The sequence below is a fragment of the Legionella cardiaca genome (assembly GCF_029026145.1).
Taxonomy (GTDB): domain Bacteria; phylum Pseudomonadota; class Gammaproteobacteria; order Legionellales; family Legionellaceae; genus Tatlockia; species Tatlockia cardiaca.
In genome coordinates this window covers 383,186-498,528 of the sequence record NZ_CP119078.1, presented here as the reverse complement: position 1 = coordinate 498,528, position 115,343 = coordinate 383,186, and the positions used below count along the sequence as shown (strand labels likewise).

Sequence of the window (115,343 nt, the reverse complement as noted above, 5' to 3'; positions counted from 1 at the left end):
CATAGGCATGCATCCCATCAGCACTGGTCATGCTTCCTATCCATCCAGGAGACAAAATTGTAAGATTTGTTCTCACATACATTTTTTCATCTAAAAGCCACGCTCTAGCATCACCACCACTTACAGTTAAACGCTGACTTCCAGGAGGAGGAACGCCATCTAATACATGTAACAAAAGATCATTAGCGCTAGGAGGAATACCCTCTTCCATAGGCATAGCTTTCGCATTTGGACCAATCCCCTGTACGCGCAGGTCAACTCGATAGTCCACTGCCTTTTGACCTGGAATTAAAGTCAACATGACTGGTGTATTAAGACCACGTAATCGTACTGCCAAGTTTCCATAGTTATAAAGCTTAATTGATTGGATCATTAGCGTGTTACTTGTTTTATCCCACTGAATATTAAATGAAGCAGGATCTCCCAAATCATAAGCACTTATAGGCCAAGGTGCGCCAGTTGAATCAAGAAAAACCAATGAGGATACAAAGCCTTGAGACAAACGAATGACTGGCGGTGTTGAGCCAGGAGATAAATTTACAAACTGCGATGTTGCCGTTGGCTTTGGGGGGGTACCTGCCGTAGCTGCCTGAGCATATTCAGAAGCATGATATATTTGTTTCAACCGGACAATTTGCTCAGGGGTTAGAGGAAACAATTGTCGAGTTACTCCTTCATAAGCTTGACTATCAATAAGCTCATTATCTATTTCCGGTGTCGTTGCGGGAGTAGCCGGTTGTTGAGCTTGCTGATTTGGCGCTGCAGGTTGATTTTGCGGTTGCGGGGGTACAGGAGCTGTCTGTTGTGGGGCTGGTTGCGCAGCCGGACCTTGTTGTCCTCCTTGTCCTTGCGCGGGTTGTCCACCCTGCCCCTGCGCGGGCTGTACAGCTTGACCTTGCACTACCTGCCCACCTGCCCCTTGTGACAGGGTGCTGTTCGCCTGAGAAAGTTTCTGTTGTAACAAACGAAGTTGTTGCAATGCTTGTTGCGCAGAATCTGACTGATCAGCTGCATAGCTTAAGTGCATCGCGTCAAGGATTAGAACAGTCGCTATGCCAATGCACTGAAAAACTGATTTCTTCTTCATTGACTTATTCCACCACTCGCTGGGCCCACGACAAATTGCGATATACCAATACCACGTGGAGAGTTCAAGGTTGACACTCTGGTTATTAGCATGGTCACGACATTATTTTGCTGGGAAAATTCACTGGCACTCTGATAGGTTACTAAAATTGGCATTTGTACACGCCAAGAATATCTGCCATTTAATATACCCTTTTGTAAAATAATGGGAGCGCGAGTCGCTACCGCAGAAACAATAAGTTTTTTTGCTTTTACTGCATCTAAATTGTTTGATTCCTGCAACGCATTTAAAAACTGTGACCAACCGTCTGCTGTAAAAAAGCCAGATGAAGCCTGCAGTTCCTCACGATAATTCACGAAATTATAAGTAAACGCAGCAATGGCAGCCTGATTTGCCCATTGTAATACAGCCGAATCAGACTGGTTAGGTTCATTTAGAGGGTATAACGGTGTTATTCGTCCATTGATACTTGTAGCAAAATACTTCGGCGCTGGAGGATGCGTCAATAAATAAAAGAGTAATGAGCCCAACACAAAATTTATTAGGATAGAAAGCAGAAGGGCAACTATTATTTTACGTTGACCATCGCGGTAAAAACTATTTCTCATCGCAACCATTGTTAAAGCATCTTCAGCCATAATATCCTCGGTTATTGCGGTATGACCCTCGTTTCATTTTCATTAGCTGGATCAGGTTCAAGTAAGGGTGTGCTTGAATAATTCGGTGCATTTAGTGGAGTTAGCTGAATGGGGGGCGTAATTCCACTTGTTGCATAAAAATCAGGGTCTGGCTGATTAAAATGAACATAATAAATTGCAAGACTAAAAAGTAAGTTTATCATTAGCGATACAATAACAAATGTTCCACACTTACGGTAGGTACGAATATAAAATGCTTTAGATTGCTTTATCGTATCCCAAGTCTCTCGACCCATTCTATCCTCATTAAATAATTGCATCTCTGAAAGTAATCTCAACGCGTGAGTTAGGGGATTTGTCCCCCCCCTGGGCATAAGCCATTATAGGTTTATCACTACCTGCTCCAACTGTAAAGATAAAACGACTATCTATACCTTGGGACCATAAATAATCTGCCACCGCCCTGGAGCGAGCCAATGTTAATGCATGCTCTCGTTTTGCAGAAACATATTTGTTGCTATAAGTCGTCACGGTAATAGCCACTTTACGAAATTGTTTCAAAAAGGCCACAACATTATTCAATAAACCATAAGACGGCCAAGTCAATCTCGGAGATTGATCGGCAAACAATGCTGCAGAGGGAATACTGACTAAATAATCTGAACCGATAGTAATAACCGAAACCCCACAACGAGCAAGTTTTTTTTGCAATTTCGGAACGGCATTGTCAGAAGTACCTTCAACTTTTTGGGGTAATCCAGGCCCTTCATAAGGAGGCATCCATCTTACCTTACTGCAACCAAGTAATAATAAGGATGCTAGCAAAGTGGCATGCCATGTTGAAAAACCCAATAACCCAACACGCAATTGTCTCACTTCATATCCTCAATTATTAGATTTCTCATTTCATCAAATAAAAACATACAAATCATTGCGTTACAAGCAGTTCGTAAAAAGAAAGTAGGATTGATCTATGAATGAACAATAAAAAGGATAATTTGCTTGACGACGTCGTGAAAAAAGCTCTCTGCAAAGAGAGAGCTTTAGAGTTCTTCTGAAGCTTTAGCGTTAGCTTTTTCGCGCTCTTCAACAATTTTGTCGGAAAGCATATTGACTAATTGAGATAAGTCAGAAGAACTAATCTCATCACGCTCTTGTGGAGGATAATTAGTAGCCATTTGGAAATCTTTAATAATTTCGTTGGCAACAGTGCCTGCATATTTATCTTTTGCACCACTGATACGTTCAATCACTGATAAATAATTTCGCGTTTCATTAATTGGTAATAAAGACATGGAAAACTGCTCTACATCCTTAACAAGAATAGGCAGAGCGTTAACAGGACGACGAAGTTTGCTAAAGATGGTTAATACACCCTCTTCCTCTTCTTCAATCAACTCTTCAATAGGAGCGGGTTCATTATGGCCATGAAAAGCTAGTAATGCAGCAACACCACGCTCGATAGGTTCGCTAATTTTAGACTCATGCAAGGCTTTTGTAATTAAGGTAATTTCCTCGGTTTCAACCGCCTTATCGATACTTAAATCGCCACTTTCCAATATTTTTTGAAATCCTGAGAGTTGCTTTTGTAATTTCATTAAGTATTCATCTGGAGGCGGCTCAACTTTTAAAAATTGATTAAGTTTTAATTGCTTCACAGGTTTAGGATTAGCATAAAACATACGTGCGCGCACAATTTTAGATTTAAAGAAGATGTGGGCTTCACCTTCCGTTTGTTCTTTTAAATCCAATAAATCAATACGGGCTCTTTTCTCAAAAGATGAACTCTTGGTATCCATATAGCTGTTTGCCATACTGGTGTCTTTTGTTTGGAAAGAATCTACTTTGGTAACGTAAGCCTCACCTGCTGTTTTTGTAAAGAAATCCCAGGTTTCAGTGGGGTCTTCAAGTTTCATACAAATTTTAATGTTTGTGTTCGCACCAATAGACGCTGCTTCCTCCTTAGAAGCCTTTTGGAATGCTGGTAAATCTTGTCCAGCAAAAATAGCAGAAAATCCTAATGAACGTGCTTGCGCTGGCACAACAGCAAACCCTTGCACAGCATAATAACCATACTCATCCAAAATACACATATAAGGTGTCGGTGAATTGGTTGGTTTTCTCTCAATCACATCACGGTAATCCCCTTCCACCTGGTCCCCCAAACCAGCAGCCATCATAGCTTTCAATGAGGAAACAATAACCTTACCCAGGTTTGATAATTCATCAGGAGATTTTTCCAAAGCAGGCAATAACACTACTAAAATTCGGCGATTAAGTACCACGTCTTTAAAGTCTACTTCTGCAAGATTCGTGCGGATAATATGACCATAGGTATCAGCGAGTGAAGAAAACACACGGACTAATTGCATGGTAATAAAACCATGTTGTTCCAATACCTGAGAAACCTGCTTACCTTTTTTCTCTTTGTTATAGCCAGGAAGGTTAAATACATAGTTACGTAAAGGGTCAGTAATTAATTTAGGTACCGATTCGATATTAACACTCTCTTGCTCATCCCGCGGAAATACTTTATCAATCACAATGGATTCAAGGCGCCCTAAATCAAAATAATTTCGAATTGTATTGGCATCAAGCAAGATGGCTCCTTCATCGCGCATATAGACTAATAGTTTCATTAATGCCTCAACGAAACTGATAGCACGACCTTTCCACATATCGCCATCAGATGATTGACCTGAAGATCCCATCAAACTGACAACAAGCTGTGTTAACATACTTGAGGAACCTTGACAAAACGGGTTAAGAGTATTGGATAAACGCCTTTCTTGTGGACCTACAATATCGCGAGCACCTGTCATGAAATTGATTAGTAATAAATCATCTTCACGTCCCATACTACGCACCATAGAAAAAACTTTAGCGTATAATGAGTTATCCCCTTTTCCATCAACGTAAATAAAACCGCTAGCTTGTACTAATGCATTGTAAGCAAGTGAAACCAAGGTCTCTGTTTTACCACTACCGGTAGAGCCAAAAATAAGAGCGTGTGTTCTCAAATCATCATTTGCAAACCATAGCTCCTCTTTAGTCTTACGATCATTACCAAAAAAAGCGATTCCTCTTGCAATGTTTGGAGTACCAATACCGGGTTTTAAATCATTGTAATCTTTAACTCTGGCAATCTTGGGTAATCTAAAAGGCAGTTTTTGTTTTCGGGAAAAGGTATAAAAGAAAAAACATATCCCCAGAACGAGCATAAGCGTAGACACTTCAGATAAATAGTAAGCCACAGCTGCCAAGGAGACTAGAACGATCGAAATATTTGTAGGGTCAGAAAAAAAGTCAGCAAAGCGCTGGCCGAGAGTACGGGTATCCCGCAATAGCATTGTGGGATCTATTTCATGCCGTGAATCAATACCCCGCATCATGGCTCTAACTCCTGCAATTCTTTCGGTGTTAATTTGACTTCTTTCACTGCAATTTCTAACGCTTTGATTGCTTCATCAATCATCGGTACTAACGATCTTCGTCCCATTGTCTTTTCTGCACGCCAATGAGCAAACGGCCCCGCAACTTCAGCAAAGGGGGTTTGGCGTCCTACACAATTAAGCATATACCATAATCGGCGATCTATGGGCTTTAGCCACAAAAATTCTGAGCTTGGGACTACACCATCCTCGCGAGCAGCCTCCAGTAGCGAAGCCATTACTGTCAACAGATAAGCATGCCTTGCTAAAATTTCTTGTACATTCTCGGCATTTTGAAATTTTTTTAGCACAGGTTTGGCTGCTGAGAAATCAATTTTCCCCGTCGAATAAGATTTATCAATAGCTTCCAAAATTGCACTAGCTGAACCTCGATCTCGATTCATACGAGCCATGAATACAGCAGCTAATGCATAGGCTGCAGGTGGGCAACGATCAAAACCATCCCAATAAGGCCCTAATTGTAATGTAAATACTCGTTTCGCATCCCCTTTTCGAACGCCAGCAGTCATTTCCTGCCCAGGCACTGGATTATCCAGAAGAGCATCATCTTTTTTTAGTAATTTATATTTACGGGCAAATTCCATGGGAGTAAGCGCCATAGCCCACGGACCTTTATTGATATCAATACTTACCAAATCCTCTTTGACCACCGGCATAATTGCCAGCCAATTATGTTGCTCCTGTGCTCGCAATGTTTTCATGTTATGCGCGCGGCGGAATTTAAGTGTGATATTCGATTTATAGAGGAAAAAAGCTAAGAAAATGAGAATAATAACGATCGGGTAGCGAATATAATCACCAACACTTTTTGTTAAATTAACGAATTGATCCCACTGCACTGCAGCAGGATCAATGGTTTGCATCAAATAAATATCATTCTCAAGTTGGGCGTCACTAACAAAAAAACTAATTGCTTTTGCTTGCAAAACGTTAAGGTAAAAAACAAAAGAAACTATATATTGGTGTCCTAGCTTCCAAATGAAGAAAAGCGTAAAAAACAATAGCACCATGATCCATACGGGTGCCATCGAGTTATCGCCGCCGCCACCTTGTTGCTGTGATTGTTGAGCCATCCGTTTTATCAAAAAAATATCGGTTAAAAGAAGTATATACCCACTTTAAGTATGGTGCGACTACCTCAGCTATTCTGCAGCGAGATTTTTTACCAAACGCCCTTTGACGTAGTGATAAGTACCTGATAAATGCACGAAACGAATAACATTATCCAAATTTAAAGTTTTATCTTTAAGTGCCAATAACGGCCTGCCAAATCGATCAGTGAGTGCTTTATCGGGTGGCATTTGCAGGATATCGCCTTGATTAATATAAATAGCAAGATAAGCCTCGTTAATTTTCTTTTCTTTTGACTTAATTAAATTTCTAACATCCTGTTCGTTAATATAAATAGGTCTAGAAATCATTTGCCGTGGCAAATTCGCTAATATACGTTCCCATGCTTGTATACTGTTACCTTCTGTTGAGTAAAGACCAATAAATACTTCTTGTTCTCCCTCACGCTGAACTTTACGATTAACTCCTTTAGCTTCGGTTTTAATTTTATCCGCGCTTGAATCATTGCCTAAGTAATTCGCAAAATTTTGGCGTATTTCACGCAAATTTTTACCAATTACTCGCAAGAAATTTGATTCTTCCCATGGCCCTTGTTCGATTGCTTCATCTAACGCCTTGAGGATTGCTTGAGCTTGTTCTTCGGTTGATTTATCTTTCATGTGGAAGCTAATTTAGGCGCTAGTTGCGCCTCTTAATTAAAAGAAATGAATATGTACATTATAACAGCATTCAGCGAAAACGCTGAATATTCCATTAACTTCCGAGTTTGAAACTTGAAGAGTATTCTGATTCTTGTTGTCCAGCTTCTACCTCTGTAACTTTGGCTTTCTGCATATTATTCAAAATTGTTTTTACTTTTTGCGTACAGGTATCCACAGCTACCTTAGCAGCAGTATTCGTGGAGTTTGGATTAATACTACATATTTTATCAACTGGTCCACTTACCTTTTGTGAGAGAGGAGAAGAAACGACTGTTTGTACTACAGTAAGAAAATCATCGGCTGGAGAAACTGAAGAAGTAGTTTCTTTTTGTACAGAAGTATTAGTAGCAAGAACACCATGGCTACGTAATAAACCAGCCATTGTCGCTTTGTTACTATCATCGTTACTTCTTGTCATTATACGATACTCCTACTACTTGATTCAGTTTAGATTAGCATCTACTTCCTTAAGGCAAACTTAAGAAACTCTAAACTTTCACTTTCTTTACAATTAAATTTATAATTTATAAACAATTCTTACACACACATCCTAGTCATACATTAGCTCATCCAGTGGCGTATAATCCCGGCTTGGACCGCCCTGTATTAATTCATTCAACACATCAGTCATGCAAAGTAAACGCAAAGCGTTAGGTGTCACTTCATCAAAAACAACACGTATTCCTAATAAAGCATTCTCCGCCTCATCAAAGGTAACGCCTAAACCATATCCCAGGCAAAGCGAGCATAATTGATCAGCCCTACGAGCAATTGCTGGCAGCAAACCTGTCTCTGAAAAGACTTCGTCAAAGCTTACAAATCGATCATTTAGATAAAATTTAGCATTCATGCTTGCGGCAATCAATGCCATACTTTTACGTATATCCGTTTCCATTTATCGCCACCACGGTTGTGAACTTTTAATAGAGCCAGCTAGCGATTGTCTTAGCCACCGCAAAAAAACAGGAACAGTAAACCCGTAATGTTCGAGAATACCAAAAAATATCGCAGAGACGATAACTAAAATACCGGTCCAAACTCTAATATGCATTAAAAAAAGAAAGATGGGGAATGCTGCTCTTGCATCGACCATGAAGAAACGAGCACTTCTTGCTGAGTCCCGCCAGTGAGCTGTTTCAGCAAAACCGCCAGCCGCCATACAAACCTCAAACTACTTGACTGATATATTAACAGTATATCGTTCATCAATGAGAATTCAAGCAGTAAATCAACGGCTGAAAAAGGAGTTATAAAAGATAGTTAAGGTCTATGATCGAATGAATCTTTTCGAGTTAAACACTTAGCTAATAAATTTGGTAATGAAAGTTCCTTATCAGGAGTATTAACTTCTTCCGAGGCTTTAAGCACAGGGTTAGTTTCTGTATTTTTAGCAGATACTTTTTCCCCATTCATTTTTTCCAACATATAGTTTGTGCTATTTGTCATCGACAGCCTCCTACGACAGTTCTTACTACAAAGCATAACAAACAAAAATTAAGGCTTTATTAAGTCATTTAATATTTTTTACAATGTGTCCTATGATTAGCAAATTGCTAGAAATTATTACCTTTCTTATAACTTGCCTGAATTAAAAAAGAATAACAAGAAATAATTATCTCAAATCCAGAAATTTTAAAAATCTCTCATGCGTCCTAACCCATTTTAAAAATTTTGATGCAAAACCTTACAATAACTTAACATTTGCTCCATTCAATTTGAGTTATTATTAATGAATAAAATTTAACCTATTTATATTCTGATGCTTAAATACAGTGCAGAAGAAGCCTTATTATTCGCTTGGCAAGAAAAATTAAAGGCAATTACAACAGCAAGAACCCAATTAAAAGCCGAATTACTTAATAAGCTTAATCCACAATCAGGCTCTGTTAATTCCCGCTTGGAAAATTTCAATAAACTACGTGCTCAATTATTAAGTGATGAGCATAACCAAGGCTGGACCTGGAATGCCAATTTAAATTGGTTATGGGCTATTTTACGAGTTCTTACTTTTTTTCAACTTTTTCAAACCAATCCTCAACCTGGTTCAACATTGCGTCAGGGATTAATAGATGTTCCTGAAATAAATGATGAGATTATTACAGTAATGTCGGTAACAACGGAGTCAAAGAGTAATTTGGACGATGCTGAGTATGAAACTGCACTCTTTATCGAACCTGAAAAGGCATTTATAGATTTGCAAGCTCGTATACAAAATTTATCAGAGGCCTCCCAAGAAGAAGTTAAAAATACTATTGAACGCCTGGAAGCTTTTAAACTAAGACTTTCGCCAAAAGATTATCGTCATTATCTTGCTACAGTTTTTGAAATAACACCCAAAGCATGCTTTGACTATTATTATCAATTGTACCAAGAAGATAATCATGAACTACCGAGTAGCCATGAGTATATCGAACATCATTTAATGGCTCAGACATTGCTAAATCTTTTTGTTTCTCCCAGCACGGAAAGTATTGATTCAAAGGCCTTAAACTCTTACCTATTTGATATTCAGGAATTAATTATCGTATTATGCGCTGAAGGATTAAAAGACAAAGACAGCAGGTTACAAACTTCTATTGCTAAATCTTTCTCAGAGTCCACCGATTTGCAGGCAATTTATGGTGAAGTTAAAAGCACTATCTTAAACAAACTCGAAACGCGCATTGAACCTGATATCTTTAAATTGCGCACCTACAATACGCAATTACAGCTTGCTGAAGATTTTTTTGCACACATCAACTTTAAAACCCATCCGCTTTTAGTTCAGGTTGCAAGATTAGCCTGTGAAATGCTTCTTCGCAGCTATCATTCCTCTGCAGAAGAAATAAAAAAGGAATGGTTACCAACAACGCTAGGGTATCACACTCTATTTTTGATTGCTGACAAAGTATTACATAGTTTACCGTCTGATTTTGATATTAAATCAGTTTCTCAAAGCCATACTCTATTAAGTCCTTATCAATTTCATTCAGGTGTTCCTTCTGAATTTCAGCCAGCAGAATCATACGCTGTGGCAATTCTTATGGATGCCAGTTTATTCGAAGAAAACGGCTTGACTACTGTGCGAAAAATCTGTTGTGGATGTAGCAAAAATTTATCGGCTAATGAAATTGATTGGATAATGACACGAGTCAGTACAATATATCCGGATCTTAAACCTAAATTAGAATATATCTTAAATAAGACCGTTTTTTTTGATACCCAAGATTTATCTTCATGGGCCGAGGTTGACCTATCCTCTATACAAGCAGATAAAATATTAGAGGCCATTGCAGAGCATCTTAAGGAATCTCAAACAGCAAGAAATAACATGAATGCAGAGGCTGAAACTATAGCCAATACAAAAGCATTAAATACTTTTTACTCTTTACTTAATCAGCGCAACCTGGATTCTGCCCAATTAAATAATGCCTTTAAGCTTCTTCTAAAATTTGAAAATAATTGTATTAAACACAGTCTTTTTCAAATGTGGAGTGAACAAATTAAAAATCTGCACAATAATCTTTTACATTGGACTGCAGAACAAGCTAATTTAAGTGAGCAGGAATTAGAACTGTTAAAACAAGATAAAGAAATTGTTTTACAGCTTGACCTTACCGACCCTCTTAAAACCGCCTACTCAATGTGCCTAAAAACCCAATTAGCCAGTACAGGACATTATGTAGACTTTGTTGCGGCTAAAACCTACTCTCAAATTGCCGTACATTGTTTTTCTTTATTTATGGCAGAGTGTGCCCGTACGAAACCTACAAGAAGGCAAATGGCAGAAGCTCGTGCTTTCCTTAAAGAAGACCTGCAACAATATTTATCGGAAAAACAATACACTTCCTGGTACACAAAACTTTTGGAAGAATCTTTCTCCTCTACCGCTGAAGTTAGTTTCTTTACCGCACCTTCCGGGGAGCAACTTTCCAAAATTTCACCGACATCTTCTTTTACCCATTAAGCACTAATAAGAAATATGAACTTGCCCAAATTACTACTCTATAATAAAGTGATTGGTATGTTGCATAGATATTATTATTAATGAAAGTATTCTGCACTGCCTTAGCAATTTTGGCGTTTATTGCTAGCGCTTATTTTTTTCAGCAGAATGCGCCGGTTATTGTTCAAAGCATCAAAAATTTAGGGTGGCTAGCACCTGTATTATTTTTGTTGCTTTATTGCTTTGCTACAGTCTTGCTTTTACCAACCATGGTACTGACACTTGCCGGCGGCGCTTTATTTGGCCCTTTATTTGGCACCCTTCTCAATTTATTAGCAGCCACCCTTGGGGCTGCCTGTGCCTTTTATATTAGTAGATACTGGGCTATTGATTGGCTTGCCAAAAAAAGAGGACCAAGAATTAACAGGCTGATTGCTGGCGTGGAAAAAAGTGGATGGCAATTTGTTGCTTTACTTCGTTTGGTTCCTATAATCCCTTTTAATCTAGTTAATTATGGCTTAGGGCTCACACAAATTAAATTTAGTCATTATGTGATAACAACATTCATTTTTTTGACACCAGCGGAAATTGTTTATACTTATTGCGGTTATGCCGGCATGGGGGTCTTAACTCATCAAACTCCTTTTTATAAAAGTTCCAGCATTATTATTCTGCTTATATTACTCATATTCTTTTTTGCAACAAAAGCATTCAAATATTACCAACGTCGCCGAACAATCAATTCACAATAAATTACAATCTTCATCACTGTCTTTGGCTAATAAATCCTGGAGTAAAGTAATTAACGAATGATTTGTAGTAAAAGAAACATCATCCAGTTTTACTACTGGGCATATTCCCTGTAAGGAATTACATACGAAGATTGCATCAGCCTGATATAAAATCTCTTTATCAAGTGCGCTTTCAAAATAAGCGATCCCATTGGCTTTGCTAAGCAACAATAATCGTTGCCGTATAATACCTGCTAAAATTCCACTTTCTATATTAGGTGTGTACAGTTGATTATTTTTTATAATAAATAGATTGGCTATAGATGTTTCGGTGGCATGATTTTTTAGGTTATAAAATAAGACATCATCTACACCAGCGCTTTTAGCTTGCCGCCTGGCGATAATCGCTTCCAGGTAATTAAGAGATTTAATTTTATAAATTGGATTATTACTGTCTCGAAGCCAGGATGAACTTACTAACTTAAGTGCATGCGAATTTTTAACATAGTGGAAGGCATTAAAAACTAAGCAAGACTCCTGACTTTTTGCTACCAAGCCCCTAGGGGCACGTCCACCACTTAAGATGACTTTTATGCCGCCATTTTCCAATGACTCAAGCTGGATACAATCGAGAAGTTTTTTTAACCAGAGATCGAATGAAATTTGAAAGGGGATATCCAATAAAAAAGCAGCCTGTTTAAGACGGTGCCAATGAAATTTCGCATAGCACGGTTTTCCATGCATTACTCGCAAAGTCTCCAAAAGCCCCTCACCTAAAAAAATGCGATCATCCAATGGAAAAGGGGCATTTTGCCCATCTTTATTGGTAAAAATGAGCGTAGACATTAATTTTAATAATCAACGAAATCATCAAGTTCATCGCGCAAACGCTTTTCTTCTAACATATTTTCAAGACGTCTACGAGCGTCTAAAATTGAAGTTTCGGGTGTATCGGTATTAATTAGTTCTTCTTCAGAGTTTACGAAAGAATCAACTTCATCTAAATCATCATCATCAAACATATCACTCATGCCAATCTCTCTAGGTTTTTACTCGTTTAGCCGCTTTATAGTTCTCTATAAAGCACCAGTAAATTCGAGAGCTATATACCTTATTTTTTTTATCATGGCTATATTTTTTTAAAAATATTTTATGTATGCAACAAAAACTTGCTATGGGTAGCGAAAAATATTTTTCATAAGACAGCGACTTGCGCTTGTGTAAGCATTTACGCCATAATTTGTGGCAGTTAAAAAGAGACAAGAACATGGCCGATCGCTTTAAACTAGCCTTAAGACGTAGTTGCCGACAAATACGTGAAAATTTATCTCATGACTATCAACAAGAAGCTTCCAATCAAGTTTGTGCTCGAATTCGTAGTCTTGAGCAATATCGCTATGCCAAACGTATTGCCTTATATCAAGCCGTAGGCGGGGAAATTAATTTAAATTCCCTTTGGAATTCTGCACCCTTACAGCGAAAATATTGCTACTATCCCGCCCTTAATGACGATAAAACGCTTTCATTCTTACCAGCAACACCTGCTACTGCGTTTATTGAAAATCGCTTTGGTATTCCAGAACCTGATGTCGCAAGAAGTACGGCCATTTCGCCAGGACAACTTGATATTATTTTTATGCCCTTGGTTGCCTTTGATAAACAAGGTACTCGCTTAGGGATGGGGGCAGGTTATTATGACCGCACTCTGGCAAAGGAAAGACATCCCTTACTTATTGGAGTGGCCTACGAATTTCAAAGGCAATCTTATATTCGGGCCTATGCCTGGGATATCCCGCTTGCTGCAGTGATTACACAACATGCAATTTATTGGAGTAAACCATGACCCGTTATTGGCTAATGAAATCGGAGCCTGATTGTTTCAGTATTGATGATCTTCGCAATGCCTCCAATCAAACTACTCATTGGGATGGTGTACGTAACTATCAGGCACGTAATTTTATGCGTAATGATATGGCAGTTGGCGATCAAGTATTTTTTTATCATTCAAATTGCAACCCACCGGGAATTATTGGTATTGCGGAAGTCACCAGTAAGGCTTATCCAGACCATACCGCCTTTGATCCCGAGAGCGAGCACCCAGATCCTAAAAGTACACCAAGCAATCCCCGATGGTACATGGTTGATATTCGCTTTAAAGAAAAATTTAAAAAGCTGATTTCCCTGGATATGCTAAGACAATATCCACAGCTCGAAAATATGGTTCTTTTACGTCGTGGAAACCGCTTATCAGTGCTTCCTGTGGCTAAAGAAGAATGGGATTTTATTAGGAGTCATTTAATAGCTTAATGGCTTTATGATTATGACCAGGTATGTCTTCAATTTGCAGCCAGAAAAATAATTGAGGACATAGCCTAAAGAGCATCATCCCCTACTTCACCCGTTCTAATACGGACAACTTGTTGCAGTTCATAAACAAAAATTTTACCGTCGCCAATCTTGCCTGTATAAGCTGCTTTGCAAATGGCGTCTATTGCGGCTTCTATCATATTATCTGGTAAAGCCAGTTCAATTTTAATCTTTGGCAAAAAATCAACCACATATTCAGCACCTCTATATAATTCTGTGTGCCCTTTTTGCCGTCCAAAGCCACGCGTTTCAGAAATAGTTATTCCTGGAACACCAATTTCCATTAGTGCTTCATGCACATCATCAAGTTTAAAAGGCTTGATAATTGCTGTAAGCATTTTCATAAATTATTCCTCATATCAAACATCGATAAATACATGACTGACAGCCTTAAGATTTGTTAGACTGTGGCCATGCCTAATAACACGCAGGAGATGTGCATGTTTGATTCAAAACATCTTGACGATTTAGCAAAAAAACTTTTTGCCACTTTACCTACAAGTCTACAAAATTTCGAAAAAGATATTCAACAAAAATTCAAGGAAGTACTCCAGGCTGCTTTTGCACGACTAGATTTAGTAACCCGAGAGGAATTTGATGTGCAAGCCAAAGTTTTAATTAGAACACGAGAAAAACTAGATGATTTACAAATAAAAATTGAAAATTTGCTAGCTAAAAATAAAGACCATTGACAATTGCTTATACAACGCTAATATCACTCGTTTCGTAAATAGTCCAACTTAATCAGGAAGATACAGAAATGAATCTCGCTTTCAGTAAAACGCGGAGTGCCGTGGGTATTCATGCGCAACCCGTCTCTGTGGAAGTCCATTTATCCAATGGCTTGCCTAGTTTCACTATTGTTGGTTTGGCAGAAACCGCCGTGAAAGAAAGTAAAGACAGGGTTCGCAGCGCCATTATTAATAGTCAGTTTGAATTTCCCTGTCGCAAAATCACTGTGAACCTCGCCCCCGCAAACTTACCTAAATCTGGAAGTGGTTTTGATTTACCCATCGCTATCGGCATCCTTGCCGCCTCAGGACAGCTACCCGCATCGTCTTTAATTTCTCATGAATTCATTGGGGAGCTTGCCTTAAGTGGTGGCCTACGTGGTGTATCCGCTATTATCCCTGTCGTCTTGGCTGCTCATCGAGATAAACAACGACTTATCATTGCTGCTGCCAACGCGCAAGAAGCCTCCCTGACAGGCTATAGTGAGGTGTATACTGCAACAAATCTACGCGAAGTTTGCAGCTATTTATGTCAAAATACCCCTCTGGAAACACTGCCTGCTCGCCCAGAAACAAATCATGTGAACTCCAACCTGGATTGGTCTGATATTAAAGGCCAACATCATGCAAAACGAGCCATGGAAATTGCGGCTTGCGGTGGTCATAGCATTTTATTAAGTGGTCCTCCAGGAAGTGGCAAAACAATGCTAGCCAAACGCTTTAGCACATTACTTCCTGAACTCACTGAAACACAAGCTTTGGAATGCGCGGCTATTAATTCCCTTCGCGGACGTCTTCCTGATTTTAATGCATGGCGCTCTCCTCCTTTTCGTTCCCCACATCATACCGCGTCTCCCGTTGCCTTGGTTGGTGGAGGTAACCCACCTAAACCCGGTGAAATCTCCCTGGCCCACCATGGCATTCTTTTTCTTGACGAACTACCAGAATTTAACAGACAAGTGCTGGAGACTTTGCGGGAACCCTTAGAATCAGGAAATATTTGGATTTCACGAGCAGCCACTCAAATCGAATTCCCCGCCCAATTTCAACTTCTGGCAGCAATGAATCCCTGTCCTTGCGGACAATGGGGAAATCCAAACGCAAATTGCTTATGTAGTCCTGAACGTATAACACGTTATCTTGCAAAATTATCAGCGCCGTTATTGGACAGAATTGACATGCACATTACTGTTCAAGCCTTAACGCAAGAGGAATTAATTAAGCCAAATACCGTTGAAGGAGGACAAAGCGAGCATATCCGAGAACAGGTTATTCAAATAAGAACCAAACAAGTATCAAGACAAAATTGTCTTAATACACATTTAAGTGCTAAAGATTGCGAAGCAGTTTGTGAATTAGAAAATGAAGAATTGACCTTTTTAGCTGAAGCAATGAATCGCCTTAAATTATCAGCTCGAGCCTATCACCGTCTACTCAAGGTTGCAAGAACAGTTGCTGACATAAAAAACTCTGAAAAAGTAGATCTCAGCGCACTGCAACAAGCTTTATCTTTCAAGCAAATATTGCAAATACCAAAGTAAATGAAGACAATAACAAGCTTCCAATCTAAAGCACTTAATATATTCTTAAGAATTTCTCATTATAATTCCCGTACTAATTCTTGAGATTACTTAATTAATCCGCTAGAAACTGAGAGACTTCAACCAATGAATGGAGAAACCCTTAAAGAACTCTTCACTGTTTGGCGCAAGAAGAATGCTCCTGACGAGGAAAATCTCCTTTCTACTGCGATTGAAATCAATCAATATGTTGAAAAAATTGATAGTATTGATCTTATTAAGCATGATTTTAAAGATGCTACTTCACCATACTACAGAAGTTTCTGCACCCAAAATAAAAAACCCTTTTTAGGCGCTATCCTTTATGCCAGGATTGCTCTGCAAGATTATCTTAATGAGGTTGGGCAAACAACTGCTGAAAGCCAGACACTAATACAAGCATTAGATACACTGTATTGTTCCTCTGTAAGTAAACTCAACGAAAACCTCTGTGATTTAGTCAACAAACTGGAGCAATGGCTCACCCATAAAACTGATAATGCTGAGAAAACACAAAAACTGTACCTGGCTTTATATACGGCTCTGCAAATTGCCAACATCAAGCTGAATAAGAATAAAGATAGATTCCGTGAATTGTTTAATACCTGGCGTAAAGATGAAGCTCCCAGTGAGGAAAATCTCTTGGCAACAGCCGAAGCGATTGGCAAATATATTAATAGCGTTGAGGATATTGAAGCTATTGAAGCTGACCTGGCTGATAAAAATTCGCCAAAATACAAAGAGTTCAACACCTACGGAAAGAAACGTTCGATGGGTACCGTTCTACATTTTAAATTAGCTACCGAAGACTATTTAAGTGAATTAACCGACCCTACCTCTCCTGAAGCAACAATAGTTAGCAATTTAACCCAAACGTTAGCTGATATTTATAAGTCCCCACTGCAGAATTCCAGTGCCAATCTTAAAAGCCTGGTTGAAAACGTCAAGGCTTGGTTAAATATTCAACCATATACTAATCCAGATAAAGCCCACAATTTATGCCGCTCATTATATGCCGCATTAAAAATGGCCGATATTAAACTTAAAGGTCTCCATGGCATGCATAAAGGCTTTGCCAGTTTAAAAAATATTGATCTTGGCCAAACAAAATTAATCATTGATGAGTTACTTGAACAAACAGCAGAAAAAGCGACAGAATTACAAGGACAACTTACAGGGCCCAAAGAGCCGCCAGTATCTTCACCCACTCTTGATTTTAAAAAAATAACAGGCTTACTTGCAAAATTAGAAGCCGAAACACAAAAATTAAATTCTCGCCCTGTTAAAGCTTTACCTAAAACCGCAGCAGAGTATTTTAACAAAGAATTTATAACCCTTTTAGAATCTGACGGTTCGGAAGTACAAAAGCTAAGGGAATTAGAAAAGTTATTGACTACAGTCAATTCTCATATCTTAAAGTTAATAGATGAAAAAGAAAAACAAGCCAAGGTGGAGGAAGAGATTAAAGCTGTTCAGGATCTCTTCATAGCAGCAAAAACAAATGAACAAAAAGTGATAGGAAGATTGTATTTTGTAGAGATAATTAAAGAATACCAAAAAGGCTATGACTTTCTGTTAGCAACTGAACAAGGAAAAGCCTTCGCCGAACAAGCAAAAGTATTAACCGAGCCTGGTTTAGGGCAACAACTAACTTCTGCAGTACAATATACTGCGAGTTGGTTAACTTCAATTACCACAACTATTTATCGCGCAGTTACTCCTCAATCTATTCAAGATACCATCAAAAATTATACTCCCGATACGTTAGACAGCGAATACAAAGAAAAGCTTAGAGTTTTAGCCTTTAAACATCTTGAGGGTTTACCTGAAAAATTGAATGCCGCTAAACTGAATGTAGATAAAGAGATAGATAGCTTTGCTAATGAACAACCACAATTAAAGCTTCTTCTTGCAAAATCAACAATCCCGGAACTGCAGAATTTATACCAAACAAATATTGCAGTCCGAAGCACCATCGCTGAATATTACGCTTTAACTACCTTTATAAAAGACAAACAACAAAAATTAAATGCCATTAAAGGCCTTGATCTCCAAATTGATGAATTTATCAAACAGCATAATGGCTTTCTCGTAAAATTATCCAATTTATTCGCGCGAATACTTTCCATTTTTAAATCTAAAACAGCAAAAATGATTGATAGAGCTCGTGAGGTTAAAAAAGAGCTACAGGAATTTAAAGAAAATTATAACACTGCCTTAGAGTTAGCTTGTGTGGATTTTAAAGAATCTAAAATCGCTAAGCCAATAAGAGAAATTCTCAGTCGAAATGTAGATGCTTGTCTATCTGAGGAAATTCCCGATGCCCCTAAAGTCCAGAGCACCGAGAAACTAAAAGCACCTACAGCATTTCAGCAAATTCAAACTACTTTTTCAAAGATCAAAAAAGTTCCTGCTTCTATAGAACCCGTTATGGAAAACAATTTAACTCTATAGTCAACCTTACTTACAGCACACCTAATTGAGTTGTTAGAACGCGCAATCAGTCGGCATAACCACTAAATCTCTAATACAGATTCTTTGAGGTAATTTCCAACAAAACATAATTATTTCTGCCAACTCTTCCGGCATAATAAAGGTGGGATTACCAAGCATTTCACAATAAGCCTCAAAGCTAATCCCCATGCTTGCATGAATATCAGTCTTAATTAAACCGGGAGCAATATTCATAATTCTTACATTGTTCTTTGCTTCTGCCATTTGCAAGCTTTCACTGATAGACCGAACTGCATGCTTACTGGCATGATAACTTACTCCTAACGCACCTGGTTTGCGATCACCAATGGAACTCATATTAATAATGGTTCCAGATTTTCTGGCGGCCATATCAGATAATACAATTTTAATGCCGTTAACCACACCATTTACCAATACATCTATTTCGTAATGAGTTTTATCAATAGGAAGATCTCTGAATTCCCCTATATTGATAAATCCAGCATTATTAATCATGCATTCTGTTTTACCATATTTTTGCTCTGCCTCACGCACCACCGCCTCAAATTGCTCATAATTTGTTACGTCTACTTGCCCATAAATAATTTCATACCCTTTTAATTCAGGCAGTTTTTCTATGTGGCGGCTAATTAAGAGACAAGGATGCCCTGCTTTGGCAAATTGATTAGCAAGTGCGCGGCCAATGCCCGCACTTGCTCCTGTAATAACTATAAGTCCGTTCTTAGAATTCATTTCTTTCTCTTAGTTTAAAATCCACTTTAAGCGTAAGTGTTAAAAAACTTCATTGGTAGCCAATGCTTCCAGTATAGCCATACGCATAAAAACACCGTTAGTAACTTGCTGAAGAATAAACGATTGAGGACCATCAGCAACATCACTATCGATTTCAACCCCTCGGTTCATAGGCCCTGGGTGCATAACGAGGGCATCAGTCTTAGCAAATTTTAGCGTTTCTTTGGTTAATGCAAATTTTTGGCGATATGTTTCTAAATCCAAGTGTTCATGTTCTTGTAAACGTTCCTGTTGCACTCGTAGACAAATTACAACATCAGCTTCTTGTAAACCAGCGACTAATGAATCTGTAACATGACCAAAATGTATAGTTCTAGGCTGCCAAATATCAGGAGCGATTAAAGACAACTCCTTCACACCAAGCGTAGCGCAAAGACATTGTAATGAGTTGGCTACACGAGAATGACGAATATTACCAATTATTGCGATTTTAAGTTGGCTTAGGTCAGGCTTTTGCTCATAAATAGTCATGAAATCCAGGAGTGCCTGGCTAGGGTGAGCATGCTGCCCATCACCGGCATTAGCAATTCGAATTTTATCACCAACTTGGTTGGCTAATCTTTGCTGTAAACCATCCTGACTATGACGAATCACGAATAAATCAATTCCCATAGCAGCAAGGTTATTTACGGTATCTTCAACTACCTCTCCTTTCAGTTCTGAAGAACTTTGCAAGTTTAAATTAATAACTGTCATCGCCAGTCTTTTGGCAGCCAACTCAAAGCTTACACGTGTACGTGTACTGTTTTCGTAAAAAAGATTAGCAACGGTATATTGTGAATAATCTGGATAGGCGTGACTGTTTTTAAAATAGAGCGCCCGTTTTAGCAGAGAGTCAATCTCAGCACGTGCAAGTTGACTAATTTCTAAAAAATGTTTCATATTTATTTAGGGAGTTGCAGCCACTGCTCTAAAATAATACAAGCAGCGAAGCTGTCGACTTGGGATTGCTTGATTTTACGATATCCACCTTCAGCAAACAACTGTGCTCGAGCTTCTACAGTTGAGAGTCTTTCATCGACCAGATGAACAGGCAAAGAAAATCGCTTGCGCAACTGACGAGCAAATCCTCGAGCAGCGGCAGTAGTATATTGCTCACTATCATCAATGCTGGTCGGCAAGCCAACAATTAAGGCCTCCGGACGCCAATCAGCAATTATTTTCTGTAATGCGTCCCAATTAGGAACACCTAATTTTGCATCCAGCATTGTTAATGGTCGAGCACTTAAAGTAATTTGTTGGCCTACAGCCACACCAATTCGTTTATAACCAAAATCAAAGCCTAAATAAACACCCTCTGCCATTAGAAGCACTCCAATAGAAAACTATTGCAAAAAACGTTATATTCTACTACGGAGAACACTGACTCTAAAGAAACCGATTCACATCAGGCAAGATGATACCCATTTCGAAGGTTAAGCATGACCTGCAATAGAGGTAAGCTGACTCATTTTGACTCCAATAACAGCCCCGGCATATTCCCAACGTTCAGAAAAAGGAACTTCATACAGAAGTTCTGGTGTATAAGGGCAAACCAACCACGTATTATTCATAACTTCGGCTTCAAGTTGATTTTCTCCCCAACCAGAATAGCCTAACGTTACTAATGCATCCTTTGGTCCCTTATCCGCTGCAATTGCACGAATAATATCATTAGAGGTTGTTACCGTTACATCATCACGCAAAGCCAAACTTGAACGCCAACCACCGAGAGGACGATGAATGACAAATCCTCTTTCTGGTTGTACAGGCCCGCCAAAAAGTAATGGCTTTTGATTGTGCTCAAGTTTGGTTGGTTCAATTTGCATCTGTTCAAAAACCAGACCAAGAGGATATTGCATAGGGCGATTTATAATTAATCCCACCGTACCCTGAACATGGTGTTCGCAAATATAAATCACAGCTCTTTCGAAATTGGGATCTGTCAATGAGGGCATTGCTATCAGCAGGTGATTAGCCAATGAGGAATTAATTGCCATGGCACACCCTCCAAAATCCCGATTGATTTAATATAAGTATACACTAAATAAAATAATTCCAAGGTTTTCTTAAACTTTAGGAACATAAAGAATTAAAGTTTCGTTAGAAATACCAAGCATTCAGTAAGCACTGCAATCATTCATAATCAAGAAACAACTTATGAGGTTAAACTATTTTCTAAAGCACAAAAATATTTATTTACAATAATGATTTTAAATTGACAAATAGTGCTCTAAGAAGAAATTTTCTATAAACTAATTAATGACACACCCTAATAACGAGCTAAGTGAAGGATTCTCGCTCATTTATTCAATAGAGCTTGTCATTCGTTTGCAACTCTAGCTATTAGTAAGGAAGGATTTAATCGTGGAAACATTTGAGCTTAAAAAGAAAGATATCTTTTTTTTACGCGCTTTGGAAATTGATGAGTTAGTTTTGCTTTTGCTCATGGTAGGATTAATTACCTTACTAGTTACGGTCTATCTCTGGGATAGACGACAAAAACATCATGCAATATTACGCAATTATCCAATCCTGGGACATTTTCGTTATTTTTTTGAGTATTTGGGTGAGTTCTTTCGCCAATATTTTTTTACGAATGATCGTGAAGAAATGCCATTTAATCGTGCTGAACGCTCTTGGGTATATCGGGCAGCGAAAGATGTGGATACCACCATTGGTTTTGGTTCGACGAGACCTCTGCACGAGACTGGAACTGTTTATTTCGTTAGCGCTCCTTTTCCACCCCTTGCTACAAATGAAGCGACCATTCGCCCGGTAACGATAGGTCCTTTTTGTCGGCAACCTTATACCTCAAATCATATTTTTAATATTTCGGCTATGAGTTATGGCGCAATTTCCAAACCAGCAATTGAAGCATTAGCACGCGGAGCAAAAAAAGCGGGATGTTGGCTCAATACAGGAGAAGGGGGTGTTGCTCCTTACCACTTGGAAGCAGGATGTGATGTGGTTGCGCAAATTGGTACTGCGAAATATGGAGTGCGGGATGCCGCGGGTCATTTATCAGATACGCGTTTGCGTGAACTTGCAGCAATAGAATGTATTAAAATGTTCGAAATTAAACTTAGTCAGGGCGCCAAACCAGGCAAAGGGGGCATTCTCCCTGCAGTTAAAGTAACAGAAGAAGTGGCACAAATTCGCGGCATTTTACCGCACGTTGACTCTATAAGTCCTAACCGACATATCGATATTAGTAATGTTGAAGAGTTATTAGACAATATTGAGCATATTCGAGAGATTACCGGCAAACCGGTTGGTTGCAAATTTGTATTAGGTAGTTATGAATGGGTACATGATTTATGCAAAGCAATTCACAAACGCGGTATTAAATTTGCTCCCGACTTTATTACTCTGGATAGTGCAGACGGTGGTACTGGAGCATCTCCTCAAGGTTTGATGGATTACATGGGCATTCCAATTCAAGAATCCTTACCCAGACTAGTAGATATCCTTGTCCTTTATAACTTGCGTGAGCGTATTAAAGTCATTGCCAGTGGTAAGTTGATTACTCCCTCTGGTGTGGCTTGGGCACTGTGCGCTGGAGCGGATTTTGTTAACTCAGCACGTGGCTTTATGTTTGCTTTAGGTTGTATCCAGTCAATGCAATGCCATAAAAATACTTGTCCAACCGGAATTGCCACTCATAATACTCGCCTACAACGCGGTCTTGTGATAACCGATAAAGCAGAGCGTGTGTTTCATTATGCTAATAATATGGCTCATGAAGTTGCCATTATTTGCCATTCATGTGGTGTTGAAGAGCCAAGACAATTACAGCGTAAACACGCACGTATAGTTAGAGAGGATGGGTTTTCGGTTTCACTAGAAGAAATATTTCCTAATAAAAAACCATTGCCTGAATACGAATGATAATAGCCAGAATATTTGCTCAACGATACTCGAGCACTTTTTTTAAGTCAGATACAAGTTTTGCAGCGTATTCAGAACTATAAGCCAGGGTAGATATATCAGGTTGCCAAATACTATGAGGCCATAGTTTATCATCTTGAAAACGAGCAACCACGTGGACATGAAGCTGTGGAACAATATTACCTAAAGCACCTATGTTAAGTTTGTATGGTTTAAAAAAATCTTTCATGCGTTGTGAAAGTAAGCTAATTTCTTTCATTAGCTGATCACGATCCTTTTCAGGCAATTGACAAATTTCTTGCACGTCATTTTCTCGTGGCACCAGAATTATCCATGGAAAGTTTGCTTCATTTTTTAAATACAGACTTGATAATGGCCAATCCTTCAACCAAAAAGAACTCCTTTCAATGCGACTATCAACCTTAAAACTCATTATATCCTCGATTAGCAAACGCGCTGCCCAAATATCACAGACATTTTAAACTGGCATGTAACAAGAAAACCAGCAATTCATTGAACCTGATTTTATATTTTAAACGCTGCGATTGCTCTTAGAAATCGCTTCATTAGAGTTTTTATCATTGGAAGAGGCAGGATGTCTATGACCCAATTTCTGTAGATATTTGAACCTAATTTGACTTGCATGTCTGGCATCCCTTAAATCGGTTAAGTCATTTAGAGAAGGAAAACGCTCTTTATCCTGCACATAAAAATCAGAGACATATTTGCTGGATTCCTCGGTTGTGAGACTCTCCATCTTGTCAGCAACAATCGCCTGACTTGCAAGCACGAGATGAGTACAATTTATTCCTTTAAATAATACCAATTCTCTAGAGGCTGAAAGAGGCAATTCAATATTTTTGATTGATGCTATTTCAATATGTTTTATATATTTTTTGATTGTTCTTAGATTCATTAATTCCTTTCTTAAATCGGGGAATCTACTCCACTCCCCCCCACCTAAACAGCTGGAAATAATTAGCGATTCATCATTTCCCAATCGACCTATAAAATTTAGAGTATTTTGATTAAGATGTTTTTTTAAAATACCAATAATTTCTGGAGACAAACTACAGATTCCCGGTTTGGCCATATAGAGTTGATTCTTACATTCTTCTAAAGGGTGTGGTGCAAAATATCCCATCCAAGGCAACCAGGTCTCATCACTTTGACTGTTATAGCCTGTTGATTTGTAGAAAGGATAAACCACCCCGCTATTACCTTGCACCACTGTAATGTTTCTTCCGGGCATATGGTAAACTGTCAGGCGACTTTCACGATTGAATTGGTGCATGACACATCCCTATATCATTATTGTTTAAATTATAGACTAACAATTCATTAGGAGTGCTTTTGCAGGATAAAGATAATTAATGATTTATTATTCTTAGAAAAGCTTGCATATACTTAAGATACGCTTTTTACACCTATTTCTCGCTATGGATCTCAATCAAATTAGGGCGTTTATTGCTGCGGCTGATTTTCAATCATTTACTTTAGCAGCAGACTATCTTTATATCACCCAGTCTGCTATCAGCAAACGAATCGCAACGCTTGAGAACGAAGTTAAAACGCCTTTGTTTATCAGAGAGCATAATCGCCTGGCGCTGACGGATGCAGGGAAGATTTTTCTTCCCCATGTTATTGAAGCATTACAAACGATCCAATCCGGGATGTCAGCAGTCAACCAATTTTTAAATAAGCAGAAAAATCCCTTAAAAATTGGCGTTGACTTCTTGATCGGTAGTTTTATGTTACCTGACTTACTAGCTTTTTTTAATCACGAACATCCCCATATGGATTTCTCCGTTAGTTATCTCTCACCTTTAATGAGCTTTCGCGCTTTACGTAATCGTGAAATTGAAATTTGCCTCAATTGTATTAATAATAAAATTGCTCATGAATTTGAATTAATTCCTCTATTTACATTACCCTATGTCATCAAAGTTTCACGCGCTCATCCCCTGTTTCAAGAAAAAAATATAACTCTGCGCAAAATTATCAGTTATCCGGGAATTGTCATGCCCAAATATGCCCCGCCGCGCCAGGTTTTAGAAGAATATTTATTTAGGAAAAATTTAGTATTATCCAACCAACACGAAGCTGAGCCTATTTTTGCATTATTAAAACTAGCCAAACTACGCTTGGGGTGGTGTTTTATTCCTAAAAATGTCATTGATAGTGATCTGGTAACTATTTATGAACATGAAGCGCTGCAAGTTAATTATTTTATCATCTATCGCAAAACACATAAGCTTAGTGAAGATGCCCAACGTTTTATCGCTACATTAAGAGAAACACGATTTTTTGGTTAAATAAAGAGCAAAATTGGTGGCTTTTAATCGTTTATAGTGTTAATTACACAATTTTTTTTATAAACCACTTGTGACTTATCCCTATTTTACGTTATGTTGAAATAACCCACATTAGAATGGGCTTTCAACAATTGTCATTTAAGGACGAATGCAATTCTCAACTACTCAGGTAGTTGACGATTGATAAGCTTTAGCAAAAGGAGGATTTATGGCTACAGGCGAAGTCAAGTGGTTCAATAACGCCAAAGGATGGGGTTTTATTGTACCTGAAGGGGGTGGTGAAGACGTTTTTGTACATTTTTCTGCGATCCACGGTACTGGCTATAAAACGCTGATTCCTGGACAGCAGGTAAGCTATGACCTTGAAAAAGGAGAACGTGGCTTGCATGCATCAAATGTTATAGCATTAATCGAAGAAACTAGCGCTTAAAATCATGCGTCGTTAAAGGGCGTGTTCTCAATTGCTTTTATGAAACGATAATTGGATTTCAACCAGAAAAAGTAATTGAGGACACGTCCTCATATAGCCAGAGATCTCCAGATTTCACACTATACCCTCTCAGGAACTCTCTTCGTTTAGTTGAAAGACCCGAAAGATTTATCTTTCACGTTGATGTTTATGATGAAAATTGATTTATTGCTAATTAATTAGGTACCCCCCGATAGTTGTGATACCGCTGTCGTTAAGGCGATATCTTCGCGAGTTCCTGGCTGATAAAAGAGTATGCTTTACCCTTCTTATTCGTTATTTAATTCTGTATCTTATTATTCTTCCTTTTAGACCACGACAATCGGCACATACCTATCAAGCTATCTGGACTAAAGAAGCTCACCTCTACTTCTTTATATCCACAATATTCATCTGCTGCAACCGATTCATCGCTTGAAAAAATATTCCAGCTATTGGCCGCCAAAAACCCTTGCCATCATGCAATGCTATTCGTGATTTTTATCAGCATCTTGGATACAACCCTATACTGATGCCGTCTTACCAGAATTAGCAAGAAAAGGGGTAAAGCGTCTTGCCGTTGTTTGTCCTTCTTTTGTAGCGGACTGTCTTGAAACCCTGGAAGAAATAGGTATCGGTGCCAAAGCACAATGGCATCAACTGGGAGGCTCTCAACTCACCTTAATTCCTTGTGTCAATGATAATGATTTGTGGGTAAATGGCTTCTTGAAATTTTACACTCCAGCCCACAAAGAATAGTAACAAAATTGATTCTTGCAGCTTGAGTGTTATTAGTTCATAAAATAGTAAATCCTCATTAAAAAAGCCTCCTTTGATTAAAGCAAGAACAAAGATAACTCATTGATTTTGCAAAAGGTTGCAAAAGCAATTTTTTATGCTATAGAACATACATATAATTTTATTTTAGGAGTGACGATGCCTAATAAACCATTTGCAGAGCGTCTTAATAAAGAACTCGATAGCATGGGCTTACCGCTAAAAAGCGATGAAAGAGTTGAAGCATTTGCGAGGCTGATTAAAGCTCCTAAATACAAAGCAGAAGCTTTTTTAAACGGTATTACTCTTCCTGATGCGAAGTTATTAAGTATTATTGGCGAGGAGTTAGAAGTTAATCCAGATTGGCTAATTGGAAAGAGTGAGCAAAAACAGAAAAAAACACGTGTCTAGAATGCTTGCGCTGAAAATCAATTTTGATTATTGAGCTAATCCCAATCTTCAATATCTTCAGCAGGCAATTGAAGATTATCCAAATTCTCAAATACAGCAATATGAAAAATAGCATCTCCTTCATTCACTAAAGGAATATTTGTTTTACCTATGATCACACCTTCACAGGGGGATTTTATTTTAATTTCATTATCGCCAAGTGGATCGACAATTTTACAGAGCATTTCCCCTTTATTAACTTTTGCACCCAATGCTTTGCTGTTAATCATGACACCACTTTCAACAGCACGTATCCAAAACGTTGATTCAGCAATTGCTGAAATAAACCCACGTTTTTTTCTTAATTTCCTTTGTGAGGGAGGAAACATTTCTAAATAAGTCATCACATTTAATATACCACGCACGCCAATCCTTATCGCAAGCTCATCAAAACGTAATGCTTCTCCTCCTTCATAGATAATCATTGGAATATCTAAATTATCTGTCGCTTCACGTAATGAGCCATCTCGTAAATTGGCCGCAACCATAATAGGCGCATTAAAAGCCTCTGCTAATGTTGAGGACTGCGCACATTGATGACTAAAGCGCGTTTGTGGGTAGTTTGAACGATGAATAGCCCCTGTATGCAAATCAATACCATGGCTAGATTTCGCTACAATTTCTTTCATAATGAGGTTTGCCAATTTGGAGGCCATAGATCCTTTTTCATGTCCCGGAAATTGCCGGTTCAAATCCCGCCTGTCTGGTAAATAACGTGAATGAAGGAAAAAGCCATAAACATTTACCACAGGGATAGTAATCAGAGTGCCTCGTAAACGTTTGATTTGAGGAGCATGATGGAGACGACGGATAATTTCAACGCCATTGATTTCATCCCCGTGAATAGCTGCCGTAACAAATAGAATAGGTCCTTCTTTCTTTCCATGGAACACATATACGGGAATTTCAATCGGCGTTGACGTGTACAGCATAGCAAGCTCAAGCTTTACACAACGCGCCTGACCAGCTTTAATAGTTTCATCAGCAATAACAATAGATGCTCTTGCTTTCTTTTTCATCCTTGGAACCTTTGATTAATACTTTTAGGTTTAGCATGTTTTTCTATATATTGAATAATTTTACTAGCAATATTGACATGAGTTGCTTTCTCAATGCCTTCTAAGCCCGGAGATGAATTAATTTCCAGCACTAAAGGACCATGGTTAGAACGAATTAAATCCACGCCGGCCACTTTTAGACCCATCGTTTTTGCAGCAGCAACCGCAATGGCTCTTTCTTGAGGAGATAATTTTACTTTTAATGCCCTTCCACCTTGATGTACATTTGCACGAAACTCCCCTTCTTTGGCTTGACGCTTTATTGCAGCAACAACTTTATCTCCAATTACAAAACAGCGGATATCAGTGCCGCGAGATTCTTCAATAAATTCCTGCACAAGGATGTTGGTCGACATTTCTTTAAAAGCATTAATAATACTAACTGCTGATTGATGGCTATCTGCCAAAATAACACCCTTTCCCTGAGTTCCTTCTAATAGCTTAATAACAAGAGGGGCTCCTCCAACCATACGAATTAGATCCTCAGTATCTCCGGGCGATAAAGCAAAGCTTGTTCTAGGCATAGGAATACCTTTACGTGCCAAAAGTTGCAATGCCCGAAACTTGTCGCGTGAGCGCGATATGGCTATTGACTCATTAAGCGTATACATCCCCATTGTTTCCATATGTCTAAGCAAAGCAGTTCCATAAAAAGTGAGTGATGCGCCTATACGCGGAATGACTGCATCATATTTTGGCAATGCCTCACCGCCGCGATAATGGACTTGAGGATTGGAGGTTGCCACATTCATATAACAATAAAGTGGATTAATAACACTGATCTCATGACCTGCCTCCTCGCCAGCAGCTCTTAAGCGCTGATGTGAGTACAACTGAGGATTGGTAGATAAAATAGCAATTTTCATGGATCAAAGTTTCCTTGTTTTATTATTTTTTATACTTAATAAGAAAAGCCTAGCTCAAAATTTAAACCTTGTGTGCAAACTTGGAAAAATCTTGTTAGCGATGTCTTGTGAGATGAAAATACCCGAAATCAACTTCGGGTATTACTGACACTTTTTTAATACCTGCTTTAAGAAACTAAAAGCTGGTAATCTTTTGCTAAAAGACTCGCTTGGTGGGGAGTGGTGAAAAATGCATTAAGTTCACCTTGAGGATTAAAAAGCATAACAGCCCCACTATGCTGTACATCATAATTATTAGGATCTTTCGCATTAGGAATTGCTACCTTCGCGTAAGCAATACCCATCTCGTGAGTCATTTTTTTCACGATATCCTCAGATCCTCTCGCCCCATAGAAATGAGGATCAAAAGCCTTAACATAATGATTAAGCTTCTCTAAACTGTCTCTATCTGGATCAATAGAAATCATAACTATCCTGGGCAAAGGTTTGATATTTTCTTCTTCAAGAATATGGTACATCTTGGCCAATTCCGCCATGGTTGTTGGACATAAATAACCACAATTGGTAAAACCAAAAAAAACCAATGTCCATTGTCCTTGCAAACTCACATTATTGAAGGGTTGGTCATCAATACCAGTCAAAACAAACTCATTTATTTCCCGTGGTGCTTCTAGCAACGTTCCATTAAATTGTGAGGGATCAATTTTCTTTCCCATGGTTAAATGCTGAGCGATTAAGACGCCGCTTAGGATAGCTACCAAGCCGAGAAAACTCCCTACTACCAGCCATTTACGATTTATTTTGGCAGACATTTTCTCCCCTTAGATATAATGATCAATTAATAGAAAGACAAATAACATCATCAGATAAACAATAGAAAACCGGAATGTACGCATTGCCACAATAGGTTGTTCAGAACGGAATAAAACTATAGCCCAATATAAGAAGCGCAATCCCAATAACACAGCGCCAGTGAGATATAGCCAATTACTCATGCCCACAACAAAGGGCAATACACTCACGACTAGCAGCAAAATAGTATACAAAAGGATATTCAATTTAGTAAATGCAATTCCATGCGTAACCGGTAACATGGGGATTTCTGCATGCCTATAATCCTCAAAGCGATAAATAGCCAACGCCCAAAAATGAGGAGGAGTCCAGGTAAAGATAATTAATACCAGGAGTAATGCCTGTGGGTCGAGTTGATTAGTCACTGCAGTCCACCCAAGCAAAGGTGGTGCCGCACCAGCTAATCCGCCAATAACAATATTTTGTGGTGTCGCCCGTTTTAAATAACCTGTATAAACCCCCGCATAACCAATGAGGGTAATAAACGTAAGAAGCGCCGTCAGACTATTGACAAAGAATATTAAAATTAAAAGCCCTACAATTCCTATTATGCCAGCAAAATAGAGGGCTTGCTTTACAGATACCCGCCCTTGAGCTACAGGTCGCTTACTAGTTCTTGCCATGATGGCATCAATACGCTTATCGACTAAATGATTAATAGCCGCAGCACTGCCAGCACAGCATCCTATACCCATTAACGTAGTAATTAGTGTCGCTAAAGGTACCCAATCCGGAGTACTTAAATACATGCCCACTATCACTGTTAAAAGCATAAGGGCAACTACGCGAGGTTTACAAAGCTCCATGTAATCGCGCCAATTTACATTTATCCTGGATTCAGTTTTAGCACGCATCAGAAGCTCTCCCTTGGGTGAGGTATAACATCATCAGTAGTGTTGCCAGTAGTAATGCGGCAACTCCATTGTGGGCAACTGCAACCCATAATGGCAGCAAATACACTACATTGGCCACCCCTAGACTAAACTGAGTTATCAAAAGTGCTATGGCCAATAAAGCAAAATAACGTAAGCTCTTTCTCTCGCTTTTAATGAGACAAAGAAAAGACAATACAAACACATAAAGGGCAGTAATTATGGCACCTAATCGGTGGATATACTGGATAGTCATTCTGATATCATTATCAAGAAGCCCGCCCTGATAATTTTCTCCGACTGGAGAAAATAGATTAAATCCCTGGGAAAAATGAAGTGTAGGCAACCACTGGCCATTACATTGGGGAAAACCAACGCAGGCAATCCCAGCATAATTTGAGCTAACCCATCCCCCTAAAGCAATCTGCAAGAATACAATTAAAGCACCAAGCCCAATCCAAACACGCCAGTGTGGCAAATAAGTTGGCGTAACAGTACTCCATTGCAACCGCATACAGCTCAAGCAAGAGAAAATGATTATTCCACCCAATAAATGCCCCATTACAACAACAGGCAACAATTTCAGAGTCACTGTCCACATGCCTAAGGCAGCCTGGAATAAGACTAAAATTATTAAAGCCAGGGGTAATTGCCAAGGCAATTTCACACCTTGGATACGTCGCCATAACACACTCGTTACGATAAAAAAAATAAGCATGGCAAGCGTACCTGCAGCATAGCGATGTGCCATTTCTGTCCAGGCCTTACCTGCTTCAATAGGTATTTGTGGATATTTGCTTTGAGCTGAATGGAGTTCGTTTTGCCCATTAGGCAAAACCATATGACCATAACATCCTGGCCAATCAGGACATCCCAGGCCTGCATCTGTAAGACGTGTATAGGCACCCAACATGACTACAAATAGAGCTAAAATTACCGCAATAGTTGTTGCCCAACGTATCGATTTAAATTGCATGCGCTCAACCATTTTTTCGTTCCACACTTAATAAGTGTTTAATATCATGAAATATTGCATCAGATTTCGCATCCAAAGCATATTTTAAAATAAGGTAATCAGAAGGATTAGCAATAAACACTTGAGATTCTGTTGTAAGTACCTTGGGCTGGGTATAGGCTTCAGGTAACCGTAGCATTCGGATGTCCTGCTCCTTAAGTAAATTCATCAATGATGGTGGTAATGTTGTCGTCTTATTATCAACGATTAACCATTGTTCCACGTCATATAAACGTCTGCCTAAGGCAAGACGAATGCGCGCCAGTTTATCAAGTTGTTGAAGACAACGTTTGCTGCAATTACCAGGATTCCAAAGAATCAAACGCCACTTACCATTTGCATTCATTTTAACAAATTGAACAGGTGGTGTTAGCAGGGCACCGCGATTAGTGGTTGCCGTTCCAAGCCATTGCGGATGTGTATAGCATAGATAGGCAATGGAGCCCGGAGCAGCAAAAACCAGCATCAACAACAATAAAATAAGAGAATTACGCTTTGCCATTTTCATTCATTTTTTTCAAATTTAATGCAATAAACAGGATTAAAACTACACAAGCCATAGCAAACCATTGCAACGCATAGGCTTGATGACGCTCAGGAGGCATCGTTACTACAGGCCATTCACGGATATAACCCTGGGTCATTTCTTTATCGAGGCGAATAATAAACGGATAGACGGGTTTATGCAAAAGTTGGCTAACTAATTTTGTATCAATATTCTCAATTAATGTCACATGAGGTTGTTTTTTCTCAAATGCCGGCCCTAAAATCCAACTTTTTTCTGATGGATAATAAGCACTACCGGTTAAAGAAAGTGCTTCATCCGTAATATCGGGTTCAGGAAATTTTTGTCTGGTAATGTCACCAGAAACCCATCCTCGATCAACCAATACAATTTTTCCAGATGATAATTGTAATGGCGTGAGCACATTATAACCAAATTCGTGCTGATAATGCTGATTATCTAGTAATATATTTTCTGCTAGAAAGCGCCCTTTTAATGCAATACGTTGATATTGCGCAGGCATTGTCATGGTAGGATTCCAAAATACGGGTGCTGTATTTGCAAATGTGGCTTGGGCGGATAGCATTTGTTTTTTTTCATCAGCTCGATGCAACTGCCAAAATCCCAGGCGAACAAAAAATATAAAGGCTAAGCCAGTCAAAATAGCCATTTTCCAATTAAACGTGAAACAACGGTTAAAACAGGTTAAACTCACTATTTTTATTCCTTCTAAATCAAAAAAGTTCGATCTGAACTCTAGAGTGGTTGACATTAGCTTTTTTGAATCGACTTGGACAAATTTTAACTTGAATACAGTGAACAGTCAGTCTATTTGACTAAATCAAGTACTTGGGTCAGTCGGAGCATTTTGCAGCACAAAGTCAATGGTCAATTAAATTCTTAAAAATGTGGAGTATAACAAATGTTCACCAAGGCTATCATCCTTATTGTAATGCTGATTATTTTAGCTGCTTTAGGCAGCAGTCTTGTTTTTTTAGTCCGCGATGAAGGTAAAACCAAACGTACAGTAAAAGCCTTAACCTGGCGTATAGGTTTATCCTTACTTTTATTTTTATTTTTATTTCTCGCATTTAGTATGGGATGGATCCAACCACACTCTATCTAGTAACACAAATGGACCTGTTTTTAGCAATTGTTCAAGGAGCGCGCTTATGTACACTCTGTACTCATTTAAAACACCAAATGGAATTAAACCAACCATTCTGCTTGAAGAACTCCATGTTTCTTACGAGATTAAATTAATTAATATTCAGGAGGGTGAACAATTTGCACCAGAGTTTTTACGAATCTCTCCTAACAATAAAATTCCCGTCATTTATGACGCTGAAAATAATTTTCACCTGTTTGAAAGTGTGGCTATTCTTCAATACTTAGCCGAAAAACATCAACAATTTTTACCGCAGGAATTTAAATATAAATTTCATGTTCTCCAATGGTGCTTCTTTCAAGCGGCACACATTGGACCGATGTTTGGACAATATGGCCACTTCCATCGTTATGCTCCCGAGCAAGTGCCTTATGCAAAAAATCGCTATGCTGAAGAGGTCGCTCGCTTAATGGCAGTAATGGATAAAGAGCTCGTTCGACACACCTATATGGCTGGCAATGATTACACTATTGCCGATATTGCAATTTGGCCTTGGCTATATTGCTATGAAAACTTCTATCAAACGCCTTTAAATGAGAAAAAATTTCCGCATTTAATAGAATGGTATCAAATTATTGGTCAACGCCCAGCAGTACACAAAGCGCTTGCTGCTTATGAATAATAATCTGGTACGCTATATTTTGCATTGATGAAACTGTGCTAGAAGAATCACTTTAGATAAATGTTTTACTAACAATAAACATAGGCAATTATTATGTTTTTCCGATAACTATTTTGATAACAAATAAATTTTTACCCTGTGGGAACTTGACAGTTTTATTTTACTATCTCTACACTATTCCTGCTGAGATAGGCACCATTAATCACTTTTAATGGTTCAAGATTGAATCTATTAACGAAGGAATTGTTATGAACAAAATCAAATTGACAGGTGCAGCATTGGCTGTTGGTGCGGCTGCAATGTTTTCTATGGCTCCAGTATTCGCTTCTTCTGCTTCTGATGCCCAGACCGTTCAATGTAAAGGTGTTAATGCTTGTAAAGGTCAAAGCGCTTGCAAAACTGCAACTAACGCTTGCAAAGGACAAAACTCTTGCAAAGGTCAAGGTATCAGCAACATGACTAAAGAAGAATGTCAAAAAGCTGGTGGTACTGTTGTGGATGCATCAGACAGCAACAACAATAATAACAACAGCAGCAGCGACAATAATTCTGACAGTTCTTCTCAATAATATTGAAATAATAAGCTAGGTTTATATAACCTAGCTTATTATATTAAGTCTAAATAATGATTTCTCACAAAAAACATAATTTACCTTATCTTGGTTTTGGTCTTGGATTAAGAACTGAGCATTATGAGGAAATTTTAAAGCAAAAACCGGCCTTAGACTGGCTTGAAATAATTACAGAAAATTATTTAATCCCTGGCGGAAAGCCATTGTATTTTTTGGATAAAATTCGTCAGGACTATCCTATTGTCATGCATGGAGTTTCTTTATCTATTGGTAGCTCAGATCCTCTTGACTGGGATTATTTAAAGCAATTAAAAGATTTAGCGAGGCGTGTAGAACCGCAATGGATTTCTGATCATTTATGCTGGACCGGAATTAAAGGCCTAAATATGCATGATCTGCTTCCTGTCCCCTATACCATGGAAGCAATTAAACATATTGTTGCGCGTATTGATACGATTCAAGATTATTTGGGACGACAAATCTTGATTGAAAATGTATCAAGTTATTTAAGTTACAAAGATTCAGAAATGAGTGAGTGGGAATTTATCTCCGAAATAGCTAATCGCGCCGATTGTTACTTATTATTTGATGTTAATAACATCTATGTCAGCTCTGTAAACCATGATTTTAATGCGATGGATTATATTAATACAGTACCTGCCCATCGTATTGCTCAAATTCATTTGGCTGGTCATTCTGATTATGGCAATTATATTATTGATACACATGACGCGCCTGTAATCCAACCTGTTTGGGATTTATATGCAGAAACAATAAAACGATTGGGGCCCATCTCCACCATGATAGAACGGGACGATAAGATTCCGCCATTAGCAGAATTGTTAGACGAACTCGAAACAGCCAAAAACATTGTTAATAAAACTTTTGCTAACGAGTTAGCATTATGAATAAGTTACTCGACTTACAAGAACAGTTTCAGAACTATTTACTTAATGGTCAATCCAATATTAAACAAGGCATAGTCGATTCTGAAAAAATACCCGCCACTCTTCGTTTAAATATTTATCTTGATGCCTATCGTACTAGATTATTAGAATGTTTGGCCAATAATTATCCTGTCTTTAAAAACTATGTCGGCTCAGAGTCCTTTTATGAAATGGGTAATGATTATCTGGAAAAAAATCCCTCCTCCTACCGTTCTATTCGATGGTTTGGTGACAATTTTAGTCATTATTTAAAGACCCAGGAGAAACATGCTCTGGCCGAGCTTGCAGAATTTGAGTGGGGGTTAACCCTGGCTTTTGATGCTGCAGATGCACCCGTGCTAACCATCGAAGAGATGGCGGCAATTTCACCTGATTGCTGGGCGAATATGACTTTCACCCCACACCCATCTCTACAGCAAGTTCATTTCTATTGGAATATCGTTCCTATATGGCAAGCGGTTGCCAACGAACAACAACCAGAAAACTTGATAGAAAATACAAAGTCAGTCAGTTGGGTAATCTGGCGAAGTAATTATCTAAGTCGTTTTTATTCTTTAACTGAAGATGAAGCATGGGCTATAAATGCGATGCTTCAAGGTGCAAGTTTTGGTGAAATTTGTGCCGGCCTATGTGAATGGTTTAGCGAGGAAGAAGTTGGCTTACAGGCAGCTTCATTATTAAAAAGTTGGATACAATCAGGATTAATAGCAAAAATTAAACTTTAATAAGGAGTCATTGATGAAACAAAAGGACATACTTGTTGCTTCAGCTATCACCGCTTTCTTAACGCTTATAACCGCAAATCCCGTCCTTGCCAGTCAACAATCATCACCCCAAGAAACTGAAAAATGTTATGGCGTTGTTAAAGCGGGCATGAACGATTGTGCAACAGCTACCTCTTCGTGCGCCAGTTCATCAACTAAAGATAATCAAGCAGATGCCTACATTTTTCTTCCTAAAGGTGTATGCAACAGGCTTGTAGGGGGAAGTTTAACTGCGGAAAATAAACAATCCTCGTCTGAACAGCAATAACAATTGCAGCGGATTAAACTTGGGCATGAGAATCTTTCCTAGCCTGATGTGAGAAAGCGTAATCAAGGCTAAGGAATAGATTTCGTATTGCTTATGAAGAAGAATTAGATTAATTGCGGAGAACGCTGTTCATCAGAACATACACAACATGCCGGTGCACTATTTATCACGCCACCAATTAGATCAATGGTATTAATGATTGGACTAAACAGGGCTGCAACAGCAATAACAGCTGAAATAAGTAGCATTGCACCTGTCCCTTTCAGATTTTCTAAAGAAATTTTAACATTCCCAGTAACCAAATTTCCAATAGCCTTTAAAAATTCAACTCCCGCCATTAATGCTACTACAGCAGAAGTTATTCCTAATATTGGAAGATCTGAAATAATTGATGTTGTTCTAATAACACCATTTCCAGAACTCGTAAAAGGCTTGAAAAAAAAGGAAGGCATAGGTTTTTTTGAATCCTCAAATATTTTTTTTGATACTATTTTTGCAGTAGTGCCTAGAATTGGTAAGCTCATAAATTATCCTACATTTGAAAAATCGTGGACGATAATAACACAAAATTAATTTTTTTTAAACACATGCTGGAGGCAATTATTCTAGATACTGCAGCAAACCTTGGTCTTTATTTCAGATGTAAAAAAAATAGAACTAGCTGAAAGAGCAGAATGAGATTAATATTACATCCTACAATCAGGGGTTTGATTAATAACATTTTCAAGTTCATTTAATTAAAAGGAGTTAACGAATGATACGAAGTCTGAAAAATGCTTTGCTACTATGCTCGTTGCTACTACCGGCTTCTTTTCCACTTTTTGCGGCAGAAACTCTCACGCTTGACAATGAACACAGTTATGTTCTCTGGCATGTGAAACATCTGGGTTTTTCAACACAATCTGGAAAATGGTATGTCAATGGGACACTCATTTTAGATAAAGATAAGCCCGAAAATAGTCAGGTTAAGGCCACCGTTAACGTTGCAGACCTCATCACAGGCATACCTGAGTTAGATAAGCATTTAAAAGCAAAACTTTTTTTTGATGCCGCACGCTTTCCCACAGCAACCTTTGTAAGCAATAAAGTAGATGTTCTTTCAAAAAACTCAGCTAAAGTACATGGCACCCTTACCTTGCGTGGTGTTTCAAAACCAGTAACTCTGGATGTTGTCTTTAATAAAGCTGGTAAAAATCCAGTGAATGAGCGCATGACTGCAGGTTTCAGTGCTACCACCACGATAAAACGTTCAGATTTTGGCTTAAATGCCTTTTTACCCAATGTAGGTGATGAAGTAAAAATAGAAATTGAGGCAGAAGCTTATAAAGCAGACGATGCAGCCAAAACAAAACCAGAAGATAATAATGCGGCTAAAAAATAGTGAAAACCATTATGGGTTAATTAGCATTAGTTTCCACTGGCTAATAGCACTGCTGATGATTGGGCTTGTTATACTGGGCCTTTATATGGTTACACTGCCTATCAGTTTGCAGAAACTTAAGCTTTATGGTTGGCATAAAGAATATGGTTTCCTGGTTTTAGGCCTTGCCATGCTTAGACTACTATGGCGCCTAATCAATGTGCCCCCCAATTTATCACTCCCTGCCTGGGAAAAATTTGCGGCACGTGCTGTTCATTGGACTTTTTATGGATTGATGTTTGCTCTGCCAATTACTGGATGGTTAATAACTTCCGCAGCAGGACTACCTGCTTCTTTTTTTGGACTGATTACTTTACCTAACCTCGTAGCACCGAGCGAAGAATTGCGAATCGTGTTTCAAGAATTACATGCCTGGTTAGCCTATGGTTTAATTGGTCTTATAGGGCTTCATACCGCAGCAGCTTTGCAGCATCATTTTATCAATAAAGATGATATTCTCCGGAGAATGATTTCATGAGTACGAAAATTTTTAAAAATACACTAATCTTATTCTGTTTAATCATCACTTCAATCATTCATGCTGCTCTTACAGAGTGGGAAATTATTCCTAATGAAAGCACACTGCGCTTTACCGGCACTCAGAATAATGCGCCAGCCTCAGGTGAGTTTAAAAAATTTTCAGGAAAAATTTTAGTCGATCCCGATGACTACAAGAAAAGCAGCATTGACATTATTGTGGACATGACATCCCTTTCAACTTCCTATACTGATATAAAAGAAACATTAATTACTTCTGACTGGTTTGATATCAACCGTTTTCCTACTGCTGAATTTAAAGCATCGAATTTTAATAAAACTGGCGACAAAAACTACGAAGCTAACGGAACCCTGACAATCCGGGATAAAACAGCACCAGTAAAATTAATATTCACTGCGAATCAAACCTCGGCTGATAAAGCGCTCGTTGAAGGCGAAGCAACTTTAAAACGCAGCGTTTTTGGTGTTGGCCAAGGCGAGTGGGCGAGTACGGATGAGATTAAAGATGAGGTGAAGGTTAACTTTAAAATCGTTGCTAAAAAGAAACCTTAATTTCTAAGTTTTTATTTTACATAAATCACAGGGTTTCTATGACTTATTTAAGCACACCTAAACTAAGTATCCATACAAAAGGATTTTAAAGTCATGCAGGTGGATTTTCTCGATGTTATTTTAGCATTTTTTGAAGGCTTTGCCTTAATCCTTTCTCCCTGCATACTTCCTATCTTACCTATTGTTCTCGCCGGCTCTCTAAGTGGGAGCAAGAAACGGCCCTTTGGTATTATTACGGGATTTGTAATCAGTTTTAGTTTATTTGCTTTTTTTTCACGCCAGCTGGTCCAATATTCTGGAATCGACATTAATCTAATCCGTCATATTTCCTATGGCATTCTTTTATTACTTGGCATAGTCATGCTGTCTACGTATTTAAGCGAAAAATTCAGTTACTTCGTGCAACGCATTATAGGAACAGGCGCAAATTTATCGCGAGCCAATAATCCCCAAGGAGGGTTTGTTAGTGGTATTTTTTTAGGAAGTCTAATTGCAATTATCTGGACTCCTTGTGCAGGGCCTATTTTAGCAGCAGTCATTGTACAAACGGTTTTACAAAAAACGACAATCATAAGTTTCTTTACGTTACTTAGTTTTGCCTTAGGTGCTGCAATACCGATGTTAATTATTGCCCTGTATGGCATAAAAATAATTGAAACCTTTCGTTTTTTTAAGACAAAAGCCTCCCTTTTTCGTAAAATTTTAGGGGCCATCATTATTGCTGCTGTGAGTTATATGATCTATCAAGAGACCGCTTTATCCACTACAACAGCACAAACAACGATAAGGACTGCGACTACCTTGCAGGAAGGGTTATGGATTCCTTATAAAGCCCCGCCTGTTGAAGGAATAACGGCCTGGATTAATTCGCCATCATTACAACTGTCCGACTTAAAAGGGCATGTTATTCTCATAGATTTTTGGACTTACTCTTGTATTAATTGCATTCGCACATTGCCTTATTTGAAAGCATGGTATGAGAAATACAATAAACAAGGCTTCATTATTATTGGTGTTCATTCCCCTGAATTTGATTTTGAGAAAAATTTGGCTAACGTTAAAAATGCTGTAAAACGTTACGGCATTAACTATCCGGTAGCCCTTGATAATCAATTTGCAACGTGGCGAAATTACAACAACCATTATTGGCCAGCACATTATTTGATTAATAAAAATGGTGAAGTAGTCTATACCCATTTTGGTGAAGGGAATTATGACGTCACCGAAAATAATATTCGATATTTACTCAATATAAACGAGCTGGGAATGCCCACGATGTTTACTGAGGAGCGCTATGCGTTTACTGAAACACCAGAAACTTATTTGGGATATGAGAGAGCGAACCCAAATTTAAGCCCCACACTCATTCATGATAAAACTACTCAATATAATTTTCCTGCACAACTACCGCCTAATGCATGGGCCCTACAGGGTGCCTGGACCATTGCGCCCGATAAAATTATTTCTGCAGAAAATAACGCCCCATTAAGAATACATTTTAAAGCTCGCAAAGTTTTCATTGTTATGGGAAATACCACTGCCCAGCCCATTCAAGTGAAGGTACTATTAAATAATAAATTAGTTAATGCGAACAAAGGAGCAGATGTAATTGACAGCACCATCACTGTTAATAAGCATTCAATTTATGAAGTATTATCATTTACACACTTTTCTGAAGGAATACTTGAGGTAATTCCGAGTACAGCAGGACTGGAAGTCTATACCTTTACGTTTGGCAGTTAATTACAGCAGTTCTTTACTCGTTTGAATGCCCCCTTTTAGGGAGCACGCAATTATTGGTTTAGTATTTACGCACAATTAAATTATTTTGGACCGTTTTAACACCCGGCACCTTCAATGCGATATCACCAGCAGTATCACTTTGGCGAATTGTTTTTACATATCCGCTCAGCATGACATTACCTTGATGGGTTTCTACATGAACCGGAACATCAACTAAAATTCTGTTTCTCATCATTGCCTGATTCACGGAAGCAGTAATGGCATCGTCAGAAGAACGCGGAGAGAAGATACTCTCACCTGTAATTGTTTGTTGGCAACCAACCGTAAGAATAAAACCAATACCAACTAATAAAATGCGATAGTATTTTCTCATTATTTCTCCTATTTCAAGCAATCACGCATGATCCACTTCGGCCTGACAACTTAGCAGTAATGTCGGAAAGTTGCAATTCCAGTTAGAAATTCTATGGATTAAATTTTCATATCTGTTTGCTATGCTTTCTGTTCAAGCAGCATGTGTAAATGTTCAATTTCTCGCAGCAGTTCGAGAGCAAGCCCCGCTCCTGCTAAATTAACCCCTAAATCTCGATTCAACCTTAAAACGGTACGAATATTACGGATGGCTTCACTATCAAATAGCCACTCATTTTTTTCATCTTTTTGAGCATTCACGATACCCTCATCAATAATTTCCAGGATGATTTCTTTGGAAACGCCAAATGAATAGGTTACTTCGCGTAACGATAAATAAAACCAATCCTCACATTCCAAAGCGGCAGGTTGCTCATTTTCCTTAGCCATTACTTGCTCCTAAATTTTCTCGAGGATTAAATTTGATAGTGTCGGCGAGTTGCTCATACAATTTGTTGGCTTGTTCATTTTCAATTTCCGGTATCACTATCTGCAAAATAATGTATTGGTCGCCCGGTGGATTGCCTGGCAACCCTCTCCCCTTAAGGCGCATTTTTTTGCCCGATTGTGACAACTTTGGAATTTTTAAATTAACCTTTCCTCCAAGAGTAGGCACTGCAATGGTTGCACCAAGAGCAGCTTCCCACGGTGCAATAGGTAACTGCAAATGAATATCCTTTTTATGAAGATGAAAATAGGAATGGTGATGAAAATCAATTTCAATATAAAGATCGCCTGCTTGATTACTCGCGCCTCGTCCTCCTTGCCCTTTCAAGCGGATTTGCTGTTTATTCACTATTCCCTTAGGAATTTTTACCTTCACCGCACGAGCTTCATAACTTACATTACCATGGCGATCGGTTACAGGAATTTGCAGTTGCAAGGTCTTTTCAGCCCCATGGTAACTTTCCTCAAGGGTAATATTCAGTTTTGCATGAATATCTTGGCCATGATCATAAAAAGCATGCTCTTGATGAAAGCGCTCTTTGAAAATACTATTTAGGAAATCTTCAAAGCCCGCCATATCTTCTTGTTCATAATGTTGATATTGCTGTCTTCCAGCTTGCGGATTATAGCCTTGTCCTTGCTCCTTCCAATATTTACCATACTGGTCGTATTTTGCTCGTTTTTCAGGATCTTTTAATACTTCATATGCCTCGCCTAATTCTTTAAATTTTGCTTCAGCATTTGCTTCCTTGCTCACATCTGGATGGTACTTGCGCGCAAGTTTGCGATAGGCTCGCTTGATATCTTCAGGGCTAGCATTTCGCTCAAGCCCCATAATTTGATAGTAATCTTTGTATTCCATAACTTAATTATTAGAAGGTTCATCCTTCTTTGTAACGGTTGCAGGAGAAGTTGTCAATTGACAGTCTCATTACAGATGCTTTAATTCCTGATACAGTGAATAGGAAGAAATTTAAATAAGGTTAGGGGATGTCCCGGGTAATTCTACCCATCAACCCTGGTATGCTATCTAGTAACAATAGCTGCTAACAAGTATTGTACAAAGAGAAAGATACCTACATTCTGTAAAGAAATAATGTTCCCCATAAATTTTATTATATTTTTTACAAATTGTACTAGATTCTTAATATTGCCTTAAGAATTATCCGATATGTTATGACGGTTGTAGTTTTATTTAGAGAAGTATTTCATGATTAAAGTTAACATATGGTTTTCTACTGCAAACGTTTTTGGCAAGCGTATTAAAAGTGCTATAGGTTCATTTTTTGCTGGGACTTTCGATGAAAATGCTGGCCATGTTAATTTTACATTTACAGCATTAGAAGGTTCAGCTACCTTTGATAAATTAGAAAAAAACCAAGAAGGCTTCAGGGTTGAAAAAACAATGATGCTGGTTGGTGAAAAAAGAACAAATCTCAGTGTAAAAGGACCTACGCAAGGTAGTCTTAAATTTTGGCAGAATAGAAGAGAGAGAGCTAACATTCTTACGTATAGCTTTTGGCCAGAACAGACACCAAGTGCAGCAAGTGCTATGCAGGACCTCTTGCACTTAGCGCATCTAGCGCCACCCAGTAAAGGAACAAAATCTGAGATGCATAGTCATGAAGAAGACATGGTATGCGAATCCACAAAACGAGATATCACTGACATTAATCATCGTATCAATTTAAAGAAAAAAGGCATCATTTCACCTCTACAGCAAGAAAAAAATAAAAACATGCAAATCTACTATGAAGCAGAGAAGCTTGAAGTTGCTTTGGAAGAGAAAATGCAATGCCAGGAAAAAATTGGCAAGAAAAAAGAACTCGTTGAAGAGTTAGTCAAGAAAAAACAAACCTTAACAGAGCAATATTCATTACAAGAAAGTGAACTCTTACTACAGCAAACACTTCTTGAAAAACAACAAAGAGAGAAGCTTAGTAATAAAAAATTTATTACCTTAGCTTTAAATTATATGGCCAATATTCGCAAGCCAGATGATAAAACACTTCAGGAACGTACTAGACTGCAAGCGCAATTAAGCTCGATTGACTCTGAAATAACAGAGATAGGGCAAAAATTAACAACCTTGGCCTCTACCTTAGAAAGGTTAGGAGTCACGCATGGTGATGCTATCAATGACATAGACAATCAATTACAAGCAGCCATGACTGACATTAACCGCTACCAGAACGTTTTGCAGGAGTGCGAAAAACTGATCGATGGCAGAACAATAAGCAAAGCCACTGGATTAAGAGCTCGCTATAAACAAGGTGTTGATTTAATTCAGCGCGAAGAACAATATGAGTACTCTAATAAGAAAACTCAAGGGGTGGGAGCAGAATATTCTGTAGAGCTACCTACAAAATCGAGCGGATTACCGTACTATTTGGATGACGATCTTGTGTTAGAAGCGATGAGCGTAGAGCAAAAGAAAAACTATAGCCTGATTCTTCGCAATTGTGCTGTGAGTGCTAAAATTTGCCTCTTAGCTGGTCTACAACCGATTAAAGAAGACTTAATAGCAAAAGCTGGTTTTAAAGAAAAGGATTTTCGCATACAGAAACCTGAAACTCCCAAATCAATGAGAACCTGGCTGAAAAAATTGGAAAAAGGTCTTGACCATTTGAACAAGCTCGAAGCTCAAGCCAAAGTACAAAGGGAAAGCAATCCTGCTGACAATTCTTTCTGCATATAAGCATCAAAATATCGATAGCTCTTGGATTGAATTCAAGAGCTATTTTTTTTCGCCCTTGCTATGTAAATTATTTGCAGAAAGCTCTATTAAAATATTAGTCATTGACTCAGAGGATAATGGTTTACTTAAGAAAAATCCCTGTACCTCATCACATTCTTGATCTTTTAAAAACTTAATTTGATTTTGATTTTCAACCCCTTCAGCTGAAACTTTAAAATTTAAACTACGTGCCATTGCAATAATAGCTTCAATAATCACTTCGTCGCTGCGTGATTGAGAAATATTTTTAACAAAAGATTGATCTATTTTTAAGCGATCAATATGGATTTGTTTTAAATAATTTAAACTCGAATTACCAGTACCAAAATCATCAAGAACAATTTTGACTCCCACTTCTTTTAGTTTGTGAATCATTCGTTGAACCTCGATATTGGTAATTATTACGTTTTCAGTAATTTCAATCTCAAATAATTCTGGCTCAATTTGGTGTTCTTCTAAGATATCTTTAATTGTCTCTGCAAAATTTGCTTGTTTTAGTTGTTGGGTAGCCACATTAACAGCCACTCTAATATCCGGTAACCCCTGCTTACGCCAAGTTACCATTTGCTTACACACTTCACGGATAACCCATTCGCCCAATGGAACAATTAATCCTGACTCTTCCGCTGCAGGAATAAATTCCAAAGGCAAAACAACACCCCTTTTAGGATGTTGCCAACGAATCAATGCCTCAAGTCCCAATAGATTTTGATTTTTAATGTCGAATTGAGGTTGATAAACGATAAAAAATTCATTGTTTAAAAGGGCATGCCGTAATTCAGACTCCTGCTTCAATTGTTTATTGCTTAGTTGATTTAACTGTGGTGTATAAAATTTAAACTGATTTCTGCCTTGTTCTTTTGCCTGATACATTGCCAAATCAGCATTTTTTAAAAGAGAATTTATATTTGAACCATCGGTGGGATAAATGCTAATGCCAATGCTGGTAGTTAAAGTAAATTCCTGACCTGAGATATGCAGAGGTTCATTAAAGGCACTAAGAATTTTCTGCGCTACCGTGACAACATTCTCTCCTTTAACTAAGTCGGGAATAATTATTACAAACTCATCTCCTCCTAGTCTTGCAAGCGTGTCTTGTGCTCTTAGCAATGAGGAAAGTCGTTTCCCTACTTCGCGTAAAACTTCATCACCAAACTCATGTCCTAAGCTATCGTTAATTAATTTAAAACGATCCAGATCAAAAAATAAAATAGCGAAATAATTTTTTTGCCGCGAAGCGGTTGTTATAGCATTCTGAATTCTATCATTTAGCAAGACTCGATTAGGTAGATCAGTCAGGGAGTCATGAGTTGCCTGATGTTCTAATTCTTCTTCCAAAAATGCTCTTTCCGTAATATCTCTAAAACTCCAAACCCTTCCTACCGTGATTTTATGAACGCGATGTGGGTGTGAGTAACATTCAATAATTTTTTCTTCTTTAAATTTAACAACCTGGAGGCTTGTGTTATCAATATCGCGATGTAACTTTTTAACTTGTTCTAAAAATTCTTCAGGTTTTCGCAATTTGCCAGCCATGTACTCCAATAACAGGCTTTCATTTTTTTGTTTGAGAAGTAATTTAGGAATGCCCCATATTTTGCTAAATTGTTTATTAAAATCAATAATTTTTCCTTCTAAATCAACCACTAAAATACCATCAGTGGATGATTCAATCGTGGCGCGCAATAACGATAGTGACTGTTGTAATGACTCTGTTCGTTCAGCAACTATCTTGCGCAAAGATTCCGTGTGTTTTTTTGCTTCGCGTGCTAATAGCCATTTTCTGGTTAGTGCACAAGCAAGCTGCCTAACAGCAACTTTATCAAAAGGTTTTTTTAGTACCAATAAGTTATCGCTCATTCCTAATTTTGAAACGGTTTCTTCCCAAGAATAATCAGAATAAGCTGTACAAATAACTACCTGGATATCACTATCAATTTTCCACATGCGTTTAATTGTTTCAAGTCCATCCCATCCTGGTGGCATACGGATATCAACAAAAGCAAGTGCGTAGGGCGTACCAGCCTCGGACGCTTTTTTAATTTTTTCCACGCCTTCTTTACCCTGCTCAGCAGTATCTATTTTAAATTCTGGCAACAGGTTATCTTCTCTCGATAAAGAACTACTATCTTCACCAAATAATTTTTTATCCAGAATATTAAATGATTTTGATTCCTGGGTGGTGGTCAGAACTTTAATAAAATCCTGATGAATCGCCGGATTATCATCGATAACCATAATGCGGAACTCTATATCACTCATTAAACACCCCTTTATCTTTGGAGCTCACTGGCAAAGTCAGAGTAAAGATAGCTCCCTGTCCTATTCCTTCGCTCTCAGCTTTTAATGAGCCACCCATATCTTGAGCCGATAACGCACAACTATGTAACCCAAATCCATGACCATTTGGTTTAGTTGTAAAACCAAAAGAAAAAATACGCTGCAGATTTTCGGGTAAAATTCCCTCACCATTATCAACAACCATAATTTGCAATTTATGAGCATGCTCTTTAACAATAAAGTTGATCTGCTTTTTTTTATCGATTGTATTTTTTAAAACGGCATCTTTAGCGTTTTGAATCAGATTCACCAGGATTTGCAATACTTTTGATTTGTCAGCAAAAATAAAGGATGAATCACAATAGTCTTTCTTGATTCTAATTAGCTTGTCTTTGACAGGATTTGAGGACATTTGTAGCGCAGTTTCAATTACTTCGGGAATATAAATTTTCTCAGCAATACTTGAAACACCGCTAAAAGCTTGCTGCATAGCAACAATATCTTTTATATGTTGCAAATCTTCATCAAGATTTCCTAATTCCTCGATATTTTTCTGTTGTTCTTTATCCAGAATCTCCCCTAAAGCAATAAGGTATTCGGGAATTAGTTTTCCTCTTTCATCTTTGGTTAAAAATTCTTCTATTTGATTTTGATGCTCCTTCATTAATTCAATGATTTTTAATAGTTTTTGATAATAAGGTTGCGACATACTGTCCTTGAGCATGTTCACTGAAATATTTGAGCTGTTCAGGATATTTCCTATATTATGTAAAACTGACGTTGCTATTTCTGACATGCCTGCTCGACGAGCAGTCGTTAATAATTTTTGGCTCAATTCCTTGATCTCTTCCTCATTTTTTTTATCTCTATCAATATCAATCAACACACCTGTAAGTTGATGTTCCTCTCCCTGGGAGTCGACAATAATTCGATACCATCGATATTGTTCCAAACGATCTTTAATTTGCAGCTCATAAGTACAATTAATTTGCTTTTCTAAAGCTTTCTTGACTAGATTTTGCAATTGCATGCGTTGTTTTGCATGAACTAACTCAATAAATCCCTCTAGGGAATGGGCTGTATCTGAAGCTAAATCAAGCAAATTATAAAATTCTTGCGACCAATAAATACGGTTAATCTCTGCGTCATAATGCCAATAACAAAGACGGGCAATATGTTGCGCACGTTCAAGTTTTTCATTTAACCCCATCATCTCTCGCGATGAAATATCCATCGATCGCTCAAGTAAATAACGTTCTTGATCAGCTTCCTGGTAGATTCTATTTAAACGCAAAACAAATTCTTGCCATTTATCAGCATCTGGTGGCTTATCGATTGTAATTCCAGTTCGATTTAGCTGCCTTTGTAATAACTTATGCAAGTCCATAGTTCATTTTTACCTATGATTCAAAATAAGTCGTTAATGTCATGGTTTGATTATGCAGTTTGCAATCCCCAACCCCTGCCGGAGATAATTCACCATAAGAATAAAAACCTACCTGGGTTGAGTTAGCAGGTAATGAATCTAGTGTGGATTCAGTCTCCTCCTCTGTTCTCTCTCCCAAAAGCAAACGCCTCCCTACACAACTAATACTAATCGCCAGTATTGGACCATCCTTTGCTCTACCGGCAGGTTTTAATATTCTTTTTCCTGCTAATTCGCCTGCTTCACTCGCACTGGTTATTAATCGATCAAAATTTGCTCGCATTAATTGCGCATGGTATCCCAATGGCATATCGCCAGCGAAAATGAGAGCCTGTTTTTTTTCGTCAACACCAAGAATCGTTCGCACCAGAGATATCGAATCTTTATCCCTCATATCTTTAATTGCCAGAGGATACAATAGACCAGAAGCAGGTAACTCTGCTGCTCTGTCGCCTAAATATTCTTTATACAAGGCTAATGCAGGTTGGTTATCTAATTCATACAATATATTTCTCTCTGAACGAGTAATTCGTCGTGCCGGACCAAAGATATCCCATCCCCCCTTGGAGGCATGACCAACATGAATATGATCACCGTAAAATCCTACAGCCACGATATGATTTTTAAGAATTTCGCCATCAAATAAAGTCCAGGTTTTATTGAAATAGCTATTATCCCCTGCTAATCCGCCAGTAATTAGTGGTTTAGTATCAGTAAGTGCAGCATTGAGTCCATTAACTAATTCTGAACCATTCACATGAAGCCCTTCCGATAAAACAAAGATATTTTTCAAATCAGCACTCCGCAATTGGCGACTTATTGATTCACCCGCAGTAAAAGAATCCTCAACTTTATTGACCTCTGCTTTTACGATTTTAATAGGGGTATCTTTAAGTTTAATCACAACAACGGTGAGGCTTTTATCAAAAATATTAGGGCCTAAAATTTCTCCAGCACTAGAACAACCAATCATTTTAGAGTTTTTATAATAATTCCTTAATTGGTGAATGGGTTCCTGGAGATTAAGAAACTCCGGCGCCGCAAAAACGAGCACTAATGTTTGTTTTGAATCAAGTTCTGGAAAACGTTGTACATTCCATCCTTTCTCTATGATGTACTGAAATGTTCTTAATTCCATTAGTTAATTTCCCATCTTTGTTTCATCTATTTAAATATAGCTTTTCTAAAAGAATAGTAAATATACATATAGAGTAAAATAAACACAAAACCATTCACATATGGCATTATTTAAAATAAATTTAACATTTTTTTTACAATTAATTTTCCCTTCTTAACACCCTCTTAAGTTTTCTAAGATATTCTATTTTGGAATTTAGTGGTTCTTTAAGTCACTTTTAACACACGGATTTTAATGCACGGATTCGCTTATTTTTATAGAGATAATTTATGACTATTCATGTATTTATCGGCGCGGGTCCTGCAAATCTTCATCGTGCATTAAAAATAAAGAAAATTGATCCTACGGCGCAGCTGATTTTTATCGATAAACGTCTAAGACCAGAAACCCAGGATATTGATCGAGTAAAAGCGCGAGCTAATATTTTCCGCTTTGAAAACGAATACGTCACTAAAAAATTAATTAAAGATGGTGTCAAGTTAGAGGGTCTAATTCATGAACGTGACTTTTCTGTTTCGCAAGGATTTCAAAGTGGTGATGATAAAGTTTTTTCAGCGAAGCGTTTTTCACAAATTCAAATTCGTGATTTACAACTGGCTTTTTTAAAAACTCTATTTGCTTCTGAGGGTCCCAAACCTTTATTGATAGCTGATGATGCTGATGTGCAACATCACCAGTCGGTTGTAACGAAAGTCACCAGTATCTTAAATCATCATCTTGATGAACTCGATATTGATACTTCACATAGTCAAGATATTCAAATTCATGTGGCGACAGGTGCTATTAAAGAACCCGAAACAGAGCTTGAAAAACCGACGGCAGAAATTATTTATCCCACAAAAACACAATATTGGATGCCAAATGCTACAGATGATGTCAAAGCAATGACTGTTACCCCCTTACATGGAACAACTACATTTGTTATTACAGACAGATTAACTTGTGATCAATTAAAAGGTAATCAACGCTCTTTAGACCTTACCCCATGGCAACCTGCATTAAAAGAATTTGGTTGGACGCTTGTTCGTCCTCCTCGTATCCGGGTGTTTTATGCCAATGATATTTTATATATAGGGGCCGAAATACCGGTAACTATGCATAACATGAAAGAAAAAACGGAATACGAAGAGGCCATTACTGAGTATACGCGCACGATAGCCCAGTTAGTATTTCCTGATTTAGATATTACATCACTGCCTGTCAATAAACATTTACGCTCCAGGTTTCCGACTGACAGAGGTGAGCGTGGCGATGTCATTGCAACGTTTGACTTGCAAAGTGAGTCTATGAATGACTTACAAGAATCAGAACACTTGGTTGTGGATAAAATCCAAATTGATCAAGTTACTATTTTTCATCATGGTGATGCTCGTTATTTACCCCATTACCAAACAGGGAGTGGTTTTGTTACAGCGTTTTTTCAAAATGAGCTGTATGCTGAGATTTTTAGCTGCAAGACATTTGCTGACTTGCTAACACTCGCTAAAAAGAAAGACCCAGCCGTTTATAAAGATATTAGCGCTATAAAACTTAAGGAAACTTATACCAAGTTGGCTAATGGTGATAACAAACTTGCCCTGGAAGCTTTTCAGAAAGAATTATTTATGGCTTTTTCCAGAGATATTATTGAAGAAAATAAGCAGAAAGTCGGTCGCTATTTAAATGCTCTTCATAATCAGGAGCTGGAAGCATTTAAAAATATCGACACACTTACAGAAATACTGAATCTTTGTAATAAGCACCTAAATGTAAACCTGGATATAAAGCAATTCAAAGGCATTGATCCTAGAGTTGTCGTCATCCAGATATTAAAAATGGATAATATTAATTTCCTACGTGCAGTTTTGCCGCAAATACTTAATGCGGATCTAACTTTGCTTAGTGATAGACAAGTAAAAAATATGCGGGATATGCACATCCTGGATTATGAAAATAATTTAAACCTTAGTGGCCAAAAATTGCAAAATCAAGTCAATACAGTAAGACAAATATTAAGACACTCTCTCACGACAGCAGTTGCCGACAAGTTAAATAATAAGACAGGTGAGAATCTAGAAGCAAATTCACTACAATTTCTCTCTGAAATACTCGACAACTTTAAAGGTGATATCGTTATTCAAAATATGCAAAATATGATTGAGCTTAAACCAGAGGATATACAAAATAGCCTTAGGGATATAGTAACCAGCTTTGAACTCAATACAAGACTACATCAACGTGCTGCAATCTCCTTTTTTGAGGGTAAACATAGTAAAACCATTCATCAATTCGTTAAAGATTTACGCGCAATAATGACTACACATGCCCAAAATCCAGAATCAATGCGCCTTCATGCATTAACTACAATTCTTGAGTTTAACGATACACTTCAAGAGGGCCATTCCCGCAGAACACTAGAAGCATTACAAAACATTACAAAGGAAGTCTTCCCACCTCCGCCTCCTGCCATGATTGCCTAAACTTTATTCAACACCCCCCTTAATGGGGGAACTTTTCTTTAATGAAATTTTGTTTTAATTCAATACCATTTAACTATTAGTTGACTAATTAGAACTCTTTTTGCTTGCTTTCTTTGATTATTTATGATTACTAATAATCATATAAGGAAATATATGCACAGAAAGGAGCCGCAAATGCCACTCATCGATGGAGTTGAAGTATCAAGTGTTTCTCCCGACAAGCATGAAGTAGAGATGGAACTTCTAGTCTCAAAACAAGCCGAGCCTCTATCTAAGGAGGATACTCGGCATGAAGCAGAAGTGGAATATCTACTCTCTAAGCAAGCCGAGCTTGTATCTAAACAGGATGATCTCGCCGAAATTGCTGCTAACCAGCAGAGGCTTGGGCAAATAAAAGAAAGCCTGGGTACAATTATCGATACAATGCAACAAAATGATAGTTTATTTTCCCGAGCAGCTAACTTTTGGGGTAATCTCCCCCTTTGGCAAAAAATTGTTGGCGGTATTGTCCTAACTGTCCCTACTTTAGCTGCTGGTATTGCCGCCCATATAGGGATCTTATTGGCCATTAGCGGTGTAACGGTCGTTGCTTACACAGCAAGCGGTATTGTATTAGATGATCACCATACCTGTAATAAAAATGTTGCTGATAGATTAAAAGCAGGCATTTTTAATTTGGCTGATATTCTCGAAATTACTATTGCTGCCCTCGATAGAATCCGTGAAAGTTTAGCAAGAGAAATCGATAGATTTCGGTCTGAAAACGAAAGACTTACAAAGAGTCTCAATACTTTGGAAGGACAAGTAGAATCGTTAACTGATCAAGTTGAGCTATTGGTTGCTACCGAAGAGCTCTTAAGAGAGTCTAAAGATAAACTCGAACATACAACTGAAGAACTTCAAAAAACTGTTGATATGAATGATATTTTGCTTAAAGCCACTCATGAAGAACTAACAGCAATCAAAAAAGAATATGCAGTCAATAAGAATAATTTATCTGAGAAAGTTAAAGAATTGGCAGAAGTACGTACAACCCTGGGCCTTGAAATTCAAAAGACAAAACAGGTTGCTGCAACTTTAAACGGTGCTTTACAATCTTTATCCAGTACGGTTATCGAAGATGGTGAACAACGTAAGAGTTTTCTGGACAGGTTAGAGGAATTCTTATGTGACGAAAAAGCAAGTTTTGCTAATGTTGCCGAACGCATTTGCGGTGCTGAACGTGAACTGGTACTTGTTAAACATGAACTTGTCTTTGTTAAAGAAGAATTAAAGAACAGCAATGCACGTTATGATCAGCTCAATATACGGTATGATCAATTATTGCATCGACAAGAATTACAAGTGGATAGGCTAGAAAAACTTGAAATGCGCAGAGCCATACCTGACACGCCACACACAGCAACCCCCAGTCAGGTAGGGTTTTACGCAATAAAAACAAAATCTATTCCTATAGAAGGGGAAAAAACCCAAGAGCAACCAGTCCTATAACCTACTCTGTTTCAGAGGAGTTAAGAATCCAATTTTTAACTCCTCTTTCTTATCTTAAATCATCCTTGACAGCAAACTATTGCAATTTTTATCATTTCTTGTATTGTTTAAGGCCAATTTTTCATAGAAGTAAGCCATGTCTAACAAAATTTATACTTTTTTTCTTTGCTTCTTTCTCATTGCAAACGCAAATGCAATCTGTGTCACGAACGAGACTGAGTTTCAGCTCTATTATGAAATTAACAATCAAAATACCGGTTGCTCTTCGCCAAAAGTTAAATTTCATAGCGGAATTTTACAACCCAACCAAAAAAATTGTCATGCCCATTCACAAAATGAAGGTGATGATTGGCGAATTTATCGTTATGACTTGATTAAAATTTTTAAAATTAATTCTCAGGGCGAAAAGGAAACCGCTTGCGTTAAAACTGTCGAGGGAATTTTAAATTCATTACAAGTTAGTTATCACTCCTGGTCAAATACTTGGTGGTGTCTTGATAGAAACGATGACAGTGATTAAGTCTCCTCCTAGACTGTCATCCTGAAAACAGCTCATTATTTTTCAGGATGACAGCAGGAAGTTACCATAATTTTTTTGATTGCAATATTTATACAGCTTCTTAATAATTCATTAAGTTTGCTCTTTTATAATTCAATGCAAAACTCTGAAGATTAATCTGCAATTGCTCTCTTTAATTAATGATCTAATTCAATTTGAAATCTATTTGCGTGGTGGTGCTTCTAAGCACCTAAAGACCCATTTTCAATATTACGCTCAAAACTTAAATGAATTAAAAAAAAACTATCACCAAACAATTGTTAGCTCTCAACCCGAAATTACCCTAAAAGTTAAAAGTATTTTACAGAATTTAAATATTCCTCCGGAAAAATGGGATGAATATTTAAATCTCACTGTTTATAACCTGTTATTGAAATTACACCATGATGGTCATCCTCAAATTTCTTATATTCTTGAATTAATTGATAATAAGACCGCCGTAAGTAAATTAAAGCTCGTGATAGCTGGTGGGGTGATAGTTACTCTTATAGCCTCACTCTTGGCGCTTCCTGCCTTTTATGGTGTTTTACAAACAATTGGAAACTTATTAATTTCGGTAATTGGTTTGCCTATTCTGGGACTTATTTTTAATGTTGCAAGTACGATTTTTTATTTTTATCAAAACCATGTTGATCCGAAGAAAACTTTATTTAACCGCTTACGAGATAATTTTTTTCTCCTGGCGAATGCATTTGTTAATATCGCTGCCTACAGTGTTTGGATAGCAGCTTCAGCACCCATGACTCCTTTAGTAGCAGGATTATTTGTTCTGGCTTCAGGTATTGACGTTATCAAAGAAGTGGTTGCTTTGATTCAAGAAAATGCTCGTTTTCGCAATAAACCACCCCTTCATGACGCATCACCTTTACTTGTCCATCAAGATTATATTCGTCAGTCTTATGGTTTCAAAAAACATAAGAAGGCTCTACTCATTAATCTTGGCACTTCCATTGTATTACTGGCAATCATGGCTGGGTGGTGCTTTATTCCTGGTAGCTTGCTTGTAAGTATAGGTGCAGTCGCTTTAATCGGTATAACCTATGGAGTGAAGCATTTACTACTTAAAACGAATGAATTAACAATAAGAGAGCAATTACAAGTAGAGTTACGTGAAAAAGAACGCGTCTATATGCTCGATCATGACAACCTCAATGAACCGCTTATTTCACCGGCTTTATCCTTGTTAACTTCAGCCATCCCGGCAGAAAACCAGCTAATAATAGAAGAAAGTCCTCCAATTTCAGACATAACAACCGACCCCGTCCATGTCCCTGATTTTCTCCTCAATGGTTCAGAATCTTTGTCTACTGCTTTTAAACTTTAAACCCACTCTTTAGCATGCTCTAATTTCAGCAACAAGCGAGTCTAATTTCTCAGTATTAGCTTTATGAGTTAAGGATTTATGCGGTTTAAACAGCCTTGGTGAATAATTTTCTTGACTTGACTCTATAATCCGTTGCCTTTGAGAATTTGTTTGTTCAGTTGTAACGGAACGTTCCCTAAAAGTCGATTTCAAATCTTGAACCATTTCTTGAACAGCACGTTGTAAATGAGGAAAATCTTCCTCTAACGCTGCTTTAAGAGCATTATATTCACGATTACCAGCTTCCTCTAAGCGTGCCAATACAAGCTTAGGTACCTGTTCATATCCTAAATTGATATTGCTATGAATATCATACCATTCCAGACTAAGGGTATGTCTTTTAAGAAGATTTGCTTTCTTGTCGGCAATTTCTTCTTGTAGCAAAATCCCTTCCTGCTCTCTTACTCGGTAGGATGCTTCAATTTCATCACAACGCATTATCTCTTCAATATAAAAATTTCTAACGGCTAATGCGTCTACCTCATTTTTAAAAATAGTTAGCATACGCAGATTAATTTGAAACTCAGGTATTTCAAACGCCCCACCATAATAAGCTTCGCGCAGAGCCTTATAAACATGATCTTTTAAAGCAACATATTTGGTTGCTAAGGCTAATCCAACAAATAAGGTGGGAATTAAAACCACAGTAAATGCTAATTCAGGGATTGCTAATGGTGCCAATAAAGCAGCTATAAGGGTTACAAAAGCAGCAATAACCAACAACGGCATCGTGGTTCTTAAAATTTTTAAATAAACATTTTTCTCATAAAATGCAATATCTCGATATTCCTCATAAAGCGGAAAAAAGGGTTTAAATAAACTAGACAAAATCGTTTTAGATTCTGTGATTTGATCGGCAGCGCGACCATAATTATACAAATCGAGAATAGCCAAAAAAGAACTTTCATTTTGCGTAGAAAATCCTGTTGCTTGAATAAATGCATGTGCATCCGCTAATCTATTTAAAAATTCCTTTGTTTTCTCAACTGTTTTATTTTGCCAAAAAAGAGAAGAAAGTGAGCCAAGGAATTCTTGTGGCGGATGATTAGAAATCTCTCTTTTTTTATTGTTAATAAACAATAACGTGCGGTACAATTCTTTAGTAAAGTCAGCTTGGTATTTTGTAAACCATTTGTCAATATTCAGCACATTTTCCTGTTTGAACGCTGACATAATTTTCTTAGCTAATCTCTTTGCTTGTGCCAGGTTAAAATCCAAAAATGTCACATAATCAAATTGTTGTTCAGTTATTTTTTGCAGATGATAAAAAACAAGATAGGTTAATCCTTGTTCCTCAATGGTTGGAAAATCTACCTGTCCCTCGTTCAATACCTCCCGGTATTTTGTTTGTAATCGCATTAATATGCTCGGGTCTGAATGCAGCCAAGGAAAAACTCTAGCTAATTGTTGCGTTCTAGCTTTAAGTTCTCGCAATTTAACCTGTATTTCCTCTTCTCTTTTTTGTTGTCTCTTTTGCTCAATAATTTCTCTAAAAGGCGCCATGTCTTCAGATGTATTCAGCTGGGTCTGCCACCTATTAATCAAGATACTTTTCTTTGCATAAAGGGCATCTACTCTCTGATTATGCTCAAACAATAATCTCGTTTTTTGCCAGGGATCCATTAGAGAAAATTCGTCATCTTCTTGTTGAAGTTGATGGTTGATAGGAATAATTTCCAATAAAGCATGGGAAAAAGAAGCGCTGGCTAAACTATATTCTTCGTTTTCCTCAAGCAACTCAAAATCAGAATATGCTTCTGGTAAATGAATTCGAATAATTTCAATGATGAGATTTTTGTATTCTTCACTTGTGGAAATTTGTGAAATAATTCTTTCTTTTTCATTGTCAAATTCTTGCTTTAATCGTTTCTTTTCCTCATCAATTCCAATAAAAATATAGCGCCAAAAAGAGACTGAATTTTGAAAAGCATTTAGAGATTTTTGTGTATTTTTAACCACATCTACAAATTGTTTACCAACCAAAGAATTTTGGAACTTCTCCCTAATTTCGTCGGAAAGGAGTTGATATCCAGGAATAAACCGATTAGCAACATCTAGAAAATTCATGAGATTTATAGCCAGTAGAAATAAGGTGCATATTGCCAGCTTAAACTTAAGATTTTATTAAGATCAAGAATTTATCTCTATTGCCTCTCCATTAGCTTTAAAAATATGCCACTGATAGTCACTTAAATTAGCGGTTCAACGCCAAAAATTGTCCTGTGCAAAGTTCTACTAAAAATAAATTTTACTCGTACAAAAGAGCAAGGGTATGATGCCGCTATAAATTCCGGCTTCATCATGGTATTCTCAGAGTGTATCTTAATAAAAATAATGGCCTCTTTAAAATGCATAATAGCCAGACACGATTTGTACAGTTAGGATAATTTTCTAAAGGATTAAATATGTATGCCTTCCGGCGCTTTGGCTTACACGTAGTAAAATTTCTCAATTCATTCGTGCTGGTTTTTCGTTTTTTTGGCCATCTATTTCATAGCATCAAAGATGTTTTATTCGGTGAATTATCAATCTCCTGGTTTAATATGGTAGAAATTCTTTACTATTCAGGAGCAAAACTGGTTGTCCCTCTCATTTTTATTTTGGCATTACTCAGTCTATCTGAAGCACAAACTGTTTATTTTCTTCTGAGTCCTTTTAATCTACGCCATAAATCTTTACCTATAGCGCAAAATATTTTAACTCACGAAGTACTCCCTGTATTTATCGGCTTTATTTTAAGTATTCAGGCGGGATTACATCTAATTAACACAAGAATTAAACGACTAGGCCAAAGCCCCGAAGAGGTTATCCTTGAGCATGTATGGCCTATTATTTTTGGTCTAAATATTACTTCTTTGCTTTTATTTACTTATGCCATCGTAGCTATTGCTATTAGTTTTTACATAACATTTCATTATTTATTAAGTATGACTAAGAGCGAATTTATACTTCATATAACCAGTTCGCTAACTGTTTACGACGTCATTTATTCAGCATTTAAAACTTTAATTTTATGTAGCATTGTGAGTTTGGCCGCTGGCTATTATTATTATGAGGCAGCAGTTAGACATATTTCTTTGAGAAAAGCCGTGTCACGAATTCTGACCCGCGGCACATTCTGGTTAATAACTGCCAGTATGTATATTACATTTATGACCTAAGGAAAAGGCATGCGGCACGAGCGATTTTATACATTAGTAGGCGTGTTTGTTGTTGGCGCACTTTGCCTGATGCTTATTGGTGCTGCTTTCTTCTATGAGGAATACAAACGTGCACAAGTACAAACTTTTGTTATGTTCTTTAAAGGCTCACTCAAAGGTTTGGTAGCCACAGCCCCTGTTACTTACCGTGGTGTTAAAATAGGCGAGGTCAAACGTATTGAGATTACGGAAAATAAGGCGCGTAACCAAGTTAGACTGCCGGTTTATATTCAGTTCTTTGTTGAAAAAACGTTTGGTTTTAGCCAAGATCCTATTCGTCTTTTAATTAATAATGGTTATATAGCCAATATAACCAAACCGAATCTGATAACAGGAGTCGCTGAAGTAGAACTTGTAAAATCGGATTCACCGCGAACTTTCAAACAAAGCTACTACCGAGGCTATCCTATTTTCCCAACCAGGAATACTATTGAAAAATACACAACCATTGATGAGGCATTAAAGGCAGCTCAAAAAACTTTAGAAGATATCAGTGCTTTAGTGCGCTCCAAGGAAGTACGCGATACCATCGAAGCCGCAAAAATAATGGCGGAAAGTTTTGATAAATTAGCTAACAACTTAAACCAGAATGTACCATCAGTGGTGGCTTATCTTAATCAGAGCTTAAAACAAATTGCGAATGCAGCTTATTCCACACAGAATTTGACTGATTATTTAGCACGATATCCTGAGTCTTTACTGCGAGGTAAACGATGAAACTTATCAAATTCAGTTTCATAGCATTTATTGGTTTATTACTTGTAGCGTGTGGCCGCAGCAAAGACGCACAGATGTATATGCTAAATCCTCTCCCACCAGCAAAAAATGGCACCAAACCTTATACCTATTTGCAAATAGGTATAGATGAAGTTACTACACCAGCCTATATGACCAAGCCACAATTGATGATTCATCAGACTCCTCATCGATTGGAACTTGAAGAATATCATCAGTGGGCTGAATCTTTAGACAAAAATATAACAAGGGTAGTAGAAACTAATCTTGCAACCTTATTGCCTGGCGCCGTTGTTGAGAGTTCTCCCTGGGATTCCAAATTCAAACCTAACTATCATTTGCAGATTGATATTTCACAATTTGAAATTGATATTAATGGCAATAGCACATTACGAGCAGAGTATCTTATTTATCATGAAGATAAGCTTATTAAGAAAAGAGACGTTTATTATTGCAGCAAAGTAATGCCAGTTGATATTGAAAGGCTTGTCATTAGTATGAATGTTAATCTAACCCATTTAACTCAAGATATTGCCAAGACGTTCGCTACGGAATATCGCCAAACAAAGTGACAGGCATGCAGATTCATTTACCCAATGCTTATTTTTGCAATGATTGCGTAGCTTCAACCAATTCCTGATTAAGCAATTTTGCTTGCGCTTCAGGGTCTGATTTTAATTTAAGCAGTGATTCTAATTCCTTGACCTTCAAGTTAACGAATGCTTCGTGAGTCTTGAAAATAGTTTCATGCAGAGATTGTGGTGAAAATTTCTTATCACTCATCATCTCTTGATTAGTTGTAAAGGCTGTGGTGAACACTGAGATTGCTTCCAGAGGAAATTTCATACCCGACGTTTTCTCACCTAATACCACCAACGCAGTCCACATGTAAGCCAATAACTCTCTATCCCAACCTTGAATAGTCACAGGTTTCTTCTCTGTTGGTGGGGTATCGAGTCCCAGTAACAGACTACTTGCCATTGCCAAGGAATATTCAAATAGAGCAGTAGGCTCATGATCAATTGATTCCTCTACCGCTGAAAGCGTAAAACCACGCTCAGAGCCTGAATTTTTTTCTTGTACAAACATTGCTTTTGTAGCGGGCGCAGAAGAAAGATCAACATAATGTACTCGACAATAATCGTCTTTCAGTTGTGGAGCAAGAAATTCACCCTGGTTTTCCGTTTCTGAGGTAATAGCAATTGATGGTGTATCCCCCCTAACCGTTTGCTGTAATAATTCTTCTTTGTCGCTAATCGGAATATCGACATAACTGTCAATATAAGGTAAGAATTGCATAGCTTCTGTTGTGCTTCTGTGAGGGTCACTCAACATATTCAAATTTTCTTTCAACGATGCCTGGAGAAGTTTACATGTCTCTAATTTTGCACTTAATAATTCTGCCACCTCAGTATCAGCTGTTAATGTGTCAATTTCTTCTTCTAAAGCGGTTATCATGTCTTCATTCACAGCAATTTGATGACGTAACCTTCTTTGTTCTTTTTCAACATCTTTTATAAAAAGCTCTCGTAAGCTACTAACTCGCAACAGATTAAAAAAGGAGTGATGCTTCGAATATTTCTCATTTTTTTTGTCGGTAATAACTTGTTCAGTTAACGATTTTATGTGTTTACCGGTTTCTTCGAACCATGTTTCCAAGGGCTGCGCAATCTTATTGTCTCGCCAGTAATTATAAGCCCTTGCTGGCATGCGGATAAAATCAATACCTTCAATCTGATTATCCAGGTTATCGCTATATTCACACTCTTGCCATGCATTATCTCTTTTCACTAAATAAATAAGATCATTCATGATAGTCAGTGTTACTTTATCTCGACTATATGCCTTATAGAATTTTTTAAAAATTTTAGTCATATGCAGGCCGAATTTAAAATAATGGCCTTCATATACTTTAGATTCGCAACCTATATTACGGTTATTCATAGCAATTTGAGATTCAGTAAAAACCTTATTATTCCATGCTCGCGCATCTCCCATTTTTTTTACAGAGGTTTGGAAACGATCCTGATAACCCTTTTCGGCTTTTACTTCACTAAAGGCTTGAACAACGCCTGCCTTTTCGTAAGCTTTAAATTCTTTTCGAATTTCTTTTGGATTGCGTACAAAGGTATCTGGTATCACCAGGCTTAATCTTTTGTCTTCCAGCGCGGCTTCGCGTACATATTTCTTTACAGTAAGATCTTTGCTATGTGTATGTAAATCTTGAATTCCTTTATATCCAGTAGCTAAGGCAAACTGTAATACCATTTGCCGCATTTGTGATGTTTCTCTTTCAAAACTTCCATCTACCGAAACAATATCATTGCCACCTTCTTCGGTTGTTTTTTTAAGAACATCGCGGCTCATTTTTTCGACAGCGCCTTTTGCACCATAGGTTTTTCCGGAACTCGAAGGGCCCCCAACCCATAACACCATACGTTGTGCCCATTTGTTACCGGGATAATGTTTTAGCGATTTAAAAAACACGGCATCTCTAAATGCCTTACTTTTGCTTTCTTCTTCGACTGCAGCCTTATAAAGTGCTAGACCATCTTCATCTATATCATCAAGAAAGTCAGCCAATTGCACTGTTTTATCGGCTAAATGAGGATTTCTCTCTATATCTTTAAATTTACGATAGAGAAAACGAATAAATTGCTCGCGTGCAGCGGTAGGTTCAACATCTTCGGAGTGAGTAGACTCATAGAGTTTTGCTTGCGCCTCAGGAGTTAAAAAAAGATCAATGTCAAAATTGGCTTCACGTTGCTCACGGGGGCTATCTTTATCTAATTCATAATTACCAATTTTACTGACCCATTCTTCAACTTTCGTTTCAGGAATCATTTCAAACTCCCACAACACTTCTCATTTCAGAGCATCCCACGTGAAATCCCTAGATCCTTAAAGTGTAGGGACATTTTATATTTATAGACTATAAATAATCGTCTTATTTCTAAAGATAACAAAAATACATTAGTTAAATATTAAGAATAATCAAAAAATAGCAATTACTTCTTTATACAGAATGGTAATGATTTAACAGCAGTAGGAAAAACAGTTTCTTATTCAAGCGAAGGTAATTTAACAGACGACAATAATCAGCGGAATATCAACTTCCAGAAAGGCGAATCAAACGCGTTGATAACTTTTTTGGTAAATTTTCAGTGTTTTATCATCATGAGAGCGAAAACGCATTTGCTGTGAGGTATTTTGCATCTGCCAGAAAGTTGGCAAAATAAATTTCTATTAGAATTGCAATTCATCTTCAAAACCAAAATTTTGCAAATCTTTTAAACGTTGCGGAAATAAAATACCATCGAGGTGATCATATTCGTGTTGTACAATTCTTGCATGAAACCCTTCTACCACTCGACTAATTGGTTTGCCATCTGGGTCATAACCACTGTATTCAATTTTATTATAACGAGAAACTAAACCTCTTAATCCTGGGACACTAAGGCATCCTTCCCATCCATCATTCATTTCTTGTGATAAAATTTTTATGATGGGATTAATTAAAATGGTAAATGGTACAGGTCTTTCATTCGGATAACGTGCACTTTTTTCGAAACCAAACATGATGACTCGCTGACTGCAACCTATTTGTGGCGCAGCAATACCGACGCCTCCTTTTTCTTTCATTGTCGCAAGCATGTCCTGAAGCAATTCATTCAATCCAGGGTAAGAACGGCCTTCCCTGGCAAAATTTTCTAAAGGTTTTGACGGACTTGCCAGTTGTCGATTACCCATTTTTAAAACGCGTCTACTCGGCATAATAGTCTCCGCAAAGTCCTACTTCTATTTTAGATTGAAATCACCGCTCTAATCTTAAACTATATCCACATAACATAAAAAACAAATATTGTGTATTATTTTTATTCTTTTAGGGCACTCTTCATGCTGTCTTAAGAAAACTGGTTTTACCCTATTTAAAATTTATGTAAAATCGAGAAATAACTAGAATGAAGAATCGTACTATGGCATACCCTCACCTTTTAAAGGCTTGTAAATTAATTTTTTGTCTATTTTTAGTCAGCATGCTTACCAACTGCATGGACCTTGCTTCACAAACACCTGCCCAAAATAAACAAGGAGTAGTTTACAAGAAGGGACAAGTCTATACCATGCGTGGATTAGGAGGCATTTTTAGTAAAGGGATGAATCGTTTAGAAAATACCCTTGATAATGATTACCACGTAAGGACCGCCAGCACTATTTGGTATAAAGCGAACAAATTAAGCGACTATATTATTGAACATCGCAAGACAAAAACATTGCAGGGGCCAATTATCTTGATTGGTCATTCATTGGGAGCAAATGAGCAAATTAAAGTAGCGCAAAATCTTTATAAAGCACATATCCCAGTTGATCTTTTAATTACAGTCGATGCAGTTGCTCCTGTTAAAGTACCACCGAATGTCAAATACGTTCTCAATCTCTATAAACCGGCTTTTGTCCCTATGTTTAGCGGTCTTAAAATTAAAGCAGAAGATCCAGAATTTACCTATGTTAACAATTTTGATGTTTCTAAACTGCAAAATATTTATGTCAATCATTTTACCATTGACAAACATAAAGAAATTCAAAAAATTATGCTCGAAAATGTACTCGCGGTAATTAACCATACCACTAGAAAGCATGATGATTCGGTGCAGCAAAAAACAAAAAATGCTTAAAACGAAATGTATTAAATAATAAAAATCTAATCTGTAAGATATATCGTTATCATGAAACAACAAGCTAATGCTTCACCAAGAATTTGCATCATTGGCGCAGGCCCCTGCGGCCTGGCCGCTGCCAAAAATTTACTGCAACAAGGATTAAATAATTTCACAGTCTTTGAGAAAAGCAACAAATTAGGGGGTAATTGGGTATTTGATGAGAAAAATAACCACTCCAGTGTTTATGAAACCACGCATATCATTAGCTCAAAACGCCTCTCGGAGTTTGAAGATTTCCCCATGCCTGGTGAATATCCTGATTACCCTTCACATAAGCAGATCCTCGATTATTTTGAATCTTATGCAAGTCACTTTGATATAGGTCGCTATATTAAATTCAATACGAAGGTAGAACAAGTTTCTCCAAAAGAAAATAACCAATGGCAAGTCATCTATCGTGATGAAAATGGTATACACGACACCATTTATGATTATGTGTTAGTCGCTAATGGTCATCATTGGGACCCAGTCACTCCCAATTATCCTGGCGAATTTAAGGGTGAACTTCTCCATGCTCATCAATATAAAAAGGCGGCACCATTTAAGGATAAGCGGGTTTTAGTAGTGGGTGGTGGTAACTCTGCCTGCGATATTGCCGTAGAAATAGCTCGTATTTCTGCAAAAACCTGCATCAGTATGCGTCGCGGACAACATATTTTTCCTAAATTTATTTTCGGTAAGCCTACTGACATTCTGTTTGCAAAACTTAGATGGATACCACTCTGGTTAAAGCAATTTCTCGCTAAACATGCCATTCGCATCTTACAAGGGCGATATCCTAAATATCGCTTGCAAAAACCTACCTGCAAACCGCTGGAAATACACCCCACGATTAATTCGGAACTCCTTTATTCCATTAGACATGGCAGAGTTTTGCCGCGCCGAGGAATTGAGCGTTTTGAAGAAAATAATGTTTATTTTGTTAATGGGTTGAAGGAAGAATTTGATGTGGTTATCTTCGCCACGGGATATCAGACCAGTTTTCCATTTTTTGATAAAAATTTAATCGACTATAGCACTGCTACGAGCATCCCTCTTTATCGTAAAATGATGCATCCAGAATTTGAGACCTTATATTTTATTGGGCTTGTTCAACCACAAGGCTGTATATGGCCTCTAGCTGATTTCCAGGCAAAAATTGCGGCCAAAATAATTGCAGGTACCCTAAAACGTCCTCCTAATTTGCCTGACAAAATTGAAAAAGAAATTAGGTGTTCACGTCAACATTATAAAGGCAGTATTCGTCATGCTCTCGAGGTTGATTATCAAACATTTCGTCGACAACTTTTGAAGGAACTCAAACAGGGAAATTAAGCGTTATCTACTCTGAGGCGTTATTGTAAAAGCTGAGCCTCTTGGCTACGCTGAAGATAACAATTGAATTCGAGAGTACTATGGATAGCATCAGGCCTCTTTTGCAAAAAAATTTAGTCTGTGCTCTTTTCCTTGTTGCTTTTTTTCCTTATAAAGCAGCTTTCGCCGATGATGCACTTGTCGCTCGGTTAAAAAATATACTGGATACAGCATTAACACACTCATCGACACCCGGTGCTGTACTACTCGTATCCAATCCTCAACTGGGCACTATTACAATTTCCGCAGGTTTAGCTGACGAAAAAAGTCATCAGCCGATGAAAGATTCCAATAATTTTCGTATTGCCAGTATGAGTAAAACCTTTCTTGCAACCACTATTTTAAAATTGGTTGAAGAAAAGAAGCTTAGTCTCGATGCAAAAATAGCACCTTTATTACCTAATACGATTGATGTCAAACGTATACCCAATGGCCAACGCGTCACAATTAGACAATTATTACAAATGCGAAGTGGTATACCTAATTACGTAGAGTATGATACTTACACTGATCTTATTGTTAATATGGTTGGGAAAACATGGACCCCAGAATTATGTATTCAACTTGTTTATGATAAAAAACCGAGTTTTTCTCCTGGTAAATCTTACGAATATAGCAATACCAATTATTTATTGTTGCAACTCATCACAGAGAAATTAACGGGATATCCCTATGCAGCCTCTATCAGACAACAAATCCTGGCACCATTACAATTAAAAAATACCTTTATTGAAATTACAGAATCGAATACCAAAAATTATTTAAGAACACATGGTTATCAACTGGAAGATGAAAAACTCACTGATGTAACGTACCTCAACGATGGCTTGGGGATGGGTGATAGCGGCATGGTAAGCACTGTTGCTGATCTAGATCGGTTTATTCAAGCATTATTAAAAAACAAAACACTTTTAACCCTGGCTACGCTTAAAACAATGCTTCGGACAAAGGATGATTATGGTTTAGGCATTTACCGTGAGGAAATTAATGGCTACTGGGCTTGGACTCATAATGGCATGAGTTCAGGCTTCCAAGGACAATATTATTATTTCCCCAAAGAGCAGCTTAGTATTGTGCTTTTAACCAACAATTTTGATACGGACATCATCGAAAAAATAATACCTAAGGTACTCGAATTACTTTTAAAAAATAAGGAAAGAATTACTTTCTTTCTTAAAAAATCAAGTAACAAAAATAGCTTAAATGTTACCTCATGGTTTTAGGTTAAACTTACTTCCATTTCTTGCTTTAAGTCACTTCCATAATTATTTTCAATGACTTCTACTAAATGTTCATACATTTCAATCACTAAATCATAACGACTGGTCTTACTGGGATTTTTTTCCTTCTTATCAAGCCAGGTACCTAAAGCTTTCAATAATGCTCGATCTCCCTCCTCGGTAGGGGGTTTAAGTTGAGCATGAGCTTGAAATGCTTTATCCAATTGATCTGTGGCCACCGTTTGAAACCAGGAAGCCGCTTTACTTCCTTCAGTCCAATGTTTAAGAAAATAGTCTGTCTCCGCCATAACCTCTCGATTAAGCTGTACTAGCTCCTCCTTTGAAACTCCATGCACATTTTCTAAATACTGCATAAGATGAGTGCGTAAACTTTCTACCTGAGAATATCGTGAGGTAGAACTATTTTCTTTAAGCATCAACCAACGATCAGCTTGCTTGAACAGTTTTATAGTTTGTTCTTTATCACTTAGTTGAGTATCTTTAATAGCTTTAACCAAATCCTTTGTTAAAGGAGTTGAAAAACGAGACGCTTTTTTATCTTGTCGTTGCCACCACTCTAACAATGTTTCTTCGTTTGCATCCCATTTCATGCCTTTGCGTTCATAAGCCTGAGGATGTAATTTATCGATGTAACGATAAGCCATTTCCTTTTTTAAGCTACCAAAAAAACCTTGTAAATCACTGGATGGAGGAAAATATGTAGGATCCTGCCCTAAACGAGTATGGTAAGTGGCTCTAGCCTCCTCTGTTTTTCTTGCAACCTCTTCATCGGATACCAGACCTAGTTTTTTTCTATTGTTACCTTTTTTAGCATTCAAATACTTGGCAAGCTGCATATGCATATGCTTTGAACCACCAGCTGCATTAGGTCTAACTTGATGATGGCTTTCACGGGGAATAACAATTAAATCTCGATGGGTTTGTCGTGGTAATTTTGGCACAATCTGCGAAAAAAAACCTCGATGCACTGGATTAGTGCTTTCATAATGAGACTCAGGCTTATGATGTTGTCCGACCATATATTTCAATGCTTCAACTGGAATTGAGTTTTTTCCATCTTTATCCGGATCAATGCGGTAATGTTCAAACACTTCCCTCATGTCATAGATAATATCAGGGCGGTCTAATCGCTCAGGTTTACCATCAGAATCAACATAATAGAAGAGAAAATTTTGATCAACTAAATAACTATTTTTATAGGGAGAAAAATCCTCAATCTGAAAACCCGCCTTTTTTACAACGTGCAAATCAACATTCAATATCGCTCCTGTATATGCACCCAGAATAACGCTGACATTGCGAAGATTAGTTAAATCACTGCAGTCAGCGATACTTCCAGCATTAGATAAAGGTCCTTGATAACAGTTTCCTGGCACTGGCTGATCGGCAACAATATCAACTGGAATACGAGGCGCTAGTTGATTTAATTGTCTGGCGACCTCAAAGCAGGTTACCGCACCCCGGCTATATCCACATAGAGTAATACTTTCAATTTCTTCATCCATGTCTGCACCAGTTATATTAGTACGCTTAACCGTTCGTTTAGGCCGACCGAATTCATCTAGAATTTCATACTCCTCTAGATTTATACCGATACTTTGAAGTGTATCTTTATTGGTGGTTTTAAACTGTAAATTATCTTTTTCTTGTCCTTCATCCCGTTTAAATAATTTTTTTACAAAACGACCTGCGAATTCTTTTAAATTAGGGAATATAGTACTATTGCAGACTTCGGGTTCATCACAGCCCTTAACAAAAATTGTACGAACATTTTTATTTTCAGGAACATAATCATATTCTTCTGGAAAATCATTGCCGGGATTACCAGTACCACAAAAATAAATAACAAGATGCATATTATCTCCAGACAACCATTTTTAGTCATTATAGATAAAATTTGTTAAGCAATTATGATGCACTAAAGAAAAATAAATTAGTCGGAAGCTTTTTAAATCTCATTCAGAATAGGTATATAATATGACCCTCATCAACCTTGTAAGTTGTCCTAAAGTTCAGCAGTGCCTGTTTGGAGTTTTATGCTAATAGAAGAAGAGCCTAATCAAACAACTCTTAGCAACGCCAAGAAAAACCACTCAGCGTTTTATTATCTTGAACACCTCCCTTTAGTGGCTTTTAGAAATTTATGCATGGCTGTTTTTATAAAGGACTTGCAGAGTCATTATCTGTGGGCTAATGATTTTTTTATACGTAAATCGGCTGGCTATCGTTCTGTTAATGAGATTTACAATAAACAAGACTATGATTTTTCATGGCATCAATATGCAGACGAACTAACAACCAATGATAAAATACTATTCACAACGCATGAGCCCATCACAATACGTGAACGTATTTTACGTCATGAAGGAAGTTTTATAGATATTATTAGCAATAAATCTCTTTTGTATGATAAACAGCAAAACCTCATTGGCTTAATCGGTTTTAGTATGGAATTACCTAAATCTGAAGGATTACAAAGTTTAAGCCAGCGAGAATATCAAGCTGTTTTATTAGTACGAGAAGGTTACACAGACAAGCAAATAGCAAAACACTTGCAAATATCACCAAGAACAGTCGAGTCTCATATCACAAATGCAAAACGCAAGTTAGGGGTCACTACACGCACACAACTGATTGCTAAATTTTGTCGCAATCTTTCGTAAGACTCTAGCATTATATCATGCCTTTTTCCTGAGTTTGTGGTTTAAAATCTGAACCTGAAATTTCATCTTTAGTAGCTCCCCCTGCCTTCACATCATAAAACTGCTGCTTTGTTGATCCCTGTTTTAGCTCAAAAGTTAAAATTTTAGATTTCAGTGCCCCTTCTCGCATAATCAGTTCTCTTGGAGTCGTGCCCTTTAAATTAGGTTTTCCCAAAGCCTCCGTAAGTGCTTTACCTACTTTCTTATTTGTTTCACCTAACTCTAATAATGCCGGAATAGTATTGGCGGCGGTAGAACTCATCATATGTAGTGCATTCCACTGTTGCGCATTAGGTATTATCAACGATTCAGCAATTGCTGCTGCAATGATTTCATTTTTTTGGGCAAGCTTAATTAAACGCTCCAATTGCAGTGGTGCATAGCGAGCAATCACCAGTAAACCACTCCAATTCGCTCTATTAACATCAATCAATGCTTTACCCAAAGCATGTGCTACTTCCTTGGATTGCGTCGCTAAATCAATAATTTTCTCAAATTGCATGGGTACGCGCCGAGCAATAGCGGATAAGCCACCTTTATCGATTAACTGGATAATGTCTTGCATAGATAATTCATCAAAAAATTTGAATGCAACCTTTTTATCGCTATCAAAAGTTGCCAACTGTAAAGCGATAGATTCAGTACGCAAAGCTGTTTTAATTTCTTTAACGCAGTTTTCAGCTGTATCAAATGATTTAGACATATTTTCTACAGTGTCATGATCGTAATTTGGATCATAAACGATCCATTTTCCTTGCTGGTATTTAATATTGATAGCATGATCTTCACCATGAACAAGACAAATATTCCCGGCAATTAATTCTTTATGAGCATCCAATAAGTCCGCCAACTGCGGTGTTGGAAAATAACCTCCTACAATATCGCGACTTTGAATATGAAGAAGTTTTTTATTTATCATGATTTCAAAAAAATGTTTATCAGGATCCAAAAATTGAATTTGATCTATTCCTTCAGGTAAAAATGGGGTAGTTACACCTTTTGCTAAGGCGTGCTCAAGCACAGCAGTATTTAAAACACGCTCAACAAGTTCGCCAAGTGTTTCGATACGCTCATTTGTTTCACGCTTATGAGCTTCAGATAATAACTGATTTAAATTCACGGGTGTTTTAAAGGAAGCCAGGTTACCTTCTTGCCAATTCTCTACCTTGGTTAAAATTGTTCTCCACCAGATACCATAACCTGTAACAGAATAAGCACCCTCAGCGATGGAAAAAGCAAAACACTTGCCCTCAGAAGTAAGGAAATCTTTCACCAGCTTAATATGTTTTTTAATTTCTACCTGTTTTCTAACGGAAAGATCGAGGGTAAATTTAGACCTTTAATTTCTTGACATAATTGCTCTGCCTTATAATCAAGAAATAAAGCTAAATGATCTTTGATAATCTTTTGCGTCATTACAACTCACCGCAATAAGTCGTAACTAAATTATAGTCAAGCCCTAGAAAAGGCGTTTACCTCCTGTCATTCCAAGTGTAGCGAAGAATCTCCTACCAAAGATTCTGGCTAGCGCATATTTTTGTATATATACTGCTTTTGATTCAGTTATATTCTCTGTTGAGTTATAGGGAGCGTCTGTGCAAAAGGATCAACGTAAGCTATTAATACTCTCAAGCCTGGGTGGAATCCTGGAGTTTTATGATTTTATCATTTTTGCCTTGTTCGCAAGCTATATCTCCAGTGCTTTTTTCCCAGCAGCCAATCAACTTGCAGGCTTAATGATTACTTTTGCGACTTTTGCTATTGGCTACCTTGTCAGACCCTTGGGGGGTATTGTTTTCGGTCATTTTGGCGATCGTATTGGTCGTAAAGTAACCTTTACTATATCAATACTGATGATGGCTTTTGCGACGCTAGGTATAGGACTCATGCCCTCTTACTCCACGATTGGCATGGCAGCACCTTTTTTAATTGTTAGTTTACGTATCATCCAAGGACTTTCTATTGGTGGCGAGATACCTGGAGCAATCACTTATGTCAGTGAATCGTTTCCTCTTCACAAAGGTTTCGCCTGTGGCATTATTTTTTGTGCACTAACTATGGGCATTGTTTTAGGTTCAATTGTTCATGCAGCAATTGTAACACTTCTTTCAAATGACCAAATGCATAGTTTTGGCTGGCGGTTACCCTTTATTCTTGGAGGTATTTTTGGATTCTTTAGTTATTTACTACGTAAAGATTTACATGAATCTTCGCAATTTATAGCTATTGAAGGTTCCATCGAGAAATTCCCTATTATTAATATCCTTAAACAACATCTGTCTTATGTTATCACTGGTGCATTGATAACAGCGCTTTGTGCCGTCATTGTTACCTCCCTATTTTTATTTATCCCAGCTTATTTTACCGAAGTTTTACATTTACCAGCCAATACCTATATCTGGCAACGCACAGCAGCGATTGCTCTGGGCTCAAGCCTAAGCATCTTTTTTGGCTATGTAGCGGACAGTAAGCAAAGTAAATTGCTAATTCTTCTAACGTTGCTGGCAGCTTTATTAGCTTACCCCATCTTTGTTATCTATGCTTATTATCCCCAGCTTTACTTCATTGCCTTGCTTAGCAGCTCAATCCTGTTAGGACTTTCCGCTGGCACAATTCCCCGACTTTTAAGTGAATTATTTCCGACAAAAGTTCGTTACAGTGGAATCGCAATAAGTTATAACTTAGGCTTTGCCTTTTTTGGAGGTTTAACACCTTTTATTTCATTATCTTTCATCTACTATACTGGTGGGATTACTACTCCGGCATTGTATTTAATAGCGGTTTCCTTGTTATCAATTTTGTCATTATTATTTATTAAATTGAAAAAAGCTAAGTACAATCTGCTTACTAAACCTATTATCTTGTAAAGCCATGAGCTTCAATAAAGCAAGCTCAGAGGTTAAATTCGATCTATTAATTATCATAAAGATAAATTTTTATCCTTTTTTATTGCTAAAAAAAGTCTTCCTTGTAAAATAGATAAGATCTTCGGAGAATATCTATGAAAGCAAAAACGGAAGTAACCTCCTCTCCCTCGTCCTATAAAGTTATTTTTTATAACTTTAAAAGTGATACCCTTTGGTCCCACAGCGCAGTCGAGGCAGAGACTTATTTAAGTGCACACCCCATCACTCATTTTAACCCACCAGTTAGTAATGAATTTCATGATCCTGATGACAATGCCACAAAGGCCTTGGAACTATGGCGGAACATTATTAAGCCCATGGTTGCAATAAATATGGCTTTTGGGGAGCAAGAAAAAGAATTAAGTCAATACGAGTATTCTTCTGTGGAGGTTCCGGTTAGCAAAGAGCAATTTGAAAAGGCACAACGCTGCATTACCCAACAAATTGCTGAGGGAAAAAATGGATCAAGCTACTATTCCGTTTTCCGAATCCTGGGAAGATCTTGTGGGGAAAGCTCTCAAGAAGTCTTGGAGGCAATCACCGAAAATACCCCCGAAGCAACATTAGCTAAACGTAACTTTTTTGAAAATATTGCCGTATGGCCACAATCTCATTTCCAGCGAGCAGAAAGAGTAGGCAAAGCACGACAGCAATGCTCTCAACCATCAATACAAGCACCAATTAAGGAAGGCTTATTTGCTCAACCGAAAAAGTTAACTGAGGCCTCTAAAAAAGGGACTATTAAGGATAACATGGAAGTCGAACGATTAACCTATTTTTAATGGTTTGGATTATAGAGATTGCTGTACTCCATCCTGATAGCCATAATTTACATTTTCGCTGTCCCTTATGACAGCGAAACCAATTATATTATAAAGAAGTTGACGTTTTGCCAAAACCAAAACGCTCTCGTCTTTCCTGATGGGCTTGTAAAAACTGCCCCATTATAGTTTTCATACTAAAAAATCCCTGGATTGATGACTTAATCTGGTAATTTGATAATAAATCTTGTTGAGCTTCTTTTGGCTCCAGATTTTTACGGCTAGCTGATATTTTTTTAGCATTTTCAAATGAATGAGTAGGCCATATTTTCCCAGTTGCAGCAAACTTCGTTTTTTCTTCAGGGGTAGCGATGCTCTCTAACAAGAGAGACTGGTGTCCTGCGCAGGAGTATGTATTTTTTGTTGCAAAAACAGAATACTTTCGATGGCCTTTTGCGGCCTTTTCTTTTTCTTTTCTGGCAACTTCACTCGCTTTGTCAAATTGCTCTTTGGTTACTGGTACTTCGGTTAGCTCATGGGGATATTTTTCAAGTTCCTCTGGTGTTTCAAGATCCATGTCAGTATATAGCATTCTTTTTGCGTTAAAAAAAATTACCCGCATATTTGCGATTCCATCGTCTGGATCACCTAAACTGGGCAACGGCTCCCTTTTAGGGTAAATACTAAAGTAATTATCACTGGAAACAGATTCTTTTTTACCAAGTATAGTGGCACTGTGATCCCATCCTTGCCCCAAAAATTTAACGAAGGTAAGAACATAAGGATGGTCATCCGGTTTCTGTGAAAATGGAGTCTCTTGGTTTTTTACAGTCGGACCTTCACCTTGATTATCCTGCGGAGTTTTTTGTTTGTTTGTCTCTGGCATAAATTGACCTACTTTTTGATTATGCTATTAGCATGTACTAAATGGACAAAATTATAACGAGCAAAGATTAAGGAATACTGAAGAAATACGGCTTGTGAATAAAATTCAAAAAATAAATATCATTGCAAGCTGGCAATGGCTAATTATCAGCATCTAGATTGGAGTGTTCTCTTTAGAGAATACTCCAACTTAATAAACGTCTTATATAAAATTATTTTAGTTCCCACGCCCCTCTTAATAAAATATTAATCTATATGTGCTAATTATTAACAAATAAAACTCTTCCATTTTCCGGGTCTAACAATGCCGTTTTTATATACTACGAAGCGCATTAATTTTGGTGTCAAACCTAATTTAGATCTTCAACGGCATGAATATCACCGCACACTCCGTCAGGCGCTTGAATTATCGGCAACAAGCTATTCTTATCAGAAAACAAATCAAGGAAGAGATTATCAATGGGATAATATTGCTCCAGAAGTGGCTCTTGTTATTATTCAGGATGCAGAGAAGCAAGGAATTTTCATTAAAAAGGAAGTGCTTGGTAATTTCAATTCCAACCAGCAATTTAATAACATTGTTTTGGATAAAATCCTTGCAATACTCAATAGTAATTCAGATTATTTGTTATTCACGCAAAAATTGGCTTTGCATCTTACCAATAACCAAACAACCACACTTAGTCTTGAAGTATTAAAATCGGCCGGGATAACAACCATTGAACAATTCGATGCTGTTTATAGTGAATTTTTGCTTCAGCAAAAAAAACTAAGCAAAAATTTTCCAAATTTTGCCAAAATTAAAGATCATGATGATTTTCAACAACTACTGGTTTTTTTAGCCAATAACCCTTTGTACGATAAATTCTTAAAGTCTTTCATGGAAAGTCTCGCCAATGAATTTAATCAAGCCAGAAATAAAGAGGATCATCTACACTCACCAGCAACAATTAGTAAAAAATCATTATCCGATTTTTTGGCAGCAATTAGTTATGGGCTTGCCTTCAACTCATCCGACACTGTACTGAAAAAAAATACTTTATATACAAAAATAATAGAGGGCACACTGCATTACACAGTAATAACGCCTGATGGGCGCGAAGTAACTGATACAATCCAATCAGACCAGGCTGGTTTTGCCTTTGATCAATATACTTGTGAAGAAGAATTAAGAGCTATTTTACCCGTCATGCTGCAGATTACAGCAAAAAGAGGGCATACGAGCGATGTTGCTCTTGATAGCACTTCATCGCTAAAAAATAAGGCAATAGCCTACCTTTCTGGCGAATATCAACATGATTTATTTTTATCTCACTTACCTTCGCTAGATTTGGTGAAAGATGAAGAGCATACATTTTGTATTTACCATTGGTTACAGCAAGGTAATTTATCCCGATTTAAAGATCATATAGCCAACAATGCTTGTCAGCGTTATTACAGTGAACTGGATCAATTCAGTAATCAAGTTAAAGAAGTCATTGATGATGAGATATTTAGCTCAGTGAACGCCGTAGCTACATTGATGAAGGAAATAGTCGCTCTCATTGCATCGCTCGATGCAGATTCTCAGGAAAAAGATAGCGAATTAGATCAAAAAATAAGTCAATTAATCCTATTTCTAAATGAAATAAAAACCTACTACTCTAAAACACCTTTACTAAAACCAGGCGAATCACTCCCTTCTACAGCAGGAAATTTCGCTGAGTTTGTCAGGAAAATAATATTTAATTCAACCTATGATAAAGTAATTCAATATGTCACTGATCAAACGGATCAATCTAAGGCATGGAAGATAGATCTTCTTGAAGTCATTAATGCCTTAATGGGAGGGCAGAAGTTTTTTTTCGTACGAGAAGCAAATAAAAAAAAGCTGACTCAATTACTTACTGACAAAGATGGTAAGAGCATACCTACCACCGTGGTATTCAGAGATTCGATGAAAAAACATATTACCACGCAATTAAAGGCTAATACCCATCATTATTACACCCTCCGTAGTTACGAAAATGATAATTTAACCCCTCATCAAGCACCTGTTACCTTCCGCGGGGGTAATTTAACCGATACATTGGAAGAAACCCAGTTACTTGCCAAAAAAATCACCAAAAGTGGCGAATTTTCCGCAGACAGCCATTTGTTAAGCGGACAAGAAAATAATATTAAAAAACACGAGGTCCGCTCTGGCACCGCAGCGACTTTATTTGCTACTACCGGGGCAGATGGGACAAGAGCAGCCACTGATAGATTTGATATTGCCTTGCAATACGGTGGCGATAAGGATATTAAAATCCTCTACATTTTGCGTGGCAAAAAAGGAATTAATCTACATCCCTATTTGGATCCTATGGGAAAAAATAAGCTTAGTGAGACTGCTTATACACATATCCACCCCAGTGATTATGTGATGACCATTCTTTATGATAAAAATAATACTATTCTCGATGTAATTCCTGGAAACCTGACAGGTGAAATCCACGGTGTCAACGACTTAACAAAAAAAGTAATTTTAGCAGGTCTTGAGTTTTATAATATAAAGCATAATCCTAATTATGCAGGCACGGTTAAATTGCCAGTTCCTCAAGAACAGGAAACACCTCGAGCACATACCCGCAAGTCATTAATAGAAATTCTTCAATCACATAAAACGACTTCAACATCAAATGAGATTACTAACCAATCAGGTAGTGTGAGAATAAGGCGCAGCCAGACTACTGACGGCTATAAACGGTTACATCTGGATAACCTTCTTACAACCACAAAAACTGTTTCTCATGACGAAGAGTCCGACGTCCTTCCCAAATCACCATTTAAATATATTCCTGGAAAATTGGCTGAAGTCAAAGCTGAGGCGAATAGACATTATAATATGCGGCATATTCTGACACTTAAAAATTTTAGTGGCTGGAGTGAGCAAGAAAGAAAATTACAAGAAGCGCATAATCGTATATTACAACCTGGATTTATGTGGGGAAATATAAGCGAGCAGTTAATGCACGCTAAAATTGCAAAAGCTGAATGGCTAACTGATGTATTGGCACCTAAACCAGAAACAGCACTTTTTCTTAACATTGCCGCGTGCTTGATTACTGAATACCGTGTGGATATAGAAGACGTCAATGAGTTAGCGAAATCCCTGCATGATTCAATTTATGAAAAGCATGTGCTTGAGCTTATAACTATCGAACAAAAGATACTACAAGCTTTTGACATTTTGGAGAAACAAGGTTCCTACCAACAATGTTTGCATAAAGCCAAACTTAAAATGACAGAATTATATCCTGCACTCGAAGAAAATTCTCAGACCTACCTTCATTATTTAGCTTCTTGTTTAGAAATTGAAAAAAATATAATAAGGAAACAGATGACAAACCAATTAATGTCAGAATTCCTTGATAAGTATCTAGATGAGCATGCTCAATTATTCAAAATCAAGAAAAAAACAGTACACCCGCTTGCCGATAACCGAGATTTTGTTTTTTTAGGACCGGCAGCCAGTGGTAAAAGTACCATTTCAAGCCAATATATTTCGCATGAAGATAGAAAAGATTATGTTTCTTTAGCCACCGATGATTATCGAGGAATCCATCTGCCATTCACTGAACGTTTTGAAAAACAAGAAATTGAGCAAGTTTTTATCCGTACCCAAGATTCCGCGTTTTTAATTAGTGAGCTTGTTGAAATGCGCATGGCGGCAAAAAAATCTGAAAGAGCTAATGTCATTGTCGATGCGGTAACTTATAAGCCCTCACAACGAGCACTGGTAGAAAAAAATAAAAATTCCATTATCGTCTGTGCCTGTCTTGATGACATGGCAAAAGTGGTTAGGCGGTCTTATGAACGAGCTCTCAGTGAAGATGCTGGCTCAGCTGATAAAGGTCGTTACGTCAACACCAATAGTTTACTCGAAATGCACAAAACGGCGAGTCTCAATTTAATAAAGTACTGTGCCCCAGACACCAGAATTGCCTTCTACGATACGAATATTCCACGCGGTGCAATACCTCCTTTAATAGCAACTGTTGACACCCATGGAACAAAATCTATAACAATTTGTAATGATAATGGAGCGTTACTAAGGCTAGCTTCTTTTTTTAATAAATCACGAGTCAATATCGGTGCTAAAAGCGACGATAGCCTTTTTTTCAAAAAACTAAAAAATGCTGAGTTTCAAATTGACTCATTATTTACTGTCATGGACTTCGGTTATAAAGTTATCCTGAATGGTCAGAATAATGTTCCTTACTTGACCGTAGAAAAAGGAACAAATGGCACTATTATTATGAATATTTTAGATTTTTCTCAGCTTAAGACAAAATTGTCTGAATCTTCAAAACTGGAAAATAATTTACTGAAAATGATTTTACTTTATGGGCATTATGGCACACTTAAAGAAGTCCATAAGCAATGCCTGCTCCATGATAATAAGGTTGACTTGTTAGTTGATAAATTACTAGAGTCCTTACCTGAAGAGAAAAAGAGTATACAAACAACGCTTGCATAAATTTATGAAGCAAGATGGGTTAGATAAAATTAAAAAATTCAGCTGTGCCTAAGCATAGTCTCTTTTGTAGGGAGAAATGCATGAGAGTCAAAGAAAAAATAACTATTTACCGAGTACAATATAATCAATTTATCGATGAAATGCGCTGCTTTTTTGATAAAACAGAGGAACCAATTGAAAAAGCTCATCGCCATGAAGTTTTTGATACGTTGTTATTGTTAGCAACTTACTCCACAGCAGCAAAATTTGATGCCGAACTTCATAATCTTTTACCGCTTGAAGAAAATAATCTACGATTAAAATCGATGTGTCAGAGGTTACAAGAGCTCAATGGGGTGTGTACCTGTACGCTAAGCGATGAGCATGAGATATATCAAGAACTCTTCAATGGCGTTAGTTTTCTAAACTTTGACAAAAAAGACATTTTACGTCACAGGTTAAGTCAGCAAATTACTGAACTAATTTTAGAGAAAACAAATACACATTCAGTAAGTTTAAAAAATTACTAATAAATTGCTCTACAATCAGGCCGCCTTATTATAAAGAAATGATTCGCTAACCTAATCTTATCTTCCAGCACTTAACCATTGATCTGCTATTTTTTCTTGCATACAATCGATTGCTAAATTTATTTAAGGAAGAGTATGTTAGGGAAAATTTGCTTGGTTGGTCTCACCTCTTTTTTGGTAGCTACCCCCTGTTTTTCTGGCTTTTATGCCGGTGCAAGTGTCGGCCCAGAAGGCGCTCATTTTGTCCAAAAAGCCTTTGTCAGACGTGTCGATGTAAATCCGAGTCCCGGCACTACAGCAGCTCAAGGGTCGTTTAGTGTGGTTGATAAAAATCGTTTTTCCGGAGTGGGAGTTTTTGGTTCCATTTTTGCAGGTTACGGTTACAAATATAACCAATATTATTTGGCCGGCGAAGTCAATGGCAATCTTAGCTCTGTAAAGTATCAACTCACTAATGATGAATATATCCATTCAACTTTTGCGAAAACTTATTTCACCATAAAACATAGCGAGGGGATAAGTTTACTACCCGGGTATTTTCTCTCCGAGTCCACTTTATTTTACGGTCGCATAGGTTATGCAAATGGACGATTAAAAATTTCTGAATCCGACCCAACTATACGTAGCGCGACCAAAAACCGTAGTGGCATTCGCTATGGCTTAGGTATCAGACATGCTCTAACCCCACGTTTGACTCTTATGATGGACTATAGCCAAATCAATTATCAAAGCATAACCGGTAGTGTAGTTGAACCCTTTGGCATGGTTTATAAAAAAACAAAAATCACACCTAACACAGCTCAAGTAGGCTTTGGCTTAATTTATAATTTCGACCAACCTGAAAACGTGTTTGTCAAATAATCCTGCTAAAACTCGGAGAAAATCATACATTAATTATATAATGCAACATTTGACCCCTTCCCGCGCAGGCGGGAAGGATCATATACATTACAACTCCTTATCCGCGTATTCTATCAGCGCTTAGCCAGTGTATTTAATTCAAATTCATTTATTTGCTGAATTTTGATAAAAGAAAGCAAGGTCACAAACATCATTGTAAATATAGTGAGTAATGCCATTGAACCGTATATTTCCATATAATTTGAAGCACCAAAAGGATCAACTAATTGGGTAAGACCTTGGATTCCATAAATCGTTACCGCTTCCCGCCAAAAATTTTTAGAAGAAAACAACGCTTGTTTTTCTTTTCTGACGACATCATATTTTGCAATATAGAATGCAAAAAGTTGATAGATAATATAAACAACCAAAAACCAACCAAAATAATTTTGTAAAGGGACGCCAAAATATTTGCCACCACCTTGCCATACCCAGAGAGAATAAACGGTTGAAGCCAGAGGGTCCATACAAACATCCCACATTACCATTATGAATGCTGCTATAAAGGGCACCAGAAAAATTTGCTTCCCTGCTAGTCGTGCACCATACTGGCCAAGAAGTATATGAGCCAAAATCCACGAAGCGTATCCTGTACCAAAGTAAGCGAACATAATAACAATCGGTACTTGAAATAACCTTGGACCAACCAGTTTGTCATAATAATAATGACCAAACGGGAATCCTGTTTGAATACTTAAAGCCTCAAAAAAATGACTGACTAACCAGGTAATGATAAAGAAAATTATTAAATTTTTAATGCCGTAACGTTCCTTACCATGTAAACATACGGCGATAAAAATGGAAAAAACAAGAATTATAGGTAGAGCAACAACAGCAAGCGGGCCATGCCAAACAGCAGAAAACAAAGTAGCCAGAAAATAGAGTAGAATTACTCCCCATCTTATCCCACTTCCCAAGTCCACCGTCTTTTGAGTTTTTGTCATACCATTTCCCTTACATTAGTGGTGCACGCCAGCCACCATGAATTTGTTCTAAACGTTCAGCAATCGCTAAAGCATTAGTATCCCTCCAGGGTCGGGCAGCCACTTGTACTCCAATAGGCAAACCATCAAAAGAGGTGCCACAACGTACCACGGCAGTTGGCCAGCCGGTTAAATTGTGCGCCATTGCATAGGAAAAATCACTAATTTCCTTGATACCGATACCATGTTTTTTGGCAACTGTGGGGAATACGGGACTTATTAACACATCATAATTTTTCATGAAAAAAAGCATTTCTGAGCGGAAACGATCAATAGCAACCATTCGCTCATTTAATTCCATTACTGACAATTCACAAAGTTCCGCTTGACGAACAAATTCCTGTAATTCCCATGAAAATTTATCGACACCAAGGTTATGTAGGAGTGTTTTAAAACCTAATCCCCTGTCGCCACCAAGAAATAAATCCCAATGGAGATTAAACGCCTCACCTATGCAAAAAGGACGGTCTTCTGTTACTGAATGTACATCAGACTGTAGAGAAAGAGCCGCCTCCCTCACTGTCTTTTGAATCTCCTCATTCACTGGAGTAAAACCATTTTCAGTAAAATAAGCAATACGAAGTTGCTCAAGCGGAACAGCAGATAAGATATCTACAGGAGGCGTATAAGGATGACAATCATCCGGACCAGCAATAACAGTTAATCCAAGAAGAAGATCTTTAACCGAGCGAGCCATAGGGCCATAACTAATCATCGAGCTAATCATACCCCAAGCATCTCCCCCGATAGAACCAGTTGGCGGGATACGACCATGAGTTGGTTTTAACGCTGCAATGCCAGTACAATGAGAGGGTTGAACGATACTACCACCACCATCCGAACCAATGGCTAAAGACACACCGCCAGCAGCTATCAAAGCTGCCGATCCACCACTACTTCCACCCGACGTTTTGCTGAGATCGTAAGGATTATTTGTACGACCATAAATGAGATTGTCCGAATCACCGCCACGACACATCTCTGGCACATTAGTCAATCCAACAATAATGGCACCTTCGTTTTGCAAACGATTAACAATTGTCGCATTTTCAGACGCTACCCCAGCCTTATACCAACCAGGAGACGCAGCCGAACAAATTAGCCCTTTTATTTTTAAAGCGTCTTTTATAGCAATGGGAAGACCGGCTAATTTTTTTAGAGGTTTTTTATTGGCAATAAGCGCGTCGGTTTGACGAGCCTCATCAATACATTTCTCGTGATTAACCCGTTGCGTCAATGCATTGATTGAAGGATTAATGTTATCAATCCTGTCTAGATGAGCCCGCATAATCTCCTCTGCGGAAACTTGTTTAGTTTTAATTAATTCAATAATTTGAGTTGCACTTAAGTAATAAAGGGAATGCACTTTAGAGCCTCCTTGCCTTGCTAAAACGCTTTAATTAATCCTTAATGCTTTGATTATTATGATTAAATAAAAAATAGACAATAGCCAAGAGGTTATTTTTAAAATTCTTATCATTTATAGAGGCATAAGCACTTGAGATTTACTGGGCTCTCTTGTTTCCATCTCTTCTTTTTCTGAGTGTGTCCCAAAATTTAAGGTGTGAGCACGCAAGGCAAAAATTAAAGAACTAACCATGCCCACCGCAATAGACACGTTTATCACTGTTGGTGAATCCTGATAATTATCATGCAAGCTCATTTCAATCAAAGCCAACATTAGCAGGTAACCTATGCTTTTTCGCCCTTTATCCAAACCAGAGAAAAAACTCCATGTCACTTCAAACCAAGCGCGAAAAGAAGACGGTTTTTCAATACTTGCAGAAACATGAACTTGAATTAACCTGTCTACTAATTGACTCACGTGTTCCTGAGGATAATCACTGAATGCCGGCACGACATAATTTAGTGGCTGCTCGACTGGTTTAGATTGTTTAAGCACTGACTTTATTGTCGTAGCCAAGAGAATTAAAATTCCGGCAACGATACTACCAATCAACAAAGCAGCAGGTACAGTACTAAAAAATACAGTAGCACCAAGAATTATTTTATTAACAAACGCATAGAGTCGTAAGCCTTCTTTCAATCCCTTTAATGTTTTGTTAAAGCTAGAAATTGCTTTGGCGTCAAGCTGTTTACTAAGCTCAATAATTTCCCCGAAAATATATTCATATTGATTATTAATATCCATATTCCCAGCTACAATATCTAACGTTTCTATTTCTTTTTGTTTTAAACGCAATTGAATGAGTAGGCGATCGACTGCCAGACTGCGTTGATGCTCATACTCTTCGTAGATACGTGTAGCAATAGAAATCATTGCAAAAGCTACACAGCAAGTTACCATGGGAATAAACGCCGAGGAAGTCACCGAAACAAAAGTCAGGATCCCCACATAGAACGCCAAGCCTTCCGCAAGACCCGTATAGGCGGCGGATAAATAGGCACTTTTTTGTTCGACAAGTGATTGATCTTCAATTTGGTTATAGTATATTTCAAGATTCAGACACTGGTCATTATCACCAAATGAGGTTGGGTTGAGTTCAGAAATTTCTTGTAGAAGCGTCGTTAGTCTCTTCTTCATTTCTTTTCGGCGGTTATGCATCTGCTGATACCAGATGCGATTTAGTACAGATACTGCACCAAATGTTAAACCAAGCGGCATTACCAGGTGATTTAAATTTTGCGCACTAAAAAAAGTAGCTATTTTTAGTGTATTACCGACCCCTCTATTTGTCTTTTTTAATTCACTAATAGCACTACGGCAGTAGGGCCAAAATGATGAGACCGTCTGTCTAAATGCACTTTTAGTATCGTCATCTTTTGTACTGTTAAGCAGCGATAAACTCACAAAAACCGTTGACTCAATAAGTGCAACGGCAACACCTGTAGGTGTCAATAACCAATTATGAATTAATTGACTGGATGATTGGCCAGCGAATAAAACATCAAAAAAATAACGCATGCTGCCATAAGTACTAATCTCTGCATCCAATATTCCATAAAGAGCATAAATGCAACCAATTTCATGCATTTTTCGTGCAAATTTTACATGTTGGGAAGCTGAACGCTTTAGGGGTAAGTTGTTGCGAGAAGGTTTTTTCTTCGTGATGGATTTTGGTATTGGAATTTCGTCATTATTGTTAATTACATCTTCTATTTTTTTTTTCATCTTAATTTTTTTTAAGATCTAATGGCGCGGTATTCTAACCAAGAAGGCTTATAGAAACATTAAGTAAAGTAAGTAAAATAGGATATTAATAATAGAAACCCTATCGCAATTCTTTTGCAATCATCATTTTTTTAAAATTTTTATAAAACTTTACAAGCTTTAAAATTAATTACGATGGACTTAAAGCCATTGCTATATTTAAAAATAGACAGCAATAAATTTGTAAGGATATTCACATGCCTAAAAACCAAATTTGCATAGGGACATCAGGTTGGGTCTACTCAGGTTGGATAGGTAATTTTTATCCAGAAAAAATCAAACAAACCCAAACATTACCTTACTATGCCGAAATATTTAATTCGGTAGAACTTAACAATAGTTTTTATCAGATACCTAAAGAGAAAAATATCAAGAAATGGCTAGAATTAACGCCAAAAAATTTTATCTTTTCGTGCAAAGCGAATCGTTATATTACACATATGAAAAAACTACAGGATACAACCGATAGTGTTGCAAGACTTCTCGATGCTTTTAGTCATTTTGAAGAAAAACTAGGACCCATTTTATTTCAGTTTCCCCCTTATTGGCCTATTGATCTTCCGTGTTTACAAAAATTTATTGAAAACTTACCTCATCAATACGCTTATACGTTCGAGTTTCGTCATAAAAGCTGGTTTTGCGAGTCTCTCTATGAATTGTTAGATACACACCAGATGGCACTTTGCTTTTATGATTTCAAAACTTATCAATCACCACAAATTGTAACAAGTCCTTTTATATACATTCGTATGCATGGTCCTAATTTAAAACCCTATCAGGGAGCCTACGAAGATCAAACCTTATTAGAATATGCCAAGAAGATTAGTGATTGGCAGAATAATGGAAAAGCAATTTATTGTTATTTTGACAATGACGAGAAATGCTGTGCGCCACAGGATGCACAACGACTAAAAAAAATAGTGATGTAAAGTCTATGTTTGGCCGACGATCGTTGTTCTTCTATTAATCTAAATTTTCAATTTCATAAAATTCAACCGAATGTTATGCTGGTGAATGTCTTTTTACGATGATGTAATTAGTCATGATCACACTATATAATGTTTCCAAATCCTTTGATGATAAAGCATCTTATTCCGTACGAAATATTAATCTTTCCATTATGGATGGTGAAACATTAGTATTAGTAGGCTCCTCGGGTGGAGGAAAATCAACCTTACTTAAGCTGATTAATCATTCTCTTAAACCGACTACAGGCACAATAGAAATAGACGGCCAACTAATACAAACCTATCCCAAAGTGCAATTGCGTCGCTCAATGGGATTTGTATTTCAACATATTGGCCTTTTTCCTCATATGACGGTAGGTACTAATATAGCCATTATTATGCACTTAATGAAAATTCCTAAAGAACAACGCATTAAACGTGTTAATGAACTATTACATTTAGTTAATCTGGAACCAGAAAAATATTTTAACCGTTATCCTGATGAATTGTCGGGAGGAGAACAGCAGCGCATAGGCGTAGCACGTGCTCTGGCAACTAATCCTAAGTATATTTTGATGGATGAGCCCTTTGCCGCATTAGATGCCATTACGCGTGAATCCTTACAAAACGAAGTCATTGAATTAAAGAAAAAGCTTAAGAAAACAATTATTTTTGTAACACATGATATTAATGAAGCCTTTCGTTTAGCAGACCGAATTGCCGTTATACATGATGGTGGTCTTGAACAAGTTGGTACAACAGAAGAGGTTTTAGCCCATCCTGCTAGCGAATTCGTAAGCCAATTACTTAACAATAAGAAAAGCGATTAATATGAGCGCCTGGGACTTTATAAAATCTCATCTGCCTGAATTACAGACAAAATTAAGCGAGCATATTTCTATTGCTATCTGCGCCATGGTCATAGCGATTATTTTTGGTATTAGTTTAGGAATTCTAATTACTCGCTTACCGAAGTTAAAAAACGTTGTACTTGGAACAACGAATATATTGCAAACAATCCCAAGTATTGCCTTGCTTGGCTTTTTAATCCCTTTTGTGGGAATAGGATTAAAACCAACCTTAATTGCTCTCATTATTTATGCGTTATTACCTATAACAAGTAATACTTATACTGGCTTAAAAGGCGTTTCACCTACGTATCTTGAGGTAGCTAATAGTCTTGGTTTTACACGTTGGCAACGCCTATACATTATTGAACTTCCATTGGCACTTCCTGTCATTATGAGTGGTATTCGAATTTCTATGGCCCTGACAATTAGCATTACAACGATTGCTGCCTTTGTTGGTGCGGGTGGTTTAGGCGATTTTATTACACAAGGCTTATCGCTAGATGATTCGAACCTTATTTTATTGGGTGCGATTCCTACAGCCTTACTTGCTCTAACGATTGACTATGTCATTGCAACAATGACGCTTTTGCTCTCACATCGCCAGCGTTTAAACCTTCGCTTTAAAAAAATGAAAATTATTCTAGTGGGTATTATCGTTACTGCCTTGCTTATGATAATAACCCATTATCTGTTCGCGTCTTTTCACAATACTAAAAATTCAATTGTAATCGGCACCAAAAATTTTACTGAACAATATATTTTAGGTCATTTAATGGCCGAGTTGATTGAAGCAAAATCTGATATAAAAGTTATCAAGAAATTCAATATCGGCACAACGACTATATTGCAGAATGCTTTGCTTGCAGGACAAATCGATCTTTATCCCGAATATACTGGAACAGCTTATCTGGTTGTATTAAGACAAAGTCAAATTAAAAATCCAGGACAAACTTATCAATTTGTTCGCGACGCTTATCTTAAAGATTTTGACCTCGTGTGGTTAGCCCCCTTCGGATTTAATAATGCTGAATCATTAGCAGTTACAGAAAAATTTGCTCAAGTCCATCATCTAGTTAACTTAAGCGATTTAGCGCAGATTGCCAATCAACTGACCCTGGCTGCCCCAGCTGAATTTATCAAACGTCCTGATGGCTTACCTGGTTTGAGCCAAGCCTATCGTCTTGATTTTAAAAAAATTGTGCAAATGCAACCTGACCTTGTTTATCAAGCGATTCAAAATAATAACGTTCAAGTTATCGAGGCCTTTACAACCGATGGTCGAATTGCTGAATTTCATTTACGCATGCTTAAAGACAATGCGCACTTCTATCCACCATACTATGCAGCCCCTGTAATTCGTAATACTATTCTTAAAAAATATCCGCAAATAATCTCTATATTACAGCCATTGCTTGGAATAATTAATAATAAAACAATGCAGCATTTAAATTATCTCGTGGATGTCAAAAAAATAACTCCACAGAAAGTTGCCCATGACTTTTTAGTAAACCACCAGCTCCTATAATGCCTGTCTACTGTTTAAATTTTGTTAAGAGATTGTAAATATTTAAACCTCTTTTCACAAAATAAATTAAACATTTATATGATATGGATAAATTTCTTTTTACTGGACAAACTATGGACACAAATAAGCCTCACAATACATCACTATTAGATCCTCTAAAACTCCAGGAAAGGCAAAAAAAAGAAAAGGAAAGGGAGGAAGCTGCCCTTGAGTCGGCGCGCACTCGTTGTAAAATCTGCTTTCAGGAAGTAGCGCCGAACCGTCGCTGCCCGGGTCACGGGGGTGGTGGTGGAGGCGGTGGTGGTGGCGGTGGTAGTGCCGGCGGCCACACCGATGAGGATAGGGAAAACAAAAAAGCCAAAGATAGTTCCATGCTTACATCCGAAACAACTGAAGAATTTACTGGGGAACCAACGGAAGATTACTGGGGTGAAATAGTAGGCAGCGATACACCTCAATTAAACGCACGGTTTAATGCGGCAGTCATAGAAGAATTATTAAAAAATAAATTAACAGTGGACTTTGATAGAGAACAACGGACGTTAACTATTGAATTGCAATGTGATCCTGACAAGTTGACTATTGAAGAGAAAATTGAATTAAAAAAATATATTCATGCTATCTTGGAAGAGTTAGAAGAATTTAAAAAAGAAAATGGCATCGATTCCAAATGCTTTTTCATTGAGCACGACGATGATGGCAATATACTTTCCGTACGAATTACTTTGCCCACCGTAGAATTATATGATGCATTTGTTCAACGTTTAGGACACAATTTATTACCTAGTCCAACACCTCGCCCAAAAGAGGAATCAAATTTTAATCCTAGTCCACTTGCAACAAAACCAACGCCTTCTAAGAATAGTGAGGCAAAAGTTATTGGGATGGAAGACGAACAAGAACATGATCTGGAGCCTTTTAATCCATCACCACTTTCAACCAGACCCACTCATAAGAAATAACGCAGAGAAGCATTTAATCATATCCCGTAAGCAGCAACGCTTACGGGATATTTTATTCTAGTCCTCTAAAAATCATAACCACTTGAAGTAAATTATCTTTTTTATTTTAAACCCCTAAAACTTACCTCTAGACGAATCATAATTATTATCACAAAATTATTAGATATCTATTATGGGTACAGGGATTTGTTTCATGAAAAAAAATCTTCTTTGCGGTGCATTGTTTAATTTAATCTGCATCCATGCACAGGCTTTACAAGTTCCAGATACTGCTAACACGGACACTACATCATCTGCTGCTGTAGAGCAAACAGAAACCAAGGAAGAAATGGATCCCCCGTCTGTTGCTCTCGAAGCTTTAGCCGCTATGCAAGCCTCTTCAGGACAACAAGATCCCCATAAAATGAATTGTAACTATAATATTCCTGTTGAAACCGCAAAAATTGAGCAAGATTTTGTCTTAAGCTGGGCAAAACACGCTGTCACACAATCATTTTCTTTTAATGCCCCGCTTCTTGAAGAGCAATTACAAAAATTACAATCCTGTTACACTGAAAGTGGCTGGCGCAAGTTTCAAACTGCGTTGCTTCAGTCTGGTAATACGGAAATCATAAAAAAGCAAAATCTGATTGTGAGTAGTCAGATGGATGGTCAGGCGCAACTTATCGAATCTACCAATGATCAATGGAAAATTACTTTGCCTATTAAAGTTCTTTATCAAAATGACAACGAAGGTGTTGTGCATTTTCTCAATATTTATTTAACAGTAGGTCGTAAAATTACAGGGAATCTAGGTATCGCGCAAATGATTGTCACACCACGCAAAGCCCCTTTATCTCTGAAACTTAAATCATTGGTAGATGCAGCGCAAAACACTTATTCAATTATGGCGCAAAAAAGTATTGATACTCGAGATGCTGCCCGCAAAATCATTGAGCCATTCTTTATATCATTGCTTCCTCAAACTACTCGCTACTCTCTCCCCGATATTAATATTGAGCAACAAGCAAATTCGCCGCAAAAAAAACCACAGCCTAATGCAACAAGACTCATTGCTTACTCCATGCGGCAAACCGACGAAATTCCACAAAAAACCTCACCCATCCAACATCTCACGATTCCTCTAGGGCAAATGGCTGAAATGGAACAGCTACTCACTTTAAACTGGTTACAACAAGGTAGCCCAGAATTGGATTTGCAGGCTTTAGCTGCCTCAATATTAAATTTGCAATCCTGGGTTACAGAGCAAGAAACTGTGGCAGTTAAGGCTGCAACAGAAAAGTTTGCCAATAGGGCAGCAACTAATCTAAGTAATTGGCGAGATTCACAACAAGCAGAGGCTAAGCAATGGAACCTCTCTCTACCTCTAAAAATTGCATACCAAAGTAATAAAAATCAAATCACACAATTAGTTAATATTAATTTTTCTATAGGATGGAAAACCAGTGATGTTGAACTACCAATTATGGCTAAAGCAAGTGCCGTTGAAAAAACGTCTCCAACAATAGCAACAGCTTCAAACAACGTAAATTCAAATCAAATTAAGCGAGAAGAATCGCTACAAACCATGCAACCGAAAACGCCTGAAATACAAATAGCTGCCACATCGCCTCAAGCGCTACAAAACACACAAACTACACTCACCTCTTCTCCTGAACCTCAACAAACAGACATTAATTGTGACTATAGAATTCCTATTGAAACAAAGGTTGATCAAATGCTTGTTTTAAATTGGGCAAAGCAGGCTGCAATTCAATCTTTTAATTTTGATTCTGAATCAGTCGATACACAGTTGCAGAAATTGCAATCATGTTATACAGAACATGGTTGGTTTGAATTTAAAGCCGCTCTAGACAAATCAGGTAATATTGAAGCCATCAAGACCCAAAAGCTAACAATGACTAGCCAGTTAGATGGACAACCACAATTACTGAAAGCCACAGACAACCAATGGCAAATTAGTTTACCCTTAAAAGTTATCTATCAAAATGACAGAGAAAAAGTAACGCAATTAATTAAAATTCATTTAACTATAGGCCGAAAAGCCACAGGGGATTTAGGAATTATGCAAATAATCGCAACAATGGGCGTTGCGTCTATACTTCCTAAACTACCTTATAATCTGGGATCAACTACTTTTATTTAACGTTATATTGCGACAGGCCATAAATTTAATAGGTGCCTGGCTAATAATACAAGGAGAGTATTGTGGCTAAAAATTTTGATGCCATTATTGTGGGAGCAGGTCAAGCAGGTCCCTCATTAGCAGTTCGTCTTGCCAATTCAGGCTTAAAAGTAGCTATTATTGAGCGCGATAAATTCGGCGGCACCTGTGTTAATACAGGTTGCATTCCTACCAAGACGTTGGTTGCCAGCGCTGAAATTGCCTATCATGCCCAACGCGCCAGCGATTTTGGTATTGAGATTAGTGGCTCCATTAAAACGGACATGAAAAAAGTCAAGGCACGTAAAGATGCTATTGTTAATAAAGCAAGCCATGGTGTGGAACAATGGCTCAAAGGTACCCCAAATGTTACCGTCTATCATGGACATGCTTTTTTCGAGGGTAACCACACACTGTTAGTTAACGATGAGCGATTGATTGGTGAAAAAATTTTTATTAACGTTGGTGCTCGTGCATTTATCCCCCCGATGGATGGATTAGACCAGATTAATTTTTTGACGAATTCCTCTATTTTACAATTAGATACCGTTCCAGAGCATTTAATTATTGTTGGTGGTAGCTATATCGGCCTGGAATTTGCCCAGATTTTCCGTCGCTTTGGTGCGAAAGTTACCATTATTGAAAAAGCATCTCGGCTAATCGCTCGAGAAGATGCTGACGTTTGCGATACCGTGCTTGAAATCATGCAAGATTCAGGTATTGATGTACGTCTTGATACAAATTGTTTGTCTTTCTCAGCTTCTGCCAGAGGTATTACGGCACATGTTGGCTGTAATAATAATAAGACCACAGTTGATGGTTCACATGTATTAATCGCTATTGGTCGTCAAGCGAATACGGACGATCTAGGTTTGGAGAATACTGATATTCAAATTGATCAGCGCGGCATGATTGTGGTGGATGATCAACTAACAACCACTGTCCCGAATGTTTGGGCGTTAGGAGAATGTAATGGTCGAGGTGCATTTACTCATACTGCCTATAATGACTATCAAATCGTTGCAGATAATTTACTTGCAGGATTACAACGCAAAGTGAGTGATCGTATTTTGGCTTATGCTCTCTACACTGATCCAGCTCTGGGACGCTGCGGCATGACCGAAGCAGAAATACGAAGCAAAGGTTATAATGCCCTCGTAGCCAAACGTCCTATGACGCAAATCAAACGCGCCGTCATAAAAGGTGAACCCACTGGTTTTATCAAAATAATGATTGATGCTGACACGCAAAAAATATTGGGCGCAGCAATCTTAGGTGTCAATGGTGATGAGCTTATTCATTCTATCCTGGATGTTATGTATGCCGATAAACCCTATACCCTCATCAGAGATGCTGTGCATATTCATCCAACTATTTCTGAATTAATCCCTACGACGTTAGAGAATTTGGAACCATTACGATAGGTTTGTCAATGTGATGGCCAGCTCATCCTGTTTGAGTGGGTTTATAATCATACCTTATAAATTGAGCTTTTTGTCATTCCCGCGAAGGCGGGAATCCATTTAGGACGATAATGACTCAAATTAAGCATTATATAATCAAAATAGAATTTTGCCTGTAGCCAGATAAACAACTAGACAAGAAAAATTAAACATAATATGTTTTATAATCGTTCACTCTTTAAAGGTAGTACAAATGCCTGGCCTCACACAGCGTTTTTTAAAAAATTTTACTTTGTTTCTTCTATTCTCATCGACTGTTTTTGCCAAATCCGGTATTGTGATATTTCAAAGTGACTTTGGTTACAAAGACGCTGCCGTTAGTGAAGTAAAAGGGGTTATCTATTCCGTTGATAAGTCACTGATTATTTCAGATTTAACCCATGACATTCCTGCTTATAATATTTGGGAGGCTTCCTATCGCCTTTATCAAGCAGCCCCCTATTGGCCGAAGGCCTCTGTGTTTGTCAGTGTTGTTGATCCAGGCGTAGGAACACAACGTCGCTCTGTGGTGGCACTAACAAATAATGGACTTTATTTTGTGACTCCTGACAATGGAACATTGACATTAATCGATGATGCCTATGGCATTAAAGAAGTTCGTCTTATTGATGAAAGGAAACATCGTTTAAAAGGTTCAAATAATTCTTACACCTTTTTTGGTCGAGATGTCTATGGCTATACTGCCGCGAAATTGGCTGCAGGAGAAATTTCATTTGCAGAGGTAGGACCTTTATCAGATAAACCTATTGTAAAAATACCTTATCAGAAACCTGTTATAGAAAATAATATTTTACGCGGAACTATTGTTATTTTAGATCCTAAATATGGCAACATTTGGACAAACATTGATGAAAATTTAATAAATGCATACGGGATGAAAGCCAAAGGACGTTATCAGGTAAAAATTTATCATAATCAAGTACAAAAATATTCTGATATTATTTCTTTCCATAATACCTTTGGTGATACGGAAAAAGGCGCTAATTTGCTTTATTTAAATAGTCTGCTCAAATTGGCTATTGCCACCAATCAAGGTAATTTTGCAAAATTGCATCAGCTTAATGCAGGCCCTGATTGGCTTATTACCATTGAAAAACTGTAGAACGATAGGCAATGAAAGCTGAATTTCGTTGCCTATACTATCCCAGACAAGAAAAACAGATTCTAAATTCAAAGATTTCAATGATTCCTGCAGTGAATACCCTCATTAATTTAAGCTTCTGCACGCTCGGGCATAGCTTTGAGTGAAATCTGAAGAATGACGTTAAGCCATTAATTGATTATGTATTGCTCGAAACGGACTTAATATAGCTTTTTTTAGAAGAGCGATTTACATTAGAAATGTCACACTCATATTTAAGGGATTATTATGATTTCAATGACAACCTATTGGCAGCTCTTCCAAGACTATCTCATTAACCTTCCAGCATCACCGGGAAATCAAGAATACTTAAGACAACATTCAACTGCAAAGGCCATGATAAAAATTGGTTTAGGAATAGAACAGTTAGGAATTACCGAAATCAAGCAAGTAGTGAATAAACTGCATGAAAAAGCCAAACTATTTCATCATCGAGTAGCATTCAGCGTTGCTGAAGAAAAGTATTTTTTTTATTTACCAAAGATAACAACGCAAGAAAGTTTAATGTTTGCAATCATTTACTATCAACATTTAAAAGCCTATGCCAATGTTAGTTATCAAGGATCGATTACTTTCTCCTGGTTTAAGCAAATAATCATTAATGGTGTTAATGAAAAAAAAGTGACAACACGATTGCAATCTATGGCATTGCTTGAGGAAATTAAAAAATATTGTCAAAACCAGCATATCGACCTCGATGAACCTCAATTAACAAGAGCAGACAGCGAGTCAATCAAGGACTATGTAGCGAGAGTGGTAAGCCTATGTAGCGTTGAGCTCCCAGCAAATAACGTCACCCCATCAGATGAGACAGTTGGAGTTGATGCAACAAAAAAACTGGAAGATTCTCTACAAGCATTAACAGAGAAAAAAGATCAAGTCATCAGTAAAATAAACTCCCTCTCCCAAAGGCTTACCACGTTTCATATGACCACTGAGAATTATATTCAGTTTAATCATCATTGGAGCAATACCTTCTTTATTACCAAATTTTATTATTGGTTAATTTCTTTTCTTTATCGGGTTCCGCAAATCGAAAATTTAAAAGCAATTCAAAAGCAATACACAACAAGTGAAATAGCCTTAAAAGAAGAATTTACTCCTTATGAGTCTGCGGAAACGTATCGCCTTGCATTAAACAATCAACTGGAGGAAATAACAAAGGAATATGCACATACGCAGGAACAACTTACTCAAAGTAAGTTAGAACAGTTAAAACAACAGCAGGAAAGCGCTGTAAAGCCTAATTTATGTGCACCCCCCTCAGAAAAAGAATCGTTAGACCTTAAAGAAGATACTGATGAGCTTATAGAGGAAGACCTTAAAGGAGATTCCATTTCAGCGGCTGATTTTTATTATGGTTTTTTTAAAGAACATCTTCCCAGTCGCTACACTGTACAAGCTATTGCTGTAGGGGCTGCAGCTATTGTGACTCAACAGCTTCTATATTGATTGTGACTATGGCTTCTAATGTCAGATTCCAAATCTGACATTAGAATACATGTCTAAGATTATCACCTATCATTTTGCTGTTGCTTTAACCATGTTTCCAAAAATATTCTCACGTATTGCGTAAGATTGTTAGTTGTCAGTAATCGCTCTTTTTCCTCAATATGATAATTATTTTCATCTTGCATTGTTAAAATTTTATACGGGTTATCGCTGAGAGCTCGGACTGTTAAACAGTTTGTATCCAATAACTGACAAGTTGCAATGACAGCATAATCTTCCATTGCGATCGCACGCGAATTAGATTTTATAATTTCTTTCATCAGTTTTTTACTTTCAGGGAATTCATCTGTGGTTGCAATTTTTCCATAGACAACGGAAAAATTTTTAAAAGCAGGTAACGTTTGAACAAATCGCAAAACCTCTGCCTCAGGTTGTAATAGTGGCGAATAGACTAGCCCTGTATTCGGATTTATTTTATTAGTTCTTCCTATACTCATTTTGAGATGCTCAACCTGATACACCTCACTACCAATTACGATATCTCCATATTTTAATGTAGGATCCAATCGACCTGCGAGTCCCACAAATAAAATAAACCTGGGATGATAGGTACTAATTAAAAGTGCATTCGTTACGGCAGCATATACTTTGCCCACTCCTGTATGAACCAGCATCACAGGATAATCATTAAACGTACCGCAATAGTATTTTATTCCATCCCTCTCAATTTTTTGATAAGGTGCAATCATTGGCAACAGTTTCTGACTTTCCGTAACGGTTGCCGTTTCTATGACAAAAACAGATTTTCCCAGGCAAGGATCATATTGGGCCTGACATACACTAACCCATACAGAAGTCATTAACACAATCAGTATTCGTTTTTGCAACAAAGTACAATTTAAAAACATCTCACACCTGGTTGAGCCTCATTTGATTAAGAATGAGGCTAAAAATATATCTAAGTATAGACATTTAGAATGGGAACCATTCATTGCAGCATGGCTGAATTAAATGGCTGCCCATTCACAATAAGCTGTTGATTTTCTATCTTAAAGTTAAGCACATAATCTCTGCCCTCAATCTTTAAAAACCCTTTGCTAACCAGATTTTGTAAAATTTTATCCGTTTGTTGCTGAGCATCTTCAGGTGTCGCCACAGGCATTGAAGTGGATGGAGTTGATGCCGGCATTGGAATAGCTGCAGGCTGAGGTGTTGTTGTTCCATCTGCTGTAGTTTGTGTCTTGTTGGCCAGATCACTATTAATTGATGCCACCATAAGTTCTCTAATCACTGCAATAGGCGCTTTAAATCGCCCTTCTCCATGCATTTTTTGCATGGTTTGGTTAAGATCATTGGTCTCATTTTTGGGAAGTACTATTTTTAAGTTGCCTTCAATCTTCCCCTGCGGCACATGTAAAGTCATTTCAGAAACCTCTAATACAGGACCTTTGGTCAGTAATCGCGGCAATTCAGCAAGCAATGCAAGCATGACCAAATTAGGGTCATTATTATTCTGCATCATATCCAATGCTTGTTGATTAATCTTAGCCAGCGCTGCAGGTTCCAGGTTTGTGATACTTAACTTCAAGATACCTGGACCATAAGACTGATTGTTAGCAACCAATTTTTTCAAAGATAATGCACTGTTTAAGTGAAATACATCTTCGGTGACCCCAGAATCTGCTGTGAAATCAAATCGTTCGAGAGCAAATATATTTGCTCCTTCCGCATCCATAGAGGCAGAGGAAATATCAAGATGCGATTGGCCTAACCATAACCAATCATGGTAACGCTTCAGCTGCAAATCATTCCTCACCTTACCAATTTTCAAGATGACATTATCTGCAGAGCCTTCAACACCGTATAACTTTAAATGCCCATCAACATTATCAATATTTGAAGAAATACAAAGCAAGGCTTTTAATCCCTTCCAATTGAACTGGAAGTCGCCTTCTTTTGCTTCCGATTTACCTTGCATAGAAATGGATGGCAGCGTGTATCTTAAAACCGTTTTGTTAAAGTAATTAATTAACACACCATAATGGGTTTCAGGTTTGGTTGTTACTTGGGCTATGCCAAAACGTATACCATTTTTGGTAAATATTACCGGACCATGTTTAATAGTAAGAGGAACATCAACCTTAAGATTAGCGGGTGGCTCTATTTTAGTCACACCTTCTTTATCCGTTGTTTTTTGTGCTGGAATATGCATTTTGAGCTTCAATCTTGCTTTCGATGAAAACCAGCCAAGTTGATATTGCTCAAGATCAATAGACATTAGGGACGTTTTGGGAATAGCATTTACATTTTTATTGAGGGTGCTTTTAGCGATATAACCCATGACATAATAAGCCACAAGAACAAGCACCACGAGCGCAGCAAAAAAACCAATCCATTTTTTCATAACATCCCTAAGTGAAATTCCTTGTTATATTATTTAGCCTGAAAACCTTAGTTTGTAAATTCATCCTTGTTCCGGAGTTTTCAAACAGGAGCAAAACAAAGACCCTAACTCAAAGGCAACGATTATCAGGTAATCCACTTAAGTATCATTGCACGCACTATCCATAGACCCTCCGTAGTGCTTTTCAATATTATCCTACCATGCTCGAAAAAAGAGAGTTTAAGAAACCATAAGGGCATTTCTTAAACTTTCTGGCAAAGAATTTATTACTTTTGCCGCTAAATTATCATCTAACTTACTGGTAATAAAATGAAAGCATTCTCTGACGGATTCCTTTAGATTGACATCTAAATTGCTAATAGAACTCCTCATTGGAGCTATAAAATCTTCGAAAGACTCATCCCGTGTTATTTTTTTTGAAGGATCCCAGCCATCAAAATACATTCCCTTTAGAAAAAGCGGTAATTGGGATGATAAATGCGCAGAAATATCCAGTGGTAAATGATTTCTTAATTCATGTAACACTATTCTCAATACTGAATAGGCTTGAGATTCATCACGAAAGTGTCCCATTTCCTTAAATTCATTTAACCATCGATAAGTACTAGCCAATGAAGATTCAATTGATCTAACAGACATTATACTCCTCCTCATCCTTAAGAGACCGGAAGTATTAATTATTTAATCAATTAGCTTATCTTGTTTCCCGTTATTCCAGACTCTTTTTTGGATATTATTCTCCTTATTTTTTAATTATAGCCCATCAGAATTTCGTTAAATTTAAGAGGCAATTTAAGCGAATCCTTCTATTAGAATTTTACAGAACTAAATGTGGCTTTTAATATAATCTTGCAGTTTATTCTTAGAGAAATTCATTATATTTTTATGCAAAACTGTCTCAACCTGTTCTTTTACTTCCTTATTAAGATGTTTTGAAAGCAGCCCTTCCATTTGAGCTGGCATAATGATAACGAGCCCATCAAATTGATTACGAACTCGACCATCATTTAATTCCTGAGCAATTTCTTGAACAAATTTTTCAGATTCAACTTTTTCAGGTTCTGTTCGAGACTCATATGCCCCATGGATATAATTACCTGCTTTATAACTTCCTGGGCTATCAGTAACTAACTCTCGATTTTGCAATTTAGCTTTTGAGTGAGTTAATGACTTCAAAGCATCTAAATGCTTAGAATCATAAACATAAAAGCAACATTCATTCGAGTTGGCAGCGACTATCCATTTCATGATTTCCCTCCTTGTTGAAGTAAAGGGATTTTTTAATTTTATTTCTGGTAGTATTTTTTTTCAAAATCTATATTAATTATAGTCCAGGGAGCGTTTGTAATATCAGTTAAGGATATCATGATAGGAAAGAGTATAATCAAGATTCAATAACTTACACTCGTCGGTTTATTTTTCTCAACAAATTTTATTCATAAATCTGTCAGCAAAATTATGTGTTGTATACGTTTTTGCTCACCTAATCGAACGTTATTCCAGCTCTCTATGGTAATTTTACTCCTATGTAAATGAAAACCACGCACACGATAGGCTGCCAACACATCGGGAGCAAAGGGAAAAATAGCGGCATTTTGATATACAGTACTGTTTGTTATCCAATAGGGTAATTGTACCGGTCCTCGAGAGTTTGCAGGAATAAAAATATTACTTTCTACTAATTCACCTTCAGGTGCCAAACAGGGCTGCAGTGTGGTATACGTATTAATGAGACAATAAAACGAAGCTCGGATGCTTACATTATCACCTTGAGATACCATGAAAAATTTTCTATCCTTTTTGTGATTGCACGAAAAATGTAAGAATTAATGCTCGGAGATATACCGAATGGAATGCATTTTAAAAAGGAAAACTTATGAAATTGAAGTGTTTACACAGATATACTATTTATCCTTTTATAATTATAATTTTATTTAGCCACTATGCAACAGGATATGCTGCAGTTCTCCAGACATTACAGCCAGGTGAACTGACTGTAGGAACCTATTTCACCAACCCACCTCTAGAATTCTCACAAAAGAATAAGCAAGTTGGTTTTGAAATTGACCTAATGAACGAAATGTCCAAACGTCTTCATTTAAAACCCAGGTATGTTAATACCTCGTGGGAAGTAATTATTCAGCAATTGAAGAATAATAAATACGATGTAATCATGGGGGGTATTACTATTACGCCCGATCGGAAAAAGGTCATACCTTATACAATACCTTATATGACAACTACATTAAGCATTTTAATTAATGTTAAGAAGACCCCAAACATTCAATCGATGAATGACTTACGGAATCAAATCATAGGTGTCCAAGCAAAGACTACTGATTATGACATTGCTTTACAAATGCAAAAGTCTGGCAAAATAAAAGGGATTAAAGTTTATCATTTTGCAGATTTCAATAAAGCCATTCAAGATCTAATAACTGGAAAAATTGGCGCTGTCATAAAGGTATTTCCTGTAGCAGATTATTATACTCAGCTACATCCTGGAATACGTATTCTTACAGCCGTGCCTAATTATCCACAGCCCCTAGGATTTGGGGTAAACCCGCGCAATAAGCTGCTAGTGCAAACCCTCAATAAAACGTTAGAAGAAATTAAAGCGGACGGAACTTACAACAAATTTTACGAAAAATGGTTTACTCAATGAGATAAACAATCAGCAACCGTCGTAAGGAAATGAATCTTGATAGAGCGAAACGCTGCTTCACCAAGCTTCGCTTTGGGTAGGGAAATTATTAAGCTCCACACAAAATGCTGAGCTTTGTAATGTTTGTAGCGTTTTTTACTATTTTTCTTCCCGCTCAAAAACTAGTTTAAAAAATTTTTCGGATTTTTGAGTAAACAATCCGAGACTTATCTTATATGGCAAATAAATAGATAATTTGCCTATTTACAAACGATTTGTCAGTCTCTATTATTTGATTAATGTAACACTAATCAAATAATAGAGACAATATGAGTCGTGGCGGAAAAAGAGCAGGCGCTGGGCGTCCTGTAGGTAGCAGTCGTTATGGGGAATTAACCAAAACCCTACGCGTTCCCATTTCTCGCGTTGAGGAAGTGAAAGAATACCTTGAAAATCAACTTCAAGGTATTCCACTTTATAGCTCCAAAGTTCGAGCAGGCTTTCCCTCTCCTGCCGATGATTATATCGAGTCTTACCTGGATTTAAACGCATATCTAATAAAGCACCCTGCATCGACCTTTTTTTTAATTGCAGCGGGCGATTCAATGATAGGTGCAGGGATTCAATCTGGCGATATGCTAATTGTTGATAAAAATATTGAACCTACTCATGGCAAAATTGTAATTGCAGCGCTGGACGGAGAGTTAACGGTAAAAAGGCTTTCTAAAACAGCAAATAGAGTGCAACTTCTACCTGCTAACGAATCCTATCAACCCATTGATATTACTGATTCGCAAGATTTAGTCATTTGGGGAGTGGTTACTTACGTTATTCATCAGACGATTAATCATGTTTGCACTTATTGATTGCAATAACTTTTACGCAAGTTGCGAGCGTCTATTTCGGCCCGATTTAAGAAATCTTCCCCTTATTGTATTAAGCAATAATGACGGCTGCGTAGTAGCACGCTCCAATGAAGCCAAAGAAATTGGCATTAAAATGGGGGTTCCCTATTTTGAAGTCAAAGGTCTTTGTAAGCAGCATAATGTCCACGTTTTTTCTTCCAACTATGCACTCTATGAGAATTTATCGCATCGAGTTATGACGGTTATTGAGGAAAATTGGCCGCATACTGAAATTTACTCCATTGATGAAGCCTTCCTGAACGTAAAGTCATTGCCTGAAGATAAAATTGATGCATTTTGTTGGCATTTACAAAAAACAATTCTAAAAAGCACAGGTATTCCTATATCAATCGGCATTGGGCGCAGCAAAACACTGGCTAAGGTGGCTAATCATGTCGCTAAAAAGAAATTAAAAATCCCAGTGTTTAATGTGACCAATCAAGAAGAACATTGGCTTGTTCATTTGAAACTTAATGAAGTTTGGGGGATTGGGCATCAATGGTATAAAAAATTAATTGAGTTTGGCATTACCAATGCCTATGAGCTCTCAACAATGAACCCTCAATTCGTCAAAGACCATTTTAATGTGGTATTGCAAAGGACAGTGTTAGAATTATCAGGAAAACCTTGTCTAGAACTAGAGGAGATTGCACCTAAGCAATCGATTATGTCATCGTGCTCCTTTGGCAGCTTACAGTCAAATTTTGGCTTTATGCAGGAGGCAATTAGTCATCATTGTGGAATCGCTTGGACCAAAATGCGACAGCAAGGATTAGCCACCCAATATATGTCAGTATTTATTCGTTCTAATCCATTTCGTAAAGATTTAACGCAATACTCAAATTCCATTGGTTTTCGCTTAGTAAATCCAACCGATGATATGAGATATTTAATAACTGCTGCAAAATTTTGCCTTGAACGAATTTATCGGAAAGGAATTCAATATCAAAAATGCGGTGTTTTATTGGCAGATTTAACGGGTAAACAATGCCAACAGATGGATTTATTTCATCAACCTAGCGATCAAAAATTGCTTGAGACAGAAAAAATCATGACCTTGATTGATGAGATTAATCGAAAATATGGACCCAGAACACTATGGCCTGCAGCGGAGGGATTTCATAAATCATGGTCCATGAAGCGGCAATTGAAATCACCCCATTATACGACCCGATGGTCCGATCTCCCCCTGGCTTTTTTGAGATAAGTCAAGGGAGGAATACTAAACTTTTTAGATTTAGTCCTTAGTATTAATCGATAGTTATGCAAATTTCTTTAAATCCCTTAGATAAAAAAATCCAGGTTCCAATATAAGAAAACCTGTCTAACCCCGCAGGTGGATAAGTATTTCTGATTTGGCAAAATTAAAAAATACGCGCTAACAAATAATCCCGAGGTAGTTGACCTGGATATGGATTATTTTGGACAGATAGTTACCTGACTTGCGCGGGCCTAATAGTTTTTGTCCAGTACAAAGCATATCAATGTTCATCTTCGTGAGTTAATCAATCCTTAAGCTTAGGTGTTTTACACTGATAAAAAATACCTGAGGAGACAATCATGTCTAACAAAAAATTATCTGAACGTTTGAATAATGAATTGGATGCGCTAGGTGTACCAGGTTTAATGATTGAACGAGTTCAAGTATGTTCTAAACTTTTTAAATTGCCTAAGTTTAAAGCGGAAGCAGTATTAAATGGAATGGTCCTTGATTCCATGTCTTTACAAACGATTGCTGATGAACTTGAAGTTAGTGTTGATTGGTTGTTGGGCTCAAAAACAAAGAAAGAAAAAAGTGAAAAGCACTAGGCGAAGTGGTTACTTCGCCTACGGGCATTCCATGCTGTTTTATCTGGATAGTAAAAAGCCCTATCAGAACAAACTGACAGAGCTCTTTAAAGTGACTAACTATCTTACTTAGCAGCTGCGGCTTTCTTTTCTTTTTCTTTGGCAATTACTGCTTCTGCTACATTGTTTGGACAAGGAGCATAGTGAGAGAATTCCATTGAAAATTGGCCACGACCAGAGGTAAGGGTACGCAAGGTACTGATGTATCCAAACATTTCTGAAAGAGGAACATCAGCTTTAATGCGGACACCAGCTGCACTGGGCTCTTGGCCAGAGATCATGCCGCGACGACGGTTTAAGTCCCCAATCACATTACCCACATCATCTTCAGTACTATAAACGTCAACCTTCATGATTGGTTCAAGCAATTGTGGGGCAGCTTTTGGTATAGATTGACGAAAAGCGCCTTTTGCAGCAATTTCAAACGCGATTGCTGAAGAGTCAACAGGGTGATAACCACCGTCAGTAAGATTAACTACAACATCCAATACGGGGAAACCTGCTAAAGTACCTGTGTCCATCATTGAGCGGAAACCTTTCTCAATTGCCGGAAAGAATTCTTTAGGAACATTTCCACCCACAACGGATGTGATGAAAGTGAATCCAGTATTTGGCTCACCTGGTGAAATAGTGTAATCGATTTTACCGTATTGACCAGCACCACCAGATTGTTTCTTGTGAGTGTAGCTGTCTTGAACGGCCTTGGTTATGGTTTCGCGGTAAGCAACCTGTGGTTGACCTACTATTAATTCAACGTCGTAAGTACGTTTCAGAATATCCACTTTAATATCAAGATGTAATTCGCCCATACCACGGAGAATGGTTTCACCTGAATCTTCATCAGTTTCAACCCTGAAAGTTGGATCTTCCGCAACCATCTTACCGATAGCAATACCCATTTTTTCAGTGGAACCTTTATCTTTAGGCGAAACTGCAATAGAGATAACTGGCTCAGGGAAAACCATCGCTTCAAGTGTACACTCGTGATTAGGATCGCAAAGAGTATGACCGGTTCGAACGTTTTTCATGCCTACAATCGCAATAATGTCGCCTGCTTCAGCACTTTGCAACTCAATACGCTCATTGGCCTGCATTTCAACCATACGGCCGACACGTTCAGTTTTACCGGTAAAGGAATTAAGAATTGTATCCCCTTTATTCAATTTTCCTGAGTATATCCGTACGAACGTTAGAGCACCAAAACGGTCATCCATGATTTTAAAGGCCAGGGCGCGGAATGGCTCATCCGGAGAAACAATAGCAAATTCACCATTTGGTTTACCTTCAGCATCAGTCAAAGGTTGTGGATTAACTTCGTGTGGAGCAGGTAAATAGTCAACCACTGCATCCAATAATAGTTGCATACCTTTATTTTTAAAGGCTGAACCGCAATAAGTTGGGAAGAAGGCTAATTCAAGCGTACCTTTACGAATACAACGTTTAATGTCTTCTATTGAAGGCTCCTCTCCTTCTAAATAGGCCATCAGCAATTCGTCATCCATTTCAAGTGCCGTTTCAATTAATTGCGCACGATACATTTCAACGTCGTCATGCATATCGGCTGGTACATCAGTAACTTTGTAATTTTCTGGTTGGCCAGATTCGTCCCAAACATAGGCTTGACGGGTTAATAAATCGACAACACCTACGAAACTATCTTCATAGCCAATAGGTAAAGTCATAATTAAAGGATGAGCACCCAATACTTTTTTGATTTGCTCAGTCACTTTCAAGAAGTTCGCGCCAATACGGTCCAGTTTGTTTACGAAAATCAAACGAGATACTTTCGAATTGTTCGCATAGCGCCAGTTGGTTTCTGACTGAGGCTCAACACCGCCAGAACCACAGAATACCCCAATACCGCCATCGAGAACTTTCAGTGAACGATATACTTCTACAGTGAAGTCAACGTGTCCTGGGGTATCGATAATATTGAAGCGATGACCTTTCCAGAAGCAACTAACTGCAGCGGATTGAATAGTAATACCGCGCTCCGCTTCCTGCACCATAAAATCGGTTGTTGATTCACCATCGTGAACCTCACCTATTTTGTGGATTCTGCCGGTAAGCTTCAGAATACGTTCGGTAGTGGTTGTTTTTCCGGCATCTACGTGAGCGAAGATACCAATATTTCTATAAAGGTTTAAATCAGCCATAGCACTCTTATAAATTAAATGGATAAAAAATTGTCATATATTATACATTATTTTATTCGACTTTGCAGCAGAACTTGTTACCTTTTTTTAGGATTATTCTTTATTGTTTAATAAAGTAGATGCCGTGCATGGTTCGATAGACTATATTGTATAAACAACCTGTGTTACAGAGAGCACTATGGCAAACATCATTAATCTTAATAAAAAAAGAAAAGCGAAAATTCGCTTGGAAAAAGAAAAAAAGGGTTCTGAAAACCGCATTAGATTTGGAAGAACAAAAAAAGAAAAGCAGTTAGAGAAACAAAATAATGAACGTAGTGAACGATATCTAGATGGTCACAAGTTGGAAAAAATTGAGGAGAAATAAAATAGGGAGACTGCTCTCTTCTTAATCTGAAGATATTATTCCTTTGTGTTCCCATTTTACGAACGCTTCTTCTCCGCGAAAACGCGGTTGCTTACACCTGAAAGAATAATACTTACTCCAAACGTCGCGTATGAATCTGCCATGAATGGTACATTTCAGCCTGCTCTATTCTAATAATCATTCATCTCTAAGCTAGAATAAAGATAAACAAGGAGGCTCCTATGAAACGCAATGATTATCATGTCTTACCAAATTTTCGCTCAGGAGGCTGGGATGTTAAAAGAGAAAATGCCTCTCGAATCAGTAGACATTTTGAAACACGTGATAAGGCAATTAATGCTGCCAGAAAGATGAGCCAAAGGACACATTCAGAATTATTTATCCATGGCATGGATGGCAAAGTTCTAAAAAAAGACAACTATAAAAACAGTCGATACTAATCAAACAAATAATGCATACCTTTTTGGTATTTAATTATCGAATCCACAAAAGCGCATAAATTCCTGAAATGGGAGTGGCTTAGAAAAAAAATAGCCTTGGATATAGTCAACATTTCGCTCTTTTAAATAATTATATTGTTCTTGCTTTTCCACTCCTTCTGCCACCAGTCGCAAATTCAAACTCTTAGCCATATCGATAATATGCTTGGTTACATTACTGGTTGCAGACTCCATACCTAGGCTATCAATAAATGATTTGTCTATTTTTAAGATATCCATCGGTAAATTTTGCAAATAGGATAAATTGGAGAAGCCAGTGCCAAAATCATCAACAACCACTAAGTAACCCAGTTGTCGAGCTTGCTGAACGACTGGTTTTGTCTTCTCCAGTTCTAAAAAGGTTCGCTCAGTAAGCTCTATCCAAATTTGATTGCGTAATATTTTACTCTTTGCGATCTTTGATTCTAATACTTCAATAATTCTTCCTGTTTGGATGTCATTAACTCCTACATTAATGGCAATATGGAATGTGCGATTTTTCACAAGAAATGCTTCCATTTCAGCAAAAATTTTATCAATAACCTTGTCAGTTATAGCTGTAATAATCCCGCTTTCCTCTGCGTAGGGAATAAATAAATCCGGTCGAACAATTTCACCATTGGGACGCTGCCATCGTATTAAGGCCTCCGCACCTCCACATTTGCCAGATAACGTGTGGATGATTGGCTGATAATGCACAATGAACTCATTAAGACGTAACGCTTCCTGTAACTCAGCGAGAAAAGATAGTCGTCTCAGCGAATAATAAATAACAAGTCCTACAATAAATGCAGCGGTTATAAAACCAAATGGCAATAAAATGAATTGCAACCTTCTATAGCGCTTATATACTAATGATTCAGGCTGCACAGCAATAAGGCTAAATGGCCCGTATTGACTGATAGATATCATCTTTTTATCAGCAAAGAATACGTGCTTCTGCTCAAGAGCCTTGATGGGTTTTAAACGCTTTCTTCCATTATAAACTTCAAAATATTCATTCAAATTAAGCTCACCAATTTGAGCAAATATTTTTTTAAATAATGCGGGAGAAATTGGACGTTGCGCGGTAAGTAGTTGTTTGTTATAAACAATAGCTAGTTGGATTTCACCGGGGATAATAATATCGGAAAATCGCTTAGGGTCGACATAAATGTCATAATTACCTCCTTTGCGCAAAGCGACAAGTGATGTGCTGGAATTGGAGGACCTTCCTATAACAAATTCCAAACCGTCATCTAGAATAAAATCAGAGGGGTTATTGCGCGGAATTGGGGCATTTGAAACTCCAAAACTATTACAACGCTCGATGCCATTCTCAAAATAGGCAATCGCTTTTATGTCAATTATTGATGTTGTAAGTTCTTCCATCCATTTAATATGTTCTTTCGAACAAGGTCTTAAGCCATCATCCTGTTTTTGCAACAAGGGAAATAATTTTCGCGCTTCATTTAATGTGTGTTGCGCACGGGTGAGCATACGCGTTGAGAATTCATATAATTTTTGGCGCTCTTCATTGAAGGCTTGTGACCAGGCAAGGAAAAGAGCAGCCACCATCGGCAGAATAGCGCCTATAATTGCCAAAAGAATTGCTGTAGTAATTATCCTTATACGCCGCATTCACTTTCTCCGCTGTCCCTAGGATTTACATGTTAATGTATGGCAAAAAACCAAGCCAAATTTCCCACTGATTGCAGCGGCTACAATTATTATTGAAGTTCGCAAGGGTAGTCAATTTTTGCTGCTAATTTTATAAATTTGATTGAACGATATGGTATCATTTTGTTTTAATGTAAGCTTCTCTTAAACATGAAAACAAGAATTTTATTTTACAGTTTAATTATTAGTATCAAAGCCCTTGCAGCCCCTCATTTTGTCCCTGTTGCAGCACCATTCCCAACAACGAATTATACTATTAACGGGCCGGCCTTGTGTGCTACAGCGAAAGAAACTCTAGCATATCTTAATAGAGGGGGTAATTATGATTCTCGCGTTATTCATGCGGGAAAAGTTTTTAAAGTGCCACTGGCACGCGTCAAAGCAACGTTGACCTTTATTTGCCAGCATCAAAATGAAATGAATAACCCTGCTTTTATTAAAGAGCACTTCGATTTCATTCGTTGGTATCCTGATATAGAACAAACCAAGTCACTTCGATCAACAAAATCGTTAGTTGCCCACCTGCCCAAAGATAAAATTTTAATGACCAAGTATTATGTTCATCGCGCCAAGGCATTAGTAAAAGCCTCTCCAGCTTACCCTTTTGCGCTTTATGCTCTGCCGAAAGATGAGGAATCGCTTACACTGGAAGAGGCAGACGCCAGACCTGAACTTACTCGTTTCCAGTATGGGAAACAAGCCATATTAAAAGGCGCATTAAAGAATAAAAATGTTCCTGCCCTTGCTTATTTTAATCGAGAGGACCTGGAAGCAGCTTTAATGCAAGGGACTATTGTTGCAGATTTTGGCCATGACCAGCCAATGAAAATTTTTAATGTTCATCGCAACAACAATATTCCATACGATAAAGCGAAGCATCCTTATAAACAAGATCGCTACTGGTATTTTAAACAAGTAGATGGTATTAAAGGTTATGGCAAAGATGCGGAACATAAAATCACTGTTAATAGCGAAGTCACTTTTGCAGCCGATCTCGAACAATTTGGCCTGGGAAAATTACTTATGGTTCAATATCCCGATCGAGCAGGAAAAATAATTACGCGCGCAGGTATTTTCGCTGATACTGGCGGCGCATTCACTAATAACCAGTATCAAGTCGATTTTTTAAGTGGTAGTTATGGAGGAAGAGAAGCTTTTTCTCAAGCAACCCGGCATCTTCCTGATTATGTAACAGCCTATTTTATGGTGCTAAAAGATAAATGAAAATTTTTATCTATTTTTTATTCTTTATTAGCTCATTGAGCCATGCATTTTCCTGTCATGACGCTCAGAAAATTCATCAAACACCTATTCAATTTGATAAAGAGCGTATTGCTTTAACTCAGCAATATCAATTAACTCATTACGGAATTAATTCAGAGTCAATTGAAATAGAGCCGAAAATGATTATATTGCATTGGACATGTATACCAACTTTTGCGGCCACTTATCGCGTATTTAATTCGCCAACTTTTCCCAAAAATTCGCCGCGCATCAAGGAATTACCCGGGAATCTAAATGTATCAAGTCATTTTTTAGTCGATCGTGATGGAAGTATTCATCAACTCATGCCTGAAAACTGGATGGCAAGACACGTCATAGGCCTTAATCATTATGCAATCGGGATAGAAAACGTAGGTGGTGTTGATGGCAAAGATGATTTAACCGACGCGCAAATGAAAGCAAACGCTTTTTTAGTTTGTTACTTGAAAAAAAAATATCCCGATATAACGTATGTAATTGGTCATAATGATTATTTGAATTTTAAAAATACGCCGCTTTGGCTGGAATTAGATCCTAATTATCAAACCGATAAAGATGACCCAGGGCCCAATTTTCGTAATAATGTCATGAAACTGGTCCAAAACTAATTCAATCACCATACCCCTGCTGTGTGAGTCTTTTCATGCACGCAACAGCCTATACTAAGGTTAAAGCCTCTTCTTTTGTTGGTGGAGCTTATGTCAGAATACTGTATTCAGGCGGCTATGTTTAAGTTGCCAATTCCTTTATTTAAGCGTTTTACTCATGACTTTTGGATTTTAAGAGAGGTTAGTAATAATACCGTCATTGCGCAATTGCATGGTCTTGCAACATCACGCAAGAACGGCCAAATTGTACCCATAGGATATAGCGCCGATCATAGCCTAAGAGCACACTGCAGTGTTTATGATCTTAAATTAGCTCAACAATTTGGTTTGCAGATGAGCGCCTATGAATTAGCTATACATGGTCATCACACGGTTTGTACAGGAAACGATTGCCTTAAACACTGGCGACGAGCCATTGATGCAGTTAATCTTATCAATAAGTTGGATCTTAATTATCCACGTGGTGGCTTTAAAATTCCTCTCTCATCCACCATCAATAGCAACTCTATCTATCATACCTTTGCCCAGGTAATGAATGTTCCTTTGCATACCTTTGAAGGTTTTTTTCACATTGGCATACAAAGCTCTATTTACGACAAAATTAAAAATGATTTATAGAAATAAATGCCGGCTCTTTATTCATCAGATCCAGGCTTTTTTCTTAAAATTTTTAGCTCAGCTTGCCTGGATTTTTCATCTAAAATCTTTTCTTTGGCTCGCCGCGAGCGTCGTTTTTTTTGACGTCTTATTTTTTCAATTTGTTGTTGCGCTTTGGACTTCTCATCGCTCACGAGTGAATGTAACTTTTCACAAAGCCGCATTCTTGCAAAATATCGATTATCATCTCGGCTTCTAGACTCCTGACATTTCACTTCCAAGCCTGAAGGCACATGTTTCAAATAGACTGTTGAAGCAGTTTTATGGAGATTTTGGCCGCCTTTACCACTGCCCAAAATAAATCTTTCAATTAAATCAACATCATTAATATGGAGCTTGACCATTAACGTTGTTAATTTATCCCACTTTTCTTTTGTGATCATGTCATGTCTGTTAGAGTTTTTCTAATCCACTCACTTGAGTCTTATTTTAACCGGTATCCCAAATACCTGATATTCTTTAGGAATTACTGTAAGGGGTACAATAATAGCAATGAGTTTATTTTGCCGCGTTGCCAGAGGGTTAATTTCAGATAGTGGAAGCTTTTCTGCATAGCTAGGGGTATTAATTATTTTACCAAGAACGGATTCACCATTTGGAAAAGTAATAGATACGTCCTTCCCTAGATAAATTTTGTCCAAATACTCTGGCTCAATAAAGGCCATAATTCTTAGATTTTCCTTTGTAACTATGGATAATAAGCGCTGGCCACTGGCCACAAACTCATTATTATAGGTGTTAATTTGCATAATTGTTCCTGCCTTATTGGAACGAATCATGAAATATTTTTGTTTTTCTTCTAATTGGCCAATCTTATTATCAATTTCTCTTAATTTTCGTTGATAGCTAACTTCCAATGTGGTTTTGTTTCGCAGTTTTATCTCGATAATTTCTTTCTGTAAATTTGAAAACACCCTTTGCGCACTTACGAAGTTTTTTCGTGCCTCTTCAAGCTGAAGCTCCGACATATCGCCATTTTTCATGTAATTTTTGAAGCGCTCATAAACTTCTCGACTTGTTTGAATATCCTGAGAGGCAATATTGAGCATCGTGTCAAAAGGCTTATAATTTTCAAGACTGAATTGTTGAATTAATGACTTCAGAAGAAGCCTTTCCTTCTTCAAGTATTGTAATTTTACCTCAAGCGTTGGTGATTTGAAGTGGAGTAAAGTATCCCCAGGATTGACTTGTTGGCCCGTTCTTACCGTCAATGATTCAATATAACCTGCGCCAGGTGCACGGATGGTAAATGTATCAAAAACCACTAATCCTGAAAAATTAACAAAAACATATTCTTTGATTAATTTTCCAATTAAAAAAAGTAAAGGCAGGCTAATTAAAAGAATTAATAAAAACCATCGAAGTTTGGGAGGAGTACGTTTCCCACTTCCATAGTTTGTTGCCAAATGCTCACCAGTAATTTTTTTAAATTTAATGGCCATTATTTACTCTTCCTGATTACCCACCATGGAGCCATCGTCGTATCTTGATGTCCCTTAAACAGTATTTCATTCATGATGAAAACAGCAGTCATTGCTCGAATAAATTGCTGATAAATCGGAGTAACTATAACCCAACCCACTAACTTTAAATCATTTTTGGGGCGCTCAGAAACTAGTAGCAGAAAAATAATATATAAAAATAGTGTTGCTAAAAAGTAATAGGTATAAACAAGAATACTTATTGCTATCATGGTGGGTAAATCAAAGCGTATTAAAAGATAAACGTAATAAAGCAAAATTAAAAAGGGAAGGAGTAATTGATAATAGAGCGCATACCAACTAAATAAGAACATTTTTTTGCCACCCATAATCTTGCTACTAAACATGCGCCAATGACGACGAATATAGATATAATACAAATCGCCATCCCATCGCATTCGTTGTTTTAACAAGCGGCGAAGCGTTGTAGGAGCTACTGTCCATGCTACAGCTTCAGGTTCATTCACAATTTTAAACTGTGGGTAACGGCGACAATAGGCATGAATTCGCAACGTTAAATCTAAATCTTCCGCTGTACCACTCATCCAACCACCCATTTGTCGTAAAAAGCCAGTTCTAAAGATGCCAAAAGCTCCGGATATATTGTTGGTAATATTAATTTCTGTTAAACCAAAACGACCAAGCTGAATACCAAGCATATATTCCAGTGATTGTAATTTTGTTAAAAAATTCTCGTACCAATTTCTTACGCGAATCGCACCAGAAACCGCAATCACATTAGGGTCGATAAAATGCTTAACTATTTTTCGAAGACTTAAATTGTCGATAGAAGTATCGGCATCTATCATGACCAAGATATCTCCGCGGGCCATCTTTAGGCCAAGATTCATTGAGCTTGCATGCCCACCACGAGTCTTTTTTTCAATGATTCGAATTAAACAATTTTGAATGGCTCTATATTTATACGCCAATTGCTTCATACTTAAGACGGTTTTGTGATTTTTAATTGCATCGTCAATAACAAACAGAAGCTCTATTTTTCCCGGATATATCTGTTCAACCACCGATCGTAGAGAAATTTCCAGTTCTTCCTTGCTTTCACTGTAAGCGGTGATTACCACGCTAACTAGCGGATGAGAGGCGGATGGTATTTCACGTTCAAAATGGATACGCAACCATCCTCTAATCACATAAACAAGCGTGATAAGGTAAAAAGGAAGCTCTAACAAAATGACGAAAGGAAAAAAGAATGCAATAAAAAACCATAGGTTTCCACTTGAAAATACATTCATTAGATAAGCATAGATTTGATAGAAAAAATCACTCATAACTATCAATCCTTGAATGTAAATTAGCTATTAGATATTCAGCACCTTGTTGTGATTTAATTATTTCTTCTGATGTCAAAAATCCCATATGAACAACTAATTTTTTCTCACTCAAACTTAATTGTTGTTGTTCACTGAATTCTTTAATTCTATTTAATAGAACATTGCACCCCTGCTCATCCGTCATCGGTAAAAAAAAGAGCACAAAATCTTCACCATGAGAAGCTAGATCACTATCCCTAAATACATTACGCAAACGTTCATAAAATTCAGTAAGGAGTTTTTCTGTATGAAAAATACCAAATTCATTAAGTATTTCATCTTCGTTAATAATTTTTAAGGCCAGTACACTGAAATGAAGTTCTTTATAACGGGTTGCAAGCTTGACCTGCCACTTAACAATAGCAAAAAATACTTCGAATTCGATAAATTCAAAAAAGTTACTAAACCGTGTTTGTAATTTTTTCTCTATACCCCGGGCTAACAATTCACCATGCTTTGTTAATTGATAAGTGTAGAGCCTACGTGTGACCAAATTTTCAGGACTGGTCGTTTTTGAGCAGTTCATGCAGGTAATAATGATTTCAGCGTCGAGAAAATAAAAACCACATTGATTACAGAGTTTGTCCTCTAACGGTTTATCATAATCCATGCCAATGTGCCTCAATTTTGCGTTACAACGTGGGCAAATTAACCGTTCTTGCCTTAAAAATTCAGTTGTGGGGGCTATATTTCCACATGTAAAGCAATGAATAAATTGTTGCGTTCTAATATCAATGCTGTGGCAATTGGGGCATGAATTTTTATAATTTAATAAACCTGAGCTGCATGAGGGACAGGTTTGAATTTCGTCAACCAGTTTTTCCTGGGAGAGTAAATCTCGCGATACTAAATTTTGTAGAAAACTCCATTTATCAAAATTATCATCCTCACCAAAAAGGACTTTTAACAAAGGGAAGCTAAGCCCTTTTGCAGAATAGGGCGTTAAGTAACCGTGGATAATAATATTAGAGCGAGTAAATAAATAACTTAATAAAAATAATTCCCTATCTTCCAGCGATGCTATACCCGGTATTAGTTGTATACGCTCATCTATATCTATCGCAACATTCAAAGCGTTTTTTTCTAATGGACCATCGAAAATATCGGCATTAAGGTCCTCCAGTTTACCTAGATAAAAAATGGGGGTAAGACAATAGGCAGGAGTCTGTCTTAAATGGGTTAAAATTTGCATGCATTTTTGCAAATCGCTTAAAACGAATGCGAGCGCAAAGCATCCTTCCTCGGGAAATTCCGTTTCCGAAGATACCCATTTTACTGGGTAAGGTAAATGAAGCTCTCTGTGACTTCCTAAAATCCATATAGTTTGGTCTTTCATGAGCAAATTTTCTAACTATTTATGTTTAATAATAGTCTAATGGCTTAATTTTGATAAATTTGGGGATTCAAAACCTCTTTGTTTTGAATCCACAAGTAATTTAGAAGATACACTCACTGCAAGTCGTGAGCGTTTAATACGCGCTCATGTTTTAACGACTAGGAATTTCTGAACCAGAGCAATACCTATCCCACCTCTAATACCCCATTAATACACCATTTATAGCGAGGATATTAAAATTGTTTCTCTTTCTACAGGGGGGCTATAATTGGGCTCAAGAGTATCTTCTTCACTCAATCTTCCATCAAAAAATCTTAGCCCAGCTCGCCTAATTTTAGAGTGGTCGTTTGATATTGATAATCGCGAATTATTTTGAAGTTCATCTGGACTATGGCTTAGACTCCTTTTTTCTATTAATGTCTTTTCCATCTGTGAAGGATCTTGAGTCGGTTTTTTTCTATGAAAAACGGTAGGCCAGGTAAAGGCTATCGATACGAATACTAAAATGACTGGAGACAATATTGCCATGGTAATGGTTAATGCCAGTTTTGCCCCTATTGCTTCTCCCAATGTTTCACCAACATGAACTCCGCTTCGGATTCCACCGGCAACAGAATAAGCAAGAGAATCACCTATCAAAGCACATAATTTGAGCATATTGATTGCTACATTCTTTATCCTTTGTGTTTTTGTTTGGTGCTCTTCCGGTGGCTGATATATGGATTCAAATTTTTCTTTTAAATCAACATAGGTTTTCGGGTTAAAGACTTTATATACTTGTGAAAAAGTATTAACAACCATGGTGGTCGTAGTACATATCATAGAAATAACATGTGCCAAAAAGGTATCCGGCTTCGCACCTAAGGCACTGAAAAATTTATTAACTCCTGATGCAGTAGTAAACCAAGTTAACGTTGCATAAACAGATAAAAAGACCGTACTTACGGCTCCTAATAAGACACAGCGTAAAAGACCATAGGGTTTTTTATAGTCTTCAATAAAAAGATTTTTAAATTTTGTATAATTTTCACGTATACCTACAGCTTGAAACGAATAAAAAGAGATAGCTGTAATCACAGATAATCCAACCGTAACCAGCAAAACTAAAGGGTTAGAGGCGAGCATACCTGCCCCCAAAAAAGTGAGAAGTCCTACGAGGCCAGCATACCCAGAAATGCCGGCAGAAATACATGCCAACAATGTTACGATACCAAAAAATAATTTCTCCCCTTTATCGACTATTGTTTTTTGTCTTATATTTTCTTCGAGGGTCTTAAACGTTTTTTGTTTTTTAGGCTGAAAGCCAGCACTATCAAGCATGGCTTGTCCACGACTCAATAAGCAAACTATTCCATTACATAAGGAAAGTACCATCGCTAAACCGAGGCCCACTCCAAAAGGAGCTCCTAAAGTACTTAACAGTCCCAGGCAAAATACCATACAAAGGGCCATGGAGGTAACGACTTTGCCAATGACTAATGGCACGCCTTTTATCAGCCTATTTCTATTTTGAATGGGAGTTCTTGAAAATTCCTGGCCATTGCTAGAGTAGGTAGCAATTTGTAAAACCTCTTGTTTAGATAATTTTTTTCCACCCGAAATTATCTCTCCCCACTTAAAGGTAAGGAAACTCCAAAGGAAATGGGAAAAAGGACGTTCCAGAAGATCGGTTATTCGAAGATCCCCATTTAGAATGGCTTTTTGGACTT

General features: G+C 37.5%; 110 protein-coding genes and 1 pseudogene (2 of these 111 running past the window's edge). 56 read left to right on the top strand and 55 right to left on the bottom strand.

The window, feature by feature from the left end; translation table 11 throughout:
* From PXX05_RS02285 to PXX05_RS02235, 11 genes are all read right to left on the bottom strand, one after another.
* Window positions 1-1,027 carry the 5' portion of a DotH/IcmK family type IV secretion protein gene (locus tag PXX05_RS02285; RefSeq protein WP_275090448.1) on the bottom strand. The gene continues 74 nt to the left of window position 1, outside the view, so the window shows 1,027 of its 1,101 coding nt (coding positions 1-1,027); its start codon is at window positions 1,025-1,027; its stop codon lies off the left edge, out of view.
* 56 nt (window positions 1,028-1,083) lie between these two features.
* Window positions 1,084-1,725 carry a type IVB secretion system apparatus protein IcmL/DotI gene (locus PXX05_RS02280; RefSeq protein WP_275089436.1) on the bottom strand — a complete coding sequence of 214 codons (642 nt, stop codon included), beginning with the start codon at window positions 1,723-1,725 and terminating at the stop codon, window positions 1,084-1,086.
* Between the two features lie 11 nt (window positions 1,726-1,736).
* The gene (gene icmM, locus PXX05_RS02275) at window positions 1,737-2,021 is read right to left on the bottom strand and encodes a type IVB secretion system protein IcmM/DotJ (protein ID WP_275089435.1); all 285 of its coding nucleotides are present in this window, start codon (window positions 2,019-2,021) and stop codon (window positions 1,737-1,739) included.
* A 10-nt stretch (window positions 2,022-2,031) separates the two neighbouring features.
* Window positions 2,032-2,601, bottom strand: coding sequence for a type IVB secretion system protein IcmN/DotK (icmN, locus tag PXX05_RS02270; RefSeq protein WP_275089434.1), 570 nt, complete (start codon window positions 2,599-2,601; stop codon window positions 2,032-2,034).
* Window positions 2,602-2,768: 167 nt separating this feature from the next.
* Window positions 2,769-5,117, bottom strand: a complete 2,349-nt coding sequence (locus PXX05_RS02265; protein ID WP_275089433.1) for a TraM recognition domain-containing protein — start codon at window positions 5,115-5,117, stop codon at window positions 2,769-2,771.
* Window positions 5,114-6,250, bottom strand: a complete 1,137-nt coding sequence (gene icmP, locus PXX05_RS02260; protein WP_275089432.1) for a type IVB secretion system coupling complex protein DotM/IcmP — start codon at window positions 6,248-6,250, stop codon at window positions 5,114-5,116. The genes PXX05_RS02265 and icmP overlap by 4 nt, the downstream gene beginning before the upstream one ends.
* Before the next feature lie 69 nt (window positions 6,251-6,319).
* The gene (icmQ, locus tag PXX05_RS02255; RefSeq protein ID WP_275089431.1) at window positions 6,320-6,907 is read right to left on the bottom strand and encodes a Dot/Icm secretion system protein IcmQ; all 588 of its coding nucleotides are present in this window, start codon (window positions 6,905-6,907) and stop codon (window positions 6,320-6,322) included.
* Between the two features lie 94 nt (window positions 6,908-7,001).
* Window positions 7,002-7,367, bottom strand: coding sequence for a hypothetical protein (locus PXX05_RS02250; RefSeq protein WP_275089430.1), 366 nt, complete (start codon window positions 7,365-7,367; stop codon window positions 7,002-7,004).
* Between the two features lie 132 nt (window positions 7,368-7,499).
* Window positions 7,500-7,844, bottom strand: a complete 345-nt coding sequence (locus tag PXX05_RS02245; protein ID WP_275089429.1) for a type IV secretion IcmS family protein — start codon at window positions 7,842-7,844, stop codon at window positions 7,500-7,502.
* Entirely contained in the window at window positions 7,845-8,108 is a 264-nt protein-coding gene (gene icmT, locus PXX05_RS02240; protein WP_275089428.1) for an IcmT/TraK family protein, read from the bottom strand.
* Between the two features lie 101 nt (window positions 8,109-8,209).
* Window positions 8,210-8,395 carry a hypothetical protein gene (locus PXX05_RS02235; RefSeq protein ID WP_275089427.1) on the bottom strand — a complete coding sequence of 62 codons (186 nt, stop codon included), beginning with the start codon at window positions 8,393-8,395 and terminating at the stop codon, window positions 8,210-8,212.
* Window positions 8,396-8,708: 313 nt separating this feature from the next.
* On the opposite strand from PXX05_RS02235, the gene PXX05_RS02230 reads away from it, so the two are divergent.
* Complete coding sequence (locus tag PXX05_RS02230) at window positions 8,709-10,895, top strand: hypothetical protein (protein WP_275089426.1); 2,187 nt, start codon at window positions 8,709-8,711, stop codon at window positions 10,893-10,895.
* Between the two features lie 80 nt (window positions 10,896-10,975).
* Window positions 10,976-11,626, top strand: coding sequence for a TVP38/TMEM64 family protein (locus tag PXX05_RS02225; RefSeq protein WP_275089425.1), 651 nt, complete (start codon window positions 10,976-10,978; stop codon window positions 11,624-11,626).
* Here the strand turns inward: PXX05_RS02225 and PXX05_RS02220 are convergent.
* Window positions 11,618-12,451, bottom strand: a complete 834-nt coding sequence (locus tag PXX05_RS02220; RefSeq protein ID WP_275089424.1) for an aminotransferase class IV — start codon at window positions 12,449-12,451, stop codon at window positions 11,618-11,620. The genes PXX05_RS02225 and PXX05_RS02220 overlap by 9 nt on opposite strands.
* A 5-nt stretch (window positions 12,452-12,456) precedes the next feature.
* Window positions 12,457-12,636: a PA3496 family putative envelope integrity protein gene (locus tag PXX05_RS02215; protein WP_275089423.1), complete on the bottom strand. Its 180-nt coding sequence runs from the start codon at window positions 12,634-12,636 to the stop codon at window positions 12,457-12,459.
* Window positions 12,637-12,872: 236 nt separating this feature from the next.
* Between PXX05_RS02215 and PXX05_RS02210 the strand changes: the two genes are divergently transcribed.
* Entirely contained in the window at window positions 12,873-13,448 is a 576-nt protein-coding gene (locus PXX05_RS02210) for a 5-formyltetrahydrofolate cyclo-ligase (protein ID WP_275089422.1), read from the top strand.
* Window positions 13,445-13,912: an EVE domain-containing protein gene (locus PXX05_RS02205; protein WP_275089421.1), complete on the top strand. Its 468-nt coding sequence runs from the start codon at window positions 13,445-13,447 to the stop codon at window positions 13,910-13,912. Before PXX05_RS02210 ends, PXX05_RS02205 begins: the two co-directional genes overlap by 4 nt.
* A gap of 65 nt (window positions 13,913-13,977) precedes the next feature.
* On the opposite strand, the gene PXX05_RS02200 is transcribed toward PXX05_RS02205, so the two are convergent.
* Window positions 13,978-14,316 carry a P-II family nitrogen regulator gene (locus tag PXX05_RS02200; protein WP_275089420.1) on the bottom strand — a complete coding sequence of 113 codons (339 nt, stop codon included), beginning with the start codon at window positions 14,314-14,316 and terminating at the stop codon, window positions 13,978-13,980.
* A gap of 96 nt (window positions 14,317-14,412) precedes the next feature.
* On the opposite strand from PXX05_RS02200, the gene ubiK reads away from it, so the two are divergent.
* The 3 genes from ubiK (at window position 14,413) to PXX05_RS02185 (ending at window position 18,716) form a co-directional block, all read left to right on the top strand.
* Entirely contained in the window at window positions 14,413-14,664 is a 252-nt protein-coding gene (gene ubiK, locus PXX05_RS02195) for a ubiquinone biosynthesis accessory factor UbiK (protein ID WP_275089419.1), read from the top strand.
* Window positions 14,665-14,732: 68 nt separating this feature from the next.
* Complete coding sequence (locus PXX05_RS02190; protein ID WP_275089418.1) at window positions 14,733-16,244, top strand: YifB family Mg chelatase-like AAA ATPase; 1,512 nt, start codon at window positions 14,733-14,735, stop codon at window positions 16,242-16,244.
* 126 nt (window positions 16,245-16,370) lie between these two features.
* Window positions 16,371-18,716, top strand: coding sequence for a hypothetical protein (locus PXX05_RS02185; RefSeq protein WP_275089417.1), 2,346 nt, complete (start codon window positions 16,371-16,373; stop codon window positions 18,714-18,716).
* Between the two features lie 33 nt (window positions 18,717-18,749).
* On the opposite strand, the gene PXX05_RS02180 is transcribed toward PXX05_RS02185, so the two are convergent.
* The 4 genes from PXX05_RS02180 to PXX05_RS02165 form a co-directional block, all read right to left on the bottom strand.
* Complete coding sequence (locus tag PXX05_RS02180; protein ID WP_275089416.1) at window positions 18,750-19,469, bottom strand: SDR family oxidoreductase; 720 nt, start codon at window positions 19,467-19,469, stop codon at window positions 18,750-18,752.
* A gap of 39 nt (window positions 19,470-19,508) precedes the next feature.
* Window positions 19,509-20,411: an aspartate carbamoyltransferase catalytic subunit gene (locus PXX05_RS02175; RefSeq protein ID WP_275089414.1), complete on the bottom strand. Its 903-nt coding sequence runs from the start codon at window positions 20,409-20,411 to the stop codon at window positions 19,509-19,511.
* Between the two features lie 2 nt (window positions 20,412-20,413).
* Entirely contained in the window at window positions 20,414-20,833 is a 420-nt protein-coding gene (gene ruvX / locus PXX05_RS02170; protein WP_275089413.1) for a Holliday junction resolvase RuvX, read from the bottom strand.
* A gap of 111 nt (window positions 20,834-20,944) precedes the next feature.
* Window positions 20,945-21,508 (bottom strand): YqgE/AlgH family protein, encoded by a 564-nt coding sequence (locus PXX05_RS02165; RefSeq protein ID WP_275089412.1) that lies wholly within the window; start codon window positions 21,506-21,508, stop codon window positions 20,945-20,947.
* 367 nt (window positions 21,509-21,875) lie between these two features.
* Between PXX05_RS02165 and PXX05_RS02160 the strand changes: the two genes are divergently transcribed.
* A complete protein-coding gene (locus PXX05_RS02160) occupies window positions 21,876-23,399 on the top strand; it encodes an FMN-binding glutamate synthase family protein (RefSeq protein ID WP_275089411.1) in 1,524 nt (507 codons plus the stop codon).
* A gap of 19 nt (window positions 23,400-23,418) precedes the next feature.
* On the opposite strand, the gene PXX05_RS02155 is transcribed toward PXX05_RS02160, so the two are convergent.
* Complete coding sequence (locus PXX05_RS02155) at window positions 23,419-23,832, bottom strand: HIT domain-containing protein (protein ID WP_275089410.1); 414 nt, start codon at window positions 23,830-23,832, stop codon at window positions 23,419-23,421.
* Window positions 23,833-23,931: 99 nt separating this feature from the next.
* On the bottom strand, window positions 23,932-24,693 hold the full coding sequence (locus tag PXX05_RS02150; protein ID WP_275089409.1) for a hypothetical protein: 762 nt from the start codon (window positions 24,691-24,693) through the stop codon (window positions 23,932-23,934).
* A 145-nt stretch (window positions 24,694-24,838) separates the two neighbouring features.
* Here PXX05_RS02150 and PXX05_RS02145 point away from each other — a divergent pair, with 145 nt between their 5' ends.
* The 4 genes and pseudogenes from PXX05_RS02145 (at window position 24,839) to PXX05_RS02130 (ending at window position 27,350) form a co-directional block, all read left to right on the top strand.
* Window positions 24,839-25,714, top strand: a complete 876-nt coding sequence (locus PXX05_RS02145) for a LysR family transcriptional regulator (protein ID WP_275089408.1) — start codon at window positions 24,839-24,841, stop codon at window positions 25,712-25,714.
* A gap of 208 nt (window positions 25,715-25,922) precedes the next feature.
* A complete protein-coding gene (locus PXX05_RS02140; protein ID WP_275089407.1) occupies window positions 25,923-26,144 on the top strand; it encodes a cold-shock protein in 222 nt (73 codons plus the stop codon).
* Window positions 26,145-26,336: 192 nt separating this feature from the next.
* A pseudogene (locus PXX05_RS15120) lies at window positions 26,337-26,921 on the top strand (ferrochelatase).
* A 177-nt stretch (window positions 26,922-27,098) separates the two neighbouring features.
* The gene (locus PXX05_RS02130; protein ID WP_275089406.1) at window positions 27,099-27,350 is read left to right on the top strand and encodes a hypothetical protein; all 252 of its coding nucleotides are present in this window, start codon (window positions 27,099-27,101) and stop codon (window positions 27,348-27,350) included.
* A gap of 35 nt (window positions 27,351-27,385) precedes the next feature.
* On the opposite strand, the gene PXX05_RS02125 is transcribed toward PXX05_RS02130, so the two are convergent.
* The 7 genes from PXX05_RS02125 to PXX05_RS02095 all read right to left on the bottom strand — a co-directional run bounded on the left by PXX05_RS02125 (window position 27,386) and on the right by PXX05_RS02095 (window position 33,272).
* On the bottom strand, window positions 27,386-28,408 hold the full coding sequence (locus tag PXX05_RS02125; protein ID WP_275089405.1) for a succinylglutamate desuccinylase/aspartoacylase family protein: 1,023 nt from the start codon (window positions 28,406-28,408) through the stop codon (window positions 27,386-27,388).
* Entirely contained in the window at window positions 28,405-29,313 is a 909-nt protein-coding gene (gene rimK, locus PXX05_RS02120; protein WP_275089404.1) for a 30S ribosomal protein S6--L-glutamate ligase, read from the bottom strand. The genes PXX05_RS02125 and rimK overlap by 4 nt, the downstream gene beginning before the upstream one ends.
* Before the next feature lie 167 nt (window positions 29,314-29,480).
* Window positions 29,481-30,125 (bottom strand): SCO family protein, encoded by a 645-nt coding sequence (locus PXX05_RS02115; RefSeq protein WP_275089403.1) that lies wholly within the window; start codon window positions 30,123-30,125, stop codon window positions 29,481-29,483.
* A 9-nt stretch (window positions 30,126-30,134) separates the two neighbouring features.
* Window positions 30,135-31,019, bottom strand: coding sequence for a heme o synthase (cyoE, locus tag PXX05_RS02110; RefSeq protein ID WP_275089402.1), 885 nt, complete (start codon window positions 31,017-31,019; stop codon window positions 30,135-30,137).
* Window positions 31,009-32,013: a COX15/CtaA family protein gene (locus PXX05_RS02105; protein WP_275090447.1), complete on the bottom strand. Its 1,005-nt coding sequence runs from the start codon at window positions 32,011-32,013 to the stop codon at window positions 31,009-31,011. Before PXX05_RS02105 ends, cyoE begins: the two co-directional genes overlap by 11 nt.
* 4 nt (window positions 32,014-32,017) lie before the next feature.
* Window positions 32,018-32,554 (bottom strand): hypothetical protein, encoded by a 537-nt coding sequence (locus PXX05_RS02100; protein ID WP_275089401.1) that lies wholly within the window; start codon window positions 32,552-32,554, stop codon window positions 32,018-32,020.
* A complete protein-coding gene (locus PXX05_RS02095) occupies window positions 32,541-33,272 on the bottom strand; it encodes an SURF1 family protein (RefSeq protein ID WP_476737578.1) in 732 nt (243 codons plus the stop codon). The genes PXX05_RS02100 and PXX05_RS02095 overlap by 14 nt, the downstream gene beginning before the upstream one ends.
* 207 nt (window positions 33,273-33,479) lie before the next feature.
* On the opposite strand from PXX05_RS02095, the gene PXX05_RS02090 reads away from it, so the two are divergent.
* The 6 genes from PXX05_RS02090 to bufA1 all read left to right on the top strand — a co-directional run bounded on the left by PXX05_RS02090 (window position 33,480) and on the right by bufA1 (window position 36,898).
* Window positions 33,480-33,683 (top strand): twin transmembrane helix small protein, encoded by a 204-nt coding sequence (locus tag PXX05_RS02090; RefSeq protein WP_275089400.1) that lies wholly within the window; start codon window positions 33,480-33,482, stop codon window positions 33,681-33,683.
* 46 nt (window positions 33,684-33,729) lie between these two features.
* Window positions 33,730-34,347: a glutathione binding-like protein gene (locus PXX05_RS02085; RefSeq protein WP_275089399.1), complete on the top strand. Its 618-nt coding sequence runs from the start codon at window positions 33,730-33,732 to the stop codon at window positions 34,345-34,347.
* Window positions 34,348-34,595: 248 nt separating this feature from the next.
* Window positions 34,596-34,916 (top strand): BufA2 family periplasmic bufferin-type metallophore, encoded by a 321-nt coding sequence (gene bufA2, locus PXX05_RS02080; protein ID WP_275089398.1) that lies wholly within the window; start codon window positions 34,596-34,598, stop codon window positions 34,914-34,916.
* Between the two features lie 56 nt (window positions 34,917-34,972).
* Window positions 34,973-35,827 carry an MNIO family bufferin maturase gene (bufB, locus tag PXX05_RS02075; RefSeq protein WP_275089397.1) on the top strand — a complete coding sequence of 285 codons (855 nt, stop codon included), beginning with the start codon at window positions 34,973-34,975 and terminating at the stop codon, window positions 35,825-35,827.
* Window positions 35,824-36,591 carry an HvfC/BufC N-terminal domain-containing protein gene (locus PXX05_RS02070; protein WP_275089396.1) on the top strand — a complete coding sequence of 256 codons (768 nt, stop codon included), beginning with the start codon at window positions 35,824-35,826 and terminating at the stop codon, window positions 36,589-36,591. Before bufB ends, PXX05_RS02070 begins: the two co-directional genes overlap by 4 nt.
* Window positions 36,592-36,604: 13 nt before the next feature.
* Complete coding sequence (gene bufA1, locus PXX05_RS02065) at window positions 36,605-36,898, top strand: BufA1 family periplasmic bufferin-type metallophore (RefSeq protein WP_275089395.1); 294 nt, start codon at window positions 36,605-36,607, stop codon at window positions 36,896-36,898.
* A gap of 104 nt (window positions 36,899-37,002) precedes the next feature.
* Here bufA1 and PXX05_RS02060 read toward each other — a convergent pair whose 3' ends face one another.
* Entirely contained in the window at window positions 37,003-37,422 is a 420-nt protein-coding gene (locus PXX05_RS02060) for a hypothetical protein (protein ID WP_275089394.1), read from the bottom strand.
* Between the two features lie 230 nt (window positions 37,423-37,652).
* On the opposite strand from PXX05_RS02060, the gene PXX05_RS02055 reads away from it, so the two are divergent.
* The 4 genes from PXX05_RS02055 to PXX05_RS02040 all read left to right on the top strand — a co-directional run bounded on the left by PXX05_RS02055 (window position 37,653) and on the right by PXX05_RS02040 (window position 41,111).
* Window positions 37,653-38,279, top strand: coding sequence for a YceI family protein (locus PXX05_RS02055; protein WP_275089393.1), 627 nt, complete (start codon window positions 37,653-37,655; stop codon window positions 38,277-38,279).
* Entirely contained in the window at window positions 38,263-38,796 is a 534-nt protein-coding gene (locus tag PXX05_RS02050; RefSeq protein ID WP_275089392.1) for a cytochrome b, read from the top strand. Before PXX05_RS02055 ends, PXX05_RS02050 begins: the two co-directional genes overlap by 17 nt.
* Window positions 38,793-39,368 carry a YceI family protein gene (locus PXX05_RS02045; RefSeq protein ID WP_275089391.1) on the top strand — a complete coding sequence of 192 codons (576 nt, stop codon included), beginning with the start codon at window positions 38,793-38,795 and terminating at the stop codon, window positions 39,366-39,368. The genes PXX05_RS02050 and PXX05_RS02045 overlap by 4 nt, the downstream gene beginning before the upstream one ends.
* Window positions 39,369-39,461: 93 nt before the next feature.
* Window positions 39,462-41,111: a cytochrome c biogenesis protein DipZ gene (locus PXX05_RS02040; RefSeq protein ID WP_275089390.1), complete on the top strand. Its 1,650-nt coding sequence runs from the start codon at window positions 39,462-39,464 to the stop codon at window positions 41,109-41,111.
* A 58-nt stretch (window positions 41,112-41,169) separates the two neighbouring features.
* Here the strand turns inward: PXX05_RS02040 and PXX05_RS02035 are convergent, their stop codons facing one another.
* From PXX05_RS02035 to PXX05_RS02025, 3 genes are all read right to left on the bottom strand, one after another.
* Window positions 41,170-41,484, bottom strand: a complete 315-nt coding sequence (locus tag PXX05_RS02035) for a BON domain-containing protein (RefSeq protein WP_275089389.1) — start codon at window positions 41,482-41,484, stop codon at window positions 41,170-41,172.
* Window positions 41,485-41,603: 119 nt separating this feature from the next.
* Window positions 41,604-41,912, bottom strand: coding sequence for a chaperone modulator CbpM (locus PXX05_RS02030; protein ID WP_275089388.1), 309 nt, complete (start codon window positions 41,910-41,912; stop codon window positions 41,604-41,606).
* Entirely contained in the window at window positions 41,905-42,831 is a 927-nt protein-coding gene (locus PXX05_RS02025) for a DnaJ C-terminal domain-containing protein (protein WP_275089387.1), read from the bottom strand. The genes PXX05_RS02030 and PXX05_RS02025 overlap by 8 nt, the downstream gene beginning before the upstream one ends.
* A gap of 348 nt (window positions 42,832-43,179) precedes the next feature.
* Between PXX05_RS02025 and PXX05_RS02020 the strand changes: the two genes are divergently transcribed.
* On the top strand, window positions 43,180-44,667 hold the full coding sequence (locus PXX05_RS02020; RefSeq protein ID WP_275089386.1) for a hypothetical protein: 1,488 nt from the start codon (window positions 43,180-43,182) through the stop codon (window positions 44,665-44,667).
* A 39-nt stretch (window positions 44,668-44,706) separates the two neighbouring features.
* On the opposite strand, the gene PXX05_RS02015 is transcribed toward PXX05_RS02020, so the two are convergent.
* Genes PXX05_RS02015 through PXX05_RS02005 form a run of 3 tightly spaced genes read right to left on the bottom strand, consistent with a single transcriptional unit; the run spans window position 44,707 to window position 49,550 of the window.
* Window positions 44,707-46,968, bottom strand: a complete 2,262-nt coding sequence (locus tag PXX05_RS02015) for an EAL domain-containing protein (protein ID WP_275089385.1) — start codon at window positions 46,966-46,968, stop codon at window positions 44,707-44,709.
* Window positions 46,961-48,373, bottom strand: a complete 1,413-nt coding sequence (locus tag PXX05_RS02010; protein WP_275089384.1) for an ATP-binding protein — start codon at window positions 48,371-48,373, stop codon at window positions 46,961-46,963. The genes PXX05_RS02015 and PXX05_RS02010 overlap by 8 nt, the downstream gene beginning before the upstream one ends.
* Window positions 48,374-48,386: 13 nt before the next feature.
* Entirely contained in the window at window positions 48,387-49,550 is a 1,164-nt protein-coding gene (locus PXX05_RS02005) for an FIST signal transduction protein (RefSeq protein ID WP_275089383.1), read from the bottom strand.
* Between the two features lie 269 nt (window positions 49,551-49,819).
* On the opposite strand from PXX05_RS02005, the gene PXX05_RS02000 reads away from it, so the two are divergent.
* From PXX05_RS02000 to PXX05_RS01985, 4 genes are all read left to right on the top strand, one after another.
* Window positions 49,820-52,009, top strand: coding sequence for a hypothetical protein (locus PXX05_RS02000; protein ID WP_275089382.1), 2,190 nt, complete (start codon window positions 49,820-49,822; stop codon window positions 52,007-52,009).
* 174 nt (window positions 52,010-52,183) lie between these two features.
* On the top strand, window positions 52,184-53,500 hold the full coding sequence (locus tag PXX05_RS01995) for a LegC2/C7 family Dot/Icm T4SS effector (RefSeq protein ID WP_275089381.1): 1,317 nt from the start codon (window positions 52,184-52,186) through the stop codon (window positions 53,498-53,500).
* A 136-nt stretch (window positions 53,501-53,636) separates the two neighbouring features.
* Window positions 53,637-54,020, top strand: a complete 384-nt coding sequence (locus PXX05_RS01990) for a hypothetical protein (protein ID WP_275089380.1) — start codon at window positions 53,637-53,639, stop codon at window positions 54,018-54,020.
* 163 nt (window positions 54,021-54,183) lie between these two features.
* Window positions 54,184-55,383: a hypothetical protein gene (locus tag PXX05_RS01985; RefSeq protein WP_275089378.1), complete on the top strand. Its 1,200-nt coding sequence runs from the start codon at window positions 54,184-54,186 to the stop codon at window positions 55,381-55,383.
* Between the two features lie 9 nt (window positions 55,384-55,392).
* Here PXX05_RS01985 and PXX05_RS01980 read toward each other — a convergent pair whose 3' ends face one another.
* Window positions 55,393-57,489 (bottom strand): hypothetical protein, encoded by a 2,097-nt coding sequence (locus PXX05_RS01980; protein WP_275089377.1) that lies wholly within the window; start codon window positions 57,487-57,489, stop codon window positions 55,393-55,395.
* A 338-nt stretch (window positions 57,490-57,827) separates the two neighbouring features.
* Between PXX05_RS01980 and PXX05_RS01975 the strand changes: the two genes are divergently transcribed.
* The 3 genes from PXX05_RS01975 (at window position 57,828) to PXX05_RS01965 (ending at window position 59,929) form a co-directional block, all read left to right on the top strand.
* Window positions 57,828-58,583 carry an ABC transporter permease gene (locus PXX05_RS01975; protein ID WP_275089376.1) on the top strand — a complete coding sequence of 252 codons (756 nt, stop codon included), beginning with the start codon at window positions 57,828-57,830 and terminating at the stop codon, window positions 58,581-58,583.
* A 69-nt stretch (window positions 58,584-58,652) separates the two neighbouring features.
* Complete coding sequence (locus PXX05_RS01970) at window positions 58,653-59,339, top strand: MlaD family protein (RefSeq protein ID WP_420844640.1); 687 nt, start codon at window positions 58,653-58,655, stop codon at window positions 59,337-59,339.
* Window positions 59,336-59,929: a PqiC family protein gene (locus tag PXX05_RS01965; RefSeq protein WP_275089374.1), complete on the top strand. Its 594-nt coding sequence runs from the start codon at window positions 59,336-59,338 to the stop codon at window positions 59,927-59,929. The genes PXX05_RS01970 and PXX05_RS01965 overlap by 4 nt, the downstream gene beginning before the upstream one ends.
* A gap of 28 nt (window positions 59,930-59,957) precedes the next feature.
* Here PXX05_RS01965 and PXX05_RS01960 read toward each other — a convergent pair whose 3' ends face one another.
* Window positions 59,958-62,201, bottom strand: coding sequence for a hypothetical protein (locus tag PXX05_RS01960; RefSeq protein WP_275089373.1), 2,244 nt, complete (start codon window positions 62,199-62,201; stop codon window positions 59,958-59,960).
* Between the two features lie 402 nt (window positions 62,202-62,603).
* Entirely contained in the window at window positions 62,604-63,131 is a 528-nt protein-coding gene (gene def, locus PXX05_RS01955) for a peptide deformylase (RefSeq protein WP_275089372.1), read from the bottom strand.
* Between the two features lie 188 nt (window positions 63,132-63,319).
* On the opposite strand from def, the gene PXX05_RS01950 reads away from it, so the two are divergent.
* The 3 genes from PXX05_RS01950 (at window position 63,320) to PXX05_RS01940 (ending at window position 66,654) form a co-directional block, all read left to right on the top strand.
* Window positions 63,320-64,033: a hypothetical protein gene (locus tag PXX05_RS01950; protein ID WP_275089371.1), complete on the top strand. Its 714-nt coding sequence runs from the start codon at window positions 63,320-63,322 to the stop codon at window positions 64,031-64,033.
* 51 nt (window positions 64,034-64,084) lie between these two features.
* Window positions 64,085-65,392 carry a flavin-containing monooxygenase gene (locus tag PXX05_RS01945; protein ID WP_275089370.1) on the top strand — a complete coding sequence of 436 codons (1,308 nt, stop codon included), beginning with the start codon at window positions 64,085-64,087 and terminating at the stop codon, window positions 65,390-65,392.
* An 80-nt stretch (window positions 65,393-65,472) separates the two neighbouring features.
* Window positions 65,473-66,654 carry a serine hydrolase domain-containing protein gene (locus PXX05_RS01940; RefSeq protein WP_275089369.1) on the top strand — a complete coding sequence of 394 codons (1,182 nt, stop codon included), beginning with the start codon at window positions 65,473-65,475 and terminating at the stop codon, window positions 66,652-66,654.
* Here the strand turns inward: PXX05_RS01940 and PXX05_RS01935 are convergent.
* On the bottom strand, window positions 66,651-68,528 hold the full coding sequence (locus PXX05_RS01935) for a hypothetical protein (RefSeq protein ID WP_275089368.1): 1,878 nt from the start codon (window positions 68,526-68,528) through the stop codon (window positions 66,651-66,653). The two genes, PXX05_RS01940 and PXX05_RS01935, sit on opposite strands and share 4 nt — an antisense overlap.
* A gap of 180 nt (window positions 68,529-68,708) precedes the next feature.
* Here PXX05_RS01935 and PXX05_RS01930 point away from each other — a divergent pair, with 180 nt between their 5' ends.
* The gene (locus PXX05_RS01930) at window positions 68,709-69,335 is read left to right on the top strand and encodes a helix-turn-helix domain-containing protein (RefSeq protein WP_275089367.1); all 627 of its coding nucleotides are present in this window, start codon (window positions 68,709-68,711) and stop codon (window positions 69,333-69,335) included.
* A gap of 10 nt (window positions 69,336-69,345) precedes the next feature.
* On the opposite strand, the gene PXX05_RS01925 is transcribed toward PXX05_RS01930, so the two are convergent.
* A complete protein-coding gene (locus tag PXX05_RS01925) occupies window positions 69,346-70,647 on the bottom strand; it encodes a hypothetical protein (RefSeq protein WP_275089366.1) in 1,302 nt (433 codons plus the stop codon).
* A 322-nt stretch (window positions 70,648-70,969) separates the two neighbouring features.
* On the opposite strand from PXX05_RS01925, the gene PXX05_RS01920 reads away from it, so the two are divergent.
* Together PXX05_RS01920 and PXX05_RS01915 are read left to right on the top strand one after the other, a co-directional pair.
* Entirely contained in the window at window positions 70,970-72,241 is a 1,272-nt protein-coding gene (locus tag PXX05_RS01920) for an MFS transporter (protein ID WP_275089365.1), read from the top strand.
* Between the two features lie 134 nt (window positions 72,242-72,375).
* Window positions 72,376-73,062: a hypothetical protein gene (locus tag PXX05_RS01915; protein ID WP_275089364.1), complete on the top strand. Its 687-nt coding sequence runs from the start codon at window positions 72,376-72,378 to the stop codon at window positions 73,060-73,062.
* Between the two features lie 88 nt (window positions 73,063-73,150).
* Here PXX05_RS01915 and PXX05_RS01910 read toward each other — a convergent pair whose 3' ends face one another.
* Complete coding sequence (locus tag PXX05_RS01910) at window positions 73,151-73,927, bottom strand: hypothetical protein (RefSeq protein WP_275089363.1); 777 nt, start codon at window positions 73,925-73,927, stop codon at window positions 73,151-73,153.
* 303 nt (window positions 73,928-74,230) lie between these two features.
* On the opposite strand from PXX05_RS01910, the gene PXX05_RS01905 reads away from it, so the two are divergent.
* The 3 genes from PXX05_RS01905 to PXX05_RS01895 all read left to right on the top strand — a co-directional run bounded on the left by PXX05_RS01905 (window position 74,231) and on the right by PXX05_RS01895 (window position 79,797).
* On the top strand, window positions 74,231-78,427 hold the full coding sequence (locus PXX05_RS01905; protein ID WP_275089362.1) for an ATP-binding protein: 4,197 nt from the start codon (window positions 74,231-74,233) through the stop codon (window positions 78,425-78,427).
* Between the two features lie 80 nt (window positions 78,428-78,507).
* Window positions 78,508-78,936: a hypothetical protein gene (locus PXX05_RS01900; protein WP_275089361.1), complete on the top strand. Its 429-nt coding sequence runs from the start codon at window positions 78,508-78,510 to the stop codon at window positions 78,934-78,936.
* Between the two features lie 135 nt (window positions 78,937-79,071).
* Window positions 79,072-79,797 (top strand): outer membrane protein, encoded by a 726-nt coding sequence (locus PXX05_RS01895; RefSeq protein ID WP_275089360.1) that lies wholly within the window; start codon window positions 79,072-79,074, stop codon window positions 79,795-79,797.
* A gap of 113 nt (window positions 79,798-79,910) precedes the next feature.
* Here PXX05_RS01895 and PXX05_RS01890 read toward each other — a convergent pair whose 3' ends face one another.
* From PXX05_RS01890 to PXX05_RS01880, 3 genes are all read right to left on the bottom strand, one after another.
* Window positions 79,911-80,780 (bottom strand): carotenoid biosynthesis protein, encoded by an 870-nt coding sequence (locus PXX05_RS01890; protein ID WP_275089359.1) that lies wholly within the window; start codon window positions 80,778-80,780, stop codon window positions 79,911-79,913.
* A gap of 10 nt (window positions 80,781-80,790) precedes the next feature.
* Window positions 80,791-82,185 carry an amidase gene (locus PXX05_RS01885; RefSeq protein ID WP_275089358.1) on the bottom strand — a complete coding sequence of 465 codons (1,395 nt, stop codon included), beginning with the start codon at window positions 82,183-82,185 and terminating at the stop codon, window positions 80,791-80,793.
* Between the two features lie 114 nt (window positions 82,186-82,299).
* On the bottom strand, window positions 82,300-83,952 hold the full coding sequence (locus PXX05_RS01880) for a hypothetical protein (RefSeq protein ID WP_275089357.1): 1,653 nt from the start codon (window positions 83,950-83,952) through the stop codon (window positions 82,300-82,302).
* A 236-nt stretch (window positions 83,953-84,188) separates the two neighbouring features.
* On the opposite strand from PXX05_RS01880, the gene PXX05_RS01875 reads away from it, so the two are divergent.
* The 8 genes from PXX05_RS01875 (at window position 84,189) to PXX05_RS01840 (ending at window position 94,496) form a co-directional block, all read left to right on the top strand.
* Window positions 84,189-84,920, top strand: coding sequence for a DUF72 domain-containing protein (locus tag PXX05_RS01875; RefSeq protein WP_275089356.1), 732 nt, complete (start codon window positions 84,189-84,191; stop codon window positions 84,918-84,920).
* Between the two features lie 113 nt (window positions 84,921-85,033).
* Window positions 85,034-85,768 carry an ATP-binding cassette domain-containing protein gene (locus PXX05_RS01870; protein WP_275089355.1) on the top strand — a complete coding sequence of 245 codons (735 nt, stop codon included), beginning with the start codon at window positions 85,034-85,036 and terminating at the stop codon, window positions 85,766-85,768.
* Between the two features lies 1 nt (window position 85,769).
* Window positions 85,770-87,314 carry a glycine betaine ABC transporter substrate-binding protein gene (locus PXX05_RS01865; RefSeq protein ID WP_275089354.1) on the top strand — a complete coding sequence of 515 codons (1,545 nt, stop codon included), beginning with the start codon at window positions 85,770-85,772 and terminating at the stop codon, window positions 87,312-87,314.
* A 113-nt stretch (window positions 87,315-87,427) separates the two neighbouring features.
* Window positions 87,428-88,276 (top strand): hypothetical protein, encoded by an 849-nt coding sequence (locus tag PXX05_RS01860; RefSeq protein WP_275089353.1) that lies wholly within the window; start codon window positions 87,428-87,430, stop codon window positions 88,274-88,276.
* 193 nt (window positions 88,277-88,469) lie between these two features.
* Window positions 88,470-90,422 (top strand): DotI/IcmL family type IV secretion protein, encoded by a 1,953-nt coding sequence (locus tag PXX05_RS01855; RefSeq protein ID WP_275089352.1) that lies wholly within the window; start codon window positions 88,470-88,472, stop codon window positions 90,420-90,422.
* A gap of 62 nt (window positions 90,423-90,484) precedes the next feature.
* Window positions 90,485-91,864, top strand: coding sequence for an FAD-containing oxidoreductase (locus tag PXX05_RS01850; RefSeq protein WP_275089351.1), 1,380 nt, complete (start codon window positions 90,485-90,487; stop codon window positions 91,862-91,864).
* Window positions 91,865-92,096: 232 nt separating this feature from the next.
* Window positions 92,097-93,005, top strand: coding sequence for an SAM hydrolase/SAM-dependent halogenase family protein (locus PXX05_RS01845; protein ID WP_275089350.1), 909 nt, complete (start codon window positions 92,097-92,099; stop codon window positions 93,003-93,005).
* 267 nt (window positions 93,006-93,272) lie between these two features.
* Window positions 93,273-94,496: a hypothetical protein gene (locus tag PXX05_RS01840; protein ID WP_275089349.1), complete on the top strand. Its 1,224-nt coding sequence runs from the start codon at window positions 93,273-93,275 to the stop codon at window positions 94,494-94,496.
* Window positions 94,497-94,558: 62 nt separating this feature from the next.
* On the opposite strand, the gene PXX05_RS01835 is transcribed toward PXX05_RS01840, so the two are convergent.
* From PXX05_RS01835 to PXX05_RS01815, 5 genes are all read right to left on the bottom strand, one after another.
* Window positions 94,559-95,404, bottom strand: coding sequence for a 5'-methylthioadenosine/S-adenosylhomocysteine nucleosidase family protein (locus PXX05_RS01835; protein ID WP_275089348.1), 846 nt, complete (start codon window positions 95,402-95,404; stop codon window positions 94,559-94,561).
* An 80-nt stretch (window positions 95,405-95,484) separates the two neighbouring features.
* The gene (locus PXX05_RS01830; RefSeq protein ID WP_275089347.1) at window positions 95,485-96,900 is read right to left on the bottom strand and encodes a YdgA family protein; all 1,416 of its coding nucleotides are present in this window, start codon (window positions 96,898-96,900) and stop codon (window positions 95,485-95,487) included.
* 219 nt (window positions 96,901-97,119) lie between these two features.
* Entirely contained in the window at window positions 97,120-97,539 is a 420-nt protein-coding gene (locus tag PXX05_RS01825; protein ID WP_275089346.1) for a DUF2267 domain-containing protein, read from the bottom strand.
* A gap of 186 nt (window positions 97,540-97,725) precedes the next feature.
* Entirely contained in the window at window positions 97,726-98,148 is a 423-nt protein-coding gene (locus PXX05_RS01820; RefSeq protein ID WP_275089345.1) for a host attachment protein, read from the bottom strand.
* Between the two features lie 188 nt (window positions 98,149-98,336).
* On the bottom strand, window positions 98,337-98,681 hold the full coding sequence (locus PXX05_RS01815; protein ID WP_275089344.1) for a hypothetical protein: 345 nt from the start codon (window positions 98,679-98,681) through the stop codon (window positions 98,337-98,339).
* 95 nt (window positions 98,682-98,776) lie between these two features.
* Between PXX05_RS01815 and PXX05_RS01810 the strand changes: the two genes are divergently transcribed.
* From PXX05_RS01810 to PXX05_RS01795, 4 genes are all read left to right on the top strand, one after another.
* Entirely contained in the window at window positions 98,777-99,565 is a 789-nt protein-coding gene (locus tag PXX05_RS01810) for an ABC transporter substrate-binding protein (RefSeq protein ID WP_275089343.1), read from the top strand.
* A gap of 308 nt (window positions 99,566-99,873) precedes the next feature.
* Window positions 99,874-100,410, top strand: coding sequence for a LexA family protein (locus PXX05_RS01805; protein ID WP_275089342.1), 537 nt, complete (start codon window positions 99,874-99,876; stop codon window positions 100,408-100,410).
* Window positions 100,394-101,656 carry a Y-family DNA polymerase gene (locus PXX05_RS01800; protein ID WP_275089341.1) on the top strand — a complete coding sequence of 421 codons (1,263 nt, stop codon included), beginning with the start codon at window positions 100,394-100,396 and terminating at the stop codon, window positions 101,654-101,656. The genes PXX05_RS01805 and PXX05_RS01800 overlap by 17 nt, the downstream gene beginning before the upstream one ends.
* A gap of 353 nt (window positions 101,657-102,009) precedes the next feature.
* Window positions 102,010-102,258 (top strand): hypothetical protein, encoded by a 249-nt coding sequence (locus PXX05_RS01795; RefSeq protein WP_275089340.1) that lies wholly within the window; start codon window positions 102,010-102,012, stop codon window positions 102,256-102,258.
* Between the two features lie 104 nt (window positions 102,259-102,362).
* On the opposite strand, the gene fusA is transcribed toward PXX05_RS01795, so the two are convergent.
* Window positions 102,363-104,453: an elongation factor G gene (fusA, locus tag PXX05_RS01790; RefSeq protein WP_275089339.1), complete on the bottom strand. Its 2,091-nt coding sequence runs from the start codon at window positions 104,451-104,453 to the stop codon at window positions 102,363-102,365.
* Between the two features lie 178 nt (window positions 104,454-104,631).
* Between fusA and PXX05_RS01785 the strand changes: the two genes are divergently transcribed.
* Both PXX05_RS01785 and PXX05_RS01780 read left to right on the top strand, forming a co-directional pair.
* On the top strand, window positions 104,632-104,820 hold the full coding sequence (locus PXX05_RS01785; protein ID WP_275089338.1) for a DUF4169 family protein: 189 nt from the start codon (window positions 104,632-104,634) through the stop codon (window positions 104,818-104,820).
* A 221-nt stretch (window positions 104,821-105,041) separates the two neighbouring features.
* Entirely contained in the window at window positions 105,042-105,260 is a 219-nt protein-coding gene (locus tag PXX05_RS01780) for a DUF2188 domain-containing protein (RefSeq protein ID WP_275089337.1), read from the top strand.
* Between the two features lie 30 nt (window positions 105,261-105,290).
* On the opposite strand, the gene PXX05_RS01775 is transcribed toward PXX05_RS01780, so the two are convergent.
* The gene (locus tag PXX05_RS01775) at window positions 105,291-106,919 is read right to left on the bottom strand and encodes an EAL domain-containing protein (protein ID WP_275089336.1); all 1,629 of its coding nucleotides are present in this window, start codon (window positions 106,917-106,919) and stop codon (window positions 105,291-105,293) included.
* A gap of 189 nt (window positions 106,920-107,108) precedes the next feature.
* Here PXX05_RS01775 and PXX05_RS01770 point away from each other — a divergent pair, with 189 nt between their 5' ends.
* The 3 genes from PXX05_RS01770 to PXX05_RS01760 all read left to right on the top strand — a co-directional run bounded on the left by PXX05_RS01770 (window position 107,109) and on the right by PXX05_RS01760 (window position 109,447).
* Window positions 107,109-108,182 carry a hypothetical protein gene (locus PXX05_RS01770; RefSeq protein WP_275089335.1) on the top strand — a complete coding sequence of 358 codons (1,074 nt, stop codon included), beginning with the start codon at window positions 107,109-107,111 and terminating at the stop codon, window positions 108,180-108,182.
* Window positions 108,179-108,829, top strand: a complete 651-nt coding sequence (locus tag PXX05_RS01765) for an N-acetylmuramoyl-L-alanine amidase (RefSeq protein ID WP_275089334.1) — start codon at window positions 108,179-108,181, stop codon at window positions 108,827-108,829. Before PXX05_RS01770 ends, PXX05_RS01765 begins: the two co-directional genes overlap by 4 nt.
* Before the next feature lie 90 nt (window positions 108,830-108,919).
* The gene (locus PXX05_RS01760; RefSeq protein ID WP_275089333.1) at window positions 108,920-109,447 is read left to right on the top strand and encodes a hypothetical protein; all 528 of its coding nucleotides are present in this window, start codon (window positions 108,920-108,922) and stop codon (window positions 109,445-109,447) included.
* Window positions 109,448-109,464: 17 nt separating this feature from the next.
* Here the strand turns inward: PXX05_RS01760 and PXX05_RS01755 are convergent, their stop codons facing one another.
* The 5 genes from PXX05_RS01755 to PXX05_RS01735 all read right to left on the bottom strand — a co-directional run.
* The gene (locus tag PXX05_RS01755) at window positions 109,465-109,869 is read right to left on the bottom strand and encodes a peptide chain release factor family protein (RefSeq protein ID WP_275089332.1); all 405 of its coding nucleotides are present in this window, start codon (window positions 109,867-109,869) and stop codon (window positions 109,465-109,467) included.
* A 30-nt stretch (window positions 109,870-109,899) separates the two neighbouring features.
* A complete protein-coding gene (locus PXX05_RS01750) occupies window positions 109,900-110,928 on the bottom strand; it encodes an HlyD family secretion protein (RefSeq protein ID WP_275089331.1) in 1,029 nt (342 codons plus the stop codon).
* On the bottom strand, window positions 110,928-112,256 hold the full coding sequence (locus PXX05_RS01745) for a glycosyltransferase family 2 protein (RefSeq protein ID WP_275089330.1): 1,329 nt from the start codon (window positions 112,254-112,256) through the stop codon (window positions 110,928-110,930). The genes PXX05_RS01750 and PXX05_RS01745 overlap by 1 nt, the downstream gene beginning before the upstream one ends.
* Window positions 112,249-113,634 carry a TackOD1 domain-containing metal-binding protein gene (locus tag PXX05_RS01740; protein WP_275089329.1) on the bottom strand — a complete coding sequence of 462 codons (1,386 nt, stop codon included), beginning with the start codon at window positions 113,632-113,634 and terminating at the stop codon, window positions 112,249-112,251. The genes PXX05_RS01745 and PXX05_RS01740 overlap by 8 nt, the downstream gene beginning before the upstream one ends.
* 219 nt (window positions 113,635-113,853) lie before the next feature.
* On the bottom strand, window positions 113,854-115,343 hold the 3' portion of the coding sequence (locus PXX05_RS01735; RefSeq protein ID WP_275089328.1) for a hypothetical protein. 160 nt of this gene lie beyond the right edge of the window; the window shows 1,490 of its 1,650 coding nt (coding positions 161-1,650); the start codon falls outside the window, past its right edge — the gene reads right to left on this strand; the stop codon is at window positions 113,854-113,856.

Excerpts from the sequence above, each read along its gene's own strand:
- PXX05_RS02280 (WP_275089436.1), bottom strand. The coding sequence starts at position 1,725 with ATGGCTGAAGATGCTTTAACAATGGTTGCGATGAGAAATAGTTTTTAC.
- icmM (WP_275089435.1), bottom strand. The coding sequence starts at position 2,021 with ATGGGTCGAGAGACTTGGGATACGATAAAGCAATCTAAAGCATTTTAT.
- PXX05_RS02265 (WP_275089433.1), bottom strand. The coding sequence starts at position 5,117 with ATGATGCGGGGTATTGATTCACGGCATGAAATAGATCCCACAATGCTA.
- icmP (WP_275089432.1), bottom strand. The coding sequence starts at position 6,250 with ATGGCTCAACAATCACAGCAACAAGGTGGCGGCGGCGATAACTCGATG.
- icmQ (WP_275089431.1), bottom strand. The coding sequence starts at position 6,907 with ATGAAAGATAAATCAACCGAAGAACAAGCTCAAGCAATCCTCAAGGCG.
- PXX05_RS02250 (WP_275089430.1), bottom strand. The coding sequence starts at position 7,367 with ATGACAAGAAGTAACGATGATAGTAACAAAGCGACAATGGCTGGTTTA.
- PXX05_RS02245 (WP_275089429.1), bottom strand. The coding sequence starts at position 7,844 with ATGGAAACGGATATACGTAAAAGTATGGCATTGATTGCCGCAAGCATG.
- icmT (WP_275089428.1), bottom strand. The coding sequence starts at position 8,108 with ATGGCGGCTGGCGGTTTTGCTGAAACAGCTCACTGGCGGGACTCAGCA.
- PXX05_RS02235 (WP_275089427.1), bottom strand. The coding sequence starts at position 8,395 with ATGACAAATAGCACAAACTATATGTTGGAAAAAATGAATGGGGAAAAA.
- PXX05_RS02230 (WP_275089426.1), top strand. The coding sequence starts at position 8,709 with ATGCTTAAATACAGTGCAGAAGAAGCCTTATTATTCGCTTGGCAAGAA.
- PXX05_RS02225 (WP_275089425.1), top strand. The coding sequence starts at position 10,976 with ATGAAAGTATTCTGCACTGCCTTAGCAATTTTGGCGTTTATTGCTAGC.
- PXX05_RS02220 (WP_275089424.1), bottom strand. The coding sequence starts at position 12,451 with ATGTCTACGCTCATTTTTACCAATAAAGATGGGCAAAATGCCCCTTTT.
- PXX05_RS02215 (WP_275089423.1), bottom strand. The coding sequence starts at position 12,636 with ATGAGTGATATGTTTGATGATGATGATTTAGATGAAGTTGATTCTTTC.
- PXX05_RS02210 (WP_275089422.1), top strand. The coding sequence starts at position 12,873 with ATGGCCGATCGCTTTAAACTAGCCTTAAGACGTAGTTGCCGACAAATA.
- PXX05_RS02205 (WP_275089421.1), top strand. The coding sequence starts at position 13,445 with ATGACCCGTTATTGGCTAATGAAATCGGAGCCTGATTGTTTCAGTATT.
- PXX05_RS02200 (WP_275089420.1), bottom strand. The coding sequence starts at position 14,316 with ATGAAAATGCTTACAGCAATTATCAAGCCTTTTAAACTTGATGATGTG.
- ubiK (WP_275089419.1), top strand. The coding sequence starts at position 14,413 with ATGTTTGATTCAAAACATCTTGACGATTTAGCAAAAAAACTTTTTGCC.
- PXX05_RS02190 (WP_275089418.1), top strand. The coding sequence starts at position 14,733 with ATGAATCTCGCTTTCAGTAAAACGCGGAGTGCCGTGGGTATTCATGCG.
- PXX05_RS02185 (WP_275089417.1), top strand. The coding sequence starts at position 16,371 with ATGAATGGAGAAACCCTTAAAGAACTCTTCACTGTTTGGCGCAAGAAG.
- PXX05_RS02180 (WP_275089416.1), bottom strand. The coding sequence starts at position 19,469 with ATGAATTCTAAGAACGGACTTATAGTTATTACAGGAGCAAGTGCGGGC.
- PXX05_RS02175 (WP_275089414.1), bottom strand. The coding sequence starts at position 20,411 with ATGAAACATTTTTTAGAAATTAGTCAACTTGCACGTGCTGAGATTGAC.
- ruvX (WP_275089413.1), bottom strand. The coding sequence starts at position 20,833 with ATGGCAGAGGGTGTTTATTTAGGCTTTGATTTTGGTTATAAACGAATT.
- PXX05_RS02165 (WP_275089412.1), bottom strand. The coding sequence starts at position 21,508 with ATGGCAATTAATTCCTCATTGGCTAATCACCTGCTGATAGCAATGCCC.
- PXX05_RS02155 (WP_275089410.1), bottom strand. The coding sequence starts at position 23,832 with ATGAGTTTTAAGGTTGATAGTCGCATTGAAAGGAGTTCTTTTTGGTTG.
- PXX05_RS02150 (WP_275089409.1), bottom strand. The coding sequence starts at position 24,693 with ATGCACCAATTCAATCGTGAAAGTCGCCTGACAGTTTACCATATGCCC.
- PXX05_RS02145 (WP_275089408.1), top strand. The coding sequence starts at position 24,839 with ATGGATCTCAATCAAATTAGGGCGTTTATTGCTGCGGCTGATTTTCAA.
- PXX05_RS02140 (WP_275089407.1), top strand. The coding sequence starts at position 25,923 with ATGGCTACAGGCGAAGTCAAGTGGTTCAATAACGCCAAAGGATGGGGT.
- PXX05_RS02130 (WP_275089406.1), top strand. The coding sequence starts at position 27,099 with ATGCCTAATAAACCATTTGCAGAGCGTCTTAATAAAGAACTCGATAGC.
- PXX05_RS02125 (WP_275089405.1), bottom strand. The coding sequence starts at position 28,408 with ATGAAAAAGAAAGCAAGAGCATCTATTGTTATTGCTGATGAAACTATT.
- rimK (WP_275089404.1), bottom strand. The coding sequence starts at position 29,313 with ATGAAAATTGCTATTTTATCTACCAATCCTCAGTTGTACTCACATCAG.
- PXX05_RS02115 (WP_275089403.1), bottom strand. The coding sequence starts at position 30,125 with ATGTCTGCCAAAATAAATCGTAAATGGCTGGTAGTAGGGAGTTTTCTC.
- cyoE (WP_275089402.1), bottom strand. The coding sequence starts at position 31,019 with ATGCGTGCTAAAACTGAATCCAGGATAAATGTAAATTGGCGCGATTAC.
- PXX05_RS02105 (WP_275090447.1), bottom strand. The coding sequence starts at position 32,013 with ATGCAATTTAAATCGATACGTTGGGCAACAACTATTGCGGTAATTTTA.
- PXX05_RS02100 (WP_275089401.1), bottom strand. The coding sequence starts at position 32,554 with ATGGCAAAGCGTAATTCTCTTATTTTATTGTTGTTGATGCTGGTTTTT.
- PXX05_RS02090 (WP_275089400.1), top strand. The coding sequence starts at position 33,480 with ATGTTCACCAAGGCTATCATCCTTATTGTAATGCTGATTATTTTAGCT.
- PXX05_RS02085 (WP_275089399.1), top strand. The coding sequence starts at position 33,730 with ATGTACACTCTGTACTCATTTAAAACACCAAATGGAATTAAACCAACC.
- bufA2 (WP_275089398.1), top strand. The coding sequence starts at position 34,596 with ATGAACAAAATCAAATTGACAGGTGCAGCATTGGCTGTTGGTGCGGCT.
- bufB (WP_275089397.1), top strand. The coding sequence starts at position 34,973 with ATGATTTCTCACAAAAAACATAATTTACCTTATCTTGGTTTTGGTCTT.
- PXX05_RS02070 (WP_275089396.1), top strand. The coding sequence starts at position 35,824 with ATGAATAAGTTACTCGACTTACAAGAACAGTTTCAGAACTATTTACTT.
- bufA1 (WP_275089395.1), top strand. The coding sequence starts at position 36,605 with ATGAAACAAAAGGACATACTTGTTGCTTCAGCTATCACCGCTTTCTTA.
- PXX05_RS02060 (WP_275089394.1), bottom strand. The coding sequence starts at position 37,422 with ATGAGCTTACCAATTCTAGGCACTACTGCAAAAATAGTATCAAAAAAA.
- PXX05_RS02055 (WP_275089393.1), top strand. The coding sequence starts at position 37,653 with ATGATACGAAGTCTGAAAAATGCTTTGCTACTATGCTCGTTGCTACTA.
- PXX05_RS02050 (WP_275089392.1), top strand. The coding sequence starts at position 38,263 with ATGCGGCTAAAAAATAGTGAAAACCATTATGGGTTAATTAGCATTAGT.
- PXX05_RS02045 (WP_275089391.1), top strand. The coding sequence starts at position 38,793 with ATGAGTACGAAAATTTTTAAAAATACACTAATCTTATTCTGTTTAATC.
- PXX05_RS02040 (WP_275089390.1), top strand. The coding sequence starts at position 39,462 with ATGCAGGTGGATTTTCTCGATGTTATTTTAGCATTTTTTGAAGGCTTT.
- PXX05_RS02035 (WP_275089389.1), bottom strand. The coding sequence starts at position 41,484 with ATGAGAAAATACTATCGCATTTTATTAGTTGGTATTGGTTTTATTCTT.
- PXX05_RS02030 (WP_275089388.1), bottom strand. The coding sequence starts at position 41,912 with ATGGCTAAGGAAAATGAGCAACCTGCCGCTTTGGAATGTGAGGATTGG.
- PXX05_RS02025 (WP_275089387.1), bottom strand. The coding sequence starts at position 42,831 with ATGGAATACAAAGATTACTATCAAATTATGGGGCTTGAGCGAAATGCT.
- PXX05_RS02020 (WP_275089386.1), top strand. The coding sequence starts at position 43,180 with ATGATTAAAGTTAACATATGGTTTTCTACTGCAAACGTTTTTGGCAAG.
- PXX05_RS02015 (WP_275089385.1), bottom strand. The coding sequence starts at position 46,968 with ATGAGTGATATAGAGTTCCGCATTATGGTTATCGATGATAATCCGGCG.
- PXX05_RS02010 (WP_275089384.1), bottom strand. The coding sequence starts at position 48,373 with ATGGACTTGCATAAGTTATTACAAAGGCAGCTAAATCGAACTGGAATT.
- PXX05_RS02005 (WP_275089383.1), bottom strand. The coding sequence starts at position 49,550 with ATGGAATTAAGAACATTTCAGTACATCATAGAGAAAGGATGGAATGTA.
- PXX05_RS02000 (WP_275089382.1), top strand. The coding sequence starts at position 49,820 with ATGACTATTCATGTATTTATCGGCGCGGGTCCTGCAAATCTTCATCGT.
- PXX05_RS01995 (WP_275089381.1), top strand. The coding sequence starts at position 52,184 with ATGCCACTCATCGATGGAGTTGAAGTATCAAGTGTTTCTCCCGACAAG.
- PXX05_RS01990 (WP_275089380.1), top strand. The coding sequence starts at position 53,637 with ATGTCTAACAAAATTTATACTTTTTTTCTTTGCTTCTTTCTCATTGCA.
- PXX05_RS01980 (WP_275089377.1), bottom strand. The coding sequence starts at position 57,489 with ATGAATTTTCTAGATGTTGCTAATCGGTTTATTCCTGGATATCAACTC.
- PXX05_RS01975 (WP_275089376.1), top strand. The coding sequence starts at position 57,828 with ATGTATGCCTTCCGGCGCTTTGGCTTACACGTAGTAAAATTTCTCAAT.
- PXX05_RS01970 (WP_420844640.1), top strand. The coding sequence starts at position 58,653 with ATGCTTATTGGTGCTGCTTTCTTCTATGAGGAATACAAACGTGCACAA.
- PXX05_RS01965 (WP_275089374.1), top strand. The coding sequence starts at position 59,336 with ATGAAACTTATCAAATTCAGTTTCATAGCATTTATTGGTTTATTACTT.
- PXX05_RS01960 (WP_275089373.1), bottom strand. The coding sequence starts at position 62,201 with ATGATTCCTGAAACGAAAGTTGAAGAATGGGTCAGTAAAATTGGTAAT.
- def (WP_275089372.1), bottom strand. The coding sequence starts at position 63,131 with ATGCCGAGTAGACGCGTTTTAAAAATGGGTAATCGACAACTGGCAAGT.
- PXX05_RS01950 (WP_275089371.1), top strand. The coding sequence starts at position 63,320 with ATGAAGAATCGTACTATGGCATACCCTCACCTTTTAAAGGCTTGTAAA.
- PXX05_RS01945 (WP_275089370.1), top strand. The coding sequence starts at position 64,085 with ATGAAACAACAAGCTAATGCTTCACCAAGAATTTGCATCATTGGCGCA.
- PXX05_RS01940 (WP_275089369.1), top strand. The coding sequence starts at position 65,473 with ATGGATAGCATCAGGCCTCTTTTGCAAAAAAATTTAGTCTGTGCTCTT.
- PXX05_RS01935 (WP_275089368.1), bottom strand. The coding sequence starts at position 68,528 with ATGCATCTTGTTATTTATTTTTGTGGTACTGGTAATCCCGGCAATGAT.
- PXX05_RS01930 (WP_275089367.1), top strand. The coding sequence starts at position 68,709 with ATGCTAATAGAAGAAGAGCCTAATCAAACAACTCTTAGCAACGCCAAG.
- PXX05_RS01915 (WP_275089364.1), top strand. The coding sequence starts at position 72,376 with ATGAAAGCAAAAACGGAAGTAACCTCCTCTCCCTCGTCCTATAAAGTT.
- PXX05_RS01910 (WP_275089363.1), bottom strand. The coding sequence starts at position 73,927 with ATGCCAGAGACAAACAAACAAAAAACTCCGCAGGATAATCAAGGTGAA.
- PXX05_RS01905 (WP_275089362.1), top strand. The coding sequence starts at position 74,231 with ATGCCGTTTTTATATACTACGAAGCGCATTAATTTTGGTGTCAAACCT.
- PXX05_RS01900 (WP_275089361.1), top strand. The coding sequence starts at position 78,508 with ATGAGAGTCAAAGAAAAAATAACTATTTACCGAGTACAATATAATCAA.
- PXX05_RS01895 (WP_275089360.1), top strand. The coding sequence starts at position 79,072 with ATGTTAGGGAAAATTTGCTTGGTTGGTCTCACCTCTTTTTTGGTAGCT.
- PXX05_RS01890 (WP_275089359.1), bottom strand. The coding sequence starts at position 80,780 with ATGACAAAAACTCAAAAGACGGTGGACTTGGGAAGTGGGATAAGATGG.
- PXX05_RS01880 (WP_275089357.1), bottom strand. The coding sequence starts at position 83,952 with ATGAAAAAAAAAATAGAAGATGTAATTAACAATAATGACGAAATTCCA.
- PXX05_RS01875 (WP_275089356.1), top strand. The coding sequence starts at position 84,189 with ATGCCTAAAAACCAAATTTGCATAGGGACATCAGGTTGGGTCTACTCA.
- PXX05_RS01870 (WP_275089355.1), top strand. The coding sequence starts at position 85,034 with ATGATCACACTATATAATGTTTCCAAATCCTTTGATGATAAAGCATCT.
- PXX05_RS01865 (WP_275089354.1), top strand. The coding sequence starts at position 85,770 with ATGAGCGCCTGGGACTTTATAAAATCTCATCTGCCTGAATTACAGACA.
- PXX05_RS01860 (WP_275089353.1), top strand. The coding sequence starts at position 87,428 with ATGGACACAAATAAGCCTCACAATACATCACTATTAGATCCTCTAAAA.
- PXX05_RS01855 (WP_275089352.1), top strand. The coding sequence starts at position 88,470 with ATGAAAAAAAATCTTCTTTGCGGTGCATTGTTTAATTTAATCTGCATC.
- PXX05_RS01845 (WP_275089350.1), top strand. The coding sequence starts at position 92,097 with ATGCCTGGCCTCACACAGCGTTTTTTAAAAAATTTTACTTTGTTTCTT.
- PXX05_RS01840 (WP_275089349.1), top strand. The coding sequence starts at position 93,273 with ATGATTTCAATGACAACCTATTGGCAGCTCTTCCAAGACTATCTCATT.
- PXX05_RS01835 (WP_275089348.1), bottom strand. The coding sequence starts at position 95,404 with ATGTTTTTAAATTGTACTTTGTTGCAAAAACGAATACTGATTGTGTTA.
- PXX05_RS01830 (WP_275089347.1), bottom strand. The coding sequence starts at position 96,900 with ATGAAAAAATGGATTGGTTTTTTTGCTGCGCTCGTGGTGCTTGTTCTT.
- PXX05_RS01825 (WP_275089346.1), bottom strand. The coding sequence starts at position 97,539 with ATGTCTGTTAGATCAATTGAATCTTCATTGGCTAGTACTTATCGATGG.
- PXX05_RS01820 (WP_275089345.1), bottom strand. The coding sequence starts at position 98,148 with ATGAAATGGATAGTCGCTGCCAACTCGAATGAATGTTGCTTTTATGTT.
- PXX05_RS01815 (WP_275089344.1), bottom strand. The coding sequence starts at position 98,681 with ATGGTATCTCAAGGTGATAATGTAAGCATCCGAGCTTCGTTTTATTGT.
- PXX05_RS01810 (WP_275089343.1), top strand. The coding sequence starts at position 98,777 with ATGAAATTGAAGTGTTTACACAGATATACTATTTATCCTTTTATAATT.
- PXX05_RS01805 (WP_275089342.1), top strand. The coding sequence starts at position 99,874 with ATGAGTCGTGGCGGAAAAAGAGCAGGCGCTGGGCGTCCTGTAGGTAGC.
- PXX05_RS01800 (WP_275089341.1), top strand. The coding sequence starts at position 100,394 with ATGTTTGCACTTATTGATTGCAATAACTTTTACGCAAGTTGCGAGCGT.
- PXX05_RS01795 (WP_275089340.1), top strand. The coding sequence starts at position 102,010 with ATGTCTAACAAAAAATTATCTGAACGTTTGAATAATGAATTGGATGCG.
- fusA (WP_275089339.1), bottom strand. The coding sequence starts at position 104,453 with ATGGCTGATTTAAACCTTTATAGAAATATTGGTATCTTCGCTCACGTA.
- PXX05_RS01785 (WP_275089338.1), top strand. The coding sequence starts at position 104,632 with ATGGCAAACATCATTAATCTTAATAAAAAAAGAAAAGCGAAAATTCGC.
- PXX05_RS01780 (WP_275089337.1), top strand. The coding sequence starts at position 105,042 with ATGAAACGCAATGATTATCATGTCTTACCAAATTTTCGCTCAGGAGGC.
- PXX05_RS01775 (WP_275089336.1), bottom strand. The coding sequence starts at position 106,919 with ATGCGGCGTATAAGGATAATTACTACAGCAATTCTTTTGGCAATTATA.
- PXX05_RS01770 (WP_275089335.1), top strand. The coding sequence starts at position 107,109 with ATGAAAACAAGAATTTTATTTTACAGTTTAATTATTAGTATCAAAGCC.
- PXX05_RS01765 (WP_275089334.1), top strand. The coding sequence starts at position 108,179 with ATGAAAATTTTTATCTATTTTTTATTCTTTATTAGCTCATTGAGCCAT.
- PXX05_RS01760 (WP_275089333.1), top strand. The coding sequence starts at position 108,920 with ATGTCAGAATACTGTATTCAGGCGGCTATGTTTAAGTTGCCAATTCCT.
- PXX05_RS01755 (WP_275089332.1), bottom strand. The coding sequence starts at position 109,869 with ATGATCACAAAAGAAAAGTGGGATAAATTAACAACGTTAATGGTCAAG.
- PXX05_RS01750 (WP_275089331.1), bottom strand. The coding sequence starts at position 110,928 with ATGGCCATTAAATTTAAAAAAATTACTGGTGAGCATTTGGCAACAAAC.
- PXX05_RS01745 (WP_275089330.1), bottom strand. The coding sequence starts at position 112,256 with ATGAGTGATTTTTTCTATCAAATCTATGCTTATCTAATGAATGTATTT.
- PXX05_RS01740 (WP_275089329.1), bottom strand. The coding sequence starts at position 113,634 with ATGAAAGACCAAACTATATGGATTTTAGGAAGTCACAGAGAGCTTCAT.